We start from the raw sequence: 111,232 nt of genomic DNA on the forward strand, positions 1-111,232 counted from the left end.
ACAGTGAAACGACTTTGCGCCGATGATAGTGCGGGTTCCCGTGTGAAAGTAGGTCATCGTCAGGCTCTTACAGCCCAAACCGCCCTTCTGCTCAATCGAGTAGAAGGGCGTTTTGCTTTGGGGAGCCACGTAACAACAATGAGGTCTCATGCCCCTGGCCCCTGATAAGGCACGCCGGATTGTTGAGGGCCTGCGCCCAATTCATGCCTGCATCCACAAAGTGAACCCATACGGGCGATGCTCCTTGCGGGTGAGTAATGCGGCATGCAATGCCTCAAAAGACGTTCTGAACCTTAAAACTGGCTGAGAACATGCCAGATTCTGTGGGTGTTCAGACCGGTACTCGCCGCCCCTGCTCGAACACCAGCAGCTCCCCCTGGCCAAATGCTGTCCACTGCTCGTTAGTCGTCAACGGGCTGGTCACAATCACGGCCACTTGGTCTTTCTCATTCGTCTCTTGAGAAAAATCCAGCGCCAGGTCTTCGTCGCTCAGTTGCGCGGACCCAAACGGATAGCGTCTTTCGATGTAGTACAGGTTGGTGGACGCGTGTGCCCACAGGGCCTGACCGTTGGACAACAAAAAATTGAACGTGCCGTGCGGGCGGATCCGGGCCGCCAACTCCTTCAGCGTCAAGGTCAGCTCGGGAACGGACGGCACCGTGGCGTGCGACTTCGCCAGCTCCTGCATGAGCCAGCAGAAAGCATGTTCGCTGTCGGTGTCGCCCACGGGGCGGAAGTGCGAGTGCAGGCGGGGGCGGAAATCCTTGAGGTCACCGTTGTGGGCAAACACCCAGTAACGCCCCCACAGCTCCCGCACGAACGGGTGGCAATTCTGCAAACTGACCACGCCCTGCGTGGCCTTGCGGATGTGGGCAATGACGTTTTTGCTTTTGATCGGGTAGCGACGGATCAGCTCGGCCACAGGAGAGTCCACCGCCGCCTGGTGGTCAACAAAATGCCGCAGGCCTTTGTCTTCGAAAAAAGCAATCCCCCAGCCGTCGCTGTGGTGGTCGGTTTTGCCGCCCCTTTGCGCAAACCCCGTGAAGCTGAAGGTCACATCGGTGGGGACATTGCAGTTCATGCCGAGCAGTTGGCACATGGCGGGAGTTCCGTTTCTAGGGTGTCGTGTGGGGCGATAGATGATGCCTGAAGCCGGACCACCGCTGGCAGAGAGACGGCTTGTCTGCAGTTCAGCGGGGCTTGGCCTCGCGCAGTTGCCAGGCGGCCACCAAAGCCAGCAGGCACAGAGAAGTCAGCATCAAGAAGGTTTCTCCAAAGGCGGCGATGCGGGCCGGATTGCTGCCACCAGCGGCCAGCGACGCGCCATGGGCAAGCAGCCGCCATTCGAGCACGATGCCACACAGGCTCACGCCCGCAGCACCGCCCAGCATGCGCAGGAAACCAATGGCGCTGGAACCTTGGGAGATCAGTGACTTGTCCAGCGGGCGCATGGCACCGAGGTTGAGTGAGGGCAGGATGAAGCCCAGCCCGATGCGTCCCAGGATCGCAAAAGCCACCAACATCCAAAGGGGAGAACCCAGGCCCACACACACCATGAGTCCAAAAGAAAGCGCCAGCAGTCCCAACCCGGTGCTGACCAAAAAATGTGTGGGCTGCCGGTCTGCAAGCCGCCCCACAACGGCGATGGTGGCGGCCAGCACCAACCCGGCAGGCAGCATGAGCGTGCCCACATGCGACGCTGACAATTCCAGCCCCAGCTGCATGAACACCGGCAACAAGTAGGTGGACCCGAACAGAGCGGTGCCATAGATGAAGGCCACGACGCTGCCCATTGCAAACTGCCGGTAGTGGAACAGCCGCAGGTCCATCAAGGGCTTGCGGCCCTGGTGGATCAGCCGCTGCTGCCAGGCAACGAATGCACCGACCGCACAGGCGGCGCACAGCAACAGCGCAATGGCCTCGGCCATGGAGCCGCCATGCAGCGACACCAGCCCATTGAGCAGGCACAGCGTGCCCACGGTGCCCAGCAACAGACCGCGCCAGTCCAGTGGCTCGCCCTGGCGGTTGGCCTCCACCCCGCCGGGCGCCGTGACGGGCACAAACTTGTAGGCCAGCCAGATCGAGGCCAGGCACAGCGGCACGACCATGAAGAAGATGGAACGCCAGCCAAACCAGTCCACCAGCAGGCCCCCGACGCTGGGCCCGATCGCAGGTGCGAGCACCACTCCCATGCCAAAGATGCCACTGGCGCGGCCTTGTTCATGCGGCTGGAAGGCGTAGAGGATGATGACGGCAGGAATGGGCTGCACAACTCCGGCGGCCAGGCCCTCGGCGACCCGCGCGGCCAGCACCAGGCCAAAGTCCTGCGCGAGGCCGCCGCCCACGCCCCCCAGAAGCAATACCAGCATGGCGCCCACATAGGTGGCGCGGTAGCCATAGCGCGACAGCAGCCAGGGTGTGGTGAGCATCGAGACCGTGGTGGCCACCATGAAGCCCGAGGTGACCCATTGGGCACGCTCCTGGCCCAGGGTGAAGTAGTGACTCATGTCCGGGATGGCCACGTTCACGATGGTGGAAGACATGATCGACGCCATGGTCCCCACCATGACCGACAGCAAGAGCAGCCAGCGGTAGCGCTCGCCATAGCGCTCTCGCAGCACCGACAGGGAGCCGGGGGAGGCTGTCATGGGCGAATCATCGTGCGCAATGGGTGAAAAGGGCTAGACAAGGCAGGGACGTAATGCGGCCATGGGGTGTCTGTCGCACCACATGGCCAGGACGTGCTTCAGGTCAGCTGCGTTCCAGCCACAGCTTGCCGCCGGTGGCCCAGTTTTCGCGCTTCACATCGGTGATCAGGATGTCCACCGACTCGGGCGAGCCACCCAGGACCTCGACGCTCACGCGGGTGATCTCTTCCACCAGCTTGCGCTTTTGTTCGACCGTGCGGCCTTCCATCATTTCAACGTGGTACGTGGGCATATCAAACTCCTTCAGGGCGTATCGCCGCAAAAAGCGGAAATCATATCGGCGCAGGCCCTGGGGGGCGTACAAAGGGTTGCTGGGTGTTGGTGGCGGGCGTGCCGCAGGCCGGGCAGATGCAGGCTTTGCCGCGCTGCGCCTCGGGCACGGTGGCCAGGGCGGCAGGCGCGATGGGTTGGGTCATGCACCAGCAGCTTTCTGGCGGGCGGCCTGCGGCCATGGCGCATTGGTTGGGCCCGCCGCACAGCGGGCAGCAGGAGGGGCTGGAGGGGGGCGGGGTGGACATGGTGCCGTGCCGGTGGCCGCGTGGGGCGACCAGTGTACGGCGATGTGCGCGGGATGAAGCGGCCTCGCCACCAGGCTGCCCAACCCCGCACTAGCCAGCGAGGCGAGGTTCCGTGCGCTGTGGTGCGCCGCATTGAGCGGATGAGTCAGAAATGCCAATAAAAATAGCTGCTTGCGCGCGTTGGTATTGCGCAAGCAGCTATCAAATAAGTAGCAATGGGCTGCGGTGCACCGCGATGGCGCCCACCGGGGCGCTCACCACGCGCCTCCGCAGGCGCTGTATCAGGCGGCTTGCGCGGCCTTCAGCTTCAGGCGCCAGGCGTGCAGCAGTGGCTCGGTGTAGCCGCTGGGCTGTTCCATGCCCTTGAAGACCAGGTCACACGCCGCCTTGTAGGCCATGCTGGTGTCAAAGTGTCCGGCCATGGGCTGGTACAGCGGGTCACCCGCGTTTTGCTGGTCCACCACGGCGGCCATGCGCTCGAAGGTCTCGCGCACCTGGGCTTCGGTCACCACGCCGTGGTGCAGCCAGTTGGCCATGTGCTGGCTGCTGATGCGCAGCGTGGCGCGGTCTTCCATCAGGCCCACGTTGTGGATGTCGGGCACCTTGGAGCAGCCCACGCCCTGGTCCACCCAGCGCACGACATAGCCCAGGATGCCTTGGGCGTTGTTGTCCAGCTCTTGCTGCTTTTCGGCGTCGCTCCAGTTCGGGGCAGCGGCCACGGGCACGGTGAGCAGGCCGGTCAGCAGGTTGTCGCGCTCGGCGTTCACGTCGGTCTTTTCCAGCTCGATCTGGATGTCGCTGACCTTCACCTGGTGGTAGTGCAGCGCATGCAGAGTAGCGCCCGTGGGGCTGGGCACCCAGGCGGTGTTGGCACCGGCTTTGGGGTGGGCGATCTTCTGCTTGAGCATCTCGGCCATCAGGTCGGGCATGGCCCACATGCCCTTGCCGATCTGGGCCTTGCCGCGCAGGCCGCAGGAGAGGCCCACCAGCACATTGTTCTTCTCGTACGACTGGATCCAGGCGCTGGTCTTCATGTCGCCCTTGCGAACCATGGGGCCTGCGTGCATGGCGGTGTGCATCTCGTCGCCCGTACGGTCCAGGAAGCCCGTGTTGATGAACGCCACGCGGCTCGATGCGGCGGCGATGCAGGCCTTGAGGTTGACGGACGTGCGGCGCTCTTCGTCCATGATGCCCAGCTTGACGGTGCTGTCGGGCAGGCCCAGCAGCTTCTCGACGCGGCCAAACAGCTCGGCGGCAAAGCCGACTTCGGCGGGGCCGTGCATCTTGGGCTTGACGATGTAGACGCTGCCCTTGCGGGAGTTGCGGATTCCGTTGGCGCCATGGCCTTGCAGGTCGTGCAATGCGATAGCCGTTGTGACCACTGCATCCATGATGCCTTCGGGGATCTCGCGCTGCGTGCCCTGCGCGTCGGTCCACAGGATGGCCGGGTTCGTCATCAGGTGGCCCACATTGCGCAGGAACATGAGCGAGCGGCCATGCAGGCGCACTTCGCCACCTTGGGGGGCCGTGTAAACACGGTCAGGGTTCAGTCCGCGCGTGAAGGTCTTGCCGCCCTTGGCGACCTGCTCGGTCAGCGTGGCCTGGATGATGCCCAGCCAGTTGCTGTAGCCCAGTACCTTGTCTTCAGCGTCCACGGCAGCCACGGAGTCTTCCAGGTCCAGGATGGTGGACAGGGCCGCTTCGAGCACCAGGTCGCTCACGCCCGCGGCATCGGACTGGCCGATGGGCGTGCTGCGGTCGATCTGGATGTCCAGGTGCAGGCCGTTGTGCTGCAGCAGCACCGACGACGGCGCGGCGGCATTGCCCTGGTAGCCTTTGAACTGCGATGCGTCCTTCAGGCCCGTCGTGCTGCCATTGGCGAGCGCCACCACCAGCTGGCCGCCTTCGACGCGGTAGCCGGTCGAATCCTTGTGGGAACCGCTGGCCAGCGGCGCCGTGTCGTCCAGCACCTGGCGCGCAAAGGCGATCACCTTGGCGCCGCGCACGGGGTTGTAGCCCTTGCCCTTTTCGGCGCCACCTTCTTCGCTGATGGCATCGGTGCCATAGAGCGCGTCATACAGGCTGCCCCAGCGCGCGTTGGCGGCGTTGAGTGCATAGCGTGCATTCAGGATGGGCACCACCAGCTGCGGGCCGGCCTGGGTGGCCAGCTCGTCGTCCACGTTGGCGGTGGTGGCCTTCACATCGGCAGGCTGGGGCACCAGGTAGCCGATCTTTTCCAGAAAGCTGCGGTAGGCCACCATGTCCTTGATGGGGCCGGGATTGGCCTTGTGCCAGGTGTCCAGCTCGGTCTGCAGGCGGTCGCGCTCGGCCAGCAGGGCGATGTTGCGCGGGGCCAGATCGGCCACGATGGCGTCAAAGCCTTTCCAGAACGCTTCGCTGCCCACGCCCGTGCCGGGCAGCACCTTGTCTTCGACAAAGCGGAACAGGGAGGTGGCCACTTGCAGGCCGTGGATGGGGGTGCGGTCGGTCATGGAAAAGCTCGCTGAAAAAAGAGGAAAAAAAGCCGCTACGAAGCGATGATGCACAGACTGTATTGCAAATATCTGCGCACATAAATACGCTGAAAATCTCTAAACCAGTGACTTTTAAGCAAAAGTAGTGGGCGGTATGGACCCCACACCATCCGTAGTCGTCCGTAGTGAGTGGTGCTGGCGCCCATTAGCCACTACGCTGCGCGCACAACCATCATCGGGAGACAACCCCATGCAGGCACCCCTGGCCACCAGCGCGCTGAACGCTGCCTACAAGAACAAGATCGTCAGCGCCGCCGATGCGGTGCAGCTCATCCACGACGGCGACACCGTGGCCACGGGCGGCTTTGTGGGCATCGGCTTTGCCGAGAGCATTGCAGTGGCGCTGGCCCAGCGCTGGGAGGCCACCCAAACCCCGCGCGACCTCACGCTGGTCTACGCCGCAGGCCAGGGCGACGGCAAGCAGCGGGGCCTCAACCACCTGGGCCATGCGGGCCTGCTCAAGCGAGTGATCGGCGGGCACTGGAGCCTGGTGCCACGCATCCAGAAGCTGGCGGTGGACAACCAGATCGAGGCCTGGAACCTGCCGCAGGGCGTGATCACACATTTGTTCCGCGACATCGCTGCAGGCAAGCCCGGCACGCTCACGCGCGTGGGCCTGGACACCTTTGTGGACCCGCGCCACGGCGGCGGCAAGCTCAACGCGCGCACCACCGAAGACTTGGTGCGCATCCTGCCCATCGACGGGCAGGACTACCTGTTCTACAAGGCCTTCCCGATCCACGTGGGCATCATCCGCGCGACCACGGCCGACGCCGACGGCAACCTCACCATGGAGCGCGAGGCGCTCACGCTCGAAGCGCTGGCCATCGCCATGGCAGCGCGCAACTCGGGCGGCGTGGTCATCGCACAGGTTGAACGCATTGCCGAGCGCGGCACGCTCAACCCCCGGCAGGTGAAGGTGCCTGGCGTGCTGGTAGATGCCGTGGTGCTGGCCACCGAGCCCGCGCACCACCACCAGACCTTTGCTGAGCCCTACAGCGCCGCATTTGCGGGCGAGCTGCGCGTGCCCATGGACACGCTGGAGGCGATGCCGCTGACCGAGCGCAAGATCATCGCCCGTCGCGCGGCGCTGGAGCTGCGCCCGCACCAGGTGGTGAACTTAGGGATAGGCATGCCCGAGGGCGTGGCCAACGTGGCGGCCGAAGAGCGCATCATCGACCTGGTCACGCTCACGGCCGAGCCCGGCGTGATTGGCGGCATCCCCGCCGGCGGGCTGAACTTTGGCGCCGCCGTGAACCCGCAGGCCATCATCGACCAGCCCAACCAGTTCGATTTCTACGACGGCGGTGGCCTGGACATCGCGATCCTGGGCCTGGCGCAGGCCGACCAGCACGGCAACCTCAACGTGAGCAAGTTCGGGCCGCGCCTGGCGGGGGCGGGCGGCTTCATCAACATCAGCCAGAACGCCAAGACCGTGGTGTTTGTCGGCACCTTCACGGCGGGCGATCTGCAGGTCGAGGCGGTGGACGGTCACCTGCACATCCTGCACGAGGGCGGCGCGCGCAAGCTGGTGCGCGAGGTCGAGCACCGCACCTTCAGCGGCGCCGAGGCCCTGCGGCGCGGCCAGCGCGTGCTGTACGTCACCGAGCGCTGCGTATTCCGCCTCGTGCCCTCCGGCGAGGAGGACGGCAGCGGCGCGCTGGAGCTGATCGAGCTGGCCCCCGGCATCGACCTGCACCGCGACGTGCTCGCCCACATGGCGTTCACGCCGCGCATCAGCCCCGGCCTGCAGACCATGGACATGCGCCTGTTCGAGCCCGGCCCGCTGGGCCTGCGCGAGCAGTTGCTCAACCGCCCGCTGGTACAGCGCTTCGAGCTGGACGCCGCGCGCCAGCTGCTGCACATCGACTTCTCGGGCCTGCAGATCAACACGGCCAGCACCATCGATGCCATCGAGCAGGAGGTGCGCCGCCTGCTGGCCCCGCTCGCCGCACAGGGCGAGCGCGTGGGCGTGATCGTGAACTACGACCACTTCACCATCGCGCCCGATCTGGCCGATGCCTACACCGCCATGGTGCAGGGCCTCACGCGCGACCTGTACTCCGAAGTCAAACGCTATGGCACCGTGGGGTTCCTCAAGTCCCGCCTGATCTGATTGCTATAATAATCATAGCTATTGAGGCAATGTGGTCGCGCGCAAGGGCCTGTTTTTGCTTCAAGTTTCTCCGCCACCGGGCGCCGCCACGCTGCAGCGGCCAGGTGCAGGCCCCCGCGTGGATGTCTCCATAATCACCGCCCATGGACAAACTCAAGGCCTTCGAATCCTTTGTATCGGTGGCCACGCGCGGCAGCCTGACGGCAGCCGCCAAGGCCGAAGGTGTGGCACCCGCCATCATGGGGCGGCGGCTGGATGCGCTGGAAGAACACCTGGGCGTGAAGCTGCTGGTGCGCACCACACGCCGCATCAGCCTCACGCACGAGGGCAGCGCGTTTCTGGAAGACTGCCAGCGCCTGCTGTCCGACGTGGCCAATGCCGAGGCCAGCGTGTCCGAAGGCGGCGTCAAGGCCACGGGCCATTTGCGCATCACCGCGCCCGCCGGTTTTGGCCGCCGCCATGTGGCGCCGCTGGTGCCGCGTTTTCGCTCCGCGCACCCGGACGTGACCATCTCCCTCAACCTCAGCGACCGCGTGGTGGACCTGGCGGGCGAAGGCTTTGACTGCGCCGTGCGCGTGGGCGATTTGCCCGATTCGTCGCTGGTGAGCGTGCGCATTGCCGACAACCGCCGCCTGTGTGTGGCCACACCCGAATACCTGGCCCGGCGCGGCACCCCGCGCGCCCCGGCCGAACTGGTGCAGCACGACTGCCTCACGCTCTCCAGCGATGCCTCGCAGACGCGCGGCTGGGCGTTCCGGGTGCCCCATGCCGATGGCTCCACCGAGGTCATGCACCTCAAGCCCGGCGGCCCGCTCGACTGCTCCGATGGCCAGGTGCTGCACGACTGGTGCCTGGGCGGCTGGGGCATTGCCTGGCGCAGCACCTGGGAGGTCGAGGCCGAGATCGCCGCAGGTCGCCTGGTCGCGGTGCTGGAAGACTTTGCCGCGCCGCCCAACGGCATCTACGTGGTCTTCCCCCAGCGCAAGCACCTGCCGCTGCGCGTGCGGCTATGGATCGAGCACCTCAAGCACCAGTACGCACAGCCCGCGTTCTGGAAAGGCGAATGACTCCCCCTGAGGCGCTTCGCGCCATCCCCCTGAGGGGGACGCCTCCGGTGGCCCGGCAAAGCCGGCTCCACGGTGGCGCTCGCCGGGCCGCGCCCCACTCGGTGGCTGGCTGTCGGGCGACCTGTGGTGCAGGGTGACTGCTCCCCGTGGCAGACTGCGCAATCCATGTCCACCGCGCCTACGCTCCTCGTCGCTGACGACCACCCGCTGTTCCGTGCGGCCGTGCTGCATGTGCTGCGCGAGCGGTTGCCGCAGTTCCGCACGCTGGAGGCCGCCAGCGCCGCCACCCTGGGCCAGGCGCTGCAAGAGCACCCCGAGGTCGAGCTGGTACTGCTGGACCTGAGCATGCCCGGCACGCGCGGCTTCTCGGCCCTGCTGCATGTGCGCGGCGAATACCCCGAGCTGCCCGTGGTCATCATCTCCTCCAACGACCACCCCCGCGTCATCCGCCGCGCCCAGCAGTTTGGTGCTGCGGGCTTCATCCCCAAGTCCGCACCGGCCGACGCCATGGGCGACGCCATCCAGGCCGTGCTGGACGGCGGCAGCTGGTTCCCGCCCATGGCGGCCGAACGCTCCGAGGCCGACGCCGAGTTGGCTGCGCGCTTGGCGCAGCTCACGCCCCAGCAGTTCCGCGTGCTGCTGTGCCTGGCCGATGGCCTGCTCAACAAACAGATCGCGGCCACGCTGGGCCTGGCCGAGAACACGGTGAAGGTGCATGTCACCGCCATCCTGAAAAAGCTCGCGTGCTACAGCCGCACGCAGGCGGCGGTGCTGGTCAAGAGCCTGGAGACGGAAGACGGCGTGTCTTCCTGAGGTTGAGATCTGCATCAAAACGGCCGCTGTCGCCCATTCATAAAGCGCTGGTAGCTACTAAAAGTGTAGCGACGAGCGAGGCCTCTCAAACCGGGCGTAGCACGATGCGCGAGACGCCGCGCAGCGGCTCAGGGGGATGCTCCCTGTCTCAGCAATGTCTGGCTCACCAGCGCCCGCAGCGCGGGGGCCCGCACCGGCTTGGCCAGAAAGCCCCAGCCGCGTTCGGCGGCCTGGCGGCGCAGGGTGGCGTCACGTTCGGCGGTAACCAGGATCACGGCGGGGGCCTGGCCCCAGCGCTGGCACAGCTCCGTGTAGACATCGGGGCCATGGTGGTGGCTGCCCAGGTGCACGTCCAGCAGCACCAGCTGGGGCGCCTGGCCGGGTTGGGCTGCGGCCAGCGCTTCGGGTGCGCCACCGGCCAGTGGCACTGCGCAGCCCCAGCGCTGCAGCAGGGCTTGGGTGGCGGCGCAGGTGGGGCCGTCGTCCTCAATCACCCAGGCGCTGCTGCCTTGCAGGGGGGCATCGTCGGCGGGTAGCTGTGTGGTGGCAGGGGCGGCGGCAGCCTGCTGCACAGCCGCCGGGTTGCCCAGCGGCACACACACCCAGAACACGCTGCCGCGCCCCAGTTGCGAGCGCAGGCCGATCTCGTGCCCTAGAAGGCGGCCCAGGCGCTCGACGATGGCCAGGCCCAGGCCTGCGCCCCGGTCGTCGGCGCGGCCTTCGTCCAGGCGGCGGAATTCTTCGAAAATTTCACGCTGCAGAGCCTCGGGGATGCCGGGGCCCTGGTCATGCACTTCGATGCGCAGGTGGTCATTGCCCACCCTGCGGCAGCCCACCACGATGCGCCCCCGCCGGCTGTAGCGGATGGCGTTGGAGACAAAGTTCTGCAGGATGCGGCGCAGCAGGTTGTCGTCGGTGCGCACCACGGCGCGCGTGGGCACGCAGCGCAGTTGCAGGCCCTGGCTTTCGGCCAGCACGCCAAAGTTGTGGCCCAGCACCTGCAAGAGTGGCCCTAGGGCCACGTCGTGGATGTGCACATCGAACTGGCCCGATTCCATGCGCGAGATGTCGAGCAGGCTGTTGAGGATGGCGTCCTGCGCGGCCAGGGCGCCGTCGATGCTGTCCACGGCGTGCCGTTCGGCGTCGCCTGGCAGATGGCTGCGCAGCAGCGAGGTGAACATGCGCGCGGCGTTCAGGGGCTGCAGCAGGTCGTGCACGGCGGCGGCCACAAAGCGGGTCTTGGAGCGGTTGGCCTGCTCGGCCTCGCGCCGCGCGGCGTCCAGGTCGCGGGTGCGGTCGGCCACGCGCTGCTCCAGCGCATCGGCCAGCGATCGCAGCTCGCGTGCGGCGTTCTTGTAGCTGGTGATGTCGGCGTAGCTGGTCACAAAACCGCCTTCGGGCAGCGGATTACCCCGGATCTCCAGCACCGTGCCGTCGTCCTTGGCGCTTTCGTGCAGGTGTGGCGTGCCGCTGCGCAGGTGGGCCAGCCGCCGTTCGATGGCCTCATCCACCGGGCCGGGCCCCAGCAGGCCCCGGCGCGCGTTGTGGCGCATCAGGTCGGCAATGGGCTGGCCCACGCGCATCAGGTCTGCCGGGAAGCGAAACAGCTGCACATAGCGCGAGTTCCAGGCCACCAGGTTCAGGCCGGCGTCGATGATGACCACGCCCTGCGGCAGATGTTCCAGGCTGCGCGAGAGGCCCGTGTCGGTCTGCTGGGCGGCCTGCTGCGCCGCCTGCACGATGCCGTCCTGCGCGGTGCGAAGCTCCTGGGCGTGCTGGCGCAGCACGGTCTCCAGCTCCTGGCGGCTGCGCTGGCGCAGGCTGGACAGGCGCTGGCGCTGGCGCACAAACAGCACCAGCAGCGACAGGGCCAGCCAGCCGCCGCCCCCGGCTGCGGCTGCCCAGCGGCTGTCGGCAATGCTGCTGTGGGTGGTGTGCACCAGGTGCAGTTGCCAGGGCGTGCCGGGCAGGGGCTGGGTCTGCCACAACATGCGGTCGGGCGGGGCGGGCATGTCTGCGGACGCTTGCACCCGCACCAGCCGCCCGCCGTTGTCCAGGCGGTCGTCCACGCGGACGTCGAGCGGGCGCAGCGGCTGGTCGGAATATTGCCGGGTGGCGTTCAGCTCGCGGCGCTCTTCGTCGTCCAGCGGCTCCAGCAGGCGGTAGCGCCAGGCGTCCTGGCTGGCGAGAAAGACCACGCCATGCGCGTCCGACGCCAGCACGATGTCGGGTGTCTGCAGCCATTCGCGCTCCAGCTCCTGCAGCGCGATCTTGATGGCCACCAGCCCCAGGGTGTGGCCGCTGTCGTCGCGGATGGCCTGCGACAGGAAGTAGCCGGGCTCGCCCGTGGTCACGCCAATTCCGTAAAAGCTGCCGCGCCCCTGCGCCAACGCCTGCTGCACATAGGGGCGAAAGCTGTAGTCCACCCCCACGTTGCTGGTGGCCGTGCGCCAGTTGCTCGCGGCCACGGCGAGGCCGTCGCGGTTGAGCAGGGTGAGGGTGGACGACTGGCTGGCGCCGTTGGCCTGCTCCAGCTTGCGGTTGAGCTGCGCCACCTCGTCGTTGTTCAGGGTGCGGCGCAGGGCGTCCTGCAGTTGCGCGTCCAGGGCCAGCACCTCGGGCAGGGTGCGGTAGCGGTCGATGCGCTGGGCCAGCGTCTGCCCGTACAGGGCCAGCTGGCGCTGCACGCTCTCGCTTTCGTCCAACAAGGACCGGTGCCAGGCCCACTGGCCGGCCGCGAACATGCTGGCCGCGGTGCCTGCTAGCAGGATCAGCAGCGTCCAGAACTGGTGAAGGCGGGGCGTGGGCATGGGAAAAAGCGGGGTTCTGGAGCCAGTCTGGTGCAGGTGGGGAGTGTGCCGCACCCGGTCTGGGGGGCTCCCGGGGCTAGGTAATTACCCTGATGGTGCGCGGATGCTCTCCTCTGGGGCGCCGGGCGACTAATACCAATAGGTTATCGGCTGAAACAAAGTGCAGCGGTACAAACGGCACCCTCAACGCGCACCGGCTGCACCCCGCTGGTGCAGCCCCGTGATTTCAGGAGACAACCCCATGCACGCCATTTCAGCCCCCACCGCGCACCCCGTGCGGCTGCCGTTTTACCGCCAACTGTATTTCCAGGTGGTGCTCGCCATCGTCCTGGGCGTGTTGCTGGGCCATTTTGAGCCCGCTTATGGCGAAGCGCTCAAGCCGCTGGGCGATGCGTTCATCAAGCTGGTGAAGATGATCATTGCCCCGGTGATCTTCCTGACCATCGTGACCGGCATCGCGGGCATGTCGCAGCTTTCCACCGTGGGCCGCGTGTTTGGCAAGGCCATGGCGTACTTCCTGTTCTTCTCCACGCTGGCCCTGGTGGTCGGCCTGGTGGTAGCCAACGTGGTGCAGCCCGGTGCGGGCATGAACATCAATGTGGCCGACCTGGACCAGGCCGCCGTCAAGGGCTATGTGGCCAAGTCGCACGAGATGACGCTCACGGGCTTTGCGCTCGACATCATCCCCAAGACGCTGGTGAGCCCGTTTGTGGGCGACAACATCCTGCAGGTGCTGCTGGTGGCCGTGCTGTTCGGCATTGGCCTGGCCATGGTGGGTGAGGCAGGCCGCCCGGTGCTGAACTTTCTGGATGCGCTGACGACGCCCGTGTTCAAGGTGGTGGGCATCGTGATGAAGGCCGCGCCACTGGGTGCGTTTGGCGCCATGGCGTTCACCATTGGCAAGTTTGGCCTGGGCTCGCTGGTCAACCTGGCCTGGCTGGTGGGCTCGTTCTACATCACCTCGCTGCTCTTTGTGGTGGTGATCCTGGGCTCTGTGGCGCGCCTGTGTGGCTTCTCGGTGTTCAAACTGTGCCGCTACCTCAAGGCCGAGCTGATGCTGGTGCTGGGCACCTCGTCGTCCGAATCCGCCTTGCCCTCGCTGATGGAAAAGATGGAAAAGGCCGGTTGCAGCAAGTCGGTGGTGGGCCTGGTGGTGCCCACGGGCTACTCCTTCAACCTGGACGGCACCAACATCTACATGACGCTGGCCGCGCTGTTCATCGCCCAGGCCACCAACACCGAACTGACGCTGGGTCACCAGGTGGCGCTGCTGCTCGTCGCCATGCTGTCGTCCAAGGGCGCAGCGGGCGTGACGGGCGCGGGCTTCATCACCCTGGCCGCCACGCTGGCCGTGGTGCCTGAAGTGCCGGTAGCCGGCATGGCGCTGATCCTGGGTGTGGACCGCTTCATGAGCGAATGCCGCTCGCTGACCAACTTCATCGGCAACGCAGTCGCCACCGTGGTGGTGTCGCGCTGGGAAAACGCTTTGGACACTGAGCGTCTGGACGCCGCACTCAACGGCCACCCGCTGCCCGCTGCTGTGCCGGCTGCCGCTGCCTCGGTGGCGCCTGCGGATGTGCCGGTGGGCGCGGTGGCCCGCACGGTGGCCTGATCCGCCGGTTAGGCAGGATTTCGCTCGGTACGGCGCAGGCCCCATGGCGTGCGCCGTTTTTCTTTTGGCAGGCGCACCTTGGGCCACCATGGACAATGGCGGCTGATCTTCCCTGATTGCCTGTCGGAATCACGACGCGCAACCAAGTCCCAAGGAAACTGACCATGACCCTCGAAGCCGTTCTGGCCGCCCTGCACCTTCTGGCCATCCTGACCTTTGTGGTCTTCTTGTCGAGCCAGGCGGCGCTGTGCCGCATCGAATGGCTCAACGCCGCCGTGGTTGAGCGCCTGGCCCGGCTGGATGTGATCTATGGCGTGGCGGGGGCGGTGATGATCGGCAGTGGCCTGGCGCGGGTGATCTGGGGGGTGAAAGGGGCCTCGTGGTACCTGTCGCAGCCCTTGTTCCATATCAAGATCACGATCGTGCTGGCCATGGTCCTGCTGTCGTTTGTGCCCTCGGCTGCGTTTCGCCGTTGGCGCCAGAACCTGCACAGCACGGGGGCCTTGCCGCCCGCGCACGAGGTGGCCAAGGTGCGCCGCCTGGTGATGATCCAGTCGCATGTGCTGCCCGTGGTGGCGGTGATTGCGGTGTTCTGGGCGCGCGGCTGGTAAGCCCGGGCGTCCAAAAAGTAAAAGCCCGCAGGCCGGTGGTCTGCGGGCTTTTTTACTTCTGCGCCCCTGTGTCGGGGCGCAAGGTGTGTGGCCGCTTTACTTCTTCAGGCATTCGCTCATGAAGGCCTTGCGCTCATCGCCCTTGAGGGTCTTGGCCGTGGCGTCGGCGTTGCAGGTCTTCATCTTGTCTTGCTGCGTGGCGGGCTTGTTGCTCAGGCAGGTTTTCATGAAGGCCTTACGCTCGTCGCCCTTCATGTCGCCCGCTTCCTTGTTGCAGGTGGCCATTTTGGATTGCTGCTTGGTAGGTTCTGCCGCCGGTGCGGCAGAGGCCGCAGTGGCAGCAGGAGCGGCGGCGGCCGCTTTGGCGGGGGTGTCGGCAGCGTGCGCAGCGCCGAACGAAAGGACCAGGCTCAGGGCAGACAGGGTGAGAAGCTTCTTCATGGGGGCTCCGTTGGTAGATGGCATCAGACGCAACCTGCGTCGGATTGCCCGATTACAACGTACCGGAAGCGCGCGCGGCTGACTCGCCGATACGGGTGGAAAGAATTCCTGACAATCTGTTGCGCCCTGGCTGCGCGCGACATGGGGCAGGGGTAGGCGGGGTGCTGGGCAAGTGCGCCATGTACCTGCCCGCCGGGGCAGGTGCGGCCCGGCCCGTAAAATCCCCCGATGCTTTCTGTCAAACACGATCTGCTGGCCGCGCTTGCGGCCGAGCTGGACATCCTCTCCCCCGGTGCTGGCGCCAAGGCGGCCTTTGAATCCCCCAAGGTGGCCGCGCATGGCGACTTTGCCTGCACAGCGGCCATGCAGCTGGCCAAGCCGCTCAAGCTCAATCCGCGCGCTCTGGGCGAACAGCTCAAGGCGGCCCTGGAGGCCACGCCTGCATTCACCCGCTGGGTCGATGCCATCGAGATTGCCGGGCCCGGTTTTCTGAACATCCGCCTCAAGCCTGCTGCCAAGCAAGAGGTGGTGCGCGAGGTGCTGACTGCGGGTGAGCGCTTTGGCTACCAGGCCAGCAACGGCCAGCAGGTGCTGGTCGAGTTCGTCTCGGCCAACCCCACGGGCCCGCTGCACGTGGGCCACGGCCGCCAGGCCGCGCTGGGCGATGCCATCTGCAACCTGTTCAGCACCCAGGGCTGGAAGGTGCACCGCGAGTTCTATTACAACGACGCGGGTGTGCAGATCGACACGCTGACCAAGAGCACGCAGCTGCGCGCCAAGGGCTTCAAGCCCGGCGACGACTGCTGGCCCACCGACAGCGAGAACCCGCTGGCGAAGAACTTCTACAACGGCGACTACATCGCCGACATTGCCGAGGCCTTCAAGGCCAAGGCCACCGTGAAGGCCGATGACCGTGAGTTCACGGCCAATGGCGATGTGGAGGACTACGACAACATCCGCCAATTTGCCGTGGCCTACCTGCGCAACGAGCAGGATAAAGACTTGCAGGCCTTCAACCTCCAGTTCGACGAGTACTACCTGGAGTCCAGCCTGTACACCAGCGGCCGCGTCGAGGCCACGGTGAACAAGCTGGTCGCCAACGGCAAGACCTATGAGCAGGACGGCGCGCTGTGGCTCAAGTCCACCGACTACGGCGACGACAAGGACCGCGTGATGCGCAAGCAGGATGGCACCTACACCTACTTTGTGCCTGATGTGGCGTACCACATCGCCAAGTGGGAGCGCGGCTTCACCAAGGTCGTCAACATCCAGGGCACGGACCACCACGGCACCATCGCCCGCGTGCGCGCCGGGCTGCAGGCGGCCGACGTCGGCATTCCGCAGGGCTACCCCGACTATGTGCTGCACACCATGGTGCGCGTGGTCAAGGGCGGCGAAGAGGTCAAGATCAGCAAACGCGCGGGCAGCTACGTCACGCTGCGTGACCTGATCGAGTGGACCAGCAAGGATGCGGTGCGCTTCTTCCTGCTCAGCCGCAAGCCCGACACCGAGTACACCTTCGACGTGGACCTGGCCGTGGCCCAGAACAACGACAACCCGGTGTACTACGTGCAGTACGCCCACGCGCGCATCCAGTCGGTGCTGCGGGCGTGGCAAGAGGCGGGTGGGGGTGATGTGGCTGCGCTTAAGGACGTGGACCTGTCGGCGCTGGAAGGCCCGCAGGCCCAGGCGCTGATGCTGCAGCTGGCCAAATACCCCGAGATGCTGACCGCTGCCGCCGACGGCGAGGCCCCCCACGACGTGACCTTCTACCTGCGTGACCTGGCTGCCAGCTACCACAGCTATTACGATGCCGAGCGCATCCTGGTGGACGATGAAGTGGTGAAGAAAGCGCGCCTGGCGCTGGTCGCTGCCACCGCCCAGGTATTGCACAATGGCCTGGCCGTGCTGGGCGTGTCAGCTCCAGCCAGAATGTAAGCAGTTACTACCAATATGAAAAAGCAACAGACGGGCGGGACCATTGTCGGCTTTATCGTCGGCGTCATCGTGGGCCTGGGCGCCGCGCTGGCGGTGGCCGTGTATGTGACCAAGGTGCCGGTGCCTTTTCTGAACAAGGGCGGCGGGCGCACGGCCGACATGGATGCCGCCGAGTCGCAGAAGAACAAGAACTGGGACCCGAACTCGCCGTTGTATGGCAAGAACCCGGCCCGGCCTGCCACACCCGCCGTGGCGGCTGCGGCGTCTGCGCCCGCTTCGGCCACCACGCCCGCATCGCCCGCACCCGAGGTGCGGGCTGCGGCATCTGCCCCCAAGCCCGGCGCCAGCAAGCCCGAGGCCGCCAAGGCCGAATCCAAGCCAGGTGCCGACCCGCTGGGTGACCTGGCCGTGGCCAAGGCCGCCGCCAAGGGCAATGTGGACCCGTTCGACTACTTTGTGCAGGCCGGGGCCTTCCGTACCCAGGCCGATGCCGATGCCCAGCGCGCCAAGCTGGCCATGATGGGCTGGGAAGCCCGCGTGAGCGAGCGTGAACAAAATGGCCGGGCGGTGTTCCGCGTGCGGGTGGGCCCGTTCACCAAGCGCGACGATGCCGAGCAGCTCAAGGAGAAGCTCGATGGCGCCGGGCTGGAATCGGCGCTGGTGCGCGTGCAGCGCTGATGCGTCAGACTTCGGGCGCTGAACTTTTTGCGGGGGCATGGCTCCCATCCCCCAGACCTGAACTAGGAGAGTCTTTGCCATGAAACGCCGTGAGTTTTCTTTGTCCGCTGCCTCGGCAGTCGCCGCTTCCGCCCTGACGCTGCCCGTCGCCACCCCTGCGCTGGCCCAGGCCCGCCAGTTCAAGGAGGGCAAGGACTACAAGCGGCTGGACAAGCCCGTGACGCCCGATGCACCGGCCGGCAAGGTCGATGTGATCGAGTTCTTCTGGTACAGCTGCCCCCACTGCAATGTGTTCGAACCCACGCTTGACGCCTGGGTCAAGGCCGCGCCCAAGGATCTTTTCATCCGCCGCGTGCCCGTAGCCTTCAATGCCAGCTTCGTGCCCCAGCAAAAGCTGTTCTACACCCTGGAAGGCATGGGCAAGCTCGAAGCCCTGCACGCCAAGGTGTTCCGCGCGATCCATGTGGAAAAGGTCAAGCTCGCCAAGGACGACGAGATTTTTGCCTGGGTGGCCCAGCAGGGTGTAGATGCCGCCAAGTTCAAGGAAGTCTACGCATCGTTCACCGTCTCCAACCAGGTCCGCCGCGCCTCGCAACTGCAGGACGCTTATGGCGTGGAAGGCGTGCCCTCCATGGGCGTGGCGGGCAAGTTCTACACGGACGGCACCATGGCCGGCAACATGCAGAACGTGCTGCAGGTGGTGGAAGCGCTGGTCAAGCAAAAGTAAGCCCCGGGCCGCCCTGGGCGCAGGTTGCAACGCGCCAAAGGCCCTGGATGCCCGCGAAGAAAGCCCGCTGATGCGGGCTTTCTTCATGGAGGGCGCGTGGGGATGGCTACAATGAACTGCAAGATTCGTGCCCTATGAACCACCGCCTCCTTCCGACCCTCCTGCTCGCGGCCTTGGCCTGCCTTCATGGCGTGGCCCACGCTGAAAAAGCCGACCGCGCCAAGCCCATGAACATCGAGGCCGACGCGTTGCGCCACGATGAACTCAAGCAGACCAGCGTGTTCTCGGGGCGCGTGGTCATGACCAAAGGCACCATCGTGCTGCGCGGCGCGCGGCTGGATGTGCGCCAGGATGCCGATGGCTACCAGTTTGGCGTGGTCACGGCCGAAGCCGGCAAACGCGCCTTCTTCCGCCAGAAGCGCGACACCCTGCCCGGCGCCCCCGACGAGTACATCGAAGGCGAAAGCGAAGTCATCGAGTACGACGGCAAGGCCGACAACGTGCGTTTCATCACCCGCGCCGAGCTGCGCCGCTACCGGGGTGCCGCACTCAGCGATGAGATCACCGGTGCCGTGATCGTCTACAACAACCTCACCGACGTGTTCACCGTGGACGGCCAGCGTGCCCCCGCCGCCAATGCGGCGGGCGATGCCCCGGCCCCCGGCAACCGCGTGCGCGCGGTGCTGGCACCCAAGGATCCGCCCGCAGGTGCTGCGGCGCCGGAACCAGCAGCACCCGGCGCGGCACCCGTGCTGCGCCCCAGCAACAGCCTTGGTGGCGGCTCCAAGTGAGCGCGGTGCCCGTTCATCCCGGCCCTGACACCCAGGCCGGCAGCCGCCTGGAGGTGCAGCACCTGGCCAAGTCGTACGGCAGCCGCAAGGTCGTCAAGGACGTATCGCTGGTCGTGCAAAAAGGCGAGGTCGTGGGTCTGCTCGGCCCCAATGGTGCGGGCAAGACCACCTCGTTCTACATGATCGTGGGCCTGGTGCGCAGCGATGCAGGCGACATCCGCATCGACGGCCATTCGGTGGCCCACATGCCCATCCACCGCCGCTCGCGGCTGGGGCTGTCGTACCTGCCGCAGGAAGCCTCCATCTTCCGCAAGCTCACGGTCGAAGAAAACGTGCGCGCCGTGCTGGAGCTGCAGCGAGGCGACGACGGCCAGCCGCTCTCGCGTGAGGCCATCGAAGAGCGCCTGACGGCCTTGCTGGAAGAGCTGCGCGTGCAGCACCTGCGCGCCTCGCCCGCGATGGCCCTGTCCGGTGGCGAGCGCCGTCGGGTGGAGATCGCCCGCGCCCTGGCCACACAGCCGCGCTTCATCCTGCTGGACGAGCCCTTTGCAGGCATCGACCCCATCGCCGTGATCGAGATCCAGCGCATCATCGGTTTCCTCAAGGCGCGCGGCATTGGTGTGCTCATCACCGACCACAACGTGCGCGAAACCCTGGGCATCTGCGATCACGCCTTCATCATCAGCGATGGCCGCGTGCTGGCGCAGGGCACGCCGTCCGAGATCGTGGACAACGCCGAAGTGCGCCGGGTGTATCTGGGCGAACATTTCCGCATGTGATGAAGCCTGGCCTGTCGCTGCGCGTCTCGCAGCACCTTGCACTGACCCCCCAGCTCCAGCAGTCCATCCGGCTGCTGCAGCTGTCCACGCTCGAACTCTCGCAGGAAGTCGAGCAGATGCTCGACGAGAACCCGTTCCTCGAACGCACAGCCGAAGAGGCGCCGCGCGAGGAGTTTGGCCTGGAAACCGCCGACGCCCCCGCGCAAGCCGACGAATACAGCGCTGATGATGCTATATTTTCAGGAGCTACAAGCGCAAGCGCAGCGGGCGCAGAAGGCCCAAATGATGCCGAAACGCCAGGCCCTGGCGTCGACGAACCCGACTGGAGCGGCGACGGCACGGTCGAGATGGCGCCCAACGACGCCGAATGGGGCGGCGACGCCCCGGCCCGCACCCGCAACGATGCGGAAGGCGACGACGCTGATGCCACCGAACTGGCCCGCTCGCATGAATCGCTCACCGCTTTTTTGCACCGCCAGGCCCTGTCGCTGCGCCTGTCCGAGGTGGATTGCGCCGCGCTGCGCTTCCTGATCGAATCCCTGAACGACGACGGCTACCTCGAAGAGCCGCTCGAAGAACTCGCCACCGCCCTGGCCGGGCCGGATGACCTGGAGCAGATCGAAGAGCTGGTGCACCGCTTTACCGTGGCGCTGCGCCTGCTGCAAAGCCTGGAGCCCACGGGCGTGGGCGCGCGCAACCTGGCCGAATGCCTCACGCTGCAGCTCAAGGCGCTGGACGCCGACGAAGAGGCCGACCCCGACACCGTCAAGACGGCGCTCACTATCTGCCAGCAACCGCTGGAGATGCTGGCCCGCCGCGACATCCGCCGCCTGACGCAGCTCTGTGGCGACGGCGAAGAGCGCACCCGCGCCGCCATGGCACTGATCGCCCGTCTGGAGCCGCGCCCCGGCCGCAAGTTCGTCGATGTGGAGCGCAACATCATCGTGCCCGACGTGATCGTGCGCAAAGCCGGGCGTGCCAACGGGCGGGACGGCCAGCACAACTTCATCGTGCAGCTCAACCCCGACGTGATGCCCCGCCTGCGCGTGCACGACATCTACGCCGGCGCCCTGCGCGGCCACAAGGGCGGCGAAGGCCACCAGGGCATGCAGCAGCGGCTGCAGGAGGCGCGCTGGTTCATCAAGAACATCCAGCAGCGCTTTGACACCATCCTGCGCGTCTCGCGCGCCATCGTCGAGCGGCAGAAGAACTTCTTCACCCACGGCGAACTGGCCATGCGCCCGCTGGTGCTGCGCGACATCGCCGACGAACTGGGCCTGCACGAATCCACGATCAGCCGCGTGACCACGGCCAAATACATGGCCACGCCCATCGGCACCTACGAGCTGAAGTACTTCTTTGGCTCTGGCCTGGGCACCGAGACCGGTGGCAATGCGTCCAGCACCGCTGTGCGCGCACTGATCAAGCAGTTCGTGTCGGCAGAGAACCCCACCAAGCCGCTGTCGGACAGCCAGATCGCCGAGATGCTCAAGGAGCAGGGCATTGAATGCGCACGCCGCACCGTGGCGAAGTACCGCGAAGCGCTCAAGATTGCGCCGGCGAATCTGCGCAAGGCGCTATGAAGAAGCGACGCGCAGAGGCTGCTCGCGGCGCCAAGCGAAGGGGTTTTCTATTGTTGGCGTGCTGCAAAGGCTGAATCGTATGCTTGGGCGGTGAAGCCCGTAATCCGCTGTCTGGGAGCTATCAGCAAAGGCACACTTCTTCCGCCGATGTCGGCAAAGGCGGTTTTGCCTATCGGTGTGTCTACGTCCAGTTCTCGGTATGCAATGTTCTTTTGATTCAGATAGGTCTTGGCGGCTTTGCAATAGCCACACCAACTGGCCGTAAAAAGTACAACCCCACTCGGCGGGGCTGCAATGACAAGCGGTCCTCCAGGGTCGCCTGGTGCAGAAGCACGCTTGGCGGGCGCGGGCGAAGCGCCCGGCACCACGCTCACTGGCAGGTTCTCCAGCTTCATCGTCTTTTCCACGGCACCTGTCACCGGGGGCTTGTCGCTGTACACGACCTTGCCGTCCGCACCCACCGATTTGTAGAGTGTCTGGGCGCCTGCGCCCCAGGGCATGGCGGCCAGTGCGAGCACGGTCAGCAGGGTCCGATAAAAAGGGCGCATTAGGGGCTCCGGTAAAATCCGCTGCCCGAGAGCATACGAGACAAGGGGCATGGGGCCTGCAAGATCCTTGTGCCACCAACCCGCATTGCGATCCATGGCGCCTTGGCGTGGTGAGCCGTCCCGCCACCGGTGGCCCTGCAAGCACCCTGCGGCACACGCCGCGCACCACTCCCCGCGCGGGCTCGCGCTCTTCGCTTCCTTTTCTCCTACCCCTCTGTCCGCCACCATGGCCCGCATTGTTTTTGACCTCCCCCCGCACTTCGGCTTTGCCACCGAGCTGCAGATCTACATCAGCCACGTGAACCAGGGCGGGCACCTGGACAACGCGCAGCTGCTCACTCTGGTGTCAGAAGCGCGCGTGCGTTTCTTCCAGTCGCTGGGCTACCCCGAGGCCGACGTGGGCGGCTTGTCCATCGTGGTGGGCGACATCGTGGCGCAGTACAAGTCCGAGGGTTTCCATGGCGAGACCATGCGGGTGGAGATGGCGCCTTCGGACTTCAACCGCTACGGCTTCGATCTGGTGTTCTGCATGACCGAGAAGACCTCCGGCCGCGAAGTGGCGCGCGGCAAGATCGGCATCGTCTTCATTGGCAAGGCCGATCGCAAAGTGGCGCTGATCCCTGACTCCGTCCGCCAGCTGCTGCTGGCCCGTGCGGGGGCGCCCGGTTCCCCCGCCGTGCCCGAGCGCGTATCCTCCCCATCGACATGAACCAACTCCAACTTTTCCTCCCTTGCGCTGCGGGCGTCGAGGGCTTTCTGGCCGACGAGGTGCATGGCATCACCGGCCTCACGGGGCAAGACCTGCTGGTGGGCCGGGGCGGCGTGCTGCTGCGCGCCTCGTGGCGCCAGGCCATGCAGCTCAACCTGCACAGCCGCCTGGCCCAGCGCGTGCTGGTGCAGCTGGCGCACCGCCCGTATCGATCTGAAAACGACCTCTACAACATGGCCAGCGATGTGGCCTGGGAGATCTGGTTCACCACGCGCCAGACCTTCAAGGTCGAAGTGACGGCCCAGCACAGCCCGCTGCAGAGCCTGAACTTTGCGGGCCTCAAGGTGAAAGACGCGGTGGCCGACCGCTTCCGCCACAAGAGCGGCGTGCGGCCCGATGTGAACACCCAGTGGCCCGATGTGCGCATCCACCTGCACCTGACCACCGACGAAGCCACGCTCTACATCGACACCAGCGGCGAGCCGCTGTTCAAGCGCGGCTGGCGCGAGGACAAGGGCGATGCGCCCCTGAAGGAAACCCTGGCCGCCGCCATGATCGCCGCCAGTGGCTGGGACCCGCATGGCGACAACCCCCTGCCCCTGTACGACCCCTGCTGCGGCAGCGGCACCATCGTGGTCGAGGCCGCGCAGATCGCGTGCCGCATCCCCGCAGGCATGTTGCGGCGCTTTGCGTTCGAGAAACTGCTGCCGTTCCAGGCGCATGTCTGGACTGCTATCAAAAACGAAGCTGAAAGCGCAATACAGACCAGCGCAGTGCCAATTTTTGGCAGTGATGTGGCCTTCCGCATGGTCGATTTTGCGCAGCGCAACGCCGAGCGCGCAGGCGTGGCCCAGGCCGTGCAGCTGCGCGGCGGCGACGCCCTGCAGCGCATGCCACCCTGCGAGCAACCCGGTGTGATGCTGCTGAACCCGCCCTACGGCGAGCGCATTGCCGCCGCAGGCAGCGCAGGCCGCAACGCCAGCGAGCGCGCCGCCGACCGCGCCCAGGGCCTGGCCGTGGGTCGCGAAGAAGCGCAGACCGAAGACGGTGGCGAGTTCTTCAGCCAGCTGGCCACGCACTGGAAGAAGAACTACAGCGGCTGGACCGCCTGGATGCTCACGCCCGACCTGAAACTGCCCGGCAAGATGCGCCTGAAGGAATCGCGCCGCGTGCCCATGTGGAACGGCCCCATCGAATGCCGCATGTTCCGCTTCGACATGATCAAGGGCGCCGTGCGCGACCGGGCCGCCAAGCCTGCCCCCGACGGCGGCCCACGCCATGAAGGTTGAACTGCGCCTGCCCGCCGAGGCGCCAGCGAACGAGCCCGCGCGCCCCGTGGTGGTGGACACCAATGTGGCGCTGGACCTGCTGATCTTCAGCGACCCGCGCACTGCGCCGCTGCGCACGCTGCTGGCCCAGGGGCGCCTGGCCTGGATCGCCACGCAGGTCATGCGCGACGAACTGGAGCGCGTGCTGGCCTACCCGCACATCGCCGAGCGCATGGGCTATTACCGCGTGGGTGCCGCGCAAGTGCTGGCCGCGTTTGATGCGCAGGTGCGGCTGGTGGACATCGCACCCAAGGTGGCCTACGTGTGCAAGGACGCGGACGACCAGAAGTTCATCGACCTGGCGGCGGCGCACCGGGCCATCTTGCTGAGCAAGGACAAGGCGGTGATCTGCATGCGCAAGCGGTTGGCGAACCTGGGGGCGGATGTGGCGACTGCGCTGGTGCTGGAAGCGGCGCCCGCCGCTGCGATGGCCTGATCACGCATTGATCAGTTTCTGCTGCAAGGATCTGTATGGGACCGTTGGGTTTTCTTGTCCTCTCAGGCTTCTTCGCCTATCTCGCTTTCGATGCGCATCAGTTCAACCAAACATCCGCTCATAAGGTCTGGGCAGTGCCGCCTTCTTCCGGTCGGGCGGTGGGTGTGGATCCTTTGTCGCGCGCCGAGCAGGAGGGCGCGCAATCGAACGAAATCACTGCAGTTGGGGGCATTCCCGGCCTCCACTGGGTCTTTGTGATGCTCTCGGTGGGCTGCTTGGGGATTGCTGCCTGGCTGTGGCTCGCGTAGGACTTCGGCAGGCCTCTAGGCCCAGTGGGCCAGCGACATCGAGGGATCAAGCCGTCAGGGACTTCTTCAGATACACCAGCTGAAATCCCTGGATGTAGTTGTCGATGTGCCCAAACTCTTCATAGCCCTGCTTGATGTAAAAACCCCGGGCCTGCCATTCAAAAGTGCTCAGCGTCACGCTGTGGGCGCCCAGGTCGCGGGCTTTCTGCTCTGCAGTGACAAGCAGCTTGCGGCCCACTCCCTGCTGCCGGGCGGCCTCGTCCACAAACAGCAGTTCCACCGTCAGCCACTGCAAAAACACGAACCCGCGCAGCCCGCCGACCAGTTCGCCTTGCGCGTCGCGCGCGCTCACCCACACGGGCTGTGACTGGCCGTACTCGCCCACAAAACCGTAGTTGAACTGCCGCATCCGGCGGCCCAGTACGCCGGAGTGGACTTCTTCTGCAGTGGGGGTGTAAATCTCAAAGTCGGGCATCGCGAAAAGCTCTGTCAGGCCAGCAAGTCATACGCAGCCCGCACCCGCTGCAGGTCCCGCCCCAATTTACGATTGGTGGGCAGATGTCGCATCCACCCCATCCGCCGCACGCTGGTCGCCAGCACCTCCCGCATCTCCAAGCTGCCCTGCGCCGCCCACGCCGCCCAGCGCTCGCGCCCCTCGGTCAGCGTGCCGCTGGCATGCAGGTAAATCGCGGTGGAATGCGCGTAACACAGCGCATCGCGCACATGGCACACCGCCAGCGGCAGCACGGCGGCGGGGTCGTCCTCAAAGTCGATGCAGGCCACTTCGCCATCGGGGCAGCGCACCAGGTTGCGCGCGAAGGCCTGGCTCAGGCAGGTGCCCTGGTGGTGCACCTGGGCCAAGGTGTCCAGCCCTTGCTGCCACAGCGCCAGCACGGCGGCCGTGTCGCCCGCCTGCACGGCGTGGTCGATCTCGTTGCCCAGCGAATGGGTTTCCTCGCCCACGTTGCCCAGGTGGCGCATGGCAAAACCATTCGGCAACGCGGCCAGCACCACGGGCACGCGAATGCCGCGCGCGGCCAGGTCGCGCAGGCGTTGCACTTCGGTGGCAATGGCCGTGGGGCCGCCGGGGTTGGGCACGGGGCGCAGGGCGTCCAGCCGCAGCAGGGCGGCCAGCACAGCCATGGCGCGGTAGCGGCCCGTGCCGTGGGGGGCTCCCGCGCGCTTGATCCAGATCTGTTCGTTGCCCAGTACATGGGCCATCACGTTGTGCGGCTGGGTGGCCAGCTGCTGCTGCAAAAAGGCGGCGTAGTCCGGGGCGGTGGTGTGGGTGGGGGCGGATGCGTCCATCGTCCAATTCATACAGCAGCGTCTCCCGCCACCGCCGCTGCGGTGCCTACGGCGGCGGCGTGCACCAGCTCGACATGGTGGGGGATGGAGGGTTCCAGCGCAGGCTCGCTGGCCTGAAAACTGTGGGCATTGGCCAGCGGCCAGTACAGGCGGAACACGTTGTGCTGCGCATCGAGCGGGCCCAGCAGCGCGCCGGGCAACATGCGGGTGATGAGGTTGGACAGCAGGCGCACCTCGGTGTCGGTGATGCGGCGCACGATGTGGTGGGCCGTGATGTCCTTGGGGTGGTGCAGCCCGGCGGCCTGCACCAGCTCCTGCAGCGCGTGCAGGGTGCTGCGGTGGAACTGCGCCACGCGCGTGGCCTTGTCGGGCACCACCAGGGCCTGCTGGCGCAGCGGGTCTTGTGTGGTCACGCCGGTGGGGCAGTGGCCGGTGTGGCAGCTCTGCGCCTGGATGCAGCCCAGCGCCATCATGAAGCCGCGCCCCGCGTTGCACCAGTCGGCACCCAGCGCCATCATGCGCGCGATGTCGAAGGCGCTGATGACCTTGCCCGCGCAGCCAATGCGCACGCGGTCGCGCAGGTTCACGCCCACCAGGGTGTTGTGTACCAAGAGCAGGCCCTCTTGCAGCGGCGCGCCCACATGGTCGCTGAACTCCACGGGCGCTGCGCCCGTGCCGCCTTCGGCGCCATCGACCACGATGAAGTCGGGCGTGATGCCGGTGACCAGCATGGCCTTGACGATGGCAAACCACTCCCACGGGTGGCCCAGGCAGAACTTGAAGCCCGTGGGCTTGCCGCCCGAAAGCGTGCGCAGCCTGGCGATGAACTGCATCATCTCGACCGGCGTGCGAAACGCGCTGTGGCTGGCGGGCGAAATGCAGGCTTCGCCTTCCTTCACGCCGCGCGCGGCCGCAATCTCGGCCGTCACCTTGGCGCCGGGCAGCACGCCGCCGTGGCCGGGCTTGGCGCCCTGGCTGAGCTTCAGCTCGATCATCTTGACCTGCGGGTCGGTGGCATTGGCCGCAAAACGCTCTTCGCTGAACGAGCCATCGGGGTTGCGGCAGCCAAAGTAGCCCGAGCCGATCTCCCAGATCAGGTCGCCGCCGTGCACGCGGTGGTGCTGGCTGATGCTTCCCTCGCCCGTGTCGTGCGCAAAGCCGCCTTTTTGGGCCCCCTGGTTGAGCGCCAGGATGGCGTTGGCCGACAGCGCACCAAAGCTCATGGCCGAGATGTTGAACACACTCGCGTGGTAGGGCTGGGTGCAGGGCGATACCGATGGCGACGGCGCATCGGGGCTGCCACCGATCCACACGCGGAAGTCGTGCGATGGCAACTGCGTGGGCGCGAGCGAGTGGTTCACCCATTCATACCCATGCGCGCCCACGTCCAGGTGCGTGCCGAAGGGGCGGTTGTCCGGGTCGCCCTTGGCGCGCTGGTAGACCAGCGAGCGCTGCGCACGCGAGAACGGCGCGGCCTCGCTGTCGCTTTCGATGAAGTATTGGCGCACCTCGGGCCGCACATATTCGAGCATGAAGCGGATATGGCCGATGACCGGGTAGTTGCGCAGGATGGCGTGGCGCGTCTGCTGCAGGTCGTACACGCCCAGTGCCACCAGCGCCGCAAACACCAGCACCACGGGCAGCCCCACGCCAAAGGCCACCAGCGCAAACAGCGACAGCAGCAGCCCGAACACGCACAGCGCAAAGGCCGTGTAGCGCACCGGGTAGAGGGAGTTGAGCTGGTGGATCATGGGGCGTCCTGGTTGGGGTCGGTGGCGCGAGCGGAGGGCGCAGGGGCTACACTGGCCGCCTTTTTGTGGGGTTGCCGGATGGCGCTCGGCGCATTTTTTCTGCCCCGCCACCACCCCTGGCTGCCGTGGCCCGCGCCACGGCACAAGGCCTGCGCATCATAAAAGTAAAACATTGTTTTGCCGCCCCCGCTTTCTCCCTTGACGACCGGAGTCCTCCCATGACCGAACCCACATCGCCCACCCCCGCCACCGACGATCTCGACCCCACCACCGCCCCGGCCGCTGCGCTCGGCCCGGATGAGCTTGAGGAGATGGACAACATCCTCGACGACCTGCGCGCGCGCGGCGAGGAAATCCCGCAGTGGGAGTTCTGCGACGGCTTCATGACCGCGCTGATCTGCAGCCGCCGCCCCATCGCCCCGGCCGAATACCTGCCCATGCTGCTGGGCGACGGCGCCGAGCTGGATGTGGCCGAAGGCGACCCCCTGCCGCAGTTGCCCGCGTTTGCCGACGCCGCCCAGCAAGCCCGCTTCATGGACCTGTGGATGCGCCGCTGGAACGAGATCGTGGCCCAGCTCGACACCGACGTGAAGACGCTGGACGACGACCGCACCTTCCAGCCCGAAGCCATGGACATGCGCGGCGCCGTGGCCAGCCTGACCGACGAGCAGCGTGCCGAGATGGGCGACGACCAGGAGGTCCCGTCCTTTGGCCAGGTGTGGGCGCTGGGCTTCATGTTTGCGGTGGAAAACTGGCCCGAAGACTGGGCCGCCCCGCGCGACAAGGAAGCCGCCAAGTGGCTGGACGATGCGCTGGAGCGCATCGTGGCCCTGACCGAAGACGACACCGGCAAGCCCGAAGTCTGCATGTACGACGAAGACGGCCCGCCCAGCACCAGCCAGGCGCGCGTGGAAGCCTTCGGCGAAGCCATCTGGGCCGTGTACGACCTGCGCCAGCTGTGGAAGAGCATGGGCCCGCGCGTGGAGACGGTGCGCAAGGCCCCCGAGCCCGGCCGCAATGACCCTTGCCACTGTGGCAGCGGCAAGAAGTACAAGAAGTGCCACGGGGCGTGAGCCCTTCAAAGTGGTTTGCTATAAATTAAATAGCTATACTCGCTTGGTGGGCGCGCGGTAAGGCCTGATTTTGTTCATGTCTGGCCCTGCCGCAACAGGCCGGGCCGAGCGCCCGTATCGGCGGGCCCGGGCGCAGGCCGTCCGGCCCTTTAGCCGCCCTGCGCCAAGAACTTCTTCAAGTTCCCCGCCGCCGTGCTGCGCACCTTGCGCTTGAGCGAGGGCGACCAGCCCAGCAACACACCCGGCAGGCCCAGCGCCTGGCGGGACCAGCGCCAGAAGTTGAAGCGGTCGCGGTGCGTGGCAATCAGCCCGTCGGGCGTGAAGGTGAACGTGCCGTCGATGATGTTGTGCACTTGGCGCCCGGTGGCACTGAACAGGTAGTGCGCCTCCCAGTGCGCCTTGCCACCGTTGGCATCGGCGTCGATGCCGCTGAACTCCAGCTTCCAGTGCTCGGCGGCGCCGGGCTTCTTCGTTGCGGTGCACAGCATGCGCCACATGCCGCCCACTTCGTCCCGGCCCTTGAGCGAAAACGCCTCGTCGTCAAACGTGGCATTGGGGGCGTAGCAGGCCGCCATGGTGGCGTGGTCAAGCTGGGCGAAGGCGGTGTAGAAGCGCTGCAGGGTCTGTGCGTTCGGGTGCATGGGGTCTCCTCCTCGGGGCGCCCATGCTACACCGGGGTGGTGGGGCATGGGTGCCGCTTGGGCGACCTCGGCGGCGCGCCCGGCACCGCCCTCATTCAGCGCATAAAGCCGCGCAGCGCATCGGCCGTTTCACCAGGCAACTGCTCCGGGATGAAATGCCCCGCAGGCACGGCCTGCCCGCTCACCACGCCCGCGCACTGCGCCTGCCACAGCGCCAGCGGGTCAAACAGCCGGTGCACGACACCGTGTGCGCCCCAGATCACCAGGGTGTCGCAGGCGATCTTGTCGCCGCGCGCGCGGCTTTCGCGGTCGTGGTCCAGGTCGATGCCGGCACTGGCGCGGTAGTCCTCGCAGGCGGTGTGGATGGCCTCGGGTGTGCAGAAACAGCGTTCGTAGTCGGCCAGGGCCGGGGGCTCGATGTGGGCCAGGCCTGCGCTGCCCCAGCCGCCCAGTTTGGCGTGCAGGTAGGCGAGCGCGTTGCCGCCGATCATGGTCTCGGGCAGCGGCGCGGGCTGGATCAGGTGGAACCAGTGGTAGTAAGCGCGCGCAAAGTCCATGTCGGTACGGGCGTACATGTCGAGCGTGGGGGCGATGTCGATCACGCACAACCGCTTCACGCGCGCGGCGTGGTCCAGCGCCAGGCGGTGCGCCACGCGGCCACCCCGGTCGTGGCCGCAGAGGTAGAAGCTGTCGTGGCCCAGCGCGGTCATGACCTCGGCCATGTCCTGTGCCATGGCGCGTTTGCTGTAGTTGCCGTGGTCGGGCAGGCCGGGCGCGTGGGACGAGTCGCCATAGCCGCGCAGGTCCGGCATCACGAGAAAGTAGTCGCGCGCCAACTGCTGCGCCACGCGGTGCCACAGCGCGTGGGTTTGCGGAAAGCCATGCAGCAGGAGCAGCGGCGGTGCGCCCACGGTGCCGCCGGTCCGCACAAAAATCTCGGCGCCCGTGGTTGCGAGGCGGTGGGGGGTGAAGCCTTCAAACCAGGGAGATGCAGTCGTCATGCGATGAGGAGGTGAGGGAGAGGTGGGCCGGATGGAGTGTCGCGCCGCGTTGGCGCCTCCGCCGGGCTCATCCCGTTTCCAAATCATTCGTGTCTAGGCGCGAAGCCGCAGACAGTGCTGTAGCACGGCAAGGCGAAGCAACAACGACACGGATGATTTGGAGACGGAATCAGGCGAGCAGGTGGCCGAGCAGCCGCTGCAGCGCATAGCGCAGCGTGGCCGCGCGGATGGCGGCGCGGTCGCCTGGGAAGTGCTGCATCTCGCTGTGGGTTTCGCCGCCCACGCACCAGGCAAACCACACGGTGCCCACGGGCTTGGCGTCGCTGCCGCCTGTGGGGCCTGCCACGCCGGTCACGGCCAGGCTGACATGGGCCTGGGAGTGGGTCAGCGCTCCGTCGGCCATGGCGCGGGCCACGGCCTCGCTCACGGCGCCCTCCTGCTCGATGAGCGCGGCGGGCACGCCCAGCATCTCGGTCTTGGCGGCGTTGGAGTAGGTGACAAAGCCGCGCTCAAACCAGTCGCTCGCGCCCGCGAGGTCGGTGCAGGCCGCCGCGATCATGCCGCCCGTGCAGCTTTCGGCGGTGGCCAGCAGGTGCCGGTGTTTGATCAGCTCCAGAGAAATCTGGGTCAAATTGGCCTCTAGCGCGGATGTATCAAGCGCTAGTAGCTCTGCATTTGATAGCGTTACGGTTGTCATCAAAACCTCCACACTGCAATGACCAGCAGGGTACAGAAGGCTGCCACAAAGTCGTCCCACAAGATACCCCAGCCGCCGCGCCAGCCAAAGCCCTTGAACAGGCTGTCGGCCCAGCCCACGGGGCCGGGCTTGGCGGCGTCAAAAAAGCGGAACAGCGCAAAGGCCACAAACTGCCCCCAGAACCCCATGGGCATGGCCAGCCACAGCACCAGCCAGAAGGCCACCACCTCGTCCCACACGATGCTGCCCGGATCGGCCACGGCCATGTGGCGCGCCGTGGTGGCGCAGGCCCACCAGCCCACCACGGTGCTGGCGGCAATCAGCCAGCCCATGTGTTGCGGCGACAGCCACTGCTGCAGCACCAGGTAGGCCAGCCAGGCCCACAGCGTGCCCACGGTGCCGGGCGCTTTGCGCGACAGCCCGGCGCCAAAGCCCAGTGCGATGAAGTGGGCCGGGTGGCCCAGCAGGAAGGCCACGGTGGGGCGGCGGGGGGCAGATGGGGCGTCTGAAGGCGAAAGTGGAGTCATGTCAGTGGTCGGCTGCGCCGCAGTCTATGCAACTGGCGCATGCAAGGCGAGTGCACCCATGGAACTGGCTCTGCCAGGCCACGGGGTGCGTCCCTCTCCCGCGCAGCGAGAGAGGGGTGAAGGCGCGAAGCGCCTCAGGGGGTGTTTCATCTTCTTTCCAGCAGCTCGATGTCCTTGGGGTAGCGGACGGTGTGCTCTGCACTGAACTGCGCCGTGGCCCCTGCGGCCACAGGCTGCTGCCAGGCAATGGTGCCCGCAGAGCGGTTCCAGGCCAGGTCGGTGGGCTGCGGCTGGTAGCGCGACTCCACCTCGATCTTCTCGTTGCGCGACACCGGCGCCGCATGCAGCACCTGCAGCGTGATGCCGGTCTTGTGGCGGTTTTCCACGCTGTAGGCGCGGCGTGTCTTGCGTTCCACGCGGGAGCCGACAAAACCGCTGCTGCCCGTCACGTCCTGCTCGGGCTCGGCCCGCACCGTTACCAGCTCATCGCGGCCAAATGACAGGCTGGTGCTGCCCGCCGGGGCGCCCGCGCTGGGCGCGCCAAAGTCGATGCGGCCATTGCCCACAAAAGCGCCGTCGCGGTACAGGCCTGCTGCGCCTGCCGGCCACACGCCGGGCGGCTGGGCAATCTGCGCGACCAGATAGGCCGCTTCTTCCATGGCCGGTGCCGTGCGCGTGAGCAATGTGGCGGGCGCCGTGTGGCTGCCCAGCGCCAGCGTCACCCGCTGGCCGCTCGATGGCACGGTGATGCGTTGGGGCACGGCGAACTCGGTGGCAAAACCTTTGTCGAGGGCGCTCACGTCAAACGTGGGCATGGCTTCCTCGGCGGCATTGCGGGACCGGGACAGCGGCGCCATGGCAGGCGCTGGCGCGGGCGCCATCGCCACGGCGGCTGCCTGTGCGCCCGCGCCTTGCGGCGGCGGCGCCACGTTCAGCCACCAGGGGCGCGGCAACTGGCCCTGGGTGGCGCGGCCCGGCTGGCCGGTGGAGAGTGTCAGCTGCACGCCGCTCCAGTCCTCGCCACTGTTCTGCGCCACCAGCGCCTGGCGCTCGATCAGCACCATGGCCTTGGTCGCGTCCAGCGTGGCGCGGTAGCTGGGTTGCCAGCCGGGGCCGCGCACCTGGTAGGACAGGCGCAACTCGGCCTCGCGCTCGGCGGCCAGGTTGATGGTGACCGACACCACCCGCGCGCGCTGGCTGGCCACGCGGTCGCGCTCGGCCACCAGGGGTTTGAGGGCCAGCTCCAGCGCCTCCTGCTTGCGCTGGAGCTGGTGCGCGCGCGCAAAGCTGTCCTGGCCCGACTTGCGCAGCACCTCGGCGGTGGCGGTGATCTGTGCAGGCGTTGGCGTGGCGGCACGGGGTGCGGTGTTGGCAGGCGCTGCCGCCTCCGGGCCCGCGCCGGCTTGGGCCACGCTGCGCAGATAGCCATCCACCAGCTGCAGGGCCGAGGCCTCGGCCTTCACCCCGGCGATCTGGTCCTCCAGCTCGCGGATGCGGCCGTCCAGCGGGCTCGCACAGCCCGCCGCCACATCGCGGTCTTCGGTGAGCACATTGAACTCGCCCACGCGCACGGCGGGGTCGGCATTGATCTGCAGGCTTTGCACATCGAGCGACGCGGGCAGGCAGGCCAGCGTGAGGCTGCGCGCGCCCGCAGCCACCTTGGCCACGCGCTCCACCGTGGCGCTGCCGGGGTAGACGGTGACGCGGGCGATGCGGGAGCTGTCCTGGGCGTGGACAGCGGGAGTGGCGCTGAACAGCAGCAGTGTTGCGAGAGTCGCGGGGAAGAACCGTATGGGAGAGGTGCAGTGGATCACGTAGCTCCTCGGCGCGTGAGGGATGGGGGCACCATGCTAGCAGCGATGCATACGGCGGGCGCGGCAGGTTTTGGGTCGCCAGCGGGTCATGCGATATTCGCCGCAGTGAACTTGACGCTACTGTTCGTGAAAGATGGAGGTGCCTTTGGCGATAGACACTGACCACAAAAGAAAAGAGCTGGAAATGCTTCCAGACTCTCCGAAGAAGTTGCAAGCGCTGGCGATGCTGGAGGACTCCAAACTTGCGGATCAGCGCTTGTACGACTCTTTGGACCAACTGGTCGAAAAGTTGGAACTCCTGCGGCCGACGCCACGAGAGCAGGTGCTTTACAGGCTCTTGCCCTGGCTGGCTGGAATGGCCGGAGTGTTCGCCCTTTATGTGGGGCTGGATGCCATCTGGAGCGGTGAGTACTGTTGGCGCAATCGTGGCGGCTCTACGGGTTGTGAGAGAGGCCTTCGTGCTCAACTGCAGGGGGCCAGCGTGGTGTGTGTTGGGCTCGCTTTGGTGGCGTTGCCAGTTCCATGGGGACGCTGGCGGCCCAAAGTCTTTTGGATTGTGGGAGCGGGGCTTGCTGTTTCGTTCATTGCCTACCTGGCTGAGCCCTTTTTTGATTGACGACAACCGTGTCCCTTGGGGGGCGGCCTGCTCGACTGGAACAGCGAGCCACTCTGGTCTTCTGAGCCCGGCTTTTTGTGTAGTGAGGCCGCCTCATTTCACCGGGTGAGCCGCCCTCTGGCTTTTCGCGCTCTTTCATCGTGAGCGGGCGGCCGCAGCCCTACTGCGTGTAGCGCGCGCCTACAACACCCCCGGCACCTCCGCCGCCAGAAAGTCATACACCGCGCGAATCCTGCGGCTGGTGCGGATCTCGCGGTGCACCGTGAGCCAGATGGGCAGCTCGGGCAGTGGCAGCTGCGGCAGCACGGCCACCACGTTGGCGTCGGTGCGGGCCATGTAGTGGCCCACAAACCCGATGCCCAGGCCTGCGCGCACCGCCTCCCAGTAGGCCATGAGGTCGTCGGTGCGAAACGCGAACTGCTCGCGCTCCACGGGGTAGCCCATGGCGGCAAAGCCTTGCACGATGTCCTCGTGCCGATCATTGCCCACCAGCTCGTGCTGCAGCAGGTCGGGCGGCTGCTGGGGCGTGCCCTTGCGGCGCAGGTAGTCGCGGTGGGCGTAGGCGCCCAGCGTCACGGCGCCAATGCGTTTGGCCACCAGGCTGGCCTGGTCGGGGCGCACCATGCGCAGGGCGATGTCGGCCTCGCGCCGCAGCAGGTTGGTGACTTGGTTGCTGGCCACCAGCTCCACCTGCACCTCGGGCAGCACCTGGCGCATGCGTGCCAGCACGGGGGGCAGCAGTACGCAGGCCACGGGCTGGCTGGCGGTGATACGTACCGTGCCGCTCACCTCCGCTTCGGCGCCCGACACGCTGCGCGCCAGCTGGTGCGCCCCGGCCTCCATGGCGCGGGCCGATTCGGCCAGCCGCAGCGCAGTGGCGGTGGGCAGCAGGCCGCGCCCCGTGCGCTCGAACAGCACCGCACCCAGCTGCGACTCCAGCTCGGCAATGTGGCGGCCGATGGTGGGCTGGCTGGCGTTGAGAACACGCGCCGCGCCCAGCAGGCTGCCCTGGTCCAGCGCGGCCAGGAAGGACTGCACCAGGCTCCAGTCAAAGGTGGTTTTCATAGCGATAGCGTGCCCGCAGCAGCAGGGTTTGAGGTATTCAAATCTGCATTGCAGGTATGAATGGTTAGGCAATTGTGTAACGGTGCGCGCGTTTCCACAATCACTCCATCCCTTCCGAACGGAGTGCCCCCATGACCTCTTTCCCCTTCCCCAACCCCGCGGCGCACAGCCCCCGCACCGTGCTGATCCTGGGTGCACGGGGCCGCCTGGGCCTGGCCGCCGCGCGTGCGTTTGCCCAGGCGGGCTGGCAGGTGCTGGCGCAGGTGCGGCCCGCTTCCCATGGCGCCGGTGGCACGGCCTTGCCCGCCATCCCCGGGGTGTGGTGGATGCCGGTGGCGGTCCATGAGACCGCCGCGCTGGCCGCCCAGGCCCAGGGGGCGCAGGTGGTGGTGCACGCGCTCAACCCGCCCTACACCGACCAGGCCTGGCGCACGCAGGCGCCTGCGCTGATGGAGGCCGCCATTGCTGTCACGCGCCAGCTGGGCGCCACGCTGATGCTGCCGGGCAACGTCTACAACTTTGGCGAAGCGATGCCCGCCGTGCTGCGCGAGGACACGCCCCAGGCAGCCACTGGCACCAAGGGCTGCCTGCGCGTGCAGCTGGAGCAGCGCCTGCACGCCGCCACGCAGGACGGCAGCCTGCGCGCCGTGGTGCTGCGTGCAGGCGACTTTTTTGGCAGCGGCGCGGGCGGCCTGCTTGACCAGGTCATCGCCAAGCGCCTGCCGCAGGGCCGCGTCACCCTGCCAGGCCCGGCCCACGTGGCCACGCCCTGGGCCTATCTACCCGACCTGGCCCGCACCTTTGTGCGCGTGGCCGAGCAACGCCAGCACCTTGCCGCGTTCGACACTTTGCACTTTGCGGGCCACCAGGCCACGGGCCAGCAATGGGTGCAGGCCCTGGCGGCGGTGGCGGCCACGCAGGGCTGGCTGCCGCCTGCGGGTGCGCTGCGTGTGAGCACCACGCCCTGGCCACTGCTGCAGCTGGCGGGGCTGCTGGTGCCCATGCTGCAGGCCGTTACTTCTATGCGCTACCTGTGGTGCACCCCGCACCGGCTGGACAACACCCGCCTCACCGCGCTGATTGGCGACGAGCCACACACCCCGTTCGACACCGCCGTGCGCCAGGCGCTGGCTGACCTGGGCTGGGCGCGTGCCGCATCTGCGCAGGTGGCCGCTGCCTGAGCTCTCCATCCACATCCCCTTACCTATACCCGGAGCACATCCATGAACCGACGCAACTTCATCCGCCTGGCCGGTGGTGGCACCATCGCCGCCGCCACCGTGGGCACGCTGGCCGCCTGCGGCGCGGTGGGCGCCCACTACCCCGCCGAAGCCGTGGAGGCCTGGCAAGGCCCCGTGGGCCACACCGAGGTGCGGCGCCGCGCCGTGGCCTATGCCATCACCGCGCCCAACCCGCACAACCTGCAGCCCTGGCTGGTGGACCTGCGCGAGGAGGGTGTCATCACCCTGCGCACCGACCGCGAGCGTGTGCTGCCCCAGACCGACCCGCTGGGCCGCCAGATCCTGATCGGCCATGGCGCCTTCCTGGAGCTGCTGGTGATGGCGCTCGCCCAGCAGGGCGTGGCCAGCCAGGTGCAGCTGTGGCCGCAGGGCGAGCTGCCCCCGGCGCTGAAGGACTGGGACGACCGCCCCGTGGCGCGCATCACCCTCCAACCCGGTGGCCAGCCCGACCCGCTGTTCGCCCAGGTGCTGCTGCGCCGCACACCCAAGACCGACTTTGACACCGCCCGCCCTGTGGCGCCCGAACAGCTGGCCCGCCTGCTGGCAAGCGCCCCCGCTTCCGCCCAGAGCCGGTTGCACATCGGCGGCACCGTGGCCGCTGACCAGCTGCCCGCATTGCGCACGCTGTGCTGGGAGTCCGCCCAGGTGGAGCTGCTCACGCCCCGCACCATGATGGAAAGCATCCACCTCACCCGCGTGGGCCCGGCGGAGATCCTGCAGCACCGCGATGGCATCTCCATCAACACCCCGTTTGTGCGCGCCGTGACCGCCTTGGGCATGTTCGACCGCACCCAGCCCCCGGCCGAAGGCAGCGCAGCCTACAAAAGTGCCATGGGCCGTTTTGAAGGCCACAGCCGTACGGCCATGGGGTTTGTGTGGATCACCGGCCCCAACACGCGCAGCGACCAGGTCCAGGCCGGGCGCGCCTATGTGCGCCTGCAGCTGCAGGCCACCGCGCTGGGCGTGGGCATGCACCCCATGAGCCAGGCCGTGCAGGAGTTTGCCGAGATGGCGCCGCACTACGAGCGTGTGCACCAGCTGGTGCTGGGCCAGCCCGCACCACGCACGCCACACGACGCCACGGTGCAGATGTTCTGCCGCATCGGCTACCCACGGACCGAGGCCCCCGCCACGCCGCGCAGGCCGCTGGCGAAGATGTTGTTGACCTGATAGGAGAGGCTGAGAGCCGTTCAAGACGGCGCGATCGAACGACTAGGGCAGCCGCTGGCGGCACAGGCTGACGAACTCCTGCGCGGCGCGCGACTGGGCTTGGCGTGGCTGGAAGGCCAGCAGTGCCCGAAAGTGGACCCCCCCGGTGGTGATGGGAATGCTGCGCAGGCCCAGGGGCGCATGTTCTGCGGCCACCAGCGGATTGGTGATGGCCAGGCCGGCGCCCGCCAGCACCAGGGCGCACTGCGTGGCGCTGTAGGGCGTTTCGATCACGAAGCGGGGTGTGATTCCGGCGTCGGAGAACGCCTGTTCCAGCCTGCGTTGCGCAGGGTCGGTGGCAGACAGGCCGATCAGCGGGGCATCGCGCAGGTCCGCCAGGTCCAGCACCGCCTTGCGGGCCAGGGGGTGGGTGGCGGGCAGGGCGCACACAGCAGGCAACTCGTAGAACGTGGAGGACACCAGGCCGCTGGTGTCCGCTTCGTCGCCGAGAAAGGCCAGGTCCACCGCGCCCTGGAACAGCGCTTCGCGCAGCACCTTGGAGCTGTCCACCATCAGCAGGCACCGCGTGCGGGGATAGCGCCGCTGGAACTCGGCCAGAACCCCCGGCATGATGCTTGCGGCCATCGCGTGCAGGCTGCCGATGCGCAGCACGGTGTCCTCATGCGACTGCAGCGCGACAATCTTGCGCTGCACGGCGCCCAGCCCTTCGTACACACGCTCGATTTCTTCCATCAGCGCATGGGCCTCGGGGGTGGGCACCAGGCGCCCTTTGGGCCGGTCGAAAAGCGTGAGCTGCGCGCGGCTTTCCAGTTGCTGCAGCAGCTGCGTGATGGCGGGCTGGCTCACGTGCAGTGCGGCCGCTGCGCGGTTGGCGGAGCCCAGTTGCATCACCGTGCGGAACACCTCGATCTGGCGGGTGCTCACTGCTTTGGCATCGTGCGCGGGCAGGCTCTTCATATAAGTTTTACTTAATTCAAATGGCTGCGGCATGGTACTGCGCCGCGCCTTGCCTGACTACGATGCAGGCATGAATTTCGATCATTCCTTCGGTGTGGAATCTTGGCGCACCCCGCCGTCCTCAGGGGGCAGAGTGGGCCAGAATGAGCGCCTCTTTGGCCTGCGCTGCATTGCCTGTGGCGCGCAGTACCCTGTGCAGGACATGCCGGCCGGATGCCCCGCGTGCGCAGCACGGGGCACGCCATCGAGCGTGGAGGCGGTCTACAGTGCGCTGCCGCGCAGGCTCGCTGCAAGCAGTTCTGGTTATAGATGGGGGGAATGGCTGCCGTACACCCACGGGGTGTCGCTGGGCGAGGGGAATACGCCGTGCCTGGGGCTGCCACGGCTGGCGCAGCGCCTGGGTATCCGGCAGCTCAGCGCCAAGAACGAGGGCATGAACCCCACGGGCTCGCACAAGGACCGCATGTCGGCCCAGGCCGTGACACGCGCCCTGGCGGTGGACGCCCACAAGGTGGTGCTCGCCTCCAGCGGCAACGCAGCGGTGTCTGCCGCTGCCTACTGCGCCGCAGCGGGCTTGCCTTGTGAGGTTGCCACCTACCGCGACATGCCCGCGCCTTTTGCCCGCGCGCTGGACCGGCTGGGCGCCCGCCGTGTGGCGTTTGACCACGGGCTGGACCGCTGGGCCCATGTGCGCAGGCAGGTAGAGGAAGAGGGCGCGTTTGCGCTCACCAACTTCAGCGTGCCGGCCGTGGGCAGCCCGGTTTTTGGGGTGGAAGGCTACCGCGCGGTGGCGCTGGAATGTATGGCCGAGGGCTGCGTGCCCGACCATGTGATCGTGCCCACGGCGCGCGGGGACCTGCTGTGGGGCATGTACAGCGCTTTGCGCGACCTGCTGGCCGCAGGCCTGATCGAACGCATGCCCCGCCTGTGGGCTGTGGAGCCCTTTGCGCGGCTGAGCCAGGTGCTGGCCGGTGCTCCGGCCCAGGCGGATTTCGGCGGTAGCACTGCACAGATCTCGATTGCGGGCAGCACCGTCACCTTGCAACAGCAGATCGCGGTGCAGCGGTCGGGTGGCGGCGCTGTGGTGGTGGGCGATGCCGATGCGGCGCGGGGTGTGGCCGAACTGGGCGCCCAGGGCCTGTGGGTGGAGCTGTGCGCAGGCGCCTGTGTGGGTGCCGCCGCGCAGTTGTGCCAGCACGGCCACATTGCCCCGCAAGACCATGTGCTGCTGCTGCTCACCGCCAAGGGCGACCGCGACGCCTGAGCCCTGTGGCGACACGCATTTCTCCACCAACCCTGTTCGTCTTTACCAAGGACTCCCGCCATGACCAATCTGCTTCGCCGTGCGCTGTTAGTCGCGTGCACCTGCCTTGTGGGCACCAGTGCCCTGGCTGCCTATCCCGACAAGCCGGTGCGGCTGATCGTGCCCTGGGCTCCGGGGGGCAGCACCGATGCCATCGCCCGTGCCATGGCACAGCGCATGGGCGAGTCGCTGGGGCAGAGCGTGGTGGTGGACAACCGCTCCGGCGCGTCCGGGCGCATTGGCACCGAAGCGGCCGCCAAGGCCGCACCCGACGGGTACACCATCGCCCTGGTCGAACTGCCCCATGCCATTGCCCCGGCCGTCACGGCCAAGCTGCCGTATGACCTGCTCAAGGACTTCACGCCCATCTCGCTGGTCGGAACCTCGCCGTTGCTTCTGTTCGTCAACGGCAGCAAATACAAGACGGGCGACATCAAGGGATTTTTGAAGGACGGGCGCACCAGCGCGGCCCCCATCACGCTGGCCCACAGCGGCAACGGCTCCATCAGCCACCTGTCCTCCGAATTGCTGGCGGGCGCCAGCGGGGTCAAGATCAACCCCATCCCCTACCGCGGTTCGGCCCCTGCGCTCACGGACGTGGCGGCAGAGCAGGTGGGCGGCCACTTTGCCACGCTGGCCAGCGGCAGCGCGCTTCTGGCGGCGGGCAAGATATCGGTGCTCATGACCACGGGCCCCGCGCGCCTGCCGGCCATGCCACAGGTGCCCACTGCGCGCGAGGCCGGCCTGGCGGGCATGCAGTTCAACCAGTGGTGGGCCCTGGTCGCGCCCGCCACCACGCCCATCGACGTGATCGAGCGGCTGCGCAAGGAAGCGATCGCCGCGCTGGAGCATCCCGCCACGCGCGAGCGGCTCACCGCGCTGGGCATTGACCTCAAGGGCTCCACGCGCGACGAGTTGCGAGCCTTCATGCGCGACGAGGTCCACCACTGGGGCGCGGTGGTGCGCAAGATCGGGCTGCAGCCGGAGTGATCCTCCGCCGCGCGGCCGGGCTCAGCGTGCCGGGGGAGGCACCAGGTACTCCCGCACCAGGGCCCGCGCGCGGTGCAGGCGGCTCTTGGCCGCCTCGCGCGTCACGCCCAGGCGTTCGCTCATCTCCTCAATGGTCAGCTCCTCGAAGTCGCGCAGCAGCAGCGCCTCGCGGTACAGCGGTGGCAGCGAGTCGATGGCCAGGGCCAGGTCGTGGCGCAGTTCGTGGTCGGGGCGGTGCGACCAGGCGAGGTTGTCCTCCACTTGCGCCAGCGGCTCGCCTTTGAGCCAGGCCAGCATGGGCCGCATGCACAGCCGCTGCACGATGCGCACCACCCAGCCGCCAAACGCCGCCACCTCGCGCAGCGCGCCCACGCGGCGGTAGACGATGATCATGGCCTCCTGCACCACGTCGTCCGTCGCGGTGGTGGCCGCGCAGTGGCGCAGGGCATAGCGGCGGATGTCGGGACGGGTCAGGCGCAGCAGCTGCTCCATCGCCACGGCATCACCGCTGCGCGCGGCGGGCAGCAGCTGGGCCACAGTGAGGGGTGGGGGCGTTGCTGTCATGGGGCGCCGCTCACTCGACAGGTTTGCGGCCCACCATGGCACAGGCGGGGCAGTAGCCAAAGGCGCCGCTCAGAATGCTGCCCACGCCCAAGGCGGCCAGCGCCAGGCCCAGGGGCGAGGCGGCCAGCCACCACAGGCCGGCGGCGATGAGGGCGACCCCGCCGACAACGCGCAGCAGGCTTTCGGGGCGGGTGATGTTCTTGCGGTACAGCATGGTGAAAAGCTCCTTGGTGGGGTGATGAAGGTGCCAGCACAGGGCGCCTTCCCCACCAAGAGCGACGGGTTTCGCAAAAGGATTCATGGTTCGCGAAAAAAAGTCGCTGCCCGTCACTGCTGCCCGTTAGCGGAAATGGTCGAACGAGGCGTAGCGGTGCTCCACCGCCTGCCCCCCCGCGTCCACCAGCTGCAGGCTGGGCTCGGCCAGCACCGTGCCGATGCGTGTGACGGGCGTGCCGCTGGCCTGCGACGCGGCAGCCACGGCACCGCGCCGGGCCGGGGGCGCGGTGAAGGCCAGCTCGTAGTCATCACCGCCCGCCAGGGTGCATTGGCGGATGAATTCGAGGCAAAAATGGCCGTTACCGCCCGATAGGTAAGCCTTTTCAGCTATCAAATTGGAAGTAATGTGGGTGTCGATGTGCGCACCCACGCCCGACGCCTTTAGGATGTGCGACAAGTCGCCCAGCAGGCCATCGCTCAGGTCCATGGCGCTGCTGGCAATGCCCCGCAGGGCCTGGCCCAGGGCCACGCGTGGGGTGGGGCGCTCCAGCCGCTGGCGCGCGCGGGCCAGCACCTCGGCGGGCAGGGGGGCGTGGCCCAGCAGTGCCTCCAGCGCCAGCCGCGCGTCGCCCAGCGTGCCGCTCACATAGAGGTCGTCGCCAGGCCGCGCGCCGCTGCGCAGCAGGGCCTGGCCGGTGGGTACTTCGCCGAACACGGTGATGCAGAGGTTGAGCGGGCCCTGTGTGGTGTCGCCGCCCACCAGCTCGCAGCCGTGGGCATCGGCCAGCGCCAGCAGCCCGCGCGAGAAGCCTGCGAGCCAGGCTTCGTCCACGCGGGGCAGGGACAAAGCCAGGGTGAACGCGAGCGGGCGCGCGCCACAGGCCGCCAGGTCTGACAGGTTCACGGCCAGCGCCTTGTGGCCCAGGGCCTCGGGGTCCACATCAGCAAAAAAATGGCGTCCCTCCACCAGCATGTCGCTGGAGACGGCAAGCTGCATGCCGGGCGCGGGCGCAAGCAGCGCGCAGTCGTCGCCCACGCCCAGGGCGGCGCGGCGCACGGGGCGGGTGAAGTAGCGGGCAATCAGGTCGAACTCACCCATGGCAGTGTTCGGCAATCAAATGGGGAAAACGGAGGGTCAAGGGCATCAGGCACGGCTTTCTTGCGGAGAAAACCACTGCGCCCAGTGGTCGATGCAGGCCTGGATCTTGGGCAGCCGGTGCCTGCGGGTGAGGGTGATGGCGTGGATGGGGCTGGGCTGCAGGTCCGCGAACGCAGCCAACACGGGCGCAAGCTGGCCCTGGCGCACGAGGGGATCGGCCACCACCGTGGCCAGGCGCGCAATGCCCAGGCCCTGCAGTGCCAGGCGCGCAGTGATGGCCGTACTGCCCGAGCGCCAGTGGCCGTCAGCCACCCGCACCTGGGGCTCGCCGTCGATCAGGAAGGGCCAGTGGTTCAGGAAGGCCACGGCGCTGTTGGTGATGAGCCGGTGCTGGCGCAGTTCGTCAGGGTGCTGGGGCACGCCATGGGCCTGCAGGTAGCCGGGTGTGGCATACAGCGCGCGGGCCAGCGTGCCCAGCGGGCGTGCCACCACGGTGTCGGTCAGCGGCGGGCCGGTGCGGATGGCGATATCGATGCCACCCTGCACCATGTCGGCCATGCGGTCGTCCACCAGCAGTTCCACGCGCAGTTGTGGGTGCTTGTGTTGCAGGCTCTCGAAGCTTGGAATCAGCAGGTGCTCGGCCACCACCGAGCTGGAGGCCACGCGCACCCAGCCGCTGGGCTGGCCACTTTGCTGGGCGAACTCGCCTTCCAGCTCGTCGAGCGTGCCGGTGATGCGGCGGCAGTAGTCCAGAAAGGTCTGCCCCTCGGTCGTCAGCGTGAGCCCGTGCGTGCTGCGGTGGACCAGCCGCGCGCCGCAGGATTGTTCGATGCGTGCCAGTGTGCGCGAGACCTGGCTCGCGGGCACGTCGCGCTCGCGCGCCACGGCCGACAGCGAGCCCAGATCGGCCACGCGGGCGAACAGGTGCATGTCTTCAAAGCGGATATCGCGCATCGGGCAATGGTAACGGCGGGGCTTTGCAATCCGTGCAAAGCCGTCTTGCACCACCAGCCGTTTCCGCGCCGCCCTGCACTGCCTACAGTGGCTCCATCCAGAAAGGAATGCCATGGACCCCCACCTGCACCCCGACGACTACCAGCGCCTGCGCGACGCAGCCAAGCGCGATGCCATGCAGTTGCGCCAGGAGGCGATTCGCGAAGCCCATGCCTGGGTGGCGCAGTGGCTCCTGCAAATGACCCGACGGGTTTTTCACTCCCTGCGGGCCCGGTCCGCACCCACAACCCCATTGACCCCGAAGGCCCCGACACCATGCCAACCCTCGTTCTGAAACTGGCTCCGCTGCAAAACCCCGAGCGCTACCGGCAGCTCGCCAGTGCGCTCACCGACCTCACGGTAGACCTGTTGGGCAAACGCCGCGAGGTGACGGCCGTGGTCATCGACGACCTGCCCAGCGCGCGCTGGCATATCGGTGGTGCGCCGGTGGCGCAGCCCACGGCCCTGCTGGAGATCAGCATCACGCAAGGCACGAACACGCAGGAAGAGAAGGCCGCCTTCATCCAGGCCGCGTTTGCCGAGCTGCAGCGCCAGCTGGCCGGTGACGGCACGCTGGCTGCGGCCAGCTACGTGGTAGTGCGGGAACTGCCCGCCAGCGACTGGGGCTACGGCGGGCGCACGCAGCAGGCGCGCAAGCTGGCGCTGGCGGCTTGACGCTCATACCGGTACGCGTTCAAAAATATCAATCCACTTACGCTGAGCTTGTCGAAGCGCCGCGCGAGGCTTCTTCAGGCTCAGTCCGAACGGTTCTGATGGGCCGAACGCGAATCCGTATCAGTTATCCATGATGCTGCGCGCCACCCGCAGCTGATGAAACCGGCGCGGCCCGAGCCAGCGCCCCCGTGCAAGGGCTGTCCCGCCGCACCGGGGGCGTCCCCCTCTCTCGCCTTGCGCAGCAAGGCGAGAGAGGGGGAAGGCGCGGAGCGACTCAGGGGGTGTTTCACTTCAGGCGGGCGCGCCGCGAAAGCGCTGCGCTGCCTGGCGGCTCACCTCGGCCAGCAACTGCTCTTCGCTTTGGCGCTGGCGCAGCCAGCGTGCGTCGTTCTGGCTGGCTTCGACTTCGGTGCGCAGCATGTGCATGGCGCTGGATGCCCCTTGCATGGCGGCGTGGCTGGCGATCTTGTCCATTGTCTTGAGGATGTGTTCGCGCAGCGGCATGTGGTCGCCCGTGGCCGGGTCCACGTACACCGCGTCCATGCCAAAGCGGCAGGCCTGGAAGCGGTTGTAGGTGTAGACGAGGTAGTCGTCCTCTTCCGGCATGAAGGGTTGGTCCGCCAGGAACCAGGCGCCCAGCGACTGCACATAGCCTGCGAGGGCGGCGGCGCGTTCGATGGTGAGCGGTGTGTCGAACACGCGGATCTCGATGGTGCCGAACTCGGGCTTGGGGCGGATGTCCCAGTAGAAGTCCTTCATGCTCTTTACCACCCCGGTGCGCGTCATCTTGTCGAAGTAGGCCTCGAAATCCGTCCAGGTGAGTGCCATGGGCGCGCGGCCCGAGAGCGGGAACGCAAACACCGAGTTCAGCCGCGCCGAATCAAACGCCGTGTCCTGCCCCTGCACGTAGGGGCTGGAGGCAGACAGCGCGATGAAATGCGGGATGTAGCGCGACATGCGGTGCAGCATCAAGAGCGCGGCATCCGCATCGGGGCAGCCGATGTGCACATGCTGGCCAAAGATGGTGAACTGCTTGGAGAGGTAGCCGTACAGCTCCGACAGCTCGCGAAAACGCGGCTTGTCGTAGATGCGGCGCTCGTGCCACTGCTGGAAGGGGTGTGTGCCACCACCGACCACGGCGATGTTGAGCTTGTCCGCGCTTTTCACCAGCGCATCGCGGATGGGCGTGAGCTGGCCCAGCACCTCGCTGGCCGAGTGGCAGATGCCGGTGGAGATTTCGATCATGCTGTTCGTCATCTCGGGCACCACGCTGCCAGGCAGCGGGGTCTTCTTCATGAGGCGCAGCATGTCCTCGGCGTAGGGCGCGAGGTCGTAGTCGTTGGTGTTGACGAGCTGCAGCTCCAGCTCCACGCCCAGCGTCAGCGGTTCGGAATGGTTGAAGGCTTCAAGACTCACGGTGGTTGTCTCCATGGTTGGCTCGGGTCAGCGGCGCCCAGGGTTTGGAGCTTTCGCCCGCACGGTAGATGGCCACGGTGGCGATGACTGCGCCAAACACCTCCATCAGCAAAATCGCAGGCAGCGCCACCCCGGCAATCACATGGCCGGTGGAGGGCGAGGCCAGAACGAACTGCGAGGCGATCAACAGCGCGATGGACGACATGGGCGTCATCGCACAGCCCACCCACAGTGCCTGCTTCCAGCTCGCGCCGCTGCCCACGTTGCCCAGCGCCACACCGGTCGCCTTGGCCACCAGGCGCACAGCAATCAAAGCCAGCACCACACCGGCCACGGGGGCGCTCCAGTCGGCCTGCGCGGCCACGGTGGAGACCAGCACAAACATCAGCATGGTGAGCAGCGAGGACGCATTGCCCAGCTGGCGCGGCCAGGCCCAGGGGCGCGGGTTGAGCTGCTTAAGCAACATGCCCGCCAGCAGCGCCGCGAGGGGGGCGGAACCGCCCATGTGCGCGGCCACGGCCGTGCCTGCCGCCACCAGGGCCAGGAACAGCATGGAGGTGTTTTCGCTCGTGGGGCTCATGAAGCGCAGCGCCATGCGCAGCACCAGCGACAGCACAGCGGCCACCACGATGGACACGCCCAGCACCACCACCACGGGCGAGACGGTTTCGAGCACGGTGAGGCTCTGGCGGTTGATGAGTTCGGCCTTGGCGCTGCCCAGCGTGAGCGCGTACAGCGTGGACAAGGTGGTGAGCACGATGGCGCGTTCCGTCACCGGGCCCGCAGCGCGGGTGTCGGCCACCACACGGGTGAGCACAGCGGGCGATGCGGCCAGAGCCACCAGTGCCAGCGGCCCGGCCACCTGGGTGGGCAGTTGCAGCCACACCAGCACCCAGTACACGGCAAAGTAGGTCAGCACCGATTCGGCAATGCTCTGCACCAGCACCATGGGGTTGTGGCGGAACCAGCGCAGCGGTATGCGCCCACCACATTCAAACAGCACGATGGCCACGCCCAGCTCCAGCAGGAACAGGCCGATGCCCTGCAGCGGCCACACGGCGCCGCTGAAGCCCGCCAGGCCCGCTGCAGTGCCCACCAGCGAGTACCCGACCACCTTGGGCAGTCCGGTGTGGCGCTGGGTGAGATAGCCCGCCATGGCGGCCACGGCCAGCAGCAGCGACCATTGCACTGTGGGCAGCCCGGCCGAGGGGCGCAGCCACTGCGCCCAAAAGCTCAGGATTTCATTCATGTCATGGGACCTCTGCGTCAGACGGGCAACGGGTGCCCGGTGGTGTGAAGGGCAGGCACACAAGCCCTCGCCAATGGGAGGGGGTGCGCTGGGGATAGGTCCCCGAATTTACAGGCCGAAACACATCGCCCGTGTAGGACAGGGGCGGTGGTTGCTGCGGTCGGACTGCCGCTATGCAGCGACGGTGGGTGTGCTGCGCTCGGGTTTGAAGAAGCTCAGTGGCGCTGTGCGCAGGCGCGCGCTGATGGCCGCGTAGATGCGCGAACGGTCCACCCCGCTCACGTTCTGGGCGCGCAGCGCCAGGCGGAAGGCCAGGTAGAAGCTCACCGACACATTCAAGGCGCCGAGGAACGGCAGCGAGGCCACGGCCCACCAGAAGGCGGGCATGTGCAGCACCTGCACGCCCAGCGTGGCGCTGGCAGCCGCCACCTGGCCCGTGGACAGCGTGACGTGGCGCACGTCCAGTCCCAGGCCGAAGAATGCGGCAAAGACGGGCACCAGGCCCAGCATGAAGCCGAGCGAGATGTTGGCCGCAAACCCCGAGAGGTTTTCGCGCAGGAAGCGGGCCCAGCGTGTGGCGCGCTCGGCCCCCAGCAGCCGCGTGATGCGTGGGTTGTAGTGCATGGCCGAGTCCAGGCGGTGCAGCACGAACCAGTTCTCCGTCCAGCCTGCGATGATGCTCGACGCAAACAGCAACACCCCGGTGAAGGCGGCAAAGAACAGCGAAGGCCCTAGCAGGTGCAAGGACTCGAACACATGCTCGGCCTGCTTCTCGCTGATGGCCGGGGCGCCGGTGGCCAGCGCAATCGCCGTGGCCAATGCCAGCACGGCCGGGAACACCACCAGCACATTGCCCAGCACGGCGGCCACTTGCGAGCGCACCAGGTGCGTGATCTCGTCCACAAAGGACTCCACGGCATCGCCCGTCCCCAGCTCCTTGAGCTTGGCCGCCATGGCAGGCGCGGTCATGGCGGGCTGCTTGGTGGCCACGGTGAAGTGCAGCAGCTGGATCAGCACAAAGCTCACGGCGTAGTTGATGCCCGCCATGAACCCGCCCCAGAACGCCGACAGCGCCAGGGCATAGAGGCCGAACTTGGCCATCGTGGTGAAGGCCATCAAGGCACCGCCGCCCGCCGCCTTTCTGAGCATGGAGCGGTACTCGGCGCCAGTGCGGGTGATGTAGTGTTCGCCGGTTTCGGCACTGCGCTCGGCCACCTTGGCCGCCAGCAACGAAGAGTTGGCGGCAAACAGCGCGCGCAGGCTGCGCCGCTCCTGTCCCACCATCACCAGGTGCGCCATGAGGCGCGCGGCGGTGACCGCCGGTTTGGGCGACAGCAGGCAGTCCAGCAGCTCACGCACACGCAGGATGCGCTCGCGCAGCTGGCGCAGGCGGAACACCAGCCCTACCGAGATGCCGTTCTGTTCAAAGTGGGCGTACACGGTGGCCGCCGCCGCGCGGCAGGCCTCCAGCCGCTCGCGCAGGCGCTGGGCGCATTCATTGAGGCGGTCGGGCGTGCGCAGCGCGTGCAGCACTTCCACGCGCAGGCTTTCCACATCGCGGATGAGGGCATGGAACGGCTGGCCCTCGCGCGCGGACTCGCTCATGCGCAGCCGCAGCTCGGGGGCAAAACCGGTCGAAAGGATCTGGCCTGCGCAGTAGGTAATGGCATCGAGCAAGGCCCGGTGCCAGAGCGTTGCGCCGCCCGTGGTGTCTTCGGCATCGGCGGGCGCCAGCAGCCCGACCAGGCGGTCGAGCTGGGTTTCGTCGAGCGCGACCAGCCACTGGGCATCAAAGGCGCTGGGCAGCGCCAGCATGAACAGCTCGGACGCATCGATGGTCTCGGGGCTGCCCGGCAGCAGCTTGGTGCGCAGCCGCTCGGCCACCTCGCTGACCAGGGCCGTGCGGGGGGCGAAGCCAAAGTCGGCTAGCAGGGTGGTGATGTCCACCTGGTCCACCAGCGTGGACCACCAGGCCTGCAGCCGCTGCTGGGTGTCGGGGCGGGCAGCCACGGTGTCCAGGAAAAGCTGCACCCGCTCCAGCGATGCGGGCACGGAGTCGCGCTTTCCGCGCACCCAGTCCAGCAGGTTGATGAGCCACAGGTGGCGGTGCGCCAGGTCGGCAGCAGGGTCCAGCGCTGCGAGCAGGCTGGCCAGGTCTTTGGGCGCGCTCAATGCAGCACCCGTCCGCTCAAGGGATTGCCTGAGGGGCCGTGGCCCAGCGCTTCCAGCACAAACAGGGGCACCGGGGTGTTGAAGGGCGCTCCATCTTCGGCCACGCAGTGGAAGGTGCCATGCATGGTGCCGCTGGCGGTGCGCAGCCGGCAGCCGCTGGTGTATTGGAACGACTCGCCCGGCTTGAGCAGGGGCTGTTGCCCCACCACCCCCAGGCCCTTGACCTCTTCGGTGTGCCCCCGGGCGTCGCTGATGATCCAGTGCCGGGAGATCAGCTGCGCAGGCTCTTCCCCGGAATTGGTGATGGTGATGGTGTAGGCGAAGCTGAACACCCCGGAGTCCGGCGCGGACTGCTCGGGCAGGTATTCGGGCAGCACTTCCACGTCAAACTGGTGCTTTGGCATGGGGCGAATGGTAACGCTGCAAGCCCGTTTTCTGGGGGCATGCAGCCGCCAAAACCCCCACGCTTTCTGCGCTTTGCGACAATCGGGGGATGAGCCGCACCTTCCAAATCGCCCCCTCGATCCTCTCTGCCGACTTTGCCCGCCTGGGCGAAGAAGTGCGCAACGTCATTGCCGCTGGCGCCGACTGGATCCACTTTGACGTGATGGACAACCATTACGTGCCCAACCTCACCTTCGGCCCCATGGTGTGCCAGGCCCTCAAGCCGCATGCCAAAACGCCAGCAGGCGTGGCCGTGCCGATCGACGTGCACCTGATGATCCAGCCGGTGGACGCCCTGGCCGCCGCATTTGCCGACGCGGGTGCGGACTACATCAGCTTCCACCCCGACGCCTCGGGCCATGTGCACCGCAGCATCCAGGCCATCCGCTCCAAGGGTGTCAAGCCCGGCCTGGTGTTCAACCCGGCTGCGCCGCTGGATGTGCTGGACTGGGTGATCGACGACATCGACCTCATTCTCATCATGAGCGTGAACCCTGGCTTTGGCGGCCAGAGCTTCATCGACTCGGCCCTGCGCAAGATCGAGGCCGTGCGCAAGCGCATCGATGCCTCGGGCAAGGACATCCGCCTGGAGGTGGATGGCGGCATCAAGGCCGATAACATCCGCCGCGTGGCCGATGCGGGTGCCGACACCTTTGTGGCGGGCAGCGCGATTTTTGGCAAGCCCGACTACAAGGGCGTGATCGACGCCATGCGCGTGCAGCTGGCGGCTTAAGGGCCGCTGGATGACGGGCGGGTAGCCCCACCCCCGCTGGTGGGGCTACCCCAGCCGTTGAAACGTGAGCACAAACGCCACGCCCCCCTCGGTGTTGCGGGCATTGATGGTGCCCCCCATCTTGGCCATGTAAGTCTTGGCCACAAACAGGCCCTGGCCCCGGTGCTCGCCCTCGCCCAGCGGGGTGGGGCTCTCGGGGTCCGACACACCCAGTTCAAAAATCCGCTCCAGCAGGTCTTCGGCAATGGTCGAGCCTTGGTTGTGCAGCGTGGCACTGGCGGTGGACTCTGACGCGGTGAGGGTCAGCGTGATCGGGCTGCCTGCGGGGCGGTAGCGGTCGGCGTTGCGCAGGATGTGGGTCACCACGTCTTCGAGCGCAAACTCGTCGGCCCGCACGATGACCGGGCCCGCGTTGCTCGAACCCGGGGCATACAGCACATCCAGGATGCCCGCAAAGTGGGCGTTGTCCGCCACGTTGCGCAAGAAGGCATCCAGGTCCAGCCGCCCCTCGGGCACGTCGGCGGCCTGCAGCGCCTCGGCGGGCGATGCCGTGCCGTAGAGCACATGGATGGCTTGCTGCATGCGCTGCACGTAGCGGTGGCCGGGGTCTTGCGGGCCGTTCAGCGCCATCAGCGACTGCAGGGGCGACATGATCTCGTGCCCCACGGCGTGCCACATGTCACGCTCTTGCTGGGCGCGCAGCTGCTCGCGCTGCAGGTCGTCCTTCACGCGCTGCAGCAGGTCGGCCAAGCCGCCAGCCAGAATGCCCAGCTCGTCCGAGCCGCGCAGGTCCGACACATCCAGGTCGCCCAGCCGGGGCCCGGTGTGGCCGGGCTGCACGTTGTACGACACGGCGGCGGCGCGGCGGGTGAGGGCCGTCACGCGGCGGATCAGGCCCACCTCCACCACCAACCAGGCCAGCGCAATCGCGCCCAGCATGGCGCCCAGGTACCACGACAGGCGCGTGGCCACGGCGGCCAGGCCTTGCTCCACGCCGCGCAGGTGGCCGGTGAAGTTCACCACGTAGTTGCCGGTGGGCGTGTCCAGAATGTCCAGTGCTGTGGGGGCGGCGGGCGTTGCCGCTGCCGGGCCCACGCCTGCGGCCTCCAGCGGCAGCCAGCGGATCAGACGCAACAGCCAGGGAGCGGACGGCTCGGCCTGTACCTCAATGCCCTTGAGGGTGATGGCGCTGGCGTCGTCGCTGCCCATTTTGCGGATCTGCACGCGCTCTCCGGGCAGCAGGCTGCGCGAGAGGTCGCCCAACGAGGCGGCTAACTGCGCGCCGGGTGCGTCGCTGTCGAACAAAGGCTTGGTGTCTTCACCCGGCGCCAGCATCTCCACCCGCACACGCATTTGGCCCAGGTCTTCCGGCGGCCAGACCAGGCGCTCTTCCTTGCGGAACAGCGCTTCGCGGAACAGTTCGACCGGCAGGCGGATGGAGTAGTGGGTGCGGCGCAGGCAGTCTGGGGTGGTGGCATCGCCAGCAGGCGGGCTGGCCAAAGGGGGGGGCAGGTCGCGGCACTGGCCGTTTTGCCACAGCCAGCCGCGAAAGTCGCGCACCGGCCGTGCGCGGGCATCGAGCTGCGGCGCGCCGTTGTCCACAAACCCCGTGAGCCGCCCGCGCACGGCCGCGCTACCTTGTGGGAGCATGGCCTCGTAGGGCGCAACCCAGCGGTAGGTGGTGCCCCGCATGTCCAGGCTGATGCGCGCCCGGTGTGCCTCGGCGGGCACCAGTGCGCCGCGCTCGCGGGGCGTCAGCTCGCCCACGTAAAAGCTGCCCACCAGGTAAATGAAGCCACCCGCATAGGGGTTGTTGCCAATCGCCGCGCACACCGAGGCCCCGTCGGGGTACTGCACCGAGCAGCCCGCCATCTCCACGGCCTGCTGCGATTTTTGCGGGTCGTCAAAGTCGATGGCTGCGTAGGGCAGCAGCAGTGGCGCCAGCGGCGTCACGCCCTGGCCCAGGTGGCTGGCGTTGAGCAAGGCCAGCTGGCCTGAAGGATGGCGCAGCCGCGCCATCACCTCGGCCTGGCTGCGCACAAAGCCGTGCTGGTAGGCCTGCCAGGCGCGCTCCTTCTCGTCCTTGAGCACCACCACGCTCAGCGCCACCGTGGCCAGGGCCAGCAGCACAAACACCCCGCGCACGAGGATGCGCAGGCGGAACGCGGGCAGGCCCAGGCGGGGCATTTCCAGACGCGATATTTCAAGTGCGGGATGCAGTAGTCGTTTCACTCCATTCCTCTCGCGTGAAAGCACCGTGCAGGGCGGCCAAAACTGGCGTGGCCCAGGCCAGGGCCGCCGCGCTGGCGGCGTCCCCCTGCCCGCATTGCGCAGCAATGCGAGAGTGGGGGGAAGGCCCGCAGGGCCTCAGGGGAGTGTTCACTTTACCGTCCAGCGGAAGCCGCGCATGGGTACGTTTTCTATGCCTTCAAAACTGGGGTCCACTTCGCGCAGCGCCTCGCGAATGGTGCTCACGTGCTTGCGCACGTTGTCGCGGTTGCGGCCGCTTTTCACCACCTCGAACAGTTCGTCGTACGACACCACTTCGCCGCTGCGCTGGTGCAATGTGGCCAGGATGCGCTGGGCCGTCAGCGGCAGGTTGATGCGCTCGCCGCGCCAGGTGGGAGTGCGTTGCCACAGTGGGTCCAGCACCAGGGCGTCGCCCACGGGGGCAGGGGCTGCGCTGGCCGGGGCCTGTGCCTGCGTGGTGCGCAGTATGTCGAGAAAGGTCTCGATGAAATCGGCCTCTTCAAACGTGGTTTTCTGCAGGTAGTCCCACGCGTCCAGCGCTTTCATGATGCTGCGGTAGATGGCCGCTGGCATGGCCGACACCACCAGCACGGGCGTGCCCTGGCGCAGCTTGTTGATGGCGTTGATGAGGGCCACGCCTGCATGGCGCTCGCGGCCCAGTTCGATGTCGAGCACCACCGCGTCGTAGTGCTCGCGGGCCAGCGCGGCCTCGGCCTCGTCGCGGGTGAACCACTGGTCGATGACGATGCCGCTCTTGGCGCTGCGTATCCATCCGGCCAACTGGTTGCTGGTGGGCAGGTCGTCTTCGATCACGGCAATGCGGGTCATGGGTAGGGCGGGCAGTAAGGGGTGGGCGGATTATCCCGGCGGCCCGTGCCGGGCGGTGTGAGTTTTTCTTCCGGGGCCGGAAGGTTCGTGCGGGCGGTGTGAGCGCATTGGGGGCTGCGCTGCGTTGTTGCTTCCGGGGTGGATCCGAACAATCGGTCCTCAATGAGCCAGCCATGACGGCGACTCAGACACCGACAACAACACCGAACCAACCTGAGAGAGAAACACCATGAAAGCCACCTGGAACCGCATCGTGCAGACCCTGAAGGGCCGTCGCTCTACCTCCTTGCCTGAAGCTGGCACTGAGCCCGTGCTGGACGTGGAATCGCAAGGCCCGATGGATGCCGATGCCCCCCGCCTGAACTGGGCCTACCTGCTGCCCACCGCCCGCACCGCGCGCTGGCTGGCCGTTGGCACCGTGGTGGCCGCAGCCGGCCTGATGGTGGTCCGCAACCCGCCCGTGCAACACCTGGCGCAAGGCGACCTGGGGGTGCGCCTGAACCAGTTCACCGGTGCCGTGAGCCTGTGGCGCGATGGCAGCGTGTGGGTGGTGCCCGGCCTGCATACGGTGCGGGTGTTTACGCTGCGCGACCAGAGCTACCGCTCCGAAGCCATGCGCCAGGCCACAGGCAGCGCGCCACTGCAGTCGGTGGAAGGCCTGTCGCTGGGGCTGGATCTGAGCGTGCGCTATGCGCTGGACCCCAACTCGCCCGCCGTCAAGGCAGGCAACCTGCCCGACAACGTGGGCGCTGACATCGTCGAGCCCGCTGTGCAAGGCCTGGTCTACAAAGTGTTTGCCCGCTACACGGTGCGTGAAATCTTCTCGTCCAAACGTGCCGAGATCGCTCAGATCATCGAAACCGAACTGCGCGCCCGCCTGGCTGCGGATGGTGTGACGCTGCGCAGCCTGCAGATCGGCAAGGTGGACCTGCCCGCCGAGTACCGCCGGGGTATGGACAGCCTGCTGGCCGAAGAACTGGCGTCCGAAAAAATGCGCTACACGCTGGAGCTGAAGGACAAGCGCGTGAAGGAAACCGAGCTGGACGCCAACGCTGAAAAGGTGCGCCGTGAAGTAGCCGCCGAAGCTGCCGCCCGCGAGCAGGTCATTGCCGCCAAGGCCCAGGAAGAGGCCATGAAGCATGTGTTGCCCTTCAAGCAGCGCCAGATCGAGCAGCGCCAGCTGGAGGCCGAAGCCGAACGCGTGGCCCGTGTGAAGGCCGCCGAAGGCGCCGCCCAGGCCCGCCGCATCGAAGCCAACGGCGAGGCCGACGCCCGCCAGAAATTGGCCGAAGCCGAGGCCTACCGCATGGACCGCGTGGGCAAGGTCAATGCCGAGCAAATGGCCCGCGAAGGCGCACTGGTGACCAAGCACCCGCTGCTCATCCAGAAGACGCTGGCCGACAAGCTGTCGGACAAGATCCAGGTCATCATCGCGCCCCCGCCCACCAATGGCGACTTCATCGGTGCCGCGCTGCTGGGCGGCAACCGCAACGCCCAGGCCGGTGCAGCCCAGGCTGCGGCTGTGGCCGACGATGCCACCACCACCCAAGCCGTGGAGCAATGAACATGAACGCCACCCTCGCCACCTTGCTGGCCGCCGTCGCCAGCGCCGCAGTGACCGTGGCGGCCGAGGCCGCCCCCGTATCCGCAACCAATGCCCAGGGCAGCGCCATCGTGGTGCAAGACCAGGCCAGCCTGCGCGCGGCCCCGCGCGACGGCGCGCAGCAGCAGGCCAGCCTGTGGCAGGGCGAAGTGCTGGAAGTGCGCGGCGAGCGCCTCGACTACCTGCAGGTGTGGGACCACAAGCGCGAGCGCGGTGGTTTCATCCGCGCCAGCGATGTGCGCCGCGTGGCCATGACCGAGGCAGAAGGCCCCGCGCTGCTGGCTGTGATGCGCTTTGTGCAGGACACCCCGGGCGCCGAAGCGCTGGGCATTGGCCTCACCGCCGCCTACCTGCAGGCCGCACCCGCCAAGGCGCTGGCTGGCATGGAGGGTGCGCAGGCCTTCGATGCACTGGGCACCTTTGCCGACCGCCTTGCGCGCCGCGCCTCGGTGGCCGTGCCAGGCAAGGCCTCGGGCGCTACGTTGTCGGCTCACCTGGATGTGGCCAATGGCTACGGCGTGCGCTTTGCCACCTACGAGGTCGAAGGTCGCATGCAGGTCTGCTACGAGGGCGAGGCGTTTCGCCGCCTGCTGGCCATGCCGGTGGCCGATGGCGAGCAGCGCGCCCGCGCCGCCCTGGCGCTGACCCGCCCTGAGTGCATCAACCCCGACCTGCCTGCACACGAGCGTGCCAAGGTCACCACCTGGCAGGCCGAGGTGCTGGAGCGCGTGGACGTGGCCAATTTGCCCGGCTACCTGCGCAACCGTGTGCAAATGCGTCGCGCCAGCGTGTGGGGCGCCGCCGCCTTTCAGCGGGCACGCAAGAACGCTGCCAACCCAGCGGTGGCCGCTACCGCCGCACGCGCCCTGACGGAACTCAGCGGCGTGAGCAAGGCCGAGCTGCCCGACGAAGACCAGAGCGCCTACAACGACGCTGCCATGCGCGTGAGTGCTGTGCGTTGGGCCTTGGTGCCTGCTGCGGCCCCGGTGGCGGCTGCGGGCAACCGCCCCACGTTGCTGACCGAGCCCGGCGCCCCCGGCGAAACCTGCGTGTTGCTGGTGGACGCGCAGCACAGCGCCAAGGCCCCACTGCTGCGCCGCTGCACCTACGGCGTGGTGTGGGCCGCATCGGCCAGCACCAACCGCGAAGGCACGGCCGTGGCCCTGGCTGTGCAGCCCATGGAAGGCTGGCGCGAGCTGTGGGTGCTGCGCAAAACTGAAGGCGGCTGGCTGGCCGACGTGCTGCCGCCCGCCGCCGCGACGCCCGAGACCGGCGTGGCCGAGTGGGCGGGCTGGGTGCCCGGTGGCCAGCAGATGCTGGTGGCGCGCGAAGCCCGGGGCCAGGGCCGCTACCGCAAGAGTTTTGAGGTGGTGCGACTGGAGGGCCTGACCACCGAGCGCGTGACGGGCGATGTGGCAGCGCTGCCTTTGTTCCAGCGTTGGCAAGACCCGGCCTGGAAGCGCCAGACGCTGAGCCTGCGGTAGATGTGGGCTCGCGGAATAATCCGCTCATCCCCATCCACCACAAGGCACACCATGATCCTCGTTACCGGCCATGCCATCGCCCGCAAGGAAACCGAAGCCGCCGTTGAGCGCCTCGCTGTAGAGCATGTCCTGCGTTCCCGCGCGGAGCCGGGATGTGTGTCCCACGAAGTGAGCCGCGATGTGTTGCAGCCGCTGCGTTTCGTGTTTGTAGAGCGCTGGAGCGACATGGCGGCCCTGCAGGCCCACTTTCGGTTGGAGGCTTCGCGGAAGTTTGCGCACGCCATCAAGGAGCTCTGCGACGCCAGCCCGCAGATGACCATCTACCAAGCCGAAGCCCTCCGCACGGGTTGACGAGAACGGTGGCCGTGCGTGCCGCCACCGGCCCCGGGAGCCTTGGCGCCCTTACCATGCACGGCATTCCAAACTTCTTCCTTGGCCGTTGTGAACTTCATTCCGCTTCCCCCGTCCTTGGTGTGCCTGAATAGAGTTTTGAATTGGAGTTGTCATTTTTACCTGTGCAGGCCGTTGTGAACAGGGTTTCCGAAAGCCATGCAAAGTTTGCAAAACTGGAACTTGAGGTTAGCGAGTATGCAGTGCCAAGGGAATAGAGTTGCAAATTAATCTGAGAAGCTCAGGAACCTGTCTACCGGTAGGTGCTGCTCTTCACACGGCGTTTGTACTGACTCTTCGAACGCAAGCTGCGAGGACAAGGGTTTACACAAAACGTGAGTTCTACGGGTTTAACGCACACTCAATTAACGCCTTTGGAGTCGGGGCTGGTTGGGTGAGTAGAAACTACTTTGCTGGCAAAGTCACGCCGCAAGACGTTCTGGTCAAGCACACTGTCTTTGGCTTCGCCAGATTGGGGTTGTCTAGCTTGGATGCCGAAAGGGCAAGCAGTAGCCTTATAGGGGGGCGCCGGCTTTGCGGTGAGCTTCAAGCAAACACTCAAGTACACGTGCCACGTGCTGTGCTGCGTTGGTGCCCGATTTGCGCTGATGCTGAGTCCGATGAGCTTGGGTTTGCCTCTTGGCACGTGCTTCATCAGCTCCCGTTCATGATGATGTGCCCCACGCATTGCACTCCGCTTGTCACCGTAGACGGCCTATGTCAATGCTATGACCGCGACCCTATCAAGCTGCGACTTCCAGGCGAGAGATGTCACACCTGCCACAACGTTGAACCACTCGAGCTGGCAGTCCCCACAGGAAAAGCCTACCGCCGATTTGTGAAACTATGCGCGGAAGCTTTTCATGAGCAACCATCGACTTTCATCCACGAAAATTGGACCCGATTCGTCTTGGAATTTGTTGGCTGTTTTGGATCCGAAGCCAGAGCAATCGATGCTATTGAGAAGCAACTGTGCAAGGATTGGGAGTTGCCGTTTGCTGAGTCGATTGGGAGCGCTTGGGGTTGGGCCATCTCGGTGCCCGAAGTTCTTGGCTTGGTCGTTAAGGACAGATACAACTCCTCTGCCACGTGGAAAAAAATCGTTGTGTATGACGCAATGAAGAAAGTTCTTCCATGCGATATCAAGGTTTGCTGTCGACCACATTCCTAGCAAATCAGTTGCGTCGGCACATACGCCAGAGCACGCGCCAAAACGTCGCCCCGCAGCATGCTTGCGCAGAGGTTGCACAGGCTGCTTACTTTGTTCAATTTCGTCGCTTCTACTAAATTCGGTGAAAGGCTTTCATTGCCTCCTGGGGATCAGGCTCACACGTCATTCTCTGGATGTGTGAAAGGCTTGTAGCATTTGGTTCTGGGGCTGTTGAGATCGGCTGCCGGAAGCGGTTATGTGAGTATGGCCCATGGGAGTTTCAGGGGGTGATCGCGAGATGCGTACTTCTGCCGCCGGAGCGGGTTTCGCTAGCGCTATGTCCTACTTTGGGAAGCATGGAGTTCAGACTCCGCCGCCATATAGTTTGCTGTGACCAATCTGGAAGGTACTCGCCGTGCCATTGAACTCAGGGGCCTCGCTTGCGGAGCCTTTTGTTCTGCAGACATCGTGATAGATGATCCCTTCAGGTTCCCAATTCTTAGAAGGGCGAAATGGCTCCCCGGCAAACGCGTGTACTTCTCGGTTCGAGATGAGAAGGAAGGGCAGTTTGTATTTAGGGAGCGCCCCTTGCATTTGTATAGGAGGCGAATGCTCCCAGTGCGCGTACGCAGGATGAAACAGAAGCGTGACGGCCGAAAGGTGGTCATTTGAGCGTTCGACCAGCCTCTGAGGGAAGTGGCAGGACATCCTTAAGTGCGGCAAAGATACTCAATCTGACGAAATGTCATTCCATGTTTAGCTTGCTTTATTAATAATCGTGTTGCCAAGTAAGCCGAACAGATGCTCGTCTCAAGCAATTCTTCCGTGATACAGCTCCACTTGCTCTTCCAATTGGGCGACAGGCTCCGGCGCCTCCGAGAGTCCCAAGGCCTAAGTACGGTGGAGATAGCGAGCCGCGTGGGAATCTCGCGCGGGACACTGCGAGCAATCGAAGCGGGAGATCCCACGCCGTCCTTGGGCACCTACTTGAAAGTCATATCCGCTTTGGGCATCCTGGGCGACTTCGCGTTGTTGGCGGATGACGCCATGCGATCAGTCACTTCAAACACTGCGGCGACTGGGGCAAGCCGTGATGCGCCGTTGGCTCGAGTCGTCGTTTCTGTAGACACCACGCGCCACCGGATCCAGGATCTACGAAGTCTCGCCCTCCATGAAGAAGCGGTGCGACGCGTTCGCGCTGAGCCTGCGTTGTTGCAGCAGGCCCAGGCAGTTCTTCAAAAGTGGTTGGATGCTGGAGACCTACGTTCGGCGAGCCTGTGGCTTGAGTGGAAAGACATCCTGGAGCATCGCAAGTGGCGTAAGGCACTGGGGAGAACCCACCGAGCGCAGGAACTGAGGCAAGCGTCCCCGATGACCGCTGTTCTGCCGCCAGAGGTCCGAAAGCGCATCCTCCAAGAAGTCCGTGAACTGAAGGAAGGCGTCGTTCTTGAAATCGCCGGTAGGGCTCGTAAATGACAAGTGTCGTTCGGACAAGCCTCTGGCAGAGGCCAATATTTGACGTTCAATCCCAAGGATTGCACTATCAGTGTTTCGAGCTCATACCCAGCCACTTCCACGGAGCAAGCCATGGCCCTTGAAGACGACATCGCAACTCTCACCGTGCTCGTACAGGACATGCTCGCAGAGTCAGGAGAAATAGCCGGTTTTGAAGCAAGAGCGTGGCTGGACCGTTGGCTTACTGGTGTGGTCCCAGCATTGGGAAATCGGAGACCTATCGATGTGCTCAATGAGCCCGATGGCCTGGAGGTAGTGAGGAGCTTGCTCTCGCGAGCCCAATCTGGTGCGTACTCGTAAGCAAAGGCAGGGAGTTGGCTAGCCGTTATTCGATCTGAATCTCTCGCCATCCCCGTCGGCCGATTCACACCCTGCAGAATGCCAAGGCTATGCCCTCAAGCCAGAGCTCCCCGTATCTCCCTGCGTCAGTTCCCCGTAGCGCGGACGTCGCTCTGTACCTAGATCTCGATGGTGTTGTTCACCATGAAAAAGTGCTCTGGCATCCCAGGAAGGGTATCTACATGAGCCCGTATGAGGCGGCAGGACACACTCTTTTCGAATGGGTGCCTATCTTGGAGTCTGTGCTTGAACCATACCCGGCAGTCGCTCTTGTGCTGAGTAGCACTTGGTGCATCCGCCCCGGATACAGCGCTACCCTCAAACGCCTTCCGGCCGCTTTGCGTGCCCGGTTCATTGGTGGGACGTACCACAAGCGTGTCCATGGCGTGGACCCCTGGAACCTGTCCATGTTTCGCGCCACCCCCCGGGGTGTGCAAGTTCAAGAAGACGCGCAACGCCGAAAGCCCCGGCAGTGGATTGCTCTCGATGACGATTTGGAAGGTTGGCCTGACTCCTGTCGGGAAAATTTGGTCGCGTGCGAAGGAACTACCGGCTTGTCCAACCCTGTAGTTCAACACGAGTTGAAGGAAAAACTGCGCAGCTGCCATGCGGGGTTGCCCGCCTAACCCCGTAGTTTCTGAAAACAACCAACCGATGATGCGACGCCACTCCGACATCCTCGCGGTCTTGCAATCTGTCGATGGCATCGTGAAGCGTCGCCACGCACTCTCGATCTTGGCCAATGTGCTCAGCCGTCGGACAGCCGGTACCGGCTTCATGGATTTGGATATCGGCCCGTTGGTTCTCGAAGCGCCAGCTCGCCATATCGGCGAGGTATTCGCCTTGTTCTCACGTCCGATGGCCATGCTCAAGCAGGCTTTTGCATTGAACTTGCCCCGCACTTCGTAATTCAGTAGCAAGGTTAGCGGCCGCAACGCGCCGTAGGGCGCCATTGATTGAGTCCCCATGAAAACACACTCAACGTCAACGACTCGCCACCGCACAAACAACGCACCAAGCGCAATTGAACATCCGTCGCCCTACGCGTCTGCCGCTCAGACAAAGGCCTTTCTGGCTGGCAGCCTGGCCGCCCGGACGGCTCGCTTGGAAGCCAATGACATGCTCAGCACAGACATGGCTGCGGATCTGGTCGGTACCACCCCAGTGACAATCAATGCGTGGATCGCTAAAGGGCGGGCTATCGGATTGACCCAAACTCGGCATGCTTTCAAGTTGCCCAGTTGGCAGTTTGAACCTGCCCTATGGGATGCAGTGCCCAAGCTTTCAAAAGCCTTGGGAACCACTGAGGGCTGGGCTCTGCTTGCCTTCTTGGAGACGCCTTCGGGCGCTTTGGGCGGAAGGACACCGCGGCAGGCGATAGAGCAGGGTCATCTGGTCCGTGTAATTGAAGTGGCGGGTGCTGAGGGCTATTGACCCCTCCACGCCCCATGAAACTCGCAGATCTTCAGTAAATCCGTGACTTCTAGCTTCTAGCCCCGCAGCTTCTTTTCCGTGTTAGCAATCAGGCGCCCCTGCGGGCACGGTGAAGATAGGGATACGGCTACTCCTGTTTCGATGCTCGGCCACGATGTGACGATCCTGGTGACCAAAACAGTCCGGCAACGGCCTGAGAAGATTGAGCTGGAGCTCCGCTGCTCCTCCTGAGCGCCAGCTCGCCAAATCAGTGGTTCTCGACAGGAGCGGCAATCATCAGGGCGCGTTCTTCAGCATACAACCGTCGACGCTTGGGCACCTTGACAATGCCTTTGATGTCGTCGGCGTTCTCATTTATTTACGCGCACGGACAGTCGTGCGACTGCTACGCAGCGGTTGCCGTCGCTCGTCCTGCCGCTATGGAAGTCCGCTGACGATCTCTCATCGGTCGTTCGGAGTAGTGGGCCATATTTTTGGATGGAGATAGAGAACACCAATCTATTAGCTCCTCACATGGCTTGCGCTTTCAAGCCAGCTTAAGCAGGTCCGCGAGGTCCATAGGCGGCTCGATAAAACGTTAAGAGCCTCTTAGCATGCAACTCGCCAAGCATGATCGCATCGGCATAGCCTTACATGCCTTGGCGACTGCCGCTCTCGATCTTGACGCCCGGTTGATTTTTGCGAATGGGCTTGACCTTCTCGTCGTGACAAGGTTCATAGTCAAAACATGAATCAACTGAAGGAGGCTCACATGGTCCGTTTCAATGTTCCTGACATGACGTGCGGTGGTTGCGCCCAGCGCATTCGTCGAGCAATAGCTCAGGCCCCAATGCCGGCGGGTGTCGAAGTAGAAATCGATGTGGCCGCGCGGCAGGTCCGCGTTCCTGGGCAAGCCGAAGACGACACTGTGGAGCTTGTTCGCTCCGCAATTGAGCGTGCCGGATACAAAGCAGACGCCGTGGTGGGGACTTCATCGGGCCGAACAACCGGTGGCTGCTGCTGTGCGTCTCGGTCCACAACCTCTGTTGATGTGAATCAAGGCGCTGCGAACCGTACGTCGTCATGCTGCAATTGAACCTACAAGGAGACCATCATGCGTCTGAATATCGTCGCTGGGCTGTTGACAACCCTTTTCGTGGCGGGATGTGCCATCGCGCAATCTCCAAAACCTACGGACGAACACGCAGGCCACCACCCCGGTGATGCGCAGAGCGGTGGCGTAGCCACCCAGTCTGCCCCGACAGCTACTACCCCGCCAGCACCGGACGCCTTTGATCGTCAGATGAAGGCGATGCAGGAAATGCACAAAAAAATGCAGGCGGCCAAGACTCCCGCCGAACGTTCTGCTCTGATGGACGAGCACATGAAGCTCATGCAGTCCGGCATGGCCATGATGGGTGCTGGTAATTCTGGTGGCATGGGTATGGGGATGATGCAGCAAGGGGCGCAGGCCAAACCTGCCGCACCTGCAGCCTCTGGAAACTCGGGCATGGGAGGCGGCATGATGGGCATGCACGCTCAAATGGAGCGCCGCATGGCCATGATGGAACAGATGATGCAAATGATGGTGGACCGCCAAGCGGTCATGCCATCCAAGTGAGAACCGCACGAACAAGTGGCACGTCAATGAAATAGAAGGTACGCCGACGGCTTCCTCCGTCACCAGGCCCGCGTTTCGTATTGGTACTGCGCCGGCGTCAGAGACCGGCTTTTGTTCGGCAGATGCGGCCAGCGCGACTTTCATCAGAACCAACGCGGCTGAGAAAACCAACCCATGCGAAGTCGCGCCTGTGTGTTTCCCCGGCAGTTACGGGGTATCTGCGGATCCGGCTACAACGCGCCCGCTCTATTTCCCCACTTGCAACCCTTTCAAGGGGGAGGGACCAGACGCTCGCATCGGCTCGCCCGAGTGCGAACTGTGGCCGCTGAAAAATAGCATTCGCCATATAATCTAATAATCGTTGGATTAAAAGATCATGAATGCTCGAACGTTGAAAGACCTGCTATACGAGCAGGTTGCCCGCATCGGAAAGTCCCTCTCAAGCCCAAAACGGCTAGAGCTGTTGGAGCTGCTTGCCCAAAGCGAGAAATCGGTCGAGACCTTGGCCTTGCAGGCTGGTATCGACTTGCGCCTGGCCAGCGCGCATCTCAAAGCGCTGCGGGAAGCCCGTCTGGTGGCAACCCGGCGCGATGGTCGGCACATCTACTACCGCCTCAGTGGTCAAGACGTGTCTCAACTGTGGGTCGCCCTGCGGGAGACCGCTGAGGAGCACTTGGTCGAGCTGCGGGTTGCTCTGGGGCAGATGACGTCTCAACCGGATACCTTGGTATCGGAGGGACGGGAGAGCCTGCTGGAAAAAGCACGGCACGGAGAGATCGTCGTGATCGACGTACGCCCTTCCAGCGAATTCAACGCGGGGCATTTGCCTTTTGCGCGCTCTATGCCGCTGGATGAGCTGGAAAAGCGTCTGGCTGATCTGCCTGCGGATCGCACCATCGTCGCTTACTGCCGGGGGCCTTTCTGCCTCATGTCTGACGAGGCAGTGCAACTGCTGCGCGCCCGTGGCTTCGTAGCCAGAAAGATCAGTGACGGTGTCAGCGAGTGGGCTGCCAGCGGCCTGCCCATCGAAACCTCCGCGCAGTGAGGCCATTGAGTCGGCCCTCAAAGCGAACTGATCGCCTGGACAGCAAAGGCCGACAAGTTCTCGTTTTTTAAGGAGGCACCTATGTTCTTCAAGCAACTGGCGACCAAGGAGTCCTCCTTGTCGTACTTTTTCGGCTGCGCTGGACAGGCCAAGGCCATCGCGGTCGACGTAGTGGCTGGCGACGAGGATTGGTTCATGCAGGCGGCCCGTGAAGCCAATGTCGAAATCACCCACGTCATCGACACCCATGTCCACGCCGATCATTACTCGGGTGGTCGTTCGTTGGCCCAGAAGGTTCATGCCCCCTATTGCCTGCACGAATCCAATCACGGTCAGGTGCAGTACGACTTTCTGCCATTGCAGGACGGACAGCTGCTCGATGTCGGCAATGTCAAAGTCAAGGTTCTGCACACGCCAGGGCATACGCCGGACAGCCTGTGTCTGCTGGTCACCGACAAGCGGCGCGGTGAGGCTCCCTGGTTCGTCGTGACCGGTGACACCCTATTTGTTGGCGCCATTGGTCGGCCTGACTTGGCTGGACAGGAGCAGCAGATGGCGGGTGTTCTCTATGACACCTTGCACACCAAGCTTCTGTCGCTCCCTGACGAAATCGAAATCTATCCGGGGCACCAGGCTGGCAGCGCCTGTGGTGCGGGCTTGTCTGGCAAGCCCTCTTCAACGCTGGGATTCGAGAAACGCTGGAATCCGGCATTGACCATGGAGCGCGGCGCCTTCATCAGCTTCCTGACGCAAGAGATTACCCCGCGACCGGCCGCCATGGATGCGATGGTGCGTTTCAACCTCGGTATGGAGGGCTGAACGATGCACACGGCCACCGTCCGCCTGGGGTTGCGTGAAAACCTGGGCCAGTTCTCTTTGCTGGTCCTGGTCAATGCCTTCGTCGGCGCGATGGTGGGCCTGGAGCGCAGCATTCTTCCGGCCATCGCCGAGCAAGAGTTCCACATTGCGGCGCGGGCGGCGATTCTGTCGTTCATCGTCGTCTTCGGCATCACCAAGGCGCTGACCAACTACTTTGCGGGACGACTTTCCGACCGCTATGGCCGCAAACATGTCCTGGTGGCTGGATGGCTTGTTGCAGCCCCTGTGCCCTTTATGCTGATGTGGGCGCCCGATTGGAACTGGATCGTCGCGGCCAATGTGCTGCTGGGGGTGAGCCAGGGCCTCACTTGGTCTACCACCGTCATCATGAAGATTGATCTTGTGGGGCCCAAGCAGCGTGGCCTTGCGATGGGTCTCAATGAGTTTTCTGGGTACTTCGCAGTGGCGGGCAGTGCGCTCGCCACCGGCTGGCTAGCCTCCCACTACGGGCTGCGCCCGCAACCTTTCTACCTTGGTGTGGCCTATGTCCTGTTTGGCCTGGCGCTCTCGGTGCTGGCGGTCCGCGAGACCCGGCACTATGTGGCCCAAGAAGTGCGCACGCACCATGCCGGCCACGATGTGGCACTGCCCAGCCAGGGGGACATCTTCCGCCGCGCCTCTCTGACCGACAAAAACCTCTCCAGCATCAGCCAGGCAGGCCTCGTCAACAACCTCAACGATGGCATGGCCTGGGGCCTGTTTCCCCTGGTTTTTGCCGCTGCTGGCATGAGCTTGGCGCAGATTGGCACGCTCGCCGCAATCTGCCCGGCTGTCTGGGGAATGGCGCAGATTTTCACGGGAGCGCTGTCTGATCGCATCGGACGCAAACAACTGATCGTTTGGGGAATGTGGGTGCAGGCGGTGGGTGTTGCCGTCACCGCGCTGAGTGCAGGCTTTCTGGGATTCGGCTTTGGCGCAGTCCTTCTCGGGCTCGGCACTGCAATGGTCTATCCCACCTTGCTGGCGGCCATCGGAGATGTAGCCCATCCTGCCTGGCGCGCGTCTGCGGTGGGTGTGTACCGGCTCTGGCGCGATCTGGGCTACGCGGTCGGCGCGCTCCTGGCGGGTATCACGGCGGACCTTTTTGGGTTGGCCGCCGCAGTGTGGTTGGTCGCGGCCATCACCTTGCTGTCAGGTGTGATCGCTGCTGTGCGGATGAACGAAACACTCGCTGCTGAAAAAGCATGAGTGAGCACAAGCCGAAGATGCTGGGCTTCAGCTGCCCTCGCTATGATGCGGCCCACAAACAGTCAGGCAGGGTGACCGGCATCAATTGGCGCTGATCTCCATACCAACGCTTGTCACCCCACTGTCTGACCATGCGACGGGCTTGCCCTGGTGCATGCGGGCAATTGCACCAACGATGGCCAGGCCGAGCCCATGGTTGCTTTGCCCATGGCTGCGGGCTGGATCGGCGCGGAAGAATCGATCAAAAAAATGCGGAAGTATCTCGGGGTCAATCATGTCGCCGCAGTTGGTGACGGTGATGAGCACACGGTCCTCTTCCATCGCCTTGAAACCCACTTGAACAATCGAACCCGGCCTTGCGTACCGCGTGGCATTTCCCAGCAGGTTGGACAACGCCCGACGCAGCAGAGGGGCGTCGAAGGCGCCTTGCACGTCTCCTACCACCTTGGCCGTGAGTCCCGCCTCAGCCAGCGACGCCTCGTGGTAGTCCAGAACGTCCGCAGCCAACGACGCAAGGCTTGACACTGGTGCACGGCGCGCACCCACACCGCGATCCGCCTGGGATAGAAACAGCATGTCGTTGACAATGCCCGTCAGGCGATGCAGCTCCTCCAGATTGGATGCGATGACCTCCTGCATGTCCGCTTGGTCGGGGTGCCGGAGTGCCAATTCATTGTTGGCAATCAGCGTGGCCAGCGGTGTGCACAACTCGTGCGCCACATCCGCATTGAAGCCCTCCATCTGTGAATAGGCCTTCTCGATGCGTGCCAACAGTGCATTGAACTGGTCAATTAGTGGCACGAGTTCAAGGGGTTGCTCTCCGCCGTCGAGCCGCTGATGCAGGCTATCCGCAGACAGTGCACGTGTTTGACTGGCAAGCCTTCGCACTGGCGCCAGCCCGAGGTTGACCAGGGAAAATCCTCCCAGCGACACCACGATCGCGCCCCCAATTGCAGCCACGAGCAAAGTGACTGCGAGCCGATGCAGCAACTGGTTGTCGGTTTGTATGTCCAGCGACAGCTGCACGCGCAATACCCTTGACGCCAAGCCATCGACTTGTGCCACTTCGAATTGCCGTTGGCGCAGCACTGTATGCGAGTTCTGGTTCCGAGTGTGCGTGTAGAGCACAACTGCGTCGGACTGCAGAACTTCGAGAGAAAGATCCCCGTGCCCCACCAGAAAGTCATCGAGCTTGTGAGTCAGGTCCTCCGAATCCCGGTGCTCCTTGCCATCCGCCAGAAGGTGCCGGATAACGTTCTCCTTTTGCGCCAGCGTTTCCTCCTGGCGGTCACGAAAATTGAACTCCGTCACCAAGTAGACGGCCAGACAGACCAACCCGAGTCCGGCAAAACTCTGCAGCGCCAGCCACCACGACAGCCGCTGGCGCAACGACCGATGGCGGTCCAGTACCTTCATGCGTTGCGCTCTTCCATGACGTAGCCCATGCCCCTGATGGTGTGAAGCAGTGGTCTCTCAAAAGGAACGTCCAACTTGCTGCGCAGGCGACGTATCGCGACCTCCACAACGTTCGTGTCACTGTCGAAGTTCATGTCCCACACCTGTTCGGCAATCTCGGTGCGAGACAGCACCTCACCGTTGCGCCGTAGGAACAGCGTCAAAAGCAGGAACTCCTTGGATGTCAGATCCAGCCGTTGGCCACTCCTGGAGGCTTTGCGCCGTACCAAGTCCACTTCGAGGTCAGCCAGGCGCAGCTGCGCGGGTTCGGATGTGTCCCTCGCGCCCTGGGTACGCCTGAGCAGGACCTGGATGCGGGCATTCAGTTCGGAAAACGCAAAGGGCTTGACCAGGTAATCGTCTGCGCCGGTTTGCAGTCCCAGTACCCGGTCCTCCACGCTGACCCGGGCCGTCAGCATCAGTACCGGTGTCTGCCTGGATTTACGAAAAGCGGTCAGCAAGCTGAAGCCGTCGATGCCCGGCAGCATGGCGTCGAGCACAAGCAGGTCATGTCCGCCTTCCAGCGCCATGTGCAAACCGTCTACCCCGTTGTGCGCAACATCCACCACGTAACCGACTTCCCCAAGACCCTTTCGCAGGTATTCGGCCAGCTTCACTTCGTCTTCGATGAGAAGAATTTTCATACGCCGATTCTCGAAGAATGTGGGGCGTCCGTAGATTACGAATTTGTCATCTGGCTGTTGGCGCAGTGTCGTGGGCCGCTTTCTAAAGTGCACTCCATGTCGAAAGGCATAGCCGAGGCAAGTCGCCAAAGGCTCACTTGAACCAAGAGACGCACCCATGACTACTCGTAAATCCCTAGATTTTTCACTGGCCGCCCTGATGATCGTCGCCCCTGGCCTGGCCTCTGCCTCGTCGCTGTATCACCCCACGGGTGGTGAAGTCGGCTACACCACACACCCTGATCATGTTCAAAGCACCAAATCCCGTGGTGAAGTGATGCAGTCCGTGGAAGCCGCACGCAAGGATGGAACACTGGCGGTCCTGTCGCGTGGGGGGGCGCTACCCATCAAGGCAACCGGCCCAGCCAAAACTCGTGACCAAGTGCAGCAAGAGTACCTGGGCATGTCCGCTGCCGAAAAGCAGCGCCTGCAGGAAATGTACGGCGCAGGCGGCTGAGCATTGGCATGCAGTGATCACCGACAGGTACACTCGCCCCGATGCGCCGCGCCTTCCTCATCTGCCTGATGGTGCTGCTGCCCTTCCAGTTTTCCTGGAGCGCGGCGGCAGCAACCTGCATCCATGAGCAATTAGAAGGCACGTCGCACTGGGGCCACCATGAAGCGGAGCACGTGGAAGATGCGTCCGCCGAACCGGGAAGCGATCATGTCTCCCTCGATGGGGAGTCCCTTGGTGGTTCAGTGAATGCGGACCACCATCATCTGCCGGGTGCCTACCCATTCCCCTCACTCTTCGTGCAGCCATTCCTCGTGGGGACTGTCTCCGTATCCCCGCCTGAGCTGAGCGTGGATTTCTCCACAGCAACGACATCAGGACTCGAACGCCCTCCCAAGGCCCTCGCTGAAACTCTTCGGCGGGAAGGGCCTGGGCATGTTTGAACGCTTCTTGACCTAGCAAGGGGGCGAGCGTCGCCCCCCATCTCGCCGAATTCCTCCTGTTTCAGTGATCAGCGGAGAATTCGATGCGATACCCTTTGTTGCCGTTCTTGGGAGCGGCTTTTCTTGTGCCCGTGGCATTTGCCCAGGGCACTCCCCCAATATCTGCACCTGCAGTAGTTCAAATACCTGAGCGGCCAAGCTTGGGCATGGGGCAACTCTCCCTTCGGCAGGCTGTAGAGCAGGCGCTGGCGCACCATCCCGAACTGGCCGTTGCCGATGCTGAAGTGCAAGCGCTGGGCGGCGCGAGCCTTCAGGCCCGCGCACGCCCCAATCCCGAGTTGTCCTTCACACAAGAAGGCACCAAAAGCCCATCGCGCACGACCACAGTGCAGATCAATCAGCCCATAGAGCTGGGTGGCAAGCGGCAGGCCCGTATGACGGCGGCTGAGAGGGCCGCCGAGCTAGCCCGGGCAGACCTGTCTGCGCGCCGCCATGCCATTGCCGCAGCGGTAGTGACGGCATTCTTTGACGTGCTCACCATCCAGGAGCGTCTGCGTCTCGCCGAGGCGGCGCTGGAGTTGTCCCAGAGGTCAAGCCTGGCGACATCGCAGCGCGTGAAAGCTGGCAAATTGTCTCCTGTCGAAGAAACCAAGGCCAAGGTTGCCGAGGCCAATGTGCGCATTGAACTGGCGCAAGCCCGTTCGGAATCCAGTGCCGCCCGTGCGCGCCTTGCAAGCGCAATGGGCAGTCCCCTGGGGCCCCTTGTACTGGAAGGTCGGCTCGACGATTTGCCTCCGATCCAGAACTATGAGGGGTTTCAGGCACAGCTGGATCAATCGCCCGCGTTGCAGCGCGCAGAGATGGAAGTTCGACGCCGGCAAGCCCTTACCGCCGTGGAGAACGCACGGCGCATCTCGGACATCACGGTCAGCCTGGGCGCCAAACGCGATCAGGAGCAAGGCCGTACCCAGGCGGTGATCGGACTATCGATCCCGCTTCCCTTGTTTGACCGCAACGAAGGCAACATCCTGGAAGCCCTCAAGCGCGAAGACAAGGCGCGCTTGGAACTGGCATCCACGCGCATGCAGCTGGAAAGTGAGGCGCTCCAGGCGCGTGAACGCCTGTCCAGTGCCCGCGCGGAAGCACAGTCGCTTGCTGCGGATGTCGTTCCCGGAGCCCAGTCGGCCTATGACGCCGCCACCAAAGGGTTCGAGCTGGGAAAGTTCAGTTTCTTGGAGGCATTGGACGCCCAGCGCACGCTTCTCCAGGCGCGCAGCCAGTACCTCAAAGCCCTTGCAGAAGCCCATCGCGCAAGCGCCGAACTCCATCGAATTTTGGGCACTGACGCGCTGACCAGTGCGCGTTGAACTCCGGAGCACATTCATGACTACCAAACCCAAGAAGCAATGGCTGGCCATCGCGGCCGTCCTCATCGTTACCCTCGTTCTCGGGGCCTTCATCGTCAGTGGGAAGAAGAGTTCCAGCGGTGGTGACGAGCACGGCCACCAGGAAGCAGAAGCTGGCGAGGCACACAAGGATGACGACAAACATGCTGAAGCCGAAAAGCCCGCCAAGGGCCCCCACGGCGGCAAGCTCCTGAAATCCGGTGATTACGCCGTGGAAGTCACCATCTTCGAGACCGGAGTGGAGCCTCAGTTTCGGCTTTACACCTATCTGGGCGGCAAGCCCATCGACCCCGCCCAGAGCCAGATCCAGCTGAGCTTGCTGCGGCTGGGGCAGCCGCCGCAGGCCTTCACGTTCCGCAAGGAGAAGGACTACTTGCTCGGAGACGCGGTGGTGGAGGAACCCCATTCATTCGAAGTCAAGGTTGCCGCCACCTACGCGGGAAAAACCCACGAGCTGGGGTACGAGCAGGTGGAGGCGCGGATCGCGATGTCTGACGATCAGCTCAAATCAGCCGGTGTTGAATTGGGAGTAGCAGGCCCGGCCAAGATTGGTACCACCCTGCGCCTCTTGGGCGAGGTCAAGTACAACAGCGACCGGACCGTGCAGATGGTTCCGCGCCTGGCAGGACTCGTTGAGCAGGTGCTGGTCAGCGCGGGAGATACGGTCCGCAAAGGCCAGGTGATGGCCATTCTCAGCAGCCAGGTACTTGCAGACCAGCGCGCCGAGCTGCTGGCCGCACAGCAGCGCCTGTCCCTCGCGCGCACAACGTACGAACGCGAAAAAAAGCTCTGGGAAGAAAAAATCACCGCTGAGCAGGACATGCTCAGCGCGCGGTCCGCCATGCAAGAAGCGGCGATTGCCGCGCAAAGTGCCCAGAGCAAGTCAGCGTCCCTGGGCGGCGATGCGGCAAGCGGTGGTCTCACCCGATACGAGTTGCGCTCGCCCATTGACGGCGTCGTAACAGAGAAGCGCATCTCGCTGGGCGAAGCCGTCAAAGAGGACAGTGCTGTCTTCACAGTCTCGGATTTGTCTTCTGTCTGGGTGGAGGCTCCGGTATCGAGCCAGGACCTTGGCGGTTTGGCTGTGGGCCAGCCGACCCAGGTGCGGGCCAATGCGTTTGAGGCCACCGCGACGAGCAAGGTGACCTACATCAGCGCGCTCGTCGGCGAACAAACACGCAGCGCAATGGTTCGCACCACGCTGCCCAACCCCAAGGGACTGTGGAGGCCCGGTCTGCCCGTCACGGTGGAAGTGCTGCTGGAAGAGAAGGAAGTGCCGGTTGCAGTCTCCGCTCAGGCGGTGCAGGACCTGCGGGACTGGAAAGTGGTGTTCGGCCGCTATGGCGAGAGCCTGGAGGCGCGGCCCCTGGAGCTGGGACGCAGCGACGGTCGCATGGTGGAGGTGAAAGGTGGCCTCAAGGCCGGAGATCGCTACGCAGCCACCAATAGCTTTGTTGTCAAAGCGGAGCTGGGCAAAGCCGGCGCCAGCCACGACCACTGATGAAGGAGCTGCACATGAAACAGATCACCGCCATCATCCGGCCCCACCGCCTTGACGCAGTGGAAGCGGCACTGCACGCGCTGCCTCATCTCCCGGGGTTCACGGTTTTCCCGGCCCACGGTCATCCGCGAGGGCATGGTCACGACCACCACTTCGACAACGACGAATGGAGTCCCGACAACCACCAGCAGTTGGTTCTGATGGTGTTCTGCAACGACGGCGATGCCCCCGGCATCGTGGATGCCATTGCCAATGCGGCACGTACCGGCCAGAGCGGCGACGGCGTGATCGGCGTAGTCGAACTCGTCGATGTCGTGCGCACTCGCACGGGTGAACGCGCCGATGCCGCGCTCTAAGGGACACCACGATGTTTGAACGCATCATTCGCTTTGCCATCGATCAGCGATGGCTTGTGCTGCTGGCGGTTCTGGGAATGGCCGCGTTCGGCGTTTTCAACTACCAGAAGCTCCCCATCGACGCTGTGCCAGACATTACCAATGTGCAGGTACAGATCAATACCGAGGCTCCGGGCTATTCACCGCTGGAATCGGAGCAACGCGTCACCTTTCCCATCGAGACCGCCATGGCGGGCCTGCCCAAGCTGGAGCAGACACGCTCCATCTCACGCTACGGCTTGTCACAGGTGACCGTTGTCTTCAAGGAGGGGACCGATCTGTATTTCGCGCGCCAGTTGGTGAGCGAGCGCATTCAGGAAGCGCGTGGTCGACTCCCTGCAGGGCTGACGCCCTCGCTGGGGCCTATTTCCACCGGTCTGGGCGAAATCTACATGTGGACGGTGGAAGCCGAGCCGGGTGCACGCAAACCCAATGGCGGCGAGTACACCCCCATGGATCTGCGAGAAATCCAGGACTGGATCATCAAACCGCAGCTGCGCACCGTTCCGGGTGTCACCGAAATCAACACCATCGGCGGGTATGCCAAGGAGTTCCAGGTGGCGCCGTGGCCAGATAAGCTCGTGGCCCACGGATTGACGATTGCAGACCTGGTCACTGCCTTGGAGCGTAACAACGCCAACGTGGGTGCAGGCTACATCGAGCGTCGCGGCGAACAGTACCTGATCCGCGCGCCGGGCCAGGTGGGATCGATAGGAGACATCCAGAACGTGGTAGTCGCAACCACCAAGGGTGTGCCTGTCCGTATCCGTGATGTCGCGGATGTCATCCTCGGTAAGGAACTGCGCACCGGAGCGGCCACAGAGAACGGCCAGGAGGTGGTTCTCGGTACCGTCTTCATGCTGATTGGAGAAAACAGCCGCGACGTATCTACAGCAGTGGACAAGCGGCTCAAGGCCATCAACAAGAGCCTGCCCAAGGGGGTTATTGCCAAGACAGTCTATGACCGTACCGTATTGGTGGACAAAGCCATTGCGACCGTCAAGAAAAACCTGATGGAGGGCGCGTTGCTGGTGATCGCGATCCTGTTCCTTTTTCTGGGGAACATTCGGGCTGCCATCATCACGGCGCTGGTCATCCCGCTGGCGATGTTGTTCACGTTCACCGGGATGGTGAGCAACAAGGTCAGTGCTAACCTGATGAGTCTGGGGGCGCTCGACTTCGGCATCATCATCGATGGCGCGGTCGTCATCGTGGAGAACTGCATACGGCGTCTCTCGCACGCGCAGGCCGCTGCAGGCAGACCTTTGACACGCAACGAGCGATTCCACGAAGTGTTTTCCGCTGCCAAGGAGTCTCGCCGCGCGTTGATGTTCGGACAGCTGATCATCATGGTGGTCTACCTCCCCATCTTTGCGCTCACCGGGGTGGAGGGCAAGATGTTCCACCCCATGGCCTTCACGGTGGTCATTGCACTGCTGGGCGCCATGATCCTGTCAGTCACGTTCATTCCTGCTGCGGTCGCGCTTTTCATCGGCTCCAAGGTGAGCGAAACCGAAAGTCGCCTGATGCTCTGGGCTAAGCGCGGATACGCCCCCATCTTCGACTGGGTGATGGACAGAAAGCCACTGGTGCTTACGGCTGCAGCGGCCTGCGTGCTGTTGTCCGGGCTGCTGGTGACACGCATGGGCAGCGAGTTCGTCCCCAACTTGGATGAGGGTGATATTGCGTTACACGCGCTTCGCATCCCGGGGACCAGCCTGACGCAGGCGATTGGCATGCAGATTCAGCTGGAAAAAACGATCAAGGAGTTTCCCGAGGTGGATGCAGTGTTTGCGAAGCTCGGAACCGCCGAGATCGCCACCGATCCCATGCCCCCCAACGTGGCCGACAACTTCGTCATGCTCAAGCCGCGCGACCAGTGGCCGGATCCTAAGCGAACGAAGGCAGACCTTGTTGCTGCAATGCAGGCTGCAGTGGCCAAAGTACCTGGCAACAACTACGAGTTCACTCAGCCGATCCAGATGCGCTTCAACGAACTCATATCTGGCGTACGCAGCGATGTGGCGGTCAAGGTGTTTGGCGATGACATGGACCAGATGAATGAGAGCGCCGAACGGATTTCTCAGGTGCTGGAAGGCATCGCTGGTGCTGCGGACGTCAAGGTCGAGCAGACCACCGGGCTACCGATGCTGACCATCAAGATCGACCGGGAAAGAACTGCTCGCCTCGGCTTGAACGTGGCCGATGTACAGGACAGCGTGTCCGCCGCACTGGGTGGGCAGGAGGCTGGCCGCGTCTTTGAGGGGGATCGCCAGTTCGACATTCTGGTGCGCCTGCCTGACATTCTTCGCAGCGATATCGAAGCCATTGAGCGGCTGCCGGTCCGCCTGCTGGCCGCGGAAGGCTCCAGTACGCGCGGCTTTGTCCGCCTGTCGGATGTCGCGGCCATCGTTTCGGCTCCTGGACCCAACCAGATCAGCCGCGAAGACGGCAAACGTCGGGTGGTCGTGACGGCCAACGTGCGCGGACGGGACATCGGCAGTTTCGTGGCCGAGGCCCAGACCAAGTTGGCACAGCAGGTGGAAATACCAAGCGGCTACTGGACGCAGTGGGGGGGGACCTTCGAGCAACTCCAGTCAGCCTCCAAGCGGCTGCAGATTGTTGTCCCCGTGGCGCTGCTGCTGGTGTTCACCCTGCTGTTCGTGATGTTTGGTAACGCCAAGGATGGCTTGTTGGTGTTCACCGGCATACCGTTCGCACTCACCGGCGGCGTTGTGGCGCTGTGGTTGCGTGACATTCCCCTGTCGATTTCAGCAGGGGTGGGCTTCATTGCCCTGTCTGGTGTCGCTGTGCTCAACGGTCTGGTGATGATTTCCTACATCCGAAGCCTCCGAGAGGATGGGATGACACTGGATGCCGCCATCCGCGAAGGCTCCCTGACGCGGCTGCGGCCTGTGCTTATGACTGCATTGGTGGCCTCCCTGGGTTTTGTACCCATGGCCATTGCCGTAGGTACCGGGGCCGAAGTGCAGCGGCCACTGGCCACGGTCGTGATCGGGGGCATTCTGTCTTCCACCGCATTGACGCTGCTGGTGCTGCCCATGCTCTACGGCATGGCGCATCGCCGTCGCGAGAAGGACCACCAAAAGGAAGTGCAATCTGGTCATCTGGCCGAGGCCTGATCCAGTAAAGAACCCGGGCGAATGTCTGGGTCCTGATCTTTTCCAGGCTCGCTGCAGCCAGCGCTGCAGTGACTCTCTTACAGAGGTACAAATGCCATGATTTATAGATCAAGTTGGCTCGCGACTCTATTGGCTGCAGCGGCTTTAGCCGGGTGCGCAACCCCCGTGTATGAAAACCGCCTCGCCTGGAACGAGGGCTGGCGAATGGGTGTCGTCGTACAGGTAGGTTCTAACGAGGTGCTTCGAAGCAGGTACGAAGGGCAATGTCTTTGGACACCAAAACGCCCATCCATCGAGTCGCTGGCTGTCGTCCGGTGGAAGGAGATGAGCAGAGTTCGCTGGCGCGTTGCGGCTGTACCCAGTCCAACCGCCATCCAAGTGGGCTCGGCAGTCTATGTGAACGTATACAGCTGCGAGAGCCCAGTGGAAATGCGCACGGAGCCTTAGTTGCGCGAGCTGCCATAGCCTTTGGTTCCGATTGGCAATCAAAGCCCAAACTTGTCTCGACCTCAAAATCATCACCGTATGCCCCCGCAGCAACTTTGCACTCACCTTGGTAATATAGTCCCCTAGACTATTTTTATTGCTCCCCAATATGTCCCATACCTCTCGTGAAAAATCCAAATTGATCGCGCGTGTCCGCCGTATCAAGGGTCAGATCGAAGGAATCGAGCGCGCCCTAGATTCAGATGCACCCTGTGTCGAAGTGCTGCGTCAGATCGCGTCCGTGCGGGGTGCAGTCAGCGGCTTGACCGCCGAGGTGATGGAAGACCACCTGCGTGAGCACGTGCTGGCGCCGTCGGACGACACGGAGCGCCACCGGGGCGGTGAGCAAATGATTGAGGTCATCCGGGCTTACATGAAATGAACCTGTTGCACCTAAGTCACCTCCACATTGGAAAATACAAATGAGCTTTGCAACACCCACTGCAGTCGCCGAGTCAGCACACGACCATTTCTTTCTGGGCTCCGACCACGAGCGCAACGAGCGCAAAGTGTGGCTGGTCATTGCCCTCACGGCCAGCATGATGCTGGTTGAGATCATTGCGGGCACGCTCTACGGCTCAATGGCGCTGGTGGCCGACGGCTGGCACATGTCCACCCATGCAGGCGCTATGCTGATCACCGCATTGGCTTATCGCTTCGCACGCAAGCACGTGCGCAATCGGCGCTTTACGTTCGGCACGGGCAAACTCGGCGACCTGGCTGGCTTTGCGAGCGCAGTCATCCTGGCGTTGATTGCCCTGCTTATCGCTTACGAAAGCGTGGTCCGGCTGACCCAGCCGATCCCTATCGATTTCAACCAAGCGATCGTCGTGGCCGCCGTGGGTTTGGTCATCAACGTAGTCTGCGCCTGGCTGCTGAAAGACGATCACGCGCACCACGGTCACCACCACGGCCATCATCAACATGACTCTGAGCGCGGCGACAACTGCGGCCACGATGACCACCATGCGCCGGGCATGAGCCGCGACAACAATCTGCGCGCTGCGTACATCCACGTCTTGGCGGATGCGCTTACCTCGGTGCTGGCCATCGTCGCGCTGCTGGTCGGCAGCAGTTACGGGTGGCTGTGGGCTGACCCTCTCATGGGCGTGGTAGGCGCGCTGGTGATAGCCCGCTGGTCCTGGGGTCTGATCCGCGACTCTGGTAGTGTTTTGCTGGATGCCTCAGCCGAAGGAGAGGAAGTGCAGCTGGAGATCCGGGAGGCGATGGCGCCAACAGGAAGCAAGGTTACCGATCTGCACGTGTGGCAGGTCGGGCCGGGTCACTTCGCGGCCATTGTCTCGCTGACAGCACCGGAGCCGAAAGAGCCTTCGCACTACAAAGCGCTGATGGCGCAAATTCACGAGCTTTCGCATGTCACGGTAGAGATTCAGCGGCAGGTCACATGAGTATCGGGATCCTATTGAAGACCTGGGCCAAGCGGGTCAAGCGCGACGGCGTGACGCTTTGGTTTGCGGGCAAGCATCCCCGCACACCCTGGCATGCGAAGATTCTGGGAGTCTTTGTAGTTGCTTACGCACTGAGTCCCATCGACCTGATCCCGGATTTCATCCCCGTATTGGGTTACGTTGACGACATACTTTTGTTGCCAGCATTGATCTGGCTGACCGTGAAGCTACTGCCACCGGATGTCCTTGCGGAATGCCGCGTCCAGGCGGATGCTTGGATACGAGCTAAGGGTGCCAAACCCAGAAGTCAGTTTGGGATGGTGCTCGTCGTGATGGTGTGGTTGAGCGTAGCTACAGCGGCATGCTTGTGGCTCAAGCTGTATCTATAGGTTGGCCCCCGCGCGTAACTCGAGGGACTCTTCTTGCACCGAATTTCCTTGACATTCTCTAGATCGCCTCGCTGAATCGACCGGCGCAAGGCCCCCTATGCCCCTTACTTCCGCCCCCAAGCGAGACGTACTTCAGATGTGGGGATGTGTTCGGTTCCTTTGCATCCATACTTGATCGATAGCTCCATTGGGTGCCATTGATGGCGGCCACGGTGCTCTTATCGGGTCTTCAGTTTTGAGCGATAGCGACAGGGGGGCGCCGCTGACCTGGTGGCGCCGCTTTGATCGGCACCCATGCCATGGAGCCAGTCCGATTGAAGCTGCATTGCCTGACGTCGCCACGCAGCCTGTCTATCAGCAAACTCGACGCCCCCAAGGGGGCCGCCCTAAGCCGGCCTCACGAAGCCTCAGTGTCAGGCTGATTGCGTTTTCTCGGCTTTCTCATCAGCACATAGGTCGCAGGAATCACAAACAGGGACAGCAGCGGCGCTGTCACCATACCGCCCAGCATAGGGGCCGCGATGCGGCTCATGACCTCCGAGCCTGTCCCGCTGCTCCACACGATGGGCACCAGGCCCGCCAGAATGACTGCCACGGTCATGGCCTTGGGTCGGACGCGCAGCACAGCACCTTCACGGATCGCATCCAGTAGCTCTTCCAGCGTGGGCTGCCTGCCGTCTGGACATCTCTGTGCGAGTGCCTGCTTGAGGTAGATGAGCATGACCACCCCGAACTCTGCCGCGACCCCCGCAAGGGCGATGAAGCCCACACCGGTGGCGATGGACAGGTTGTAGTTCATCAGGTACAGGAACCAGATGCCCCCGGTCAATGCGAACGGCAGCGTCGCCATGATCAGTCCTGCCTCCCCCATGCGCGAGAAGGTCAGGTACAACAGCACGAAGATGATCAGCAAGGTGGCAGGCACCACTACTTTCAGGCGGGCATTGGCCCGCTCCAGGTACTCGAACTGGCCTGAGTACGTGATGCTGACCCCGGGCTCCAGCTTGATCTGTCGGCTCACGGCATCGCGCAGCTCATTGGCCACGGAAGCCAGATCGCGCCCCCGCACATCGACATACACCCAGCCAGATGGGCGGGCGTTCTCGCTCTTGAGCATGGGCGGCCCATCGGTGATGGAGACGCTGGCCACCGTGCCCAGCGTGATCTGCTGCCCCATGGGGGTGGAGATGGGCAACTGGGCCAGGCGTTCTGGCGAGTCTCTCCACTCACGCGGATAGCGCAGGTTGATCGGGAAGCGGGCCAAGCCCTCGACCGTTTCAGACACGTTTTCACCACCGATAGCCCCGGAGACCACGGCCTGGATTTCGCTCACGTTCAGCCCGTACCGCCCTGCGGCCGTGCGGTCGATGCGGACATCGACGTAGCGCCCCCCCGTCAGGCGCTCTGCCAACGACGAAGTCACTCCCGGAATGCCCTTGGCGACCTGCTCGACTTGGGCAGCGATCCCGTCGATCACCTTCAGGTCGTTGCCGGTCACCTTGACCCCGATGGGACTCTTGATGCCGGTGGCCAGCATGTCAATCCGGTTGCGGATGGGTGGAATCCAGATGTTGGACAGGCCAGGAATCTTGACGGCCTTGTCCAGCTCCTCGATCAGACCCTCGGGCGTCATTCCTGGACGCCATTGGTCTCTGGGCTTGAGCTTCACCGTGGTCTCGAACATTTCCAGCGGTGCCGGATCGGTTGCAGTCTCCGCGCGGCCAGCCTTGCCGAAGACGCGCTCGACCTCGGGAACCGTCTTGATCATCCGGTTGCTCAGTTGCAGAAGCTCCGTCGCCCGCTGTGCCGACAGGCCCGGGAGCGCCGAAGGCATGTACAGCAGATCGCCTTCATCGAGCCTGGGCAGGAACTCGCCCCCCAGCCGCGAGAGGGGCCAGATCGTGGTCGTCAGCGCCAGCACGGCGATGACCAGTGTGGATTTGGGGCGGTGCAGAACCCATTCCAGGCAAGGCCGGTACACGGCAATCAGCGCGCGCGTGATCGGGTTCTTTTGCTCATCTGGGATGCGGCCCCGGATCCAGTAGCCCATCAGGACCGGGATCAGCGTGACCGAGAGGGCCGCAGCTGCGGCCATCGCGTAGGTCTTAGTGAACGCCAGCGGTCCAAACAGGCGACCTTCCTGTGCTTCCAGCGTAAAGACGGGCACGAAGGACAAGGTGATGATGAGCAGCGAGAAGAACAGCGCGGGGCCTACCTCCTCGGCGGCTTCGGTGATTACCTTCCAGCGCTCTTCCCCGACCAACTGCCGGTCGGGATGCTTGTGCTGCCAGGCCTCCAGCTTCTTGTGGGCGTTCTCAATCATCACCACGGCTGCATCGACCATGGCGCCCACGGCGATGGCAATCCCGCCCAGGGACATGATGTTGGCGTTGATGCCCTGGTAGCGCATCACCAGAAACGCCGCCATGATCCCCAGCGGCAGAGAAATGATGGCGACCAGTGCCGAGCGCAAGTGCCAGAGGAACAAGACGCAGACCACAGCCACCACGATGAACTCCTCCACGAGTTTGGTGGTGAGGTTCTGGATCGCCCGCTCAATGAGTGCGCTGCGGTCGTAGGTGGTGACGATCTCCACGCCCGGGGGCAGGCTGCTTTGCAGCTCGCTGAGCTTGGCCTTGACGGCTTTGATGGTTTCCTGGGCATTCTTGCCCGAGCGCAGAACCACCACGCCACCGGCCACCTCGCCATCGCCATCGAGTTCGGCGATACCGCGCCGCATCTCTGGCCCGATCTGGAGCGTGGCGACATCGCCCAGACGCACGGGAATCCCGGCGCGCGATACCAGCGGGATGGAACGAAAGTCGTCCAGCGTCTTGAGGTAGCCGCTGGCCCGCACCATGTATTCGGCCCCGGACAACTCCAGCACCGACCCTCCCGTTTCCTGGTTCGCTCCCAGGATGGCATCACGCACCTGCCCCTGGGTCAGCCCTTGGGCTGCGAGCTTGATCGGATCGAGCACCACCTGGTACTGCTTGACCATGCCGCCCACCGACGCCACTTCCGCGACATTGGGCAGGCTCTTGAGTTCGAATTTCAGGAACCAGTCCTGCAGGGCCCGCAGCTGGGCGAGATCGTTCTTGCCGGTGCGGTCCACCAGCGCATATTGGTAGATCCAGCCGACCCCGGTGGCGTCGGGGCCGAGCGACGATTTGGCCGTGGCGGGTAGTCGCCCCTGCACCTGGTTCATGTACTCCAGCACCCGGGAACGTGCCCAGTACAGGTCCGTGCCGTCCTCGAACAGGATGTAGACAAACGAGTCGCCAAAGAACGAGAAGCCGCGCACCGTCTTGGCGCCCGGGACGGACAGCATGGTGGTGGCCAGCGGGTAGGTCACCTGGTTTTCCACGATCTGCGGCGCCTGGCCGGGGTAGGAGGTGCGGATGATGACCTGGACATCCGACAAATCGGGGAGCGCGTCCACGGGGGTGCTGCGCACGCCCCACACGCCCCAGGCCGTGAGCATCACGGTCGCCAGCAGAACCAGGAGTCGGTTCGCCACCGACCAGCGGATCAGACGTGCGATCATGGCTTGATCCTTTCCACGGCAGTGATCACGAAGTCCTTGCCTTGCTGCTGGAAGGTGAACTTGACCTGCTGCTCCGGTTTCAGGGCCTTGGCCAGCTCTGGGTTTGCCAGCTTGAATGGCATGGTCATGCCGGGCCACTTCAGTTCAGGCACGGCCTCGTGGGTAAGGGTCAGCTCGGTGGGGGTGACCTCATCGACCACCCCTCGCACCGTAAAGCTCTTGGACGCCGGAGCCGCAGAGGCCGAGGAACCCTGTTCAGCGATGGGTTGTGCGCTGCTGCCGGGAGGTTGAGCGGGCATGATGCCTCGCAGGCTGGCTTCCGAGTCGATCAGGAACTGCGCCGAGGCGACCACCTGCTGCCCTGCGGTGAGTCCGCTTTGAATGACGAGTCGGTCATCGATTTCCGCGCCAAGTTGTACCTGGACGGGGTGGTACTTGCCGGGGCCGTCCACCACGTAAACCAGTGCCCGCTTACCGGTTCGGATCACCGCTTCACTGGGTACCAGCAGCGCCGGTTGGGTGCGTCCCGCCAGGACAATCTGCCCGGACATGCCCGCCTTCAGGCGCTGGGCGGGGTTGGGAAGCTCCAGGCGCACGCGCACCGTGCGGGTGTCCCGGTTGGCCTCTGGGAGGATGCTCACGACACGGGCTTTGAGGGTTTCTCCCGGAAACGCGGCCAGGCGCACCTGGGCGTCCTGCCCCAGTTGCAAGGGACCGCTTTGCGCTTCGGGAACGGCCGCTTCGATCCAGACGCTGGCCAGACCGTTCACGCGCACCAGGCTGGCCCCCGCAGAGACCGTCATGCCCTGGCGCACCATCAGTTCGGCCACCATCCCTGCTTGTGGGAAGGTCACCGTGTAGCGGCCCTGAGGTTCGCCCGTGCGCTCCACCTGGGCCACGAGCGAGGCAGGCATGCCCAGCAGTGACAACCGATGACGCGAAGCGGCCGTCAGCGACTCTTCCTTGAGCGCCCGGACAGCGAGGAACTCGCGCTGCGCAGCCACCCACTCAGGCAGCAGTAAATCGGCCAATGGCGCGCCTGCGGCCACCACGTCACCCGGGGCCCGGGCATAGACACGCTCCACAAATCCTGCAGAACGCGCCTGGACGATACTCACATCCCGGTCATTGAGCTGGACCGTGCCCAGCACGTCCACATCGGATCCAATGTCGCGCTGCTCCACCGTGGCGGTGCGCAGGCCGAGGGCTTGCACCGCTTGTGCCGAGACATTCAAACCGGTGCTTTGTTGTGCGTCCTCATCGGCGTACTTGGGAACCAGCGCCATGTCCATGTAGGGCGACTTGCCTGGCTTGTCGAACTTCTGCGTTGGCACCATGGGGTCGTACCAGTACAGCACCTTGCGGTCGGCCTTCGCCGCTTCTGCCGATGGAGGGGTAGCGCCAGATGGATGACTGCTCGCAATGCGCCATTGGGAGACGCCCCAACCGAGGGCAATGCCAGCAGCCACCAGTGCCACGGCCACAGTGGTCTTCTTGAAAACGGTATTGGTCATGTGGTTCTCCCTTCAGTCCGCGATCAGGCTGTTCAGACGGGCAATCACGGTGTCCCGCTGCGCCTGCAGATCAATGAGCCGCCAGTGCGTCTCCCGCACTTGGGCCCTTGCCGCCAGCACGGCGCTCAAGTCGCCTTTGGCTGACTGGTAGTTGGCCAGCGCGAGTTCGGCACGCCCCTGTGCCAAGCCCATGCCCGCCGATTGCAGCCGCTCGATCTGACTGTTCAGTGCCGCCAGCTCTGAGGCGCTGTCCTCCAGCTCCTGCAGGTGCCTGCGGGTCACGTCTTCCTGCTCGGCGTCCAGGCGCTGCAGCTCCAGCTGCTTGGCCTTGATCTGGGGTCCCTGGCGCCGCTCCTGTTGCCAGGGAAGGTCAAAGGTCACCTGGAAGGACACCATGTCGCCCCAGCGTCGGTCGCGGCGGCTGTAGGCGACTTCCCAGGACCAATCACCCTTGGTTTCTGCTTGGGCTTCGCGCGTTTCCGCCAAGGCCATGGCCTGCATGGCGGGGTACTGCGCAAGTTCCGCGTGGCGGTGTACCTCAGACCGCAGTTGATCCAAGGGGCGGCTCAGCGGCCCAGGAGTTCCCTGTAGCGCCTCGTCGGCGCGAGCGCCAACCCAGCGCCGCAACATCGCCCTGGCCTTGGATCGGTCCCGCTGCAGATCGTCCCTGCGATCCGACAGCGCAAGCGCCTCCTGCCTGGCCATCAGCAGGTCTGCGGCCTGGGCCGTGCCTCCGGCGATGCGGGCGGGCAGGCTGTCCTGCAGGCGCTGGTTCTCACTCAGTAGACCGGTGAGTACCTGGTCACGTTGCTCGATAGCCTGGGCCAGGATCCACGCTTGACTCAGTTCCTGGCGGATCTGCAGGCGCTGGACCGCCAGGGTGGCGCGTTCGCGTTCCACCTTGGCCTCGGCACCGGCGATCTGGGCATCGCGCTTGGCCCGGTTGGGCACCTCCTGCATCAGCGCCAGGCGCTGCATGGTCATGGACTCACGCGTGAGGCTGAAGCGGTCCATGCCGCTGATGGGAAAGTTCTCGATACCGACCGAGAGCTTGGGATCCGGCAGCGTTCCCGCCGCCTGCCGGGTGCTGGTGGCTGCGTCAATCTGCAGCCGCTGGGCCGTGATGCGAGGGCTGTGCTGCTCCGCCAGATCCAAGGCCTCTGCAAAGCCCAGGGCGTGGGCCTGGTTGCCAGCCAAGCCGATGCTGGTCAACAGGACCCCGAGAGCGCCCAGGCGCAGTTGGCGGAGGTTGCGCACCTGTATGCGCTGCGAGATGGGGTGAATGCGCTGGTGCGCAGACAGGCGCTCGCAGGGAACGCCGAAGGAGATGTTGGGCATGATGGTCCTCGAAATGAAGGGGCACGAAGTCAGACTTGCGCAAACGCTGCAAGGCAGCGCGCAAGACGTGCACGATCAATTCCGAAAGACCTGATGGGTTAGATAGATGGGGGGAGCGCCCGCTCGACTGTCCAGCTCCGCGTAGACAGCCCGAGGGTCAATATGGCGCTCGGAGTCCAGGATCACAGGCAGCACATAGGCGACCCAGATAGCGTGCGCCGCGATCGCCTGCAGATCGAGACCTTGGAGCGAGGGGGAGGACAAGCTGTCGCCGTCACAATGGGCTCGGCACAGCTGAGGATCCTGCTCATCCATGGTGCCCGCCATCGCGTGGCAATCGGGCATGGAGGGCATGCCGACGGCATCTCCCATGGCCATGCCCGCTTTTTGCATCGATGCCGCATGGGCTGCGGAGTCCAGCTTGGGACAGGCATAGGCGGCCAACGCGAACTGCATCAGAAGCAACGCCGCGACCAGGAAGCTGGTTATCCAGCGTCCTTGGCGCGATACGGTGCTTCTGGCGAAGATCATGGTGCGAATGGTATCCCCAGCGGCGGCCACAGACTTAACCTAGATCAAATCCGAGCCTGCCGAGCCAACTCAGCCCTTGCGAAGCCGCAAGGCGTTGGCGATCACGGACGCCGAACTCAGGCTCATCGCCAAGGCCGCGATCATCGGCGATAGCAGCCAACCGGTGAAGGGATACAGCAGCCCCGCCGCAATCGGTATGCCCAGCGCGTTGTAGAGGAAGGCAAACATCAGATTCTGCTTCATGTTGCCCACCGTCGCCTCAGACAGCTCCCGCGCAGTGGAAATACCCCGCAGATCACCCTTGACCAGGGTAACCTGGGCGCTGTTCATCGCCACATCGGTTCCGGTACCCATCGCGATCCCTACATCTGCCTTGGCAAGGGCGGGCGCGTCGTTGATCCCGTCCCCTGCCATGGCAACGACACGGCCTTCGGCCTGCAGCCGCGACACCAGCGCCAGCTTGTCGGCAGGCTTGACCTCCCCATGGACCTCATCAATCCCCAGCTTTGCACCTACCGCCTTGGCGGTGGTCATGCCGTCGCCCGTGGCCATGACGATGCGCAGTCCCGCCGCATGCAGATTCGCAAGGGCCTCCGGCGTGCTCGCCTTGACGGCATCCGAGACCGCAAGCAGGCCTTGAAGCTGGCCATCGGCCGCCAGGTACATCACGCTGGCGCCTGTGGCGCGCAAGGCCTCTGCCTGCGCAAGCAGCGGGTTCGCAGAAACCCCGACCTGCTCCATGAGGACCGTGTTTCCCAAGGCGAGTTGGCGCCCAGCGACCCGTCCGCGCACCCCGATGCCAGACCCGGACTCAAAGTCCTCGGGCTTGTCCAGGGCCAGCCCCTTGGCGCGGGCCGCTTGGACAATGGCATCGGCCAGCGGATGCTCGCTGCCTTGATCCAGACTGGCTGCCAGGCGCAGAACCTCATCCTCGGACAGACCGGGCATGGCAACAACCCGCTCGAAGGAAGGCTTGCCCTCTGTGAGCGTGCCAGTCTTGTCCACGATCAGCGTATCCACCTTGCGCAGGTTCTCGATGGCTGCTGCGTCCCTGAACAGCACGCCGCTGGTCGCGCCCCGGCCCGTGGCCACCATGATGGACATGGGGGTTGCCAATCCCAACGCGCAGGGACACGCGATGATCAGCACGGCCACGGCATTGACCAGGCCATAGACCCAACGTGGCTCCGGGCCGAACAGGCCCCACGCGAACAGCGTGAGCAACGCGATGCCCACCACGGCCATGACAAAGTACCCCGCCACCTGGTCCGCCATGCGCTGCATGGGAGCCCGTGAGCGCTGTGCCTGCGCAACCATCTGAACGATCTGGGACAGCATGGTGGCGGAGCCCACCCGCTCGGACCGGATCACCAGTGCCCCGTTGGTATTGAGCGTGGCACCGATGACGGCATCGCCAGGCCCCTTGACGATGGGCACCGGCTCGCCAGTGAGCATGGCTTCGTCCACCGCGCTGCTCCCCTCGACCACCACGCCATCCACCGGCACCTTCTCACCGGGACGTACGCGCAAGAGGTCTCCCACATGGACATGGGACAAGGGAACATCACTCTCCTGACCGTTGGCGTCGATACGCCGTGCGGTCTTGGGGGCCAGGCCCAGCAGCGATTTGATGGCGGCCGAGGTCTGCGAGCGTGCCTTCAGCTCCAGCATCTGGCCCAGCAGCGTGAGCGAGATGATGACAGCGGCGGCCTCAAAGTACACCGCCACACGCCCCATGGCCTGGAACGAAGCAGGAAACACGCCGGGCGCCACGGTGGCCACCACGCTGTAGACAAATGCGGCGCCCGTGCCCAAGCTGATCAGCGTCCACATGTTGGGACTACGGTTGGCAATGGACTGAGCGCCGCGCACAAAGAAGGGCCAGCCAGCCCACAGCACGATAGGAACCGTCAGCACGAGCTCAATCCAGCTCTGTGTGGCCATCTCGAACCACTGCAGCCGGTGTCCCACCATGGCCAGGATGGTGACCACCACGGTCAGTGGCAGCGTCCACCAGAAGCGATGCCGGAAATCCACAAGTTCCGCGTTTTCTCCCTCATCCAGCGTGGGGAGCATGGGTTCCAGTGTCATGCCGCATTTAGGGCAGTTTCCGGGATGGTCTTGCCGCACCTCTGGGTGCATGGGGCAGGTGTAGATGGTGCCGGGCTGAGCTGTTTCTGGCTCACGCGCAACCTTGTCGGTACCGGGAGGCGTGACAGCGTACTTGTCCGGGTCCTCAACAAACTTCGTTTGGCACTTGGCGCTACAGAAGTAGTAGTGCCGCCCCTCATGCTCCGCCGAGTGATGCGATTGTTCCGTCACGTCCATACCGCAGACTGGATCTTTCAGTTTCGTCATGGGCGGCGGTGTATCCCCGTGGACCCCCTCATGATGCTGATGGCCATGGTGGGTGTGATCGTGCGGTTCCGCGTTGGACATGAATGGCCTCCCTGCAAATGTGTTGTGTGCCTGCAAGATTACTTTTTGCTCGAATCGCCTTCGTGAGAGCCGTGCCCCCCGTGCCCATGGAAGAGGTGCATCAACGGGCAAGCCAGCAAGAGCAGATACGGCCAGTAGCCCGCGATGTGCGACCAATGCTCCCTGAGCAAGAAGAATGCCCCGATGAGCGCAAGCATGATCACCGCGCCGATCAATTTGCGGCTGCCTCCGCTGGCGTTGGCAGCTTCTGAATGCCCTGTGGTGTGGTCGTGGTTCATGGCGATCTCCAAGAAGTGGTCATCGAGATGGTGATGGACCTTGGGGGAACAATAAGGTTTGACATGGTGGTAATGTCAAGCATGGGCTTCGTCAACCCTTGACTTGCATCACATGAATGGCGGTATGTCTACGCCTTCAACTTCGGCCGCAGCGATGTCTTCCTCGCCGCCTTCCATGGATCCGACGGGTGTCGCACCGCCACGCCGGGATGTATCAACGTGCGCGGGTCGATGGATTGCCGGAAGAAGCTGCAGATCGCGCAGTGTCATCCTTGGCAGAGTCACCCGTGAGCATGCGGCCAGCGGCGTCCACCTTGACCATGCCCAGCCTCGGATGACTCCAGTAGCGCGTCCTTCCTTCTTCAGCCTGCGCTTTGACTGGCAGCACTTGATCTCGCACGTCAACGCCAGTAGGCGTCGCGAAAGAGGCTGCGGAAGCCAGGGACAGAGCAACTGCAAAGACAGACGCAAATAGATTGTTGGACATGATTTTGGCCCTCTCATAGGTCATTGAAACGTCAGCCTGGCTGACGACCTCACGTCACGCACCTGAAGAAATCTGTGCGTGTCGTGTTGAGGGGAAGTCTCGATCTTGGTCAATCACCGGAAGATGATGGGTGGATGACATTTTTGTAATGCAAAGAACCACCGCCGTGAGAGCACTCCGGGTTGCTCCGAGAGCGATGCTGCCTTGTGCTCGGATGCGCATGCATTGCCAGTTGCTGTCAAAAGCGTAATCGGAGGGTCACCTCACCGTGGGGGTGCGATTTCTAGACTTCTCTCCGTGGTGCAGAAATCGCCACCTGGATGAACCATATCGGGCATCCGGCGCCACAGGAGACCATCATGAAAGTTCGTACCGTAATCCTCGTCGCCAGCCTTGCCGCGTCGGCTACTGCGTCCTTCGCCACTTCCGTTTATCACGCAAGCCCCAGCCAAGAAGAAGGCGTCAGCCTGGCCGCTGACCATTTGGGCAATGCGGTCAGCCGCCAAGCGGTTGAAAGCACCGTGCTGGCCGCTCAGAAGGACGGTTCGCTGTACTGGATCAGCCGTGGCTACCCTGCCACTTATCCACTCGTTCCGGGCCCCAAACTGACCAAGACCCGCCAGCAAGTCCTCGATGAGTTGCAGTCAGCCAAGCGCAACCCCGTCGGTCGTGACGGTGTACGGGATATGGGCGGCGAAGCTGGCTGGGTCGATGCCCGCCAACTGCCCTGAACCCTCTCAACGATCACCGGCACCCGCGTTCGCTCCAAAACCGGCCTGCGGTTGCACTTCAACCATCACCATTTATCCAAAAAGGAAACCCCATCATGAAACTCAAGTCCACGCTCATCATCCTTTCCCTCATCGCAGCTCCCGCGTTCGCATCAGACCAAACGGTCAGCAAGACGCGCGAACAAGTGCTGGCTGAATTGGCGCAGGCTCAGCAAAACGGCGAGATGCTTGCTCCTGGCGATTCGGGGATGACTCTCAAGCAAATCAACCCCGGAGCCTATCGCTCGGCTACTTCGACTCAGGCTCGCAAATCCCGCGAGCAAGTGCGGGAAGAATTGGAGCAGGCTATCCGTACGGGTGACATCATGGTGGCGGGTGAATTCGGGGTCAAACGCAATGAGTTGATGTCTGGTCGTTATCCGATCGTGGCAGGCAAGTCGTTGAAGACGCGGGAACAAGTCAAAAGTGAGTTGGCACGCGCCATCCGCGAAGGAGAAATCGTCGCTGTGGGCGAAGACGGTCGCAAGCTCAACGAAATCTATCCTGACCGCTACCATGCTGCGCAACATGCTGCCGTGGCCGCCACCTCGGACGAATCCACCAAGGCCCCTCGTTTCTAAACAGGTTCTCCGGGCAGTCGGCTGCTGATCTGGAGGGGCCTTTCGAAACAGGCCCTTCTCCAGTTGGCGCACCGTGCATGTCTGCATCGCCAGCAGCAAGTGCGTGCGACATCTACTTTTGCATTGCTCTGGCCTCCGAGCATCAGACTTGCATGTTCATCACATCGGTGTAGGCCTGGACAATGCGGTTGCGGCTCTGAAGAGTGGCCTGAAACGCGATGTTCGACTTGACTCCAGCGAGCATCGTTTCTTCAAGACTGACCGTGGGATTGCCGAATGTGACCTCGCGGCTTAGGCGACCAGACTCACTCTGCAACTGGCTTGTGGTTGAAAGCGCCTGCTTCATCGCGTCCAGAAAACCGCCTCCCTGGATGCTCGGTGCTTTGGGCACAGAGTTTCCCAGCGAACTGACAGGCAATAGTGCATCCAATGGCCTTGTCGTGACGTTCATGCCGAGGCTTTCTGGTGGCGAAGAGTTTGCGAAGTTCTGCCTCGAAATCTGTACCGAGGCGATGCCCAATCGTAGAGATTGGAGTTCGATCTGTAGCTTTCGCAACGCAAGGCGTCACCCGTCAATCCCGCCGTTCGGGATAACAGAAACTTCATCTTGCCGACATCGCCGTGGGTCGCCGCATCCCTGGGGCCCAAAGAGCCGAGCCCAAGCGAAGCGCGCCGCACGAAATAGCCGTGGCTCACAGCCGCTGCGAAATCTCCAGCATTGGCTTGATGCTGGACCCAAAGCGGCTCATGGAGGCATGGTTCTGCTCCAGTTCGCTGTAGGGCAAATACCGGATTCCCAGCTCTGACACCCTGGAGAAGGCGGGCCTTTGAAGTTGCTCAGCGACCTTGTCTCTGCGATTGTCTGGAGCCACCAGAAACAGGGCGCAGTTGCCCGCAACCGGCGTTCCCAGGGCCAGATCGAGCATGCGTACGATGCCCGAATAGATGGACGTGGTGTGTTCGACTTCGAATGCGGCGGCGAATTGCGAGGTCTGGGGATCAACCCATACGACATCGATCAGTCGCACGGACTCCAGTCCTCGGTCCAGGCTGGCGGGCAACTGCGCCATGCATCCATCTCCCAGCAGCCCCCCGCCATAGGCGCGGCCCCGGTCGTTGGACGCTATCCAGACCTCAAATCCGAGCGCCTTGCCCAGGTCGCGCAGCGAAGCCTGGACACCCGTGTGGGTCGCATCGCTCTCGGTCGCTTGGGACAGTTCTCGTTGCAATGCGGTGGATTCCTGCCGCACACGTTCAAGGTCTTCTTGCCAGAGAGCTGTCGCCGCTACATCCATTGCTTGTGGCGGCGCTTCATATCGGCCACTGCCAATGTCAAACATGAGTCCTGCAATCGCGCCCAGATCGTTCGACAGTTTTAGCCGGTACCGCGCGTTCAAGCGCAGCAAGCCCTCCCGCATGGAGAGATAGTGGTCCCAGCGCCCAAGCTTCACGCGCCCCCCGGTCACCGCGTTGAAACCATTGACGATGGCCGTGTTGAAGGGAGAGACCAGCGTTGGGTGGATGAAATACAGCAAGTTGGCGACCGCTGGGCCCAAGCCTTTGATGCCAATCGCATCAATGCGCTGTATGGCGGCCACTACGTCTTCTGCGCAGTCACAGTGATCGCAGGTGTGCAGGAGGTCCGCAAAGGCGCGCTGGTTGCTCGTGTTCTCGTAGATGTCCGGAATCCGCAGCTTGGGCTTCCAGAGGAACGCGTGGTCCGCTCCCTTGAAAATCTGGCGCTGCTCTGCCACGGAACCCACGATCGTCTCCAGCGAGGAGCCTCGGTAGGCGTTGCCAAACGTTCCGCCCCGGATGTCCTCCACCACCTGCGCGATGCCTCGGCGAATGGAGCGGAAGTTCTTGATCCGCTGATCCCACAGGAACCAGGTGTTGTAGGTGCTGCTTGGATGTGCCTTCCAGCAGTCTATGAGGGTTGCCAGGGGGTCATGCATCTGTCGTGAGGTGCTTGCCAATGCTCTGTGCACTGGGGAAATACATCGAAAAACAAGTCCTGCCATCGGCCGAACTCACGGAAATCCGCCCCCGGTGCGCATGAACAATCGCCTGGGTAATGGACAAGCCCAGGCCCGCGCCGTCCGAGTCCAGCTGCTTGCGCGACTTGTCCGCCCGAAAGAAGCGGTCGAACAGGCGGGGGATCATCTGAGCATCGATGGAAGGTCCGGTGTTGACGACATCCACGGTGGTTCCGTGCAGGTCCCCTTGAATGTCCACGACCACCTGCTCGCCAGGTGGGGTGTAGCGAATGGCGTTGGACAGGAGGTTGCTGAGCGCCCGGCGCAGCATCAACCGGTCGCCAACGATCTCCGCCGCCCCGACCAATTGCAGTCGGACCTGCTTTTCTTCGGCAAGGGCCTCGTAGAAGTCAAACAAAGCCTGTGCTTCGTCATGGACCGCAATTCTCTCCGTGCTGGGAAGAATGAGCCCGTGGTCAGCCTTGGCCAGGAACAACATGTCAGCCACCATGCGGGCCAAGCGCTGGTACTCCTCGGCGTTGGAGGCCAATATGTCCTGGTACTCCTCGGAAGAACGAGCCTGGCTGAGCGTGACCTGCGTCTGTGTCATCAGATTGTTGATCGGCGTACGCAGCTCGTGAGCCAGGTCCGAAGAAAACTCGGACAGGCGGTCGAACTCCTCCTTCAGGCGCCGGAGCATCTCGTTGAGGGTGGTCGCCAGGTCGGCCATCTCCACCGGAAACTCCTGGGTTGGCATCCGCTCATCCAGTCGCTGTGCCGTGATGGCCATAGCGCGGGACCGCATGGCGCGAAGGGGGGCCAATCCATTCTTTGCGGCCCACCAGCCCAGGACCCCAGCCACCAGTGTTGCCAATGCCACGTAGCCCACAAGCACCCAAATCAATTCGTACATGAAGTGCTTGTGGTGGGCAATGTCCACCGCCACCCAGACCTGCAGCGGAGGCTCTGCGGAACCTGGCAGCGTCACGGCTTCGGTCATCCCCCGGTACTCACGCTCCTTGATTCGCCACGAGGCAACCCCCAAGCGGGAATGCTGGGTCCGCGCGCTCAATTCCGCAGGAAACTCAAAGTCCTCCGTCGAGTACAGCGATTGACCATTGCGAAGCACGGTGACGAAGAGGCCCTCATGGCTGTGCAAAACGTCATCCAGCCGCGTCTTCAGATCCTGCGGCGACTTCGATTTGCCGATGACTTCACGCGTCAGGTGAACCTTGTCACGCAATGCATCGCGGTCAAGCTCCACGAAATGCCGGTCAATGGAAATCGCCACGAGAGTTCCCAGTCCAATTAGCACCAGCCCGGAAGCCAAAGTAAAAAAGACCGTCAGCCGTGTCGTGAGCGAGTACCGGGCTTTCACGCACGCTCCTGCGGCGCTTCAAGCACATACCCCATGCCTCGCACCGTCTGGATCAGCTTGGCGTCATAGGCATCGTCAATCTTGGCCCGAAGCCTGCGCATCGCCACCTCGATCACGTTGGAATCGCTGTCGAAATTCATATCCCACACCTGCGACGCGATCAGAGAGCGCGGCAGAACTTCCCCTTGGCGGCGCATCAGCAGCTCCAGGAGTCCGAACTCCTTGGCCGTGAGGTCGATGCGTTTGCCAGATCTGCTGACTCGCCGCCGCAAGAGGTCTAGTTCTAGATCGGCCACCTGGAGGACCGCCACCTCGGTGCCATTGCGACCACGCCTGAGGATGGTGCGCGCTCGCGCCAATAGCTCGGCAAAGGAAAACGGTTTGACCAGGTAGTCGTCCGCCCCCAGTTCCAACCCTTTGATCCGGTCTTGCACCTGATCCTTGGCCGTGAGAAACAGTACGGGCATCTCCAGGCCCCGGCGACGCAGATTGGTGAGCACCTGCCAGCCATCCATCCCAGGAAGCATCACATCCAGGATCACCAGGTCGTAGTCACCTTCCTGGGCCAGATGCAGGCCATCGACTCCGTTGTGAACCAGATCGGCGTTGAACCCTGCCTCACGCAAGCCTTGGCGCAGGTATTCGCCGGTTTTGATTTCATCCTCGACGATCAATATCTTCACGGGATCTCCCTGTCTGCGAATGACGGCAAGTGTGCCTGCAGATCGCGGGCTTTCTTTCAGATGACAAAGATGTAATTAAGCCGTTATGTCGGCGGAAGCCTTGGGATCACACAATGCGTTGCATCAAGAACGCATGGTGAACCTATGAAAATTTCCTGGCTTTCACGACCTATATCAACCCCCTGGCTGGCCGCCGCGCTAATAGCGCCGTCCCTGGCTCTGGCTCAGATGCCAGAGGGCGAATCCGCCAAGGTGGACTATCAGCTTTCGTACCGATCAGCCCTCTCGGGCTACGAAGCCTACAAAGAGCAATCCGTCCAGCCCTGGAAAGCGGCCAATGACAAGGTGGGCGAGATCGGAGGCTGGCGCACCTATGCCAAGGAAATTCGCCAGACGGCACCCACAACCGGCCAGGACCAACCCGCGCAGGGCCATGACGCACACCACGGGGGCAAACAATGAACCGCCCCTTGCACACGCCCCGCGCCAAACTCGTGATCGCCGTGGCCGCAGTGGCGGTCTTGTCTGGTTGCGCCAGCGTGAATCTGGAGCAGAACCTCACCAGCGCCAATACAGCCGCAAGCGGTTTCACGGACGGCCAGCTTACCTTGGCCCGGGACCAGAGCGAGCGGGACGCCTTGCGCCAGCGCGCTTCGGATCTGCTGGCCAAGCCGCTCAGTCAGAAGGATGCCGTTCAACTCGCGCTCGTCAATAGCCCATCCCTGCAGGCCATCGTGGCTCAAAACTGGGCGGACGCTTCCACGGCAGCCCAGTCCGGCCGCATCGCCAACCCCATCCTGAGCCTGGAGCGCGTTCGCCTGGGCAGCGAGACGGAGATCGGCCGCCTCCTGTCCTTCGGGCTGCTGGACCTGCTGACCTTGCCGACGCGCAAAGGCATCGCCGAGCAGCGCATCAAGCAGACCCAGTTGCGCCTGAGCAGCGAGGTAGTGGACCAAGTCACGCAGGTACGTCAGGCATGGGTACGCGCCGTTGCCGCGCAACAAACGCTGGCCTACACCCAACAGGTCGTCGCCAGCGCCCAAGCCAGTGCCGAACTGGCCAAGCGCATGCAGGCGGTGGGCAATTTCAACAAGCTTGACCGTGCACGCCAGCAAGCGTTCTATGCCGACACAGCGACCCAGCTGGCCAGTGCCCAGCACCAAGTCACGGCAGCCCGTGAGGAACTGGTCCGGCTGCTGGGTCTGGACGACAGCCAAGCCCAACAGCTCAAGTTGCCTGAGCGCCTGCCCACACTGCCCAAGGAGCCGCTGTCCCCATCGGACGCTGGCCGCCAAGCGTCTAAGGGGCGGCTGGATCTGCAGATCGCGAAGGCTGACTACGACGCAGCTGCACGCGCGCAAGGCTGGAACAGGATCACGACCTTCACAGACATCGAGTTGGGCGTGCGGCGCGACTCTGTCTTTGATGCCGCCGAGAACACCCACTCCACGCGGCGCGGCTTCGAGATCAGCCTGCAGCTGCCGATCTTCGACTGGGGTGGAATGCGGCGCGACGCCATGAATGCGCAGACCCTGGCTGCGGCCAACCGCCTGGAAGCAACCGCACGCGCGGCGGGTTCGAACCTTAGGGAGAGCTACTCCGCGTACCGCACTGCATATGACATCGCGCGTCACCACCGCGACGAGGTGATTCCCCTGCGAAAAACCATCTCCGAAGAAAACCAGCTTCGCTACAACGGGATGCTGATCAGCGTTTTCGAGTTGCTTGCCGACTCCCGCGACCAGGTGAACTCGGTGATGGCGGCCCTGAACGCCGAACAGCAGTTCTGGCTGGCGGACGCCGCCCTTCAGGCCTCTCTCATCGGCAAGCCCACCAGCGCTGGCGTCTCGGGCGGTGGCGCAGCCGCTGCCGAAGCCGGTGCAGGCCACTGATCCCCTCAAGGAAACCAACATGAATTCAAGAAGAGATTTTTTCCGGTTTGCTGGCATTGCCGGAGGGGCCGTGGCCGCAGCGAGTGTGAGCCGCGTGGCAATGGCCGCACTGCCAGAACCCGTGTACCAGACAAGCGCAGACACCATGGCGCCGCTGGTGCCCAACTCCGGGCGCCCCTACAACCCGGTGGTCACGCTCAACGGCTGGACGCTGCCCTGGCGCATGAACCAGGGGGTCAAGGAGTTCCACCTGGTGGCAGAACCCGTTGTGCGCGAAATGGCCCCTGGCTTCAAGGCCCACCTGTGGGGATACAACGGCCAGAGTCCTGGTCCCACCATTGAAGTGGTGGAAGGCGACCGCGTTCGCATTTTTGTGACCAACAAGCTGCCCGAGCACACCAGCATCCACTGGCATGGACAGCGTTTGCCCAATGGCATGGACGGTGTGGCGGGATTGAACCAGCCCGCAATCCAGTCGGGCAAGACCTTCGTCTACGAATTCGTGGCGCGCCGTCCAGGTACCTTCATGTACCACCCGCACGCCGATGAGATGACCCAGATGGCCATGGGCATGATGGGCTTTTGGATCACGCATCCAAAGACCAAGCATCCGCTGATTGATGAAGTGAATCGAGACTTTTGCTTCCTGCTCAGTGCCTACGACATTGAGCCCGGGGCCGCTACGCCGAAGGTCGCGGAAATGCTGAATTTCAATTTATGGACTTGGAACAGCCGCATCTTTCCTGGCATCGACTCCTTGAACGTCCGGCTCAATGACAAGGTGCGTATTCGCATCGGCAATCTCACCATGACCAACCACCCCATGCACTTGCACGGTCACGAGTTTTTGGTGACGGGCACGGATGGTGGTCCTACACCCAAGAGCACCCGTCTCTATGAAGTGACCACCGACGTGGCCGTGGGCCAGATGCGCCAGATCGAGTTCCTCGCGGACGAAGAAGGTGACTGGGCATTCCACTGCCACAAGAGCCACCACACCATGAATGCAATGGGTCACGACATTCCCACCATGATTGGCGTAGACCACCGGGGCGTGGCCAAGAAGATCAACAACCTGATCCCCGACTACATGGTCATGGGCGAACGGGGCATGGCGGACATGACCGAGATGGAGATGCCCATCCCGGACAACACCATTCCCATGATGACCGGGGAAGGCCCGTTCGGGTCGGTCGAAATGGGCGGGATGTTCAGCGTCGTCAAAGTACGCCGCGACCAGAAACCGGGCGACTACAAAAATCCGGGTTGGTACAAGAACCCAGAGGGCACGGTGGCGTACGAGTACACCGGCCCGATGGCGGAGCCTGCCCGCTTCAAGGCCGAGGGCGGCCAATCCATGCCCCGCAAAGAGAAGTCCAGTTCGGACACTGTCGTCAAGGTCAAAAAGCCGTCTTCGCACAGCGGACACTGATCGCCTCCTTTCCTCATCCACAACCCAAGGTAACTATGAAACGCACTCTTTCCCTGATCGCCGCCTCCGCCCTGGTGGCCCTGTCCTTCAACAGCTTTGCGGGCGGTACCCACAGCGGCGGTCACGGCCATGGAAGCGAGGAGTCAGCCATCGGCGAACCAGGCAAAGCCTCCAAAGTCAGTCGCACAATCAACGTGGACATGGCTGACACCATGCGCTTCACGCCCGCCGCGATCTCCGTCAAGCAGGGCGAAACGGTCAAGTTCGTGATCAAGAACAGTGGCCAGGTCAAGCATGAGTTCAGCCTGGGCACCGATGCCGAACTCAAGGAGCACTACGAGACGATGAAGAAGTTCCCGGACATGGAGCATGACGAGCCCAGCAAGGTGTCGCTGGCCCCCGGCAAGCAAGGCGAAATCATCTGGCAGTTCACCAAGGCTGGCGAAGTGAAGTTCGCCTGCCTGTACCCAGGCCACTACGACGCAGGCATGAAGGGCCAGGTCACGGTGGTCAAGAAGTAATCGGGGAATCCCTGCACGCAATTGAACAAGGAGCTCGTATGAAAAACGCAAACACTTTATTGATCGGCGCTATGTTGTCGCTGGTCACTCTCATGCCGCTGTCGGCCGTGGCGCAGGCCGCTGGAGACGCCGGAAAAGCCGCATCCACGACCGCAGCCTCCATGACCGATGGAGAGGTGCGCAAGATCGACAAGGACGCCGGAAAAATCACCATCAAGCATGGCGACATCAAGCACTTGGAGATGCCGGGGATGACCATGGTGTTTGCTGCCAAGGACAAGGCCCTGCTCGACAAGGCGCAGGTCGGCGACAAGATCCGCTTCATGGTGATCAACGAGGGCGGAAAGATGGTGGTCACCGCCATCGAGCCTGCCAAGTAAGCGCAAAAAGTGTCTCGATACGCCCTCAAGAAAAGGGGGCGTTCTTCTGTTCGCACGTCAACCTACCAAGGAAAAATCATGAGAACTCTCCTTATCGCCCTGGCCATGACCGCCGCATCGTCCGCATTCGCCGCTGGCGACACCCAAGAGGCCACGCCCTACACCAACTCCAAGGCGCAAGCGCATGGCGAGGAACACAAAAAGGCCCGTCCTGCGACCGGTGTGAAGCGGACCAAGGATGGCAGTACGGCGCGGGGTGAAGGCTCTGGCATCGCCGACACCAGCAAGGCCGAAGCCCGTGGTCAGGAAAAGGCCAATGCGCGTGAAGCCATGCCGCACAAGGAAGCCACTCCGGGCTCCACGCCCAAGTAGTTCCGAGACAGAGAGGTGGCAAAAAAGTAGCAACCGCCCAAAGACCTCAGGCCGACCATCGCTGCGTCAAGGCGATGGTCGGCGGCTCCAAGGCGGTGTCAATGCCCGCCGCGATGAACGTGTGCCGGAGCAGATCTTTTGCGGTACGGACGCGTAGTCAAGAGGGCGGGTAGCCCGCCTCGGTGAGCGCTTCCGCAAGCGTCAGGCGGTCTTCAGCACTCTGCACCGTAACCAAGCGCTTGGACATGTCCACCTGCACCTTGCAGCCAGGATCCACCATCTGCAGTGTCTGGTTCACCATCCCTGCGCAGTGCCCGCAGGTCATGTCGGGAAGCTGGAATTCATGCATTTACTTCTCGTGGCAAAGAGTTGAGAGGAGTGCAGTCTCGGACTTGCCACAGTGGCAAGGTCAACCACTTTTTCCTCCATGGCACAGACACGCCTCGCCATGGGCGGCCGCGACAAGCTCATTAAGAATTCCACAGCTCTGATGCGCATGCTCTCCACTGCATGCTGAGCGCAGCTGCAGCAGTTGCTTTTCCAACGCCATCATGCTGATGAGACGAGCGCGCAGCCGACTTAGCTGGTCGTCAATCAGATTGTTGACGTCTGCGCACGCCTCCTGGGGCGCATCTAGCGCACCCAACAGGCTCCTCACATCTGCCAGTGGGATGTCGAGTGCCCTACAGTGCCGTACAAAGGACAGCCGCTCCAGGTGAGCGGGAGCATAGTTGCGATAGCCGTTGGCCAGCCGCGCGGGCTGGGGCAACAAGCCTTCCTTTTCGTAAAAACGGATCGTTTCGGCGTCAACGCCTGTTGCGGCGGCCAGTTCCTTGATCTGCATGTTGAGAGCTGGATATTGGAGGTCTTGACACTGTAGCTACTCCAAGGTTTCCAATCGAGGCATCAAGGAGAGAAATTTATGAAATCCTGCTGCGACGAAGCACAAAAACCAACCTCCCAGGACCCATGCTGCGCTCCAGCCGCTCCCGTCTCTACTCAGCTTGATTCCTGTTGCGCCAGCCCGGTTGCGGCCTCTCCAGATACTTGCTGTACCCCACATTCGCTAGCAACCGCAGCGCCTTCGTTTGCAAATGGGCGTGGCCCCCAGGGAGCCATGTTCCGCATCGAGGCCATGGACTGCGCAGCCGAAGAAAGTGAGATCCGCCGCGCGCTGGAGTCAATTGCCGGGGTGCGCGGCCTGGGGTTTCAGCTCGGCGCACGCACGCTGACCATTGACGCCCCTGATGCTGTGATTCCTCAAGCCTTGGCGGCCATTCGCAAGGCAGGGTTCGACCCGCAGCCCGTGGCAACCGCTGCGGCAACGGGCGAAGCCCCTGGGCGGGCCTCCACCACCGACGAACTCGGGCGTATGGGGTTGGCGCTGGGCCTGGCCGTCTGCGCCGAAGCCGTGGCCTTCTTCTCTCCAGACACGCTGGCCTTCAAGGGCATTGGCATGGCCCTGGCGGCGGCGGCCATCTGGCTGGCGGGCTTTTCCACCTACCGCAAGGGGTTTGCCGCCTTGCTGCAGGGACGGCTGAACATCAATGCGCTGATGACGGTGGCCGTGACCGGCGCGTTTCTCATTGGCCAATGGCCAGAAGCCGCCATGGTGATGGCCCTCTATGCCATTGCTGAATTGATCGAAGGCCGCGCGGTAGACCGTGCACGCAATGCCATCAAGAGCCTGTTGGATCTCACGCCCGAGACGGCCGAAGTACGCCAGCCTGACGGCAGCTGGAAATCGGTGGCCGCTGCACAGGTTCCCGTCAACGCCATCGTCCGGGTCAGGCCGGGCGAGCGCATGCCGCTGGACGGCACGGTGGCCGTTGGGACCAGCGCAGTCAACCAGGCGCCGGTCACGGGAGAGAGCATTCCGGTGGACAAGGTTCCTGGAGATCCCGTGTTTGCTGGCACCATCAACGAAACAGGCACCCTGGAGGTGATGGTCACGGCAGAGGCCAGCAACACCACCTTGGCCCGCATCATTCACTCGGTGGAACAGGCGCAGGGCTCACGCGCCCCCACACAGCAGTTCGTGGACCGGTTTGCTGCCATTTACACCCCGGCTGTGTTCATCATGGCCGTTCTTGTGGCGACGCTCACTCCGGTCTTTATGGACCTGACGTGGGTGGATGCCGTCTACAAGGCTCTGGTACTGCTGGTCATCGCCTGCCCCTGTGCGCTGGTGATCGCAACGCCGGTGACGGTGGTCAGTGGTCTGGCTTCTGCGGCCCGGCGTGGCATCCTCATCAAGGGCGGGGTTTACCTGGAAGACGCGCACAAACTCAAGGCCATTGCGCTCGACAAGACCGGCACGATCACGGAAGGAAAACCCAAACTGGTGGCCCAGCACGTGCTGGCCAGAACGTATCCCGAAACCCAGATTCTGGGCTGGGCGGCGGACCTGGCCGGTCACTCTGACCACCCCGTGTCCAAGGCCATCGCGCAAGGACTGTCTGCTGGCCAGGGCATCGTGGCAGGCTTCACGGCCCTTGCCGGACGTGGTGTGGAAGCCCAGCTTGAAGGCCAACCCCTGATTCTGGGGAATCACCGGCTCATCGAGGAACGGGGTCTTTGCAGCCCCGCCATTGAGGCGCTGCTACAGGCACAGGAATCGCAGGGCCGCACGGTGACCCTTCTGGCCAGTCAATCGGAGGTTCTTGCCATCTTTGCGGTGGCCGACACCATCAAGGACAGCTCACGGGAGGCCATCGCCCAGCTACACGCGCTGGGAATCGCCTCGGTCATGCTGACCGGAGACAACCAAGCCACGGCAGAGACCATCGCCAAACAGGCGGGCATCGACCAGGCGCATGGAAACCTGCTGCCAGAAGACAAGCTGTCGGCCATTGAGCAGATGCAGGCCCAGTACGGTGCCACGGCGATGACGGGGGATGGCATCAATGACGCACCTGCGCTGGCACGCGCCGACATCGGCCTTGCCATGGGTGCAGCAGGAACCGACACGGCCATGGAGGCTGCGGACATCGTCATCATGAATGACGATCTGCGCCGCATCCCCGAAGTCATCCAGCTCTCCAGGCGCACGCGGGGCATCCTTCTTCAGAACATCGTGCTGGCGCTGGGTATCAAGACGGTGTTCTTGGTGCTTGCGGTCTTTGGGAACGCGTCGATGTGGATGGCGGTTTTTGCGGACATGGGGGCCAGCCTCCTGGTGGTTGGCAATGGGCTGAGGCTGCTGCGCGGCACGCGCGCTCACGCGGTCCGCGCTGTTGGTTAGATCTAGCGGGTTCAGTGAACGTGCTGATGGTGCACGTCAGGAGCATGGGGATGGGCGTGGGTCACAGGCTCATGGGTGTGCTTGTGGCTGTGGCTGCCAGTTGGCATTACTACGTGCACATGTGCATGGTGCCCATCGTCGTGCCGGTGAGCATGCTCATGCTCCAGCACTTCGTGCGTGTGCTCGTGTCCATGGCTTTCCGCCAGATGGAGCATTACTCCCGCCAACATGAACACTCCACCCAAGAGCATAAACCACCCCGCAGAGCGTTCCCCGAAACCGAAGGCCACGGCAGCACCAATGAAGGGCGCGAAGGCGAACACCGAGCCCGTCCGCGCCGCACCAAATGCCCGCTGGGCCAGGAGGTAACAGCGCAGACTCAGGCCGTAACCAGTGGCTCCAACGGCGAGAAGTCCCAGTGCTGCGGACAGGGAAGGCAAAGGCTCCCCAGTCGAAACAGCCAATGCAGCCGTCGCTGCGGCCCCCAGGGTGGCCTTGGCCATCACCACCTGGCTGGGGTCGCGCTCAGCCAGCCCACGGGACAAGGTGTTGTCCACCCCCCAGGCGACCGTGGCCAGCAGCACGGCAAGCAGCCCCAGCAACTGCACGCCTCCTTGCAGGCCTTGGTCCAGAACGAGCGCCATTCCTCCTGCGAGCAGCAACAGCATGGCGGCCCACACGCGGCGGTCCATGGTTTCGCTGTACAGCCACCATGCCAGCGTGGCGGTGAACAGCGCTTCCAGAGTGAGCATGAGCGACGCGCTGGCTCCGCTCGTGTGCTGCAGGCCCCAGGCCAGGGCCACCGGCCCCAGCGCGGCGCCAAAGCCAGCCATCGCCAGAAGGCGCGGAATGTCGGACCTCTGCACTCGCGCTTCATGCGCAGCAGTCCGCAGCGACAGTGCCCCGATCAGGGCCGCTCCTAAGTACAGCAGCGCTGCGGTCGTGAAGGCCCCGAGCCCTGCGCCCAGCCTCTGTACCGCGGGCGTGCTGATGCCGAAGAGTACCGCCGCCAGCAGGGCGAGAAAGCCACCGCGCAAGGCGGGAAGATGCAAAGGGTCACGCTTCATAGGTGAGGGATTTGAGCACGACATCGGAGTCTGGTAATCCCCAGAACTGGACAAGGCAAGGGGTTCAAAGACGGAAATAGCTGACTCGACGAGAAGTGGAAGGTCTGCTTTCGAAGAAAGCGGCCAACGACATTGTCAGACTGAGCGACGGCAACCAGCCTGTACCTGTCATAGCAGGGGGCAGAAATCGGTCGGGACGCGCCTCAATTGGGACTTGCAGAACACCAGGACGTAGCGCTACAACTGATCGAAAAGTCCTCTCTGTGGTCCACCGCGACTTGGCAGAGACTTGAGTAGCTGCCGCAGTCGCTCGGGCGCGTGGTCGCGTAGCCATCGAATATCAGCACTGCAACGACCTTCGAGCTGGGTTCTTGATATGTCGGGGTCCGCTAAGACAGCCTCCCTGACTCGACCTATGCATACGGCTTCTCGCCCTTCTTTGAGACGTTGGCGCCACCTGATTCGCAAACCTTCATCCATCTCGAGCCAACGGACAACGTCCGATCGACCGACCCCAAGTCGCTTCATTACTTCAGCATAGCTGTCACAGCAATCAAATGCTTCGTACACCTTTTTCGGTGCAGTGGTCGAAGTTAACCCCAAGCGCTCAAACAGCGGTAACTGATCAGATACCGACGGAGCCTCGACGGCCGAAGCGCTGAGAAATGCGGAGGCTGCTTCGGCCGCAGAGGACCAGTCCAAAGCTGACCACAGCAAAATCCAACGCACTGAGTGGTTGAGCTTCTTGCGCCAGAGCAGTGCGGGTATCCACTCCCCCGATCCAAAAGCCCCCAATCCGAATCGCTCATTCATACAGATAGAGGCAACCTCTAGATTCAGGAACCACTGAATGAGACGCTCATGGCGTACGCGGCTAGACGAATGGATAACACCCATTTGGAAAAGTCTATTGAGCGCAAACGCCCTAAGCCCGTCCGTATGTACCGAGCCAACTTGGTTCAGAGTGCAGCCGATCTCGGCAAGAATTGTGAGAACCCGCATCTCTCGACACGAAGCCACTATCGGACCGTAAGCTGCAAGCGGTGGAAGCCTCCATTGCTTGCTTCTTTTGTGCTCAGCCAACAATGGCACTTGATGCCAGGGGCATACCCAGGTAGTGGGAAACTGGTGCTCGGTGTGCCAGTAGGCCCTTCCGCCGCTCTCGAAGTCAGAAGTAGCACATCTGTCACACCACTTAAGCGGGTGGCTCAGTGGTCTGGTTCGCGATACTCCGCTCGCCATCCTTCGCCAATGTTGGCTCTCACCTGAGATTGCACACTCTCCCACATTTTCTTGTTCTCGCAGAGACATGAACGGTAGGTAGTAGCCGCAGATGGTGTGACGACGCAGAACCTCCAGAGCATCATTAGCGTTTGCATTCCTTAGAAGTGGCAGATTGCGCAGCGAGGCCGGTATGTCGTGCTGGCGAACTGCATGCAGGGTGCCCAGCAACTTCAGCCCTGTATGTGAGGCCATCCGGCTTCCATCCATCAAGTGGGCGGTGGCGCACCAGCTATAGAGCGTCTCGTCGCGATGAATCAGAGGCAACGTCGGGTTGCCCTCATATGTGCAAGGCATGCGCTACACCAAGGTCTAAGAATGCACAGGCACCATCCACTCACTTTTTTAGATTCTTTTTCTGAGCCTCCAAGGTCTCATACATACCTTCGATATGACTTTTAGTGATTCCCAGCATTCGTATATCGTCTTCGGAAAGATTTTTTATCTGCTCTAGTTTTGCCTGCAGTTTGTTCGCATTCCTCGTCACCTGAGATTTGTAGTTCTTCAGGTGGCGACCGAGCACATTGACCTGGGATTTCGACAGTCCGCTGACATTTTCTTTAGAAGCCTCAGGAGGCATCTTGACTTTTGGCGCCGCGACGTTGTCGGGGATGTCGACGAAGTGGTTGTTTGCGGGTCCTTCCAGACGAATGGCCTCCGCGATCTTTTTTAAATTCCGAAACTGTGGCGAATCGATGGCCACCGAGTAGTCCTCTTCCGTTACCGTCGCAGAGGACTTTGCCCGGCGCAACGCAGACCGTTGTGCCTCAATGTGAAGGACGGCGAACAAACCAACCAAGCCGCCGCTGTAGCGAAACTCGAGCTGACTCCTGAGCTCAGGGTCTATAGCCCAGCTCTCCACAACGGAGAACTGTCTAGCCATGGGAACAAAATCTCTCGCCCACCAAGGTTCGATGACGCTAGTTGCTGGCTTCAACGCATGATCTCCGCCGACGCTGAACCGTCTCATGACCTGGCTTGAGCTTTCCAGTTGCTCAAACGCCAGAGGATTTCCAGCGAGTACAACGGAAACGCCTAAATTCATTAGTTGCATGTAGAACAGCACAAACTCCAGGGCCCAGGGGCTGTCCTGAAAGTTCGACTGCTGCTTTTCGTCAATGCAAAGCAGCGCCACTCGATGGTGGACCAAGAGCTTGCAAACCACGACTAAGAGGGAATCGATATTTCCGGTACGCTGGTGTTGTTGGAAATACCCGGTTCCCAAGGCCTCGTCCAACCCATGCAAAATTCGTTTAAGCAAACCGCCTCGAGTGCCATTGCTGGCATGGTCAATTCGCAAGTACACGCATTGCTTGAGACCATACATGCCCCAAGCTTCGCAATCTGAATGGTCGATGACTTGATGCGGCGCTATTATTTCAAGCGTCCGTTCAATCAGGGCTGTTTTACCAGACCCTGTCATGCCCTTCAATATCATCCCTCCGCCATTCATCGATTGCGTCTTCTTGATCGATTCGACGGACAAAGAAACACCAACTTGGTTGACTCTTCTCTGCTCTTCTTTCCGCATAGGGTTATTCGAAGCAAGTGCCTGTCTAAAGAGCTTCTGGATACCTGCAGCAGGTTCTAAGACTTGCGATGTCGAGACAAAGCGTTGACTCATATCGTCGAGGAGAGGCTCCCGATAGGCCGGCGGTATGCTCTGCCAATCAACCGAGTAGCTTTTGTTCAACCTCCGTGGGAGATCAGAAAATGGAATCAATCCTGGTACCCTTTCGATGAATGGATTGGGACCATGGAGCAGTTCTGGTCGTGCTTGGATTTCGATATTCATGGTGTTCTTTGGCGAAGTCTGACCAATATGCTTGATCAAGTTGGGATCGCCGAGGCATGAAATGCCTGCATTGCAAGCTCTGCCGCGGAAGCGGTTGCCTCCTTTTCACCAGGAGGCGGTTGTGACGTGACGATCTGCGCCGTCGTCATGGCTTTGTCTTGCTGTCGGAGAAGCTCCAACTCCATCTTTTTATTTTTATCTAAATTAGAGATCAGGCTTCGTTTTGAAGGCTTCTTTGGCAATAGTGCGAGTTCCGCCGCCTCTTCAGACCTCGCCTGGGCAATAGTCACACTCCTCTCCAAGACCCGATTGAAAGCAGCTTGTTCTCGTTCCCCAGCCATCAGGTCTTTTTGAAGCACTTCTTCTTTCCAATAAGAGATCCAGTCCCCAAACGTCATTTTTTGAAGGATGGTTCTGTCGCGCTCAGAAGTTGTTACTCTAATCATTCCGTTACGAGTCGGCAACCAAGCTTGCGACAGGTCTGAATCATCAAACTTCATGCGTGTGCGAATATCTTTTCCGGAAATTTTTACTTGAGTAAGTAAACCAGTTTCGACGAGTTCTTGGCTTGAGTATCGCAGTCGCGGCAAACGCATCTTACGACCATGAATTTTTGCGACGAGATAAATACCATTTTTTCTGATTACCGCGTCCACGTAAGGTAGACAGAATGCGCGAAGTGCTTCGTAGTCAACAGGAATGGAAACATCCAGTCGTTTATTTTTCAGCCATTTGTATATATTGATTCGCGTCGGCGGAATACGGGGCTGCTCCAAAAGCATTTCATCGGGGGCTAGATCGGGCACTTCTTGTTCGCAGTTATGCCAAACAATGTGCTTAAGCAGTTCCCGCATATATTCGGCATAGTTCAAAAGGCCTTCTATGGCGGGGTGTGTCTCACCTCGTTTTCTCGGTTTTCCTTTTGTACTCCCCGGGATTCGACGATCTACATGCGAGTGATCTGCATGATGCTGGGACTCGATGCCCCCTTTTCGATCGCCGCGATAAACCTCCGTGAAAAGAATGCTGAAGCCGAACTGCTGCTCGGCCTCGGTTGGCTCTTGCGCTTTGAGCTCACCGTTATCACCGAGGACCGCGCGTGTCAGCATAGATGGCATAGCGCCAGCGGGGTAATCAGGGTACCAGCGTCTCGCCCAAGCGTCTTTATCTGGATCCGCACCGTTCAGAATTGCCCGCAACGCGGTGTTCGGGGAAGCAGGCTCCCATCCGAGATACAGCCCGTAGATTAATCCGACCCGAGACTCTTTCAATATCAAGCGAGTCATCGGCGGGAGTTTTATTAGGCGACTGGAAAACGATGTGCAATAAACATCGCTCGAAGTTCCGTCGAACATAGATTGTTGGCCGATTGCGACTATGGAATCCCTTTCTGATCCGCCTTTCGTCGCTGTGCTCTGACTCCAACGGGAAGTTCCAAGGAGATATTGCGAAACAGTCTTCTGATTAAGCTTAGCCCCCCATCTTAGAAATTGATCGAAAGTCGGACGAAGGTGGGGTTCGTAAAGCTCCGCTCGAACGACGCCGTCCTTGTTAACTACGTGATTTGCCCAGTGCACCCCACTGATCAATAAAAAGGCATCTCTAGGCGGAGTTTCTCTATTTATCAGAAGAAATCCACACTTCAGGCGTTCCTTGTCTTCTTTAGTTAGAGGGTATCCGCGGCTATTTCTGATTCCTGCCTTATACAAACGATTACTACGACCGAGTTTTTTCTCTTGCTTTTTTTCCACTCCCTTCCCGCCGCAGTTTTCGTATCCATTCAGCAGTGCATTTTTTTGAGAACCACCCTGCCAGAATTTGTTGATCCAACTTCTAAGTGAGGTTTCGCTGATATTTAGTTCTTTCGCTCGTGTTTTCACAGCGTAAGCGAAAGACCCATCTGCCATCAACTCATCAATCAATCGGGGGATTGAGGAGCTTGCATGGCACACCAGTGGCCGAATCGCTTCATAGTGAAAATCCCGCTCCTGAAATCGCTTTAGCAGTTTCAGTTCTGCGGACTTTTTCGCGCATGCCAGCAACCTGTCCTCGTCCTTCATTGACAGTGCAGCATTGGTCTGCAGCTTTAATACATATGCCCGATTGCTTATTATTAGATTACTAAGATACTGAACCTCGAGCTGGTAGGGTTTTCTAGCGTAGGCTTTGCTCTGAGTTTTCTTCTCAGGATGACGCCGTGCGAAGTCAATAACCCATACGATGTTTATTCCATCACGCTCGCCGAATCCGAGAACTCGCACCGTGCCGGTCAGTGCTGCACTGCCTGGGGTGTTATCGATTACGTCGAGAAGGTTAAACGGTAGTTTCACATCAAGTCTCCGACCCAAGCTTGGCGCAAAGCTTCTCGAACGCCTCTTCCACCACGGATCAGTGGTTCCCACGGGCGCAGGGGGGCACTGAGATCGTGATCAACATCCTGCCGCCAAAGGGCTAAGTGGAATGCTACGTTGACTATTTCTGGTCGAATCGAGCTTTTGCGCTCAATGACTGCTAGTAACTCGTCGGCTGAACACTCGTATCCTCGAAGATTCAGTAGTTCTAGCACATCTGCATAAAGGGCTGACTGGACCACTTTCTCGATTTGCGTTGATGTAAGTCGGGGTTCAAGCAGATCAAGGTTTACACAAAGTTCTCTTGGAAGACGATGTGCGTCAATGACCACATGACGGATATTTATTCGCTTGCAATATCGGCGCATCAGCTCAAGACGTTCTTTCGCCCTTAGTGTTGGATCAGGTGCATTAGTGATTGATTCCGGCTTGTTCTCTAGCGCAACCAAGTGGTAGTGGCCGGAGGGGCTGAGCCATGTTGTGACTTCATCTATGGTTCCGACATAAGGGATGTTAGTGCCCACATATGTGCCGTGATCAATATCAGCATCGCGAGCTACGTCAAGTAAACCGGGCACATCGCCCATAGTCTCGTAGCCAGGTAATTCTCCGGCTGGATGAGGATGCGACCATGGCCAAGCAGGAAAAGCCTCCCGGACATCTACCGCCCCAAGCCATTTGGCCGCCTGAATAGTTCGCTTTTCAGCTATGGAGCGAAAATGGTGCAGCCTAGCGAAACTGACGCCAGGGAGGTGGCCCATGACACCACGAGTTGAAAAATCTCTCTTGGTCACTCGGAGCCAGGGCTTGTATCGCTGAAAGCTTCCTTGACCGTAGCCGGCGTCTATCAGATTTCTCAGCTTTCTTTCGGTCATTAGGCCAGTTTGAGGCGGAGGGCCCCGCCGTGACAAAGTGAACTCACCCCAAGCGAAATCAGTTGACTTCCACATACCTTGCTCTCCGTTTTTTTGTGAGCTTATGCCAAATCAGCAGATGAAGCGCATCCGGCCAATAACACTTCCTGCATTTGAATTGAGTATTGAATTGCAGATTGGTCAATTCAATTGCAGCTGCGCAAATGTATTATCTGCATCAGAACTCTTAATTCACAAGCAATTAAATACATTCGGATGGCCAAAAAATCCTAAAGCAGTACAACGACTTAGGCACTCAAATGAATTGCACGCATAGTTGTCTGCCGAATGTTTTTACTGACTAATTCGAATGTCATTCCCCTTGCATTTAAGTGGCCGGTGCCACCACATTTGGGAATTTGCAATAGTTTGTAAAATCACACTTTTTGCAGATCCTCAAGCGAAAGCACGGGCGTATTCAAATGCAGCACTCGAGCATTGGTGGAGCAAACTGGGCTCTGTGCCCCCCCCCGTTTGCTTGGAGTTCCCGTGGCTGCAAGCAGCTGTAAATCCCTGTGGAATCAGAGCGTTCGGGACGTGACCGAGCGGTGAACGGTGCTCCAATCGGGCTCCCTTTTGTTCGACCCGATTGCTCCTTCTGTGAATCGTTTGTTCTCTTGGCCAGGCCGTGTGCGCCTGGCTGCTGTGCTGGCCCTGGCTCTCGTCGGCGTTGCTATCCCGAATCTCTCCTGGGCACGTTCCCCGCAGTTCGACAGTGCGGCGCTGCTCACGCCCGAGCCCACCTCCTTTGCGCAATGCCCGCAGTTCTTTGCGAATGGCACACCACCGGCCATCACACCCCGGCCGCAGTTGCGTGAGCTTTGCTATGAAGCGTTTGCGGTACTGCACTCAGGCACCACCAAGACACCGGTGTTTGTGGCCCAGCGGTTGAACCGCAGGCTCATCGAGGATGCAGACGAGAAACGGGCCAAGCGTTTCTTTGCGGATGCACGCCTGCCCAGTGGGGAGCGGGCGGAGCTGGAGGACTACAAGAACTCAGGTTACTCCCGAGGCCACATGGCGCCTGCGGGAGACATGCCGACGCCTACGGCGATGGCCCAGAGCTTCAGCTTGGCGAACATGGTTCCCCAAAACGCTCAGCACAACGGGGGCGCCTGGAACAAGATCGAGCAGGACACGCGGCACTATGTGAAGCGGGCCAAGGGGGATGTGTTTGTGATCACCGGGCCGGTGTTCACGGATGCGGGGCCGCGCATTGGGGCCAATGGGGTGAAGGTGCCGACCTATCTGTACAAACTGGTCTATGACGCCACGACCCAAAGAGCCTGGGCGCATTGGCAAACGAATCAGGAGGGGGAGACGGTCGGGCGGCCGATCAGTTACCAGGAACTGGTGAAGCGCACGGGAGTGGATTTTTTGCCAAGAAGTGCACTGCAGCATTGAGTGGCAGCAAGGGTCGTGTCAGCGGCGGCGGTATAAATGGTCCTTTCCAACCTCTACACGTGAGCATCCATGAACCGCGCAGAACTCGTTGAAATCCTGGCTTCCAAGAATGACCTGTCCAAGACCGCAGCCAATGCAGTGCTGGAGACGCTGATCGACACCATCCAGACCGCCGTGAAGAAGGGCGATGCTGTGCAGCTGGTGGGTTTTGGGACCTTCAAGTCGGCCAAGCGTGCGGCACGCACGGGCAAGAACCCATCGACCGGTGCTGCTCTGAAGATCCCTGCGAGCACGGTGCCGAAGTTTGTGGCGGGTGCCAAGTTCAAGGCGGTGGTGGATCCCAAGGCTGCGAAGCGCAAGGCGGACAAGGCTGGGAAGTAAGTACGACGCCTTCGGTCACCACCGAAGCAAACCGCCATGGGCTCAGGCCTCTGGTGGTTTTGTTTTTTGCGGAGGCAAAGAAGGATTGCGACACTGGCTGTGCACCAGCCCCTAAGTGCGCGATAAGTGACGAAAGTTACCATTGGGCGTATGAATACATTTTCTAATGCCTTCCGCGCCGAAGTTGTTCGCATGGCTCGCAAGGAGCTCAAGCCGGAACTTCAGGGCATGCGCAAGGCGATCACCGGCCACCGTTCGGAGATCGCGGCACTGAAGCGTGAGGTCAAGGCGCTGAGCTCCCAGCTCAAAGCCACTCAACGGCAGGTCAAAGTAACGGATGCGCCCCAAGCCAAGGCCGTGGCAGAAGATGTCGCTCCCAAGAAGTCAAAGCAGATCCCGTTCGATGCTCAGGTGTTGATCGAGAAACGCGCGGCACT

At 63.4% G+C, this 111,232-nt stretch carries 107 protein-coding genes (1 of these 107 cut by a window edge); 60 read left to right on the plus strand and 47 right to left on the minus strand.

Going from position 1 to position 111,232, the window contains the following annotated elements:
• Positions 1–331 precede the first annotated feature (331 nt).
• The 5 genes from AC07Z7_RS01275 to AC07Z7_RS01295 all read right to left on the minus strand — a co-directional run bounded on the left by AC07Z7_RS01275 (position 332) and on the right by AC07Z7_RS01295 (position 5,718).
• The gene (locus AC07Z7_RS01275) at positions 332–1,099 is read right to left on the minus strand and encodes a class II glutamine amidotransferase (RefSeq protein ID WP_494765071.1); all 768 of its coding nucleotides are present in this window, start codon (positions 1,097–1,099) and stop codon (positions 332–334) included.
• Between the two features lie 91 nt (positions 1,100–1,190).
• Positions 1,191–2,648, minus strand: coding sequence for a DHA2 family efflux MFS transporter permease subunit (locus AC07Z7_RS01280; RefSeq protein WP_494765072.1), 1,458 nt, complete (start codon positions 2,646–2,648; stop codon positions 1,191–1,193).
• 103 nt (positions 2,649–2,751) lie between these two features.
• Positions 2,752–2,940 carry a 4-oxalocrotonate tautomerase gene (locus tag AC07Z7_RS01285; protein WP_063462131.1) on the minus strand — a complete coding sequence of 63 codons (189 nt, stop codon included), beginning with the start codon at positions 2,938–2,940 and terminating at the stop codon, positions 2,752–2,754.
• A 40-nt stretch (positions 2,941–2,980) separates the two neighbouring features.
• On the minus strand, positions 2,981–3,226 hold the full coding sequence (locus AC07Z7_RS01290; RefSeq protein WP_494765073.1) for a cysteine-rich CWC family protein: 246 nt from the start codon (positions 3,224–3,226) through the stop codon (positions 2,981–2,983).
• 281 nt (positions 3,227–3,507) lie between these two features.
• Positions 3,508–5,718: a malate synthase G gene (locus tag AC07Z7_RS01295; RefSeq protein WP_094290429.1), complete on the minus strand. Its 2,211-nt coding sequence runs from the start codon at positions 5,716–5,718 to the stop codon at positions 3,508–3,510.
• 232 nt (positions 5,719–5,950) lie between these two features.
• Between AC07Z7_RS01295 and AC07Z7_RS01300 the strand changes: the two genes are divergently transcribed.
• The 3 genes from AC07Z7_RS01300 (at position 5,951) to AC07Z7_RS01310 (ending at position 9,756) form a co-directional block, all read left to right on the plus strand.
• Positions 5,951–7,876 (plus strand): acyl CoA:acetate/3-ketoacid CoA transferase, encoded by a 1,926-nt coding sequence (locus AC07Z7_RS01300; RefSeq protein ID WP_494765074.1) that lies wholly within the window; start codon positions 5,951–5,953, stop codon positions 7,874–7,876.
• Between the two features lie 143 nt (positions 7,877–8,019).
• Entirely contained in the window at positions 8,020–8,943 is a 924-nt protein-coding gene (locus AC07Z7_RS01305; protein ID WP_494765075.1) for a LysR family transcriptional regulator, read from the plus strand.
• A 165-nt stretch (positions 8,944–9,108) separates the two neighbouring features.
• Entirely contained in the window at positions 9,109–9,756 is a 648-nt protein-coding gene (locus AC07Z7_RS01310) for a response regulator (RefSeq protein ID WP_252661032.1), read from the plus strand.
• A gap of 128 nt (positions 9,757–9,884) precedes the next feature.
• Here AC07Z7_RS01310 and AC07Z7_RS01315 read toward each other — a convergent pair whose 3' ends face one another.
• Complete coding sequence (locus AC07Z7_RS01315) at positions 9,885–12,566, minus strand: hybrid sensor histidine kinase/response regulator (protein WP_494765076.1); 2,682 nt, start codon at positions 12,564–12,566, stop codon at positions 9,885–9,887.
• A gap of 241 nt (positions 12,567–12,807) precedes the next feature.
• On the opposite strand from AC07Z7_RS01315, the gene AC07Z7_RS01320 reads away from it, so the two are divergent.
• Positions 12,808–14,178 (plus strand): dicarboxylate/amino acid:cation symporter, encoded by a 1,371-nt coding sequence (locus tag AC07Z7_RS01320; protein ID WP_494765077.1) that lies wholly within the window; start codon positions 12,808–12,810, stop codon positions 14,176–14,178.
• Between the two features lie 164 nt (positions 14,179–14,342).
• Entirely contained in the window at positions 14,343–14,789 is a 447-nt protein-coding gene (locus AC07Z7_RS01325; RefSeq protein WP_063462309.1) for a DUF2214 family protein, read from the plus strand.
• 96 nt (positions 14,790–14,885) lie between these two features.
• On the opposite strand, the gene AC07Z7_RS01330 is transcribed toward AC07Z7_RS01325, so the two are convergent.
• Positions 14,886–15,230: a PsiF family protein gene (locus tag AC07Z7_RS01330; protein WP_494765078.1), complete on the minus strand. Its 345-nt coding sequence runs from the start codon at positions 15,228–15,230 to the stop codon at positions 14,886–14,888.
• Between the two features lie 228 nt (positions 15,231–15,458).
• Between AC07Z7_RS01330 and argS the strand changes: the two genes are divergently transcribed.
• From argS to AC07Z7_RS01360, 6 genes are all read left to right on the plus strand, one after another.
• Positions 15,459–17,168: an arginine--tRNA ligase gene (gene argS / locus AC07Z7_RS01335; protein ID WP_494765079.1), complete on the plus strand. Its 1,710-nt coding sequence runs from the start codon at positions 15,459–15,461 to the stop codon at positions 17,166–17,168.
• Positions 17,169–17,183: 15 nt separating this feature from the next.
• Entirely contained in the window at positions 17,184–17,846 is a 663-nt protein-coding gene (locus AC07Z7_RS01340; RefSeq protein ID WP_094290421.1) for an SPOR domain-containing protein, read from the plus strand.
• 79 nt (positions 17,847–17,925) lie between these two features.
• Complete coding sequence (locus AC07Z7_RS01345) at positions 17,926–18,573, plus strand: thiol:disulfide interchange protein DsbA/DsbL (protein ID WP_494765080.1); 648 nt, start codon at positions 17,926–17,928, stop codon at positions 18,571–18,573.
• 134 nt (positions 18,574–18,707) lie between these two features.
• Positions 18,708–19,364, plus strand: coding sequence for a lipopolysaccharide transport periplasmic protein LptA (gene lptA, locus AC07Z7_RS01350; protein WP_494765081.1), 657 nt, complete (start codon positions 18,708–18,710; stop codon positions 19,362–19,364).
• Entirely contained in the window at positions 19,361–20,143 is a 783-nt protein-coding gene (gene lptB / locus AC07Z7_RS01355) for an LPS export ABC transporter ATP-binding protein (protein ID WP_094290418.1), read from the plus strand. Before lptA ends, lptB begins: the two co-directional genes overlap by 4 nt.
• Positions 20,143–21,726 carry an RNA polymerase factor sigma-54 gene (locus AC07Z7_RS01360; RefSeq protein WP_494765082.1) on the plus strand — a complete coding sequence of 528 codons (1,584 nt, stop codon included), beginning with the start codon at positions 20,143–20,145 and terminating at the stop codon, positions 21,724–21,726. The genes lptB and AC07Z7_RS01360 overlap by 1 nt, the downstream gene beginning before the upstream one ends.
• A gap of 47 nt (positions 21,727–21,773) precedes the next feature.
• On the opposite strand, the gene AC07Z7_RS01365 is transcribed toward AC07Z7_RS01360, so the two are convergent.
• Complete coding sequence (locus AC07Z7_RS01365; protein WP_494765083.1) at positions 21,774–22,274, minus strand: glutaredoxin domain-containing protein; 501 nt, start codon at positions 22,272–22,274, stop codon at positions 21,774–21,776.
• Between the two features lie 226 nt (positions 22,275–22,500).
• Between AC07Z7_RS01365 and AC07Z7_RS01370 the strand changes: the two genes are divergently transcribed.
• Genes AC07Z7_RS01370 through AC07Z7_RS01385 form a run of 4 tightly spaced genes read left to right on the plus strand, consistent with a single transcriptional unit; the run spans position 22,501 to position 25,055 of the window.
• Positions 22,501–22,983, plus strand: a complete 483-nt coding sequence (locus AC07Z7_RS01370; protein ID WP_494765084.1) for an acyl-CoA thioesterase — start codon at positions 22,501–22,503, stop codon at positions 22,981–22,983.
• The gene (locus AC07Z7_RS01375; protein ID WP_494765085.1) at positions 22,980–24,272 is read left to right on the plus strand and encodes a THUMP domain-containing class I SAM-dependent RNA methyltransferase; all 1,293 of its coding nucleotides are present in this window, start codon (positions 22,980–22,982) and stop codon (positions 24,270–24,272) included. Before AC07Z7_RS01370 ends, AC07Z7_RS01375 begins: the two co-directional genes overlap by 4 nt.
• The gene (locus AC07Z7_RS01380; protein WP_094290413.1) at positions 24,262–24,747 is read left to right on the plus strand and encodes a putative toxin-antitoxin system toxin component, PIN family; all 486 of its coding nucleotides are present in this window, start codon (positions 24,262–24,264) and stop codon (positions 24,745–24,747) included. The genes AC07Z7_RS01375 and AC07Z7_RS01380 overlap by 11 nt, the downstream gene beginning before the upstream one ends.
• Positions 24,748–24,782: 35 nt before the next feature.
• Complete coding sequence (locus AC07Z7_RS01385) at positions 24,783–25,055, plus strand: hypothetical protein (RefSeq protein ID WP_094290412.1); 273 nt, start codon at positions 24,783–24,785, stop codon at positions 25,053–25,055.
• A gap of 46 nt (positions 25,056–25,101) precedes the next feature.
• Here AC07Z7_RS01385 and AC07Z7_RS01390 read toward each other — a convergent pair whose 3' ends face one another.
• From AC07Z7_RS01390 to AC07Z7_RS01400, 3 genes are read right to left on the minus strand one after another with little or no spacing between them, the layout of a single operon-like run.
• Positions 25,102–25,530 carry a GNAT family N-acetyltransferase gene (locus tag AC07Z7_RS01390; RefSeq protein ID WP_494765086.1) on the minus strand — a complete coding sequence of 143 codons (429 nt, stop codon included), beginning with the start codon at positions 25,528–25,530 and terminating at the stop codon, positions 25,102–25,104.
• 14 nt (positions 25,531–25,544) lie between these two features.
• Positions 25,545–26,363: a hypothetical protein gene (locus AC07Z7_RS01395; RefSeq protein WP_494765087.1), complete on the minus strand. Its 819-nt coding sequence runs from the start codon at positions 26,361–26,363 to the stop codon at positions 25,545–25,547.
• An 8-nt stretch (positions 26,364–26,371) separates the two neighbouring features.
• The gene (locus AC07Z7_RS01400; RefSeq protein WP_494765088.1) at positions 26,372–28,114 is read right to left on the minus strand and encodes an FMN-binding glutamate synthase family protein; all 1,743 of its coding nucleotides are present in this window, start codon (positions 28,112–28,114) and stop codon (positions 26,372–26,374) included.
• Between the two features lie 218 nt (positions 28,115–28,332).
• On the opposite strand from AC07Z7_RS01400, the gene AC07Z7_RS01405 reads away from it, so the two are divergent.
• Complete coding sequence (locus AC07Z7_RS01405; RefSeq protein WP_494765089.1) at positions 28,333–29,187, plus strand: UPF0149 family protein; 855 nt, start codon at positions 28,333–28,335, stop codon at positions 29,185–29,187.
• Positions 29,188–29,336: 149 nt separating this feature from the next.
• On the opposite strand, the gene AC07Z7_RS01410 is transcribed toward AC07Z7_RS01405, so the two are convergent.
• The 5 genes from AC07Z7_RS01410 to AC07Z7_RS01430 form a co-directional block, all read right to left on the minus strand.
• Entirely contained in the window at positions 29,337–29,828 is a 492-nt protein-coding gene (locus AC07Z7_RS01410; RefSeq protein ID WP_494765090.1) for a nuclear transport factor 2 family protein, read from the minus strand.
• Between the two features lie 95 nt (positions 29,829–29,923).
• Positions 29,924–30,829, minus strand: a complete 906-nt coding sequence (locus AC07Z7_RS01415) for an alpha/beta fold hydrolase (RefSeq protein WP_494765091.1) — start codon at positions 30,827–30,829, stop codon at positions 29,924–29,926.
• Between the two features lie 169 nt (positions 30,830–30,998).
• Positions 30,999–31,526 carry a CinA family protein gene (locus tag AC07Z7_RS01420; RefSeq protein WP_462387861.1) on the minus strand — a complete coding sequence of 176 codons (528 nt, stop codon included), beginning with the start codon at positions 31,524–31,526 and terminating at the stop codon, positions 30,999–31,001.
• Positions 31,526–32,053 carry a phosphatidylglycerophosphatase A family protein gene (locus tag AC07Z7_RS01425; protein ID WP_494765092.1) on the minus strand — a complete coding sequence of 176 codons (528 nt, stop codon included), beginning with the start codon at positions 32,051–32,053 and terminating at the stop codon, positions 31,526–31,528. The genes AC07Z7_RS01420 and AC07Z7_RS01425 overlap by 1 nt, the downstream gene beginning before the upstream one ends.
• Before the next feature lie 146 nt (positions 32,054–32,199).
• The gene (locus tag AC07Z7_RS01430) at positions 32,200–33,867 is read right to left on the minus strand and encodes a DUF4139 domain-containing protein (protein ID WP_494765093.1); all 1,668 of its coding nucleotides are present in this window, start codon (positions 33,865–33,867) and stop codon (positions 32,200–32,202) included.
• 145 nt (positions 33,868–34,012) lie between these two features.
• Between AC07Z7_RS01430 and AC07Z7_RS01435 the strand changes: the two genes are divergently transcribed.
• Entirely contained in the window at positions 34,013–34,483 is a 471-nt protein-coding gene (locus AC07Z7_RS01435; RefSeq protein WP_494765094.1) for a hypothetical protein, read from the plus strand.
• Positions 34,484–34,663: 180 nt separating this feature from the next.
• On the opposite strand, the gene AC07Z7_RS01440 is transcribed toward AC07Z7_RS01435, so the two are convergent.
• Positions 34,664–35,548: a LysR family transcriptional regulator gene (locus AC07Z7_RS01440; protein WP_494765095.1), complete on the minus strand. Its 885-nt coding sequence runs from the start codon at positions 35,546–35,548 to the stop codon at positions 34,664–34,666.
• 131 nt (positions 35,549–35,679) lie between these two features.
• Here AC07Z7_RS01440 and AC07Z7_RS01445 point away from each other — a divergent pair, with 131 nt between their 5' ends.
• A complete protein-coding gene (locus AC07Z7_RS01445) occupies positions 35,680–36,729 on the plus strand; it encodes an NAD-dependent epimerase/dehydratase family protein (protein WP_494765096.1) in 1,050 nt (349 codons plus the stop codon).
• 42 nt (positions 36,730–36,771) lie between these two features.
• Complete coding sequence (locus AC07Z7_RS01450) at positions 36,772–37,959, plus strand: Acg family FMN-binding oxidoreductase (RefSeq protein ID WP_494765097.1); 1,188 nt, start codon at positions 36,772–36,774, stop codon at positions 37,957–37,959.
• A gap of 42 nt (positions 37,960–38,001) precedes the next feature.
• On the opposite strand, the gene AC07Z7_RS01455 is transcribed toward AC07Z7_RS01450, so the two are convergent.
• Positions 38,002–38,916 (minus strand): LysR family transcriptional regulator, encoded by a 915-nt coding sequence (locus AC07Z7_RS01455; protein WP_252660986.1) that lies wholly within the window; start codon positions 38,914–38,916, stop codon positions 38,002–38,004.
• A 133-nt stretch (positions 38,917–39,049) separates the two neighbouring features.
• Between AC07Z7_RS01455 and AC07Z7_RS01460 the strand changes: the two genes are divergently transcribed.
• Together AC07Z7_RS01460 and AC07Z7_RS01465 are read left to right on the plus strand one after the other, a co-directional pair.
• On the plus strand, positions 39,050–40,180 hold the full coding sequence (locus tag AC07Z7_RS01460) for a threonine synthase (RefSeq protein ID WP_494765098.1): 1,131 nt from the start codon (positions 39,050–39,052) through the stop codon (positions 40,178–40,180).
• A 60-nt stretch (positions 40,181–40,240) separates the two neighbouring features.
• Positions 40,241–41,209: a tripartite tricarboxylate transporter substrate binding protein gene (locus AC07Z7_RS01465; RefSeq protein ID WP_494765099.1), complete on the plus strand. Its 969-nt coding sequence runs from the start codon at positions 40,241–40,243 to the stop codon at positions 41,207–41,209.
• A gap of 21 nt (positions 41,210–41,230) precedes the next feature.
• Here the strand turns inward: AC07Z7_RS01465 and AC07Z7_RS01470 are convergent, their stop codons facing one another.
• From AC07Z7_RS01470 to AC07Z7_RS01485, 4 genes are all read right to left on the minus strand, one after another.
• A complete protein-coding gene (locus tag AC07Z7_RS01470; RefSeq protein WP_252660982.1) occupies positions 41,231–41,773 on the minus strand; it encodes an RNA polymerase sigma factor in 543 nt (180 codons plus the stop codon).
• 10 nt (positions 41,774–41,783) lie between these two features.
• Positions 41,784–41,987, minus strand: coding sequence for a YgaP family membrane protein (locus tag AC07Z7_RS01475; RefSeq protein WP_494765100.1), 204 nt, complete (start codon positions 41,985–41,987; stop codon positions 41,784–41,786).
• Between the two features lie 126 nt (positions 41,988–42,113).
• Positions 42,114–43,088 (minus strand): thiamine-phosphate kinase, encoded by a 975-nt coding sequence (gene thiL / locus AC07Z7_RS01480; protein WP_494765101.1) that lies wholly within the window; start codon positions 43,086–43,088, stop codon positions 42,114–42,116.
• Between the two features lie 45 nt (positions 43,089–43,133).
• Positions 43,134–44,042 (minus strand): LysR family transcriptional regulator, encoded by a 909-nt coding sequence (locus AC07Z7_RS01485; protein WP_494765102.1) that lies wholly within the window; start codon positions 44,040–44,042, stop codon positions 43,134–43,136.
• A gap of 112 nt (positions 44,043–44,154) precedes the next feature.
• Here AC07Z7_RS01485 and AC07Z7_RS01490 point away from each other — a divergent pair, with 112 nt between their 5' ends.
• Positions 44,155–44,376 carry a hypothetical protein gene (locus AC07Z7_RS01490; RefSeq protein WP_494765103.1) on the plus strand — a complete coding sequence of 74 codons (222 nt, stop codon included), beginning with the start codon at positions 44,155–44,157 and terminating at the stop codon, positions 44,374–44,376.
• A complete protein-coding gene (locus AC07Z7_RS01495; protein ID WP_494765104.1) occupies positions 44,358–44,756 on the plus strand; it encodes a tautomerase family protein in 399 nt (132 codons plus the stop codon). Before AC07Z7_RS01490 ends, AC07Z7_RS01495 begins: the two co-directional genes overlap by 19 nt.
• Positions 44,757–45,047: 291 nt before the next feature.
• Here AC07Z7_RS01495 and AC07Z7_RS01500 read toward each other — a convergent pair whose 3' ends face one another.
• The 4 genes from AC07Z7_RS01500 to apaG all read right to left on the minus strand — a co-directional run bounded on the left by AC07Z7_RS01500 (position 45,048) and on the right by apaG (position 49,997).
• Positions 45,048–46,172: a YbdK family carboxylate-amine ligase gene (locus tag AC07Z7_RS01500; RefSeq protein ID WP_094290392.1), complete on the minus strand. Its 1,125-nt coding sequence runs from the start codon at positions 46,170–46,172 to the stop codon at positions 45,048–45,050.
• Entirely contained in the window at positions 46,162–47,421 is a 1,260-nt protein-coding gene (locus tag AC07Z7_RS01505; RefSeq protein ID WP_094290391.1) for a cation:proton antiporter, read from the minus strand. Before AC07Z7_RS01505 ends, AC07Z7_RS01500 begins: the two co-directional genes overlap by 11 nt.
• A 171-nt stretch (positions 47,422–47,592) precedes the next feature.
• The gene (tlpB, locus tag AC07Z7_RS01510) at positions 47,593–49,593 is read right to left on the minus strand and encodes a transporter-like protein TlpB (protein ID WP_494765105.1); all 2,001 of its coding nucleotides are present in this window, start codon (positions 49,591–49,593) and stop codon (positions 47,593–47,595) included.
• Positions 49,590–49,997: a Co2+/Mg2+ efflux facilitator ApaG/CorD gene (gene apaG / locus AC07Z7_RS01515; protein ID WP_094290389.1), complete on the minus strand. Its 408-nt coding sequence runs from the start codon at positions 49,995–49,997 to the stop codon at positions 49,590–49,592. The genes tlpB and apaG overlap by 4 nt, the downstream gene beginning before the upstream one ends.
• Positions 49,998–50,086: 89 nt before the next feature.
• On the opposite strand from apaG, the gene rpe reads away from it, so the two are divergent.
• Positions 50,087–50,770, plus strand: a complete 684-nt coding sequence (gene rpe, locus AC07Z7_RS01520; RefSeq protein WP_094290388.1) for a ribulose-phosphate 3-epimerase — start codon at positions 50,087–50,089, stop codon at positions 50,768–50,770.
• A 45-nt stretch (positions 50,771–50,815) separates the two neighbouring features.
• Here rpe and AC07Z7_RS01525 read toward each other — a convergent pair whose 3' ends face one another.
• Both AC07Z7_RS01525 and AC07Z7_RS01530 read right to left on the minus strand, forming a co-directional pair.
• Positions 50,816–53,002, minus strand: a complete 2,187-nt coding sequence (locus AC07Z7_RS01525; RefSeq protein ID WP_494765106.1) for a sensor histidine kinase — start codon at positions 53,000–53,002, stop codon at positions 50,816–50,818.
• Positions 53,003–53,149: 147 nt separating this feature from the next.
• Positions 53,150–53,848: a response regulator transcription factor gene (locus tag AC07Z7_RS01530; RefSeq protein WP_494765107.1), complete on the minus strand. Its 699-nt coding sequence runs from the start codon at positions 53,846–53,848 to the stop codon at positions 53,150–53,152.
• A 229-nt stretch (positions 53,849–54,077) separates the two neighbouring features.
• On the opposite strand from AC07Z7_RS01530, the gene AC07Z7_RS01535 reads away from it, so the two are divergent.
• The 15 genes from AC07Z7_RS01535 to AC07Z7_RS01605 all read left to right on the plus strand — a co-directional run bounded on the left by AC07Z7_RS01535 (position 54,078) and on the right by AC07Z7_RS01605 (position 66,475).
• Positions 54,078–55,412, plus strand: a complete 1,335-nt coding sequence (locus AC07Z7_RS01535) for an SPFH domain-containing protein (RefSeq protein ID WP_494765108.1) — start codon at positions 54,078–54,080, stop codon at positions 55,410–55,412.
• A gap of 2 nt (positions 55,413–55,414) precedes the next feature.
• Positions 55,415–56,935, plus strand: coding sequence for a hypothetical protein (locus AC07Z7_RS01540; RefSeq protein WP_494765109.1), 1,521 nt, complete (start codon positions 55,415–55,417; stop codon positions 56,933–56,935).
• Between the two features lie 51 nt (positions 56,936–56,986).
• Entirely contained in the window at positions 56,987–57,286 is a 300-nt protein-coding gene (locus AC07Z7_RS01545) for a putative quinol monooxygenase (RefSeq protein ID WP_494765110.1), read from the plus strand.
• A 433-nt stretch (positions 57,287–57,719) separates the two neighbouring features.
• Positions 57,720–58,496: a TniQ family protein gene (locus tag AC07Z7_RS01550; protein WP_444825682.1), complete on the plus strand. Its 777-nt coding sequence runs from the start codon at positions 57,720–57,722 to the stop codon at positions 58,494–58,496.
• A 780-nt stretch (positions 58,497–59,276) separates the two neighbouring features.
• Positions 59,277–59,951: a helix-turn-helix transcriptional regulator gene (locus AC07Z7_RS01555; protein ID WP_494765111.1), complete on the plus strand. Its 675-nt coding sequence runs from the start codon at positions 59,277–59,279 to the stop codon at positions 59,949–59,951.
• A 159-nt stretch (positions 59,952–60,110) separates the two neighbouring features.
• A complete protein-coding gene (locus tag AC07Z7_RS01560; protein ID WP_494741111.1) occupies positions 60,111–60,290 on the plus strand; it encodes an antitoxin Xre/MbcA/ParS toxin-binding domain-containing protein in 180 nt (59 codons plus the stop codon).
• Positions 60,291–60,379: 89 nt separating this feature from the next.
• Positions 60,380–60,955, plus strand: a complete 576-nt coding sequence (locus AC07Z7_RS01565) for an HAD domain-containing protein (RefSeq protein ID WP_444825621.1) — start codon at positions 60,380–60,382, stop codon at positions 60,953–60,955.
• Positions 60,956–60,986: 31 nt separating this feature from the next.
• Positions 60,987–61,238 (plus strand): hypothetical protein, encoded by a 252-nt coding sequence (locus tag AC07Z7_RS01570; RefSeq protein WP_494765112.1) that lies wholly within the window; start codon positions 60,987–60,989, stop codon positions 61,236–61,238.
• A gap of 57 nt (positions 61,239–61,295) precedes the next feature.
• Positions 61,296–61,763, plus strand: coding sequence for a hypothetical protein (locus tag AC07Z7_RS01575; protein WP_494765113.1), 468 nt, complete (start codon positions 61,296–61,298; stop codon positions 61,761–61,763).
• A gap of 593 nt (positions 61,764–62,356) precedes the next feature.
• Positions 62,357–62,494, plus strand: a complete 138-nt coding sequence (locus AC07Z7_RS01580; protein WP_156391310.1) for a hypothetical protein — start codon at positions 62,357–62,359, stop codon at positions 62,492–62,494.
• A 20-nt stretch (positions 62,495–62,514) separates the two neighbouring features.
• On the plus strand, positions 62,515–62,838 hold the full coding sequence (locus tag AC07Z7_RS01585) for a heavy-metal-associated domain-containing protein (protein WP_015012964.1): 324 nt from the start codon (positions 62,515–62,517) through the stop codon (positions 62,836–62,838).
• Positions 62,839–62,856: 18 nt separating this feature from the next.
• Entirely contained in the window at positions 62,857–63,363 is a 507-nt protein-coding gene (locus tag AC07Z7_RS01590) for a hypothetical protein (RefSeq protein WP_015012963.1), read from the plus strand.
• Positions 63,364–63,739: 376 nt separating this feature from the next.
• Positions 63,740–64,408: an ArsR/SmtB family transcription factor gene (locus AC07Z7_RS01595; RefSeq protein ID WP_015012962.1), complete on the plus strand. Its 669-nt coding sequence runs from the start codon at positions 63,740–63,742 to the stop codon at positions 64,406–64,408.
• 81 nt (positions 64,409–64,489) lie between these two features.
• A complete protein-coding gene (locus AC07Z7_RS01600) occupies positions 64,490–65,227 on the plus strand; it encodes an MBL fold metallo-hydrolase (RefSeq protein WP_209818010.1) in 738 nt (245 codons plus the stop codon).
• A 3-nt stretch (positions 65,228–65,230) separates the two neighbouring features.
• A complete protein-coding gene (locus AC07Z7_RS01605; RefSeq protein WP_209818012.1) occupies positions 65,231–66,475 on the plus strand; it encodes an MFS transporter in 1,245 nt (414 codons plus the stop codon).
• Positions 66,476–66,556: 81 nt separating this feature from the next.
• On the opposite strand, the gene AC07Z7_RS01610 is transcribed toward AC07Z7_RS01605, so the two are convergent.
• Positions 66,557–67,891 (minus strand): heavy metal sensor histidine kinase, encoded by a 1,335-nt coding sequence (locus tag AC07Z7_RS01610; protein WP_209818014.1) that lies wholly within the window; start codon positions 67,889–67,891, stop codon positions 66,557–66,559.
• A complete protein-coding gene (locus AC07Z7_RS01615; protein ID WP_015012958.1) occupies positions 67,888–68,574 on the minus strand; it encodes a heavy metal response regulator transcription factor in 687 nt (228 codons plus the stop codon). The genes AC07Z7_RS01610 and AC07Z7_RS01615 overlap by 4 nt, the downstream gene beginning before the upstream one ends.
• A 157-nt stretch (positions 68,575–68,731) precedes the next feature.
• Between AC07Z7_RS01615 and AC07Z7_RS01620 the strand changes: the two genes are divergently transcribed.
• The 9 genes from AC07Z7_RS01620 to AC07Z7_RS01660 all read left to right on the plus strand — a co-directional run bounded on the left by AC07Z7_RS01620 (position 68,732) and on the right by AC07Z7_RS01660 (position 78,239).
• Positions 68,732–69,070 carry a hypothetical protein gene (locus tag AC07Z7_RS01620; protein WP_015012957.1) on the plus strand — a complete coding sequence of 113 codons (339 nt, stop codon included), beginning with the start codon at positions 68,732–68,734 and terminating at the stop codon, positions 69,068–69,070.
• 41 nt (positions 69,071–69,111) lie between these two features.
• Positions 69,112–69,510, plus strand: coding sequence for a hypothetical protein (locus AC07Z7_RS01625; protein WP_148279920.1), 399 nt, complete (start codon positions 69,112–69,114; stop codon positions 69,508–69,510).
• 206 nt (positions 69,511–69,716) lie between these two features.
• On the plus strand, positions 69,717–70,877 hold the full coding sequence (locus tag AC07Z7_RS01630; protein WP_015012956.1) for a TolC family protein: 1,161 nt from the start codon (positions 69,717–69,719) through the stop codon (positions 70,875–70,877).
• Between the two features lie 16 nt (positions 70,878–70,893).
• On the plus strand, positions 70,894–72,417 hold the full coding sequence (locus AC07Z7_RS01635; protein ID WP_015012955.1) for an efflux RND transporter periplasmic adaptor subunit: 1,524 nt from the start codon (positions 70,894–70,896) through the stop codon (positions 72,415–72,417).
• A 14-nt stretch (positions 72,418–72,431) separates the two neighbouring features.
• On the plus strand, positions 72,432–72,773 hold the full coding sequence (locus AC07Z7_RS01640; RefSeq protein ID WP_494765114.1) for a P-II family nitrogen regulator: 342 nt from the start codon (positions 72,432–72,434) through the stop codon (positions 72,771–72,773).
• Between the two features lie 11 nt (positions 72,774–72,784).
• The gene (locus AC07Z7_RS01645) at positions 72,785–75,955 is read left to right on the plus strand and encodes an efflux RND transporter permease subunit (protein ID WP_015012953.1); all 3,171 of its coding nucleotides are present in this window, start codon (positions 72,785–72,787) and stop codon (positions 75,953–75,955) included.
• Between the two features lie 595 nt (positions 75,956–76,550).
• A complete protein-coding gene (locus AC07Z7_RS01650; protein ID WP_015012952.1) occupies positions 76,551–76,823 on the plus strand; it encodes a metal/formaldehyde-sensitive transcriptional repressor in 273 nt (90 codons plus the stop codon).
• Positions 76,824–76,863: 40 nt separating this feature from the next.
• A complete protein-coding gene (gene dmeF / locus AC07Z7_RS01655) occupies positions 76,864–77,850 on the plus strand; it encodes a CDF family Co(II)/Ni(II) efflux transporter DmeF (protein ID WP_015012951.1) in 987 nt (328 codons plus the stop codon).
• A complete protein-coding gene (locus AC07Z7_RS01660; RefSeq protein ID WP_015012950.1) occupies positions 77,847–78,239 on the plus strand; it encodes a YkvA family protein in 393 nt (130 codons plus the stop codon). Before dmeF ends, AC07Z7_RS01660 begins: the two co-directional genes overlap by 4 nt.
• A 397-nt stretch (positions 78,240–78,636) precedes the next feature.
• Here AC07Z7_RS01660 and AC07Z7_RS01665 read toward each other — a convergent pair whose 3' ends face one another.
• The 6 genes from AC07Z7_RS01665 to AC07Z7_RS01690 all read right to left on the minus strand — a co-directional run bounded on the left by AC07Z7_RS01665 (position 78,637) and on the right by AC07Z7_RS01690 (position 87,886).
• The gene (locus AC07Z7_RS01665; RefSeq protein WP_209818016.1) at positions 78,637–81,786 is read right to left on the minus strand and encodes an efflux RND transporter permease subunit; all 3,150 of its coding nucleotides are present in this window, start codon (positions 81,784–81,786) and stop codon (positions 78,637–78,639) included.
• On the minus strand, positions 81,783–83,300 hold the full coding sequence (locus AC07Z7_RS01670; RefSeq protein ID WP_209818018.1) for an efflux RND transporter periplasmic adaptor subunit: 1,518 nt from the start codon (positions 83,298–83,300) through the stop codon (positions 81,783–81,785). Before AC07Z7_RS01670 ends, AC07Z7_RS01665 begins: the two co-directional genes overlap by 4 nt.
• Positions 83,301–83,312: 12 nt before the next feature.
• Positions 83,313–84,638, minus strand: a complete 1,326-nt coding sequence (locus AC07Z7_RS01675; protein WP_209818020.1) for a TolC family protein — start codon at positions 84,636–84,638, stop codon at positions 83,313–83,315.
• 75 nt (positions 84,639–84,713) lie between these two features.
• Positions 84,714–85,169, minus strand: coding sequence for a hypothetical protein (locus AC07Z7_RS01680; RefSeq protein WP_015012946.1), 456 nt, complete (start codon positions 85,167–85,169; stop codon positions 84,714–84,716).
• Between the two features lie 69 nt (positions 85,170–85,238).
• A complete protein-coding gene (locus AC07Z7_RS01685; RefSeq protein WP_209818022.1) occupies positions 85,239–87,527 on the minus strand; it encodes a heavy metal translocating P-type ATPase in 2,289 nt (762 codons plus the stop codon).
• 119 nt (positions 87,528–87,646) lie between these two features.
• The gene (locus AC07Z7_RS01690; protein WP_015012930.1) at positions 87,647–87,886 is read right to left on the minus strand and encodes a DUF2933 domain-containing protein; all 240 of its coding nucleotides are present in this window, start codon (positions 87,884–87,886) and stop codon (positions 87,647–87,649) included.
• Between the two features lie 846 nt (positions 87,887–88,732).
• Here AC07Z7_RS01690 and AC07Z7_RS01695 point away from each other — a divergent pair.
• Together AC07Z7_RS01695 and AC07Z7_RS01700 are read left to right on the plus strand one after the other, a co-directional pair.
• Positions 88,733–89,104, plus strand: coding sequence for a hypothetical protein (locus AC07Z7_RS01695; protein WP_209818024.1), 372 nt, complete (start codon positions 88,733–88,735; stop codon positions 89,102–89,104).
• A 95-nt stretch (positions 89,105–89,199) separates the two neighbouring features.
• Positions 89,200–89,724: a DUF4148 domain-containing protein gene (locus AC07Z7_RS01700; protein WP_056637575.1), complete on the plus strand. Its 525-nt coding sequence runs from the start codon at positions 89,200–89,202 to the stop codon at positions 89,722–89,724.
• 142 nt (positions 89,725–89,866) lie between these two features.
• Here AC07Z7_RS01700 and fliE read toward each other — a convergent pair whose 3' ends face one another.
• From fliE to AC07Z7_RS01720, 4 genes are all read right to left on the minus strand, one after another.
• The gene (fliE, locus tag AC07Z7_RS01705) at positions 89,867–90,175 is read right to left on the minus strand and encodes a flagellar hook-basal body complex protein FliE (RefSeq protein WP_494765115.1); all 309 of its coding nucleotides are present in this window, start codon (positions 90,173–90,175) and stop codon (positions 89,867–89,869) included.
• Positions 90,176–90,416: 241 nt separating this feature from the next.
• Complete coding sequence (locus AC07Z7_RS01710; RefSeq protein ID WP_209818026.1) at positions 90,417–91,679, minus strand: type II restriction enzyme NmeDI-related protein; 1,263 nt, start codon at positions 91,677–91,679, stop codon at positions 90,417–90,419.
• Complete coding sequence (locus tag AC07Z7_RS01715; protein ID WP_209818028.1) at positions 91,672–93,078, minus strand: heavy metal sensor histidine kinase; 1,407 nt, start codon at positions 93,076–93,078, stop codon at positions 91,672–91,674. Before AC07Z7_RS01715 ends, AC07Z7_RS01710 begins: the two co-directional genes overlap by 8 nt.
• Positions 93,075–93,761, minus strand: a complete 687-nt coding sequence (locus AC07Z7_RS01720) for a heavy metal response regulator transcription factor (protein ID WP_209818030.1) — start codon at positions 93,759–93,761, stop codon at positions 93,075–93,077. Before AC07Z7_RS01720 ends, AC07Z7_RS01715 begins: the two co-directional genes overlap by 4 nt.
• A 144-nt stretch (positions 93,762–93,905) precedes the next feature.
• On the opposite strand from AC07Z7_RS01720, the gene AC07Z7_RS01725 reads away from it, so the two are divergent.
• From AC07Z7_RS01725 to AC07Z7_RS01750, 6 genes are all read left to right on the plus strand, one after another.
• On the plus strand, positions 93,906–94,223 hold the full coding sequence (locus AC07Z7_RS01725) for a hypothetical protein (RefSeq protein ID WP_015012919.1): 318 nt from the start codon (positions 93,906–93,908) through the stop codon (positions 94,221–94,223).
• Positions 94,220–95,653, plus strand: a complete 1,434-nt coding sequence (locus AC07Z7_RS01730; protein ID WP_209818032.1) for a TolC family protein — start codon at positions 94,220–94,222, stop codon at positions 95,651–95,653. The genes AC07Z7_RS01725 and AC07Z7_RS01730 overlap by 4 nt, the downstream gene beginning before the upstream one ends.
• A gap of 19 nt (positions 95,654–95,672) precedes the next feature.
• A complete protein-coding gene (locus AC07Z7_RS01735; RefSeq protein ID WP_015012917.1) occupies positions 95,673–97,085 on the plus strand; it encodes a multicopper oxidase family protein in 1,413 nt (470 codons plus the stop codon).
• Positions 97,086–97,120: 35 nt separating this feature from the next.
• The gene (locus AC07Z7_RS01740; RefSeq protein WP_056419630.1) at positions 97,121–97,606 is read left to right on the plus strand and encodes a cupredoxin domain-containing protein; all 486 of its coding nucleotides are present in this window, start codon (positions 97,121–97,123) and stop codon (positions 97,604–97,606) included.
• A gap of 38 nt (positions 97,607–97,644) precedes the next feature.
• Complete coding sequence (locus AC07Z7_RS01745; protein ID WP_056419633.1) at positions 97,645–97,986, plus strand: copper-binding protein; 342 nt, start codon at positions 97,645–97,647, stop codon at positions 97,984–97,986.
• Positions 97,987–98,064: 78 nt separating this feature from the next.
• On the plus strand, positions 98,065–98,358 hold the full coding sequence (locus AC07Z7_RS01750; RefSeq protein WP_131798401.1) for a hypothetical protein: 294 nt from the start codon (positions 98,065–98,067) through the stop codon (positions 98,356–98,358).
• A 157-nt stretch (positions 98,359–98,515) separates the two neighbouring features.
• Here AC07Z7_RS01750 and AC07Z7_RS01755 read toward each other — a convergent pair whose 3' ends face one another.
• Both AC07Z7_RS01755 and AC07Z7_RS01760 read right to left on the minus strand, forming a co-directional pair.
• On the minus strand, positions 98,516–98,707 hold the full coding sequence (locus AC07Z7_RS01755) for a heavy-metal-associated domain-containing protein (protein WP_056637557.1): 192 nt from the start codon (positions 98,705–98,707) through the stop codon (positions 98,516–98,518).
• Between the two features lie 60 nt (positions 98,708–98,767).
• Positions 98,768–99,202 carry a Cd(II)/Pb(II)-responsive transcriptional regulator gene (locus tag AC07Z7_RS01760; RefSeq protein WP_056637555.1) on the minus strand — a complete coding sequence of 145 codons (435 nt, stop codon included), beginning with the start codon at positions 99,200–99,202 and terminating at the stop codon, positions 98,768–98,770.
• A 78-nt stretch (positions 99,203–99,280) separates the two neighbouring features.
• Here AC07Z7_RS01760 and AC07Z7_RS01765 point away from each other — a divergent pair, with 78 nt between their 5' ends.
• A complete protein-coding gene (locus AC07Z7_RS01765) occupies positions 99,281–101,602 on the plus strand; it encodes a heavy metal translocating P-type ATPase (RefSeq protein ID WP_310047832.1) in 2,322 nt (773 codons plus the stop codon).
• Positions 101,603–101,613: 11 nt separating this feature from the next.
• On the opposite strand, the gene AC07Z7_RS01770 is transcribed toward AC07Z7_RS01765, so the two are convergent.
• From AC07Z7_RS01770 to AC07Z7_RS01790, 5 genes are all read right to left on the minus strand, one after another.
• Positions 101,614–102,669: a DMT family transporter gene (locus tag AC07Z7_RS01770; protein ID WP_056637549.1), complete on the minus strand. Its 1,056-nt coding sequence runs from the start codon at positions 102,667–102,669 to the stop codon at positions 101,614–101,616.
• A gap of 237 nt (positions 102,670–102,906) precedes the next feature.
• Complete coding sequence (locus AC07Z7_RS01775) at positions 102,907–104,247, minus strand: TniQ family protein (protein WP_494765116.1); 1,341 nt, start codon at positions 104,245–104,247, stop codon at positions 102,907–102,909.
• Between the two features lie 40 nt (positions 104,248–104,287).
• On the minus strand, positions 104,288–105,745 hold the full coding sequence (locus AC07Z7_RS01780; protein WP_494765117.1) for an AAA family ATPase: 1,458 nt from the start codon (positions 105,743–105,745) through the stop codon (positions 104,288–104,290).
• 35 nt (positions 105,746–105,780) lie between these two features.
• Complete coding sequence (locus tag AC07Z7_RS01785; RefSeq protein ID WP_494765118.1) at positions 105,781–108,075, minus strand: TnsB C-terminal domain-containing protein; 2,295 nt, start codon at positions 108,073–108,075, stop codon at positions 105,781–105,783.
• The gene (locus AC07Z7_RS01790) at positions 108,072–108,971 is read right to left on the minus strand and encodes a PDDEXK family nuclease (RefSeq protein WP_444825663.1); all 900 of its coding nucleotides are present in this window, start codon (positions 108,969–108,971) and stop codon (positions 108,072–108,074) included. Before AC07Z7_RS01790 ends, AC07Z7_RS01785 begins: the two co-directional genes overlap by 4 nt.
• A 615-nt stretch (positions 108,972–109,586) precedes the next feature.
• On the opposite strand from AC07Z7_RS01790, the gene AC07Z7_RS01795 reads away from it, so the two are divergent.
• The 3 genes from AC07Z7_RS01795 to AC07Z7_RS01805 form a co-directional block, all read left to right on the plus strand.
• On the plus strand, positions 109,587–110,414 hold the full coding sequence (locus AC07Z7_RS01795) for a DNA/RNA non-specific endonuclease (RefSeq protein WP_444825664.1): 828 nt from the start codon (positions 109,587–109,589) through the stop codon (positions 110,412–110,414).
• Between the two features lie 69 nt (positions 110,415–110,483).
• Positions 110,484–110,795, plus strand: a complete 312-nt coding sequence (locus AC07Z7_RS01800; RefSeq protein WP_056057356.1) for an HU family DNA-binding protein — start codon at positions 110,484–110,486, stop codon at positions 110,793–110,795.
• 150 nt (positions 110,796–110,945) lie between these two features.
• A protein-coding gene (locus AC07Z7_RS01805) for a helix-turn-helix transcriptional regulator (protein WP_444825665.1) crosses the window boundary here: on the plus strand, positions 110,946–111,232 show its 5' portion. 166 nt of this gene lie beyond the right edge of the window; 287 of the gene's 453 nt are visible here — the first part of the coding sequence; the start codon lies at positions 110,946–110,948; the stop codon falls past the right edge of the window.

The sequence above is a fragment of the Acidovorax sp. GW101-11A03 genome (assembly GCF_059424825.1).

What these genes read in the sequence shown, in the direction of transcription:
- AC07Z7_RS01275 (WP_494765071.1), bottom strand. Translation starts at nt 1,099, where the DNA reads ATGTGCCAACTGCTCGGCATGAACTGCAATGTCCCCACCGATGTGACC.
- AC07Z7_RS01280 (WP_494765072.1), bottom strand. Translation starts at nt 2,648, where the DNA reads ATGACAGCCTCCCCCGGCTCCCTGTCGGTGCTGCGAGAGCGCTATGGC.
- AC07Z7_RS01285 (WP_063462131.1), bottom strand. Translation starts at nt 2,940, where the DNA reads ATGCCCACGTACCACGTTGAAATGATGGAAGGCCGCACGGTCGAACAA.
- AC07Z7_RS01290 (WP_494765073.1), bottom strand. Translation starts at nt 3,226, where the DNA reads ATGTCCACCCCGCCCCCCTCCAGCCCCTCCTGCTGCCCGCTGTGCGGC.
- AC07Z7_RS01295 (WP_094290429.1), bottom strand. Translation starts at nt 5,718, where the DNA reads ATGACCGACCGCACCCCCATCCACGGCCTGCAAGTGGCCACCTCCCTG.
- AC07Z7_RS01300 (WP_494765074.1), top strand. Translation starts at nt 5,951, where the DNA reads ATGCAGGCACCCCTGGCCACCAGCGCGCTGAACGCTGCCTACAAGAAC.
- AC07Z7_RS01305 (WP_494765075.1), top strand. Translation starts at nt 8,020, where the DNA reads ATGGACAAACTCAAGGCCTTCGAATCCTTTGTATCGGTGGCCACGCGC.
- AC07Z7_RS01310 (WP_252661032.1), top strand. Translation starts at nt 9,109, where the DNA reads ATGTCCACCGCGCCTACGCTCCTCGTCGCTGACGACCACCCGCTGTTC.
- AC07Z7_RS01315 (WP_494765076.1), bottom strand. Translation starts at nt 12,566, where the DNA reads ATGCCCACGCCCCGCCTTCACCAGTTCTGGACGCTGCTGATCCTGCTA.
- AC07Z7_RS01320 (WP_494765077.1), top strand. Translation starts at nt 12,808, where the DNA reads ATGCACGCCATTTCAGCCCCCACCGCGCACCCCGTGCGGCTGCCGTTT.
- AC07Z7_RS01325 (WP_063462309.1), top strand. Translation starts at nt 14,343, where the DNA reads ATGACCCTCGAAGCCGTTCTGGCCGCCCTGCACCTTCTGGCCATCCTG.
- AC07Z7_RS01330 (WP_494765078.1), bottom strand. Translation starts at nt 15,230, where the DNA reads ATGAAGAAGCTTCTCACCCTGTCTGCCCTGAGCCTGGTCCTTTCGTTC.
- argS (WP_494765079.1), top strand. Translation starts at nt 15,459, where the DNA reads ATGCTTTCTGTCAAACACGATCTGCTGGCCGCGCTTGCGGCCGAGCTG.
- AC07Z7_RS01340 (WP_094290421.1), top strand. Translation starts at nt 17,184, where the DNA reads ATGAAAAAGCAACAGACGGGCGGGACCATTGTCGGCTTTATCGTCGGC.
- AC07Z7_RS01345 (WP_494765080.1), top strand. Translation starts at nt 17,926, where the DNA reads ATGAAACGCCGTGAGTTTTCTTTGTCCGCTGCCTCGGCAGTCGCCGCT.
- lptA (WP_494765081.1), top strand. Translation starts at nt 18,708, where the DNA reads ATGAACCACCGCCTCCTTCCGACCCTCCTGCTCGCGGCCTTGGCCTGC.
- AC07Z7_RS01360 (WP_494765082.1), top strand. Translation starts at nt 20,143, where the DNA reads ATGAAGCCTGGCCTGTCGCTGCGCGTCTCGCAGCACCTTGCACTGACC.
- AC07Z7_RS01365 (WP_494765083.1), bottom strand. Translation starts at nt 22,274, where the DNA reads ATGCGCCCTTTTTATCGGACCCTGCTGACCGTGCTCGCACTGGCCGCC.
- AC07Z7_RS01370 (WP_494765084.1), top strand. Translation starts at nt 22,501, where the DNA reads ATGGCCCGCATTGTTTTTGACCTCCCCCCGCACTTCGGCTTTGCCACC.
- AC07Z7_RS01375 (WP_494765085.1), top strand. Translation starts at nt 22,980, where the DNA reads ATGAACCAACTCCAACTTTTCCTCCCTTGCGCTGCGGGCGTCGAGGGC.
- AC07Z7_RS01380 (WP_094290413.1), top strand. Translation starts at nt 24,262, where the DNA reads ATGAAGGTTGAACTGCGCCTGCCCGCCGAGGCGCCAGCGAACGAGCCC.
- AC07Z7_RS01385 (WP_094290412.1), top strand. Translation starts at nt 24,783, where the DNA reads ATGGGACCGTTGGGTTTTCTTGTCCTCTCAGGCTTCTTCGCCTATCTC.
- AC07Z7_RS01390 (WP_494765086.1), bottom strand. Translation starts at nt 25,530, where the DNA reads ATGCCCGACTTTGAGATTTACACCCCCACTGCAGAAGAAGTCCACTCC.
- AC07Z7_RS01395 (WP_494765087.1), bottom strand. Translation starts at nt 26,363, where the DNA reads ATGGACGCATCCGCCCCCACCCACACCACCGCCCCGGACTACGCCGCC.
- AC07Z7_RS01400 (WP_494765088.1), bottom strand. Translation starts at nt 28,114, where the DNA reads ATGATCCACCAGCTCAACTCCCTCTACCCGGTGCGCTACACGGCCTTT.
- AC07Z7_RS01405 (WP_494765089.1), top strand. Translation starts at nt 28,333, where the DNA reads ATGACCGAACCCACATCGCCCACCCCCGCCACCGACGATCTCGACCCC.
- AC07Z7_RS01410 (WP_494765090.1), bottom strand. Translation starts at nt 29,828, where the DNA reads ATGCACCCGAACGCACAGACCCTGCAGCGCTTCTACACCGCCTTCGCC.
- AC07Z7_RS01415 (WP_494765091.1), bottom strand. Translation starts at nt 30,829, where the DNA reads ATGACGACTGCATCTCCCTGGTTTGAAGGCTTCACCCCCCACCGCCTC.
- AC07Z7_RS01420 (WP_462387861.1), bottom strand. Translation starts at nt 31,526, where the DNA reads ATGACAACCGTAACGCTATCAAATGCAGAGCTACTAGCGCTTGATACA.
- AC07Z7_RS01425 (WP_494765092.1), bottom strand. Translation starts at nt 32,053, where the DNA reads ATGACTCCACTTTCGCCTTCAGACGCCCCATCTGCCCCCCGCCGCCCC.
- AC07Z7_RS01440 (WP_494765095.1), bottom strand. Translation starts at nt 35,548, where the DNA reads ATGAAAACCACCTTTGACTGGAGCCTGGTGCAGTCCTTCCTGGCCGCG.
- AC07Z7_RS01445 (WP_494765096.1), top strand. Translation starts at nt 35,680, where the DNA reads ATGACCTCTTTCCCCTTCCCCAACCCCGCGGCGCACAGCCCCCGCACC.
- AC07Z7_RS01450 (WP_494765097.1), top strand. Translation starts at nt 36,772, where the DNA reads ATGAACCGACGCAACTTCATCCGCCTGGCCGGTGGTGGCACCATCGCC.
- AC07Z7_RS01455 (WP_252660986.1), bottom strand. Translation starts at nt 38,916, where the DNA reads ATGAAGAGCCTGCCCGCGCACGATGCCAAAGCAGTGAGCACCCGCCAG.
- AC07Z7_RS01465 (WP_494765099.1), top strand. Translation starts at nt 40,241, where the DNA reads ATGACCAATCTGCTTCGCCGTGCGCTGTTAGTCGCGTGCACCTGCCTT.
- AC07Z7_RS01470 (WP_252660982.1), bottom strand. Translation starts at nt 41,773, where the DNA reads ATGACAGCAACGCCCCCACCCCTCACTGTGGCCCAGCTGCTGCCCGCC.
- AC07Z7_RS01475 (WP_494765100.1), bottom strand. Translation starts at nt 41,987, where the DNA reads ATGCTGTACCGCAAGAACATCACCCGCCCCGAAAGCCTGCTGCGCGTT.
- thiL (WP_494765101.1), bottom strand. Translation starts at nt 43,088, where the DNA reads ATGGGTGAGTTCGACCTGATTGCCCGCTACTTCACCCGCCCCGTGCGC.
- AC07Z7_RS01485 (WP_494765102.1), bottom strand. Translation starts at nt 44,042, where the DNA reads ATGCGCGATATCCGCTTTGAAGACATGCACCTGTTCGCCCGCGTGGCC.
- AC07Z7_RS01490 (WP_494765103.1), top strand. Translation starts at nt 44,155, where the DNA reads ATGGACCCCCACCTGCACCCCGACGACTACCAGCGCCTGCGCGACGCA.
- AC07Z7_RS01495 (WP_494765104.1), top strand. Translation starts at nt 44,358, where the DNA reads ATGCCAACCCTCGTTCTGAAACTGGCTCCGCTGCAAAACCCCGAGCGC.
- AC07Z7_RS01505 (WP_094290391.1), bottom strand. Translation starts at nt 47,421, where the DNA reads ATGAATGAAATCCTGAGCTTTTGGGCGCAGTGGCTGCGCCCCTCGGCC.
- apaG (WP_094290389.1), bottom strand. Translation starts at nt 49,997, where the DNA reads ATGCCAAAGCACCAGTTTGACGTGGAAGTGCTGCCCGAATACCTGCCC.
- rpe (WP_094290388.1), top strand. Translation starts at nt 50,087, where the DNA reads ATGAGCCGCACCTTCCAAATCGCCCCCTCGATCCTCTCTGCCGACTTT.
- AC07Z7_RS01530 (WP_494765107.1), bottom strand. Translation starts at nt 53,848, where the DNA reads ATGACCCGCATTGCCGTGATCGAAGACGACCTGCCCACCAGCAACCAG.
- AC07Z7_RS01535 (WP_494765108.1), top strand. Translation starts at nt 54,078, where the DNA reads ATGAAAGCCACCTGGAACCGCATCGTGCAGACCCTGAAGGGCCGTCGC.
- AC07Z7_RS01540 (WP_494765109.1), top strand. Translation starts at nt 55,415, where the DNA reads ATGAACGCCACCCTCGCCACCTTGCTGGCCGCCGTCGCCAGCGCCGCA.
- AC07Z7_RS01545 (WP_494765110.1), top strand. Translation starts at nt 56,987, where the DNA reads ATGATCCTCGTTACCGGCCATGCCATCGCCCGCAAGGAAACCGAAGCC.
- AC07Z7_RS01555 (WP_494765111.1), top strand. Translation starts at nt 59,277, where the DNA reads ATGCTCGTCTCAAGCAATTCTTCCGTGATACAGCTCCACTTGCTCTTC.
- AC07Z7_RS01560 (WP_494741111.1), top strand. Translation starts at nt 60,111, where the DNA reads ATGCTCGCAGAGTCAGGAGAAATAGCCGGTTTTGAAGCAAGAGCGTGG.
- AC07Z7_RS01565 (WP_444825621.1), top strand. Translation starts at nt 60,380, where the DNA reads ATGCCCTCAAGCCAGAGCTCCCCGTATCTCCCTGCGTCAGTTCCCCGT.
- AC07Z7_RS01570 (WP_494765112.1), top strand. Translation starts at nt 60,987, where the DNA reads ATGCGACGCCACTCCGACATCCTCGCGGTCTTGCAATCTGTCGATGGC.
- AC07Z7_RS01575 (WP_494765113.1), top strand. Translation starts at nt 61,296, where the DNA reads ATGAAAACACACTCAACGTCAACGACTCGCCACCGCACAAACAACGCA.
- AC07Z7_RS01580 (WP_156391310.1), top strand. Translation starts at nt 62,357, where the DNA reads ATGCAACTCGCCAAGCATGATCGCATCGGCATAGCCTTACATGCCTTG.
- AC07Z7_RS01585 (WP_015012964.1), top strand. Translation starts at nt 62,515, where the DNA reads ATGGTCCGTTTCAATGTTCCTGACATGACGTGCGGTGGTTGCGCCCAG.
- AC07Z7_RS01590 (WP_015012963.1), top strand. Translation starts at nt 62,857, where the DNA reads ATGCGTCTGAATATCGTCGCTGGGCTGTTGACAACCCTTTTCGTGGCG.
- AC07Z7_RS01595 (WP_015012962.1), top strand. Translation starts at nt 63,740, where the DNA reads ATGAATGCTCGAACGTTGAAAGACCTGCTATACGAGCAGGTTGCCCGC.
- AC07Z7_RS01600 (WP_209818010.1), top strand. Translation starts at nt 64,490, where the DNA reads ATGTTCTTCAAGCAACTGGCGACCAAGGAGTCCTCCTTGTCGTACTTT.
- AC07Z7_RS01605 (WP_209818012.1), top strand. Translation starts at nt 65,231, where the DNA reads ATGCACACGGCCACCGTCCGCCTGGGGTTGCGTGAAAACCTGGGCCAG.
- AC07Z7_RS01610 (WP_209818014.1), bottom strand. Translation starts at nt 67,891, where the DNA reads ATGAAGGTACTGGACCGCCATCGGTCGTTGCGCCAGCGGCTGTCGTGG.
- AC07Z7_RS01615 (WP_015012958.1), bottom strand. Translation starts at nt 68,574, where the DNA reads ATGAAAATTCTTCTCATCGAAGACGAAGTGAAGCTGGCCGAATACCTG.
- AC07Z7_RS01620 (WP_015012957.1), top strand. Translation starts at nt 68,732, where the DNA reads ATGACTACTCGTAAATCCCTAGATTTTTCACTGGCCGCCCTGATGATC.
- AC07Z7_RS01625 (WP_148279920.1), top strand. Translation starts at nt 69,112, where the DNA reads ATGCGCCGCGCCTTCCTCATCTGCCTGATGGTGCTGCTGCCCTTCCAG.
- AC07Z7_RS01630 (WP_015012956.1), top strand. Translation starts at nt 69,717, where the DNA reads ATGGGGCAACTCTCCCTTCGGCAGGCTGTAGAGCAGGCGCTGGCGCAC.
- AC07Z7_RS01635 (WP_015012955.1), top strand. Translation starts at nt 70,894, where the DNA reads ATGACTACCAAACCCAAGAAGCAATGGCTGGCCATCGCGGCCGTCCTC.
- AC07Z7_RS01640 (WP_494765114.1), top strand. Translation starts at nt 72,432, where the DNA reads ATGAAACAGATCACCGCCATCATCCGGCCCCACCGCCTTGACGCAGTG.
- AC07Z7_RS01645 (WP_015012953.1), top strand. Translation starts at nt 72,785, where the DNA reads ATGTTTGAACGCATCATTCGCTTTGCCATCGATCAGCGATGGCTTGTG.
- AC07Z7_RS01650 (WP_015012952.1), top strand. Translation starts at nt 76,551, where the DNA reads ATGTCCCATACCTCTCGTGAAAAATCCAAATTGATCGCGCGTGTCCGC.
- dmeF (WP_015012951.1), top strand. Translation starts at nt 76,864, where the DNA reads ATGAGCTTTGCAACACCCACTGCAGTCGCCGAGTCAGCACACGACCAT.
- AC07Z7_RS01660 (WP_015012950.1), top strand. Translation starts at nt 77,847, where the DNA reads ATGAGTATCGGGATCCTATTGAAGACCTGGGCCAAGCGGGTCAAGCGC.
- AC07Z7_RS01665 (WP_209818016.1), bottom strand. Translation starts at nt 81,786, where the DNA reads ATGATCGCACGTCTGATCCGCTGGTCGGTGGCGAACCGACTCCTGGTT.
- AC07Z7_RS01670 (WP_209818018.1), bottom strand. Translation starts at nt 83,300, where the DNA reads ATGACCAATACCGTTTTCAAGAAGACCACTGTGGCCGTGGCACTGGTG.
- AC07Z7_RS01675 (WP_209818020.1), bottom strand. Translation starts at nt 84,638, where the DNA reads ATGCCCAACATCTCCTTCGGCGTTCCCTGCGAGCGCCTGTCTGCGCAC.
- AC07Z7_RS01680 (WP_015012946.1), bottom strand. Translation starts at nt 85,169, where the DNA reads ATGATCTTCGCCAGAAGCACCGTATCGCGCCAAGGACGCTGGATAACC.
- AC07Z7_RS01685 (WP_209818022.1), bottom strand. Translation starts at nt 87,527, where the DNA reads ATGACGAAACTGAAAGATCCAGTCTGCGGTATGGACGTGACGGAACAA.
- AC07Z7_RS01690 (WP_015012930.1), bottom strand. Translation starts at nt 87,886, where the DNA reads ATGAACCACGACCACACCACAGGGCATTCAGAAGCTGCCAACGCCAGC.
- AC07Z7_RS01695 (WP_209818024.1), top strand. Translation starts at nt 88,733, where the DNA reads ATGAAAGTTCGTACCGTAATCCTCGTCGCCAGCCTTGCCGCGTCGGCT.
- AC07Z7_RS01700 (WP_056637575.1), top strand. Translation starts at nt 89,200, where the DNA reads ATGAAACTCAAGTCCACGCTCATCATCCTTTCCCTCATCGCAGCTCCC.
- fliE (WP_494765115.1), bottom strand. Translation starts at nt 90,175, where the DNA reads ATGAACGTCACGACAAGGCCATTGGATGCACTATTGCCTGTCAGTTCG.
- AC07Z7_RS01710 (WP_209818026.1), bottom strand. Translation starts at nt 91,679, where the DNA reads ATGCATGACCCCCTGGCAACCCTCATAGACTGCTGGAAGGCACATCCA.
- AC07Z7_RS01725 (WP_015012919.1), top strand. Translation starts at nt 93,906, where the DNA reads ATGAAAATTTCCTGGCTTTCACGACCTATATCAACCCCCTGGCTGGCC.
- AC07Z7_RS01730 (WP_209818032.1), top strand. Translation starts at nt 94,220, where the DNA reads ATGAACCGCCCCTTGCACACGCCCCGCGCCAAACTCGTGATCGCCGTG.
- AC07Z7_RS01735 (WP_015012917.1), top strand. Translation starts at nt 95,673, where the DNA reads ATGAATTCAAGAAGAGATTTTTTCCGGTTTGCTGGCATTGCCGGAGGG.
- AC07Z7_RS01740 (WP_056419630.1), top strand. Translation starts at nt 97,121, where the DNA reads ATGAAACGCACTCTTTCCCTGATCGCCGCCTCCGCCCTGGTGGCCCTG.
- AC07Z7_RS01745 (WP_056419633.1), top strand. Translation starts at nt 97,645, where the DNA reads ATGAAAAACGCAAACACTTTATTGATCGGCGCTATGTTGTCGCTGGTC.
- AC07Z7_RS01750 (WP_131798401.1), top strand. Translation starts at nt 98,065, where the DNA reads ATGAGAACTCTCCTTATCGCCCTGGCCATGACCGCCGCATCGTCCGCA.
- AC07Z7_RS01755 (WP_056637557.1), bottom strand. Translation starts at nt 98,707, where the DNA reads ATGCATGAATTCCAGCTTCCCGACATGACCTGCGGGCACTGCGCAGGG.
- AC07Z7_RS01760 (WP_056637555.1), bottom strand. Translation starts at nt 99,202, where the DNA reads ATGCAGATCAAGGAACTGGCCGCCGCAACAGGCGTTGACGCCGAAACG.
- AC07Z7_RS01765 (WP_310047832.1), top strand. Translation starts at nt 99,281, where the DNA reads ATGAAATCCTGCTGCGACGAAGCACAAAAACCAACCTCCCAGGACCCA.
- AC07Z7_RS01770 (WP_056637549.1), bottom strand. Translation starts at nt 102,669, where the DNA reads ATGAAGCGTGACCCTTTGCATCTTCCCGCCTTGCGCGGTGGCTTTCTC.
- AC07Z7_RS01775 (WP_494765116.1), bottom strand. Translation starts at nt 104,247, where the DNA reads ATGCCTTGCACATATGAGGGCAACCCGACGTTGCCTCTGATTCATCGC.
- AC07Z7_RS01780 (WP_494765117.1), bottom strand. Translation starts at nt 105,745, where the DNA reads ATGAATATCGAAATCCAAGCACGACCAGAACTGCTCCATGGTCCCAAT.
- AC07Z7_RS01790 (WP_444825663.1), bottom strand. Translation starts at nt 108,971, where the DNA reads ATGACCGAAAGAAAGCTGAGAAATCTGATAGACGCCGGCTACGGTCAA.
- AC07Z7_RS01800 (WP_056057356.1), top strand. Translation starts at nt 110,484, where the DNA reads ATGAACCGCGCAGAACTCGTTGAAATCCTGGCTTCCAAGAATGACCTG.